116 protein-coding genes and 3 tRNA genes are annotated in these 112,354 nt (G+C 61.3%); 44 read left to right on the top strand and 75 right to left on the bottom strand.

Going from position 1 to position 112,354, the window contains the following annotated elements:
• Positions 1–347 precede the first annotated feature (347 nt).
• Complete coding sequence (locus HKK80_RS09760; RefSeq protein ID WP_411799407.1) at positions 348–2,327, bottom strand: aconitate hydratase; 1,980 nt, start codon at positions 2,325–2,327, stop codon at positions 348–350.
• A gap of 175 nt (positions 2,328–2,502) precedes the next feature.
• Between HKK80_RS09760 and HKK80_RS09755 the strand changes: the two genes are divergently transcribed.
• Entirely contained in the window at positions 2,503–2,973 is a 471-nt protein-coding gene (locus HKK80_RS09755) for a deoxyuridine 5'-triphosphate nucleotidohydrolase (RefSeq protein ID WP_411799406.1), read from the top strand.
• A 1-nt stretch (position 2,974) separates the two neighbouring features.
• Here HKK80_RS09755 and HKK80_RS09750 read toward each other — a convergent pair whose 3' ends face one another.
• The 6 genes from HKK80_RS09750 to HKK80_RS09725 all read right to left on the bottom strand — a co-directional run bounded on the left by HKK80_RS09750 (position 2,975) and on the right by HKK80_RS09725 (position 8,499).
• Positions 2,975–3,142, bottom strand: coding sequence for a hypothetical protein (locus HKK80_RS09750; RefSeq protein WP_411799405.1), 168 nt, complete (start codon positions 3,140–3,142; stop codon positions 2,975–2,977).
• A 163-nt stretch (positions 3,143–3,305) separates the two neighbouring features.
• A complete protein-coding gene (locus tag HKK80_RS09745; RefSeq protein WP_411799404.1) occupies positions 3,306–3,878 on the bottom strand; it encodes a hypothetical protein in 573 nt (190 codons plus the stop codon).
• Positions 3,879–4,046: 168 nt separating this feature from the next.
• Positions 4,047–5,804 (bottom strand): histidine kinase N-terminal 7TM domain-containing protein, encoded by a 1,758-nt coding sequence (locus tag HKK80_RS09740; protein WP_411799403.1) that lies wholly within the window; start codon positions 5,802–5,804, stop codon positions 4,047–4,049.
• A 144-nt stretch (positions 5,805–5,948) separates the two neighbouring features.
• Complete coding sequence (locus HKK80_RS09735) at positions 5,949–6,239, bottom strand: DUF6360 family protein (protein ID WP_411799402.1); 291 nt, start codon at positions 6,237–6,239, stop codon at positions 5,949–5,951.
• A 72-nt stretch (positions 6,240–6,311) separates the two neighbouring features.
• Positions 6,312–8,090, bottom strand: coding sequence for a nitrite/sulfite reductase (locus tag HKK80_RS09730; RefSeq protein ID WP_411799401.1), 1,779 nt, complete (start codon positions 8,088–8,090; stop codon positions 6,312–6,314).
• An 85-nt stretch (positions 8,091–8,175) separates the two neighbouring features.
• Entirely contained in the window at positions 8,176–8,499 is a 324-nt protein-coding gene (locus HKK80_RS09725; protein WP_411799400.1) for a hypothetical protein, read from the bottom strand.
• A 293-nt stretch (positions 8,500–8,792) separates the two neighbouring features.
• On the opposite strand from HKK80_RS09725, the gene HKK80_RS09720 reads away from it, so the two are divergent.
• The 3 genes from HKK80_RS09720 to HKK80_RS09710 all read left to right on the top strand — a co-directional run bounded on the left by HKK80_RS09720 (position 8,793) and on the right by HKK80_RS09710 (position 9,868).
• Positions 8,793–8,960, top strand: a complete 168-nt coding sequence (locus HKK80_RS09720) for a hypothetical protein (protein WP_411799399.1) — start codon at positions 8,793–8,795, stop codon at positions 8,958–8,960.
• A gap of 97 nt (positions 8,961–9,057) precedes the next feature.
• Complete coding sequence (locus HKK80_RS09715) at positions 9,058–9,717, top strand: hypothetical protein (protein WP_411799398.1); 660 nt, start codon at positions 9,058–9,060, stop codon at positions 9,715–9,717.
• A gap of 77 nt (positions 9,718–9,794) precedes the next feature.
• A tRNA-Lys gene (locus HKK80_RS09710) sits at positions 9,795–9,868 on the top strand.
• A 520-nt stretch (positions 9,869–10,388) separates the two neighbouring features.
• Here HKK80_RS09710 and HKK80_RS09705 read toward each other — a convergent pair.
• Both HKK80_RS09705 and HKK80_RS09700 read right to left on the bottom strand, forming a co-directional pair.
• Entirely contained in the window at positions 10,389–11,786 is a 1,398-nt protein-coding gene (locus HKK80_RS09705) for an FAD-dependent oxidoreductase (RefSeq protein ID WP_411799397.1), read from the bottom strand.
• 143 nt (positions 11,787–11,929) lie between these two features.
• On the bottom strand, positions 11,930–13,438 hold the full coding sequence (locus HKK80_RS09700; RefSeq protein ID WP_411799396.1) for a phytoene desaturase family protein: 1,509 nt from the start codon (positions 13,436–13,438) through the stop codon (positions 11,930–11,932).
• 100 nt (positions 13,439–13,538) lie between these two features.
• Here HKK80_RS09700 and HKK80_RS09695 point away from each other — a divergent pair, with 100 nt between their 5' ends.
• The gene (locus HKK80_RS09695) at positions 13,539–14,603 is read left to right on the top strand and encodes a Brp/Blh family beta-carotene 15,15'-dioxygenase (protein ID WP_411799395.1); all 1,065 of its coding nucleotides are present in this window, start codon (positions 13,539–13,541) and stop codon (positions 14,601–14,603) included.
• A gap of 23 nt (positions 14,604–14,626) precedes the next feature.
• Here the strand turns inward: HKK80_RS09695 and HKK80_RS09690 are convergent, their stop codons facing one another.
• Positions 14,627–14,842 (bottom strand): PLDc N-terminal domain-containing protein, encoded by a 216-nt coding sequence (locus HKK80_RS09690; protein ID WP_411799394.1) that lies wholly within the window; start codon positions 14,840–14,842, stop codon positions 14,627–14,629.
• A 396-nt stretch (positions 14,843–15,238) separates the two neighbouring features.
• Between HKK80_RS09690 and HKK80_RS09685 the strand changes: the two genes are divergently transcribed.
• Genes HKK80_RS09685 through HKK80_RS09670 form a run of 4 tightly spaced genes read left to right on the top strand, consistent with a single transcriptional unit; the run spans position 15,239 to position 23,099 of the window.
• The gene (locus HKK80_RS09685; RefSeq protein WP_411799393.1) at positions 15,239–17,314 is read left to right on the top strand and encodes a PrkA family serine protein kinase; all 2,076 of its coding nucleotides are present in this window, start codon (positions 15,239–15,241) and stop codon (positions 17,312–17,314) included.
• A gap of 3 nt (positions 17,315–17,317) precedes the next feature.
• The gene (locus HKK80_RS09680) at positions 17,318–19,729 is read left to right on the top strand and encodes a PrkA family serine protein kinase (protein ID WP_411799392.1); all 2,412 of its coding nucleotides are present in this window, start codon (positions 17,318–17,320) and stop codon (positions 19,727–19,729) included.
• A complete protein-coding gene (locus HKK80_RS09675) occupies positions 19,729–21,057 on the top strand; it encodes a DUF444 family protein (protein ID WP_411799391.1) in 1,329 nt (442 codons plus the stop codon). The genes HKK80_RS09680 and HKK80_RS09675 overlap by 1 nt, the downstream gene beginning before the upstream one ends.
• On the top strand, positions 21,054–23,099 hold the full coding sequence (locus tag HKK80_RS09670; RefSeq protein WP_411799390.1) for a SpoVR family protein: 2,046 nt from the start codon (positions 21,054–21,056) through the stop codon (positions 23,097–23,099). The genes HKK80_RS09675 and HKK80_RS09670 overlap by 4 nt, the downstream gene beginning before the upstream one ends.
• Positions 23,100–23,449: 350 nt before the next feature.
• Here the strand turns inward: HKK80_RS09670 and HKK80_RS09665 are convergent, their stop codons facing one another.
• Together HKK80_RS09665 and HKK80_RS09660 are read right to left on the bottom strand one after the other, a co-directional pair.
• Complete coding sequence (locus HKK80_RS09665; RefSeq protein ID WP_411799389.1) at positions 23,450–24,190, bottom strand: response regulator; 741 nt, start codon at positions 24,188–24,190, stop codon at positions 23,450–23,452.
• Positions 24,191–24,310: 120 nt separating this feature from the next.
• Positions 24,311–24,490, bottom strand: coding sequence for a hypothetical protein (locus tag HKK80_RS09660; RefSeq protein ID WP_411799388.1), 180 nt, complete (start codon positions 24,488–24,490; stop codon positions 24,311–24,313).
• 226 nt (positions 24,491–24,716) lie between these two features.
• Here HKK80_RS09660 and HKK80_RS09655 point away from each other — a divergent pair, with 226 nt between their 5' ends.
• Complete coding sequence (locus HKK80_RS09655) at positions 24,717–25,373, top strand: helix-turn-helix domain-containing protein (protein ID WP_411799387.1); 657 nt, start codon at positions 24,717–24,719, stop codon at positions 25,371–25,373.
• Positions 25,374–25,705: 332 nt separating this feature from the next.
• Positions 25,706–25,969, top strand: coding sequence for a hypothetical protein (locus HKK80_RS09650; RefSeq protein ID WP_411799386.1), 264 nt, complete (start codon positions 25,706–25,708; stop codon positions 25,967–25,969).
• Between the two features lie 10 nt (positions 25,970–25,979).
• Here HKK80_RS09650 and HKK80_RS09645 read toward each other — a convergent pair whose 3' ends face one another.
• Positions 25,980–26,957 (bottom strand): replication factor C small subunit, encoded by a 978-nt coding sequence (locus tag HKK80_RS09645; protein ID WP_411799385.1) that lies wholly within the window; start codon positions 26,955–26,957, stop codon positions 25,980–25,982.
• A gap of 102 nt (positions 26,958–27,059) precedes the next feature.
• On the opposite strand from HKK80_RS09645, the gene samp2 reads away from it, so the two are divergent.
• From samp2 to HKK80_RS09630, 3 genes are all read left to right on the top strand, one after another.
• Entirely contained in the window at positions 27,060–27,260 is a 201-nt protein-coding gene (samp2, locus tag HKK80_RS09640; RefSeq protein ID WP_411799384.1) for a ubiquitin-like small modifier protein SAMP2, read from the top strand.
• Between the two features lie 74 nt (positions 27,261–27,334).
• Complete coding sequence (locus tag HKK80_RS09635) at positions 27,335–27,823, top strand: peroxiredoxin family protein (protein WP_411799383.1); 489 nt, start codon at positions 27,335–27,337, stop codon at positions 27,821–27,823.
• Positions 27,824–28,291: a GNAT family N-acetyltransferase gene (locus HKK80_RS09630; protein WP_411799382.1), complete on the top strand. Its 468-nt coding sequence runs from the start codon at positions 27,824–27,826 to the stop codon at positions 28,289–28,291.
• 7 nt (positions 28,292–28,298) lie between these two features.
• Here HKK80_RS09630 and HKK80_RS09625 read toward each other — a convergent pair whose 3' ends face one another.
• Positions 28,299–29,351 carry a DNA-methyltransferase gene (locus HKK80_RS09625; RefSeq protein ID WP_411799381.1) on the bottom strand — a complete coding sequence of 351 codons (1,053 nt, stop codon included), beginning with the start codon at positions 29,349–29,351 and terminating at the stop codon, positions 28,299–28,301.
• A gap of 147 nt (positions 29,352–29,498) precedes the next feature.
• Between HKK80_RS09625 and HKK80_RS09620 the strand changes: the two genes are divergently transcribed.
• Together HKK80_RS09620 and HKK80_RS09615 are read left to right on the top strand one after the other, a co-directional pair.
• Complete coding sequence (locus HKK80_RS09620; RefSeq protein WP_411799380.1) at positions 29,499–30,269, top strand: 23S rRNA (uridine(2552)-2'-O)-methyltransferase; 771 nt, start codon at positions 29,499–29,501, stop codon at positions 30,267–30,269.
• 111 nt (positions 30,270–30,380) lie between these two features.
• Positions 30,381–30,455, top strand: a tRNA-Glu gene (locus HKK80_RS09615).
• A gap of 174 nt (positions 30,456–30,629) precedes the next feature.
• On the opposite strand, the gene HKK80_RS09610 is transcribed toward HKK80_RS09615, so the two are convergent.
• The gene (locus HKK80_RS09610) at positions 30,630–32,012 is read right to left on the bottom strand and encodes an ATP-binding protein (protein ID WP_411799379.1); all 1,383 of its coding nucleotides are present in this window, start codon (positions 32,010–32,012) and stop codon (positions 30,630–30,632) included.
• A 172-nt stretch (positions 32,013–32,184) separates the two neighbouring features.
• On the opposite strand from HKK80_RS09610, the gene HKK80_RS09605 reads away from it, so the two are divergent.
• From HKK80_RS09605 to HKK80_RS09585, 5 genes are all read left to right on the top strand, one after another.
• A complete protein-coding gene (locus HKK80_RS09605; protein WP_411799378.1) occupies positions 32,185–32,778 on the top strand; it encodes an N-acetyltransferase family protein in 594 nt (197 codons plus the stop codon).
• Positions 32,779–33,044: 266 nt separating this feature from the next.
• On the top strand, positions 33,045–33,239 hold the full coding sequence (locus HKK80_RS09600) for a cold-shock protein (protein WP_120084710.1): 195 nt from the start codon (positions 33,045–33,047) through the stop codon (positions 33,237–33,239).
• A 137-nt stretch (positions 33,240–33,376) separates the two neighbouring features.
• On the top strand, positions 33,377–33,853 hold the full coding sequence (locus HKK80_RS09595) for a DUF5793 family protein (protein ID WP_411799377.1): 477 nt from the start codon (positions 33,377–33,379) through the stop codon (positions 33,851–33,853).
• A 45-nt stretch (positions 33,854–33,898) separates the two neighbouring features.
• On the top strand, positions 33,899–34,534 hold the full coding sequence (locus HKK80_RS09590; protein WP_411799376.1) for a uracil-DNA glycosylase family protein: 636 nt from the start codon (positions 33,899–33,901) through the stop codon (positions 34,532–34,534).
• Positions 34,535–34,955: 421 nt separating this feature from the next.
• Positions 34,956–35,240, top strand: a complete 285-nt coding sequence (locus HKK80_RS09585) for a DNA-directed RNA polymerase subunit L (RefSeq protein WP_411799375.1) — start codon at positions 34,956–34,958, stop codon at positions 35,238–35,240.
• 6 nt (positions 35,241–35,246) lie between these two features.
• Here the strand turns inward: HKK80_RS09585 and hisF are convergent, their stop codons facing one another.
• Both hisF and HKK80_RS09575 read right to left on the bottom strand, forming a co-directional pair.
• Positions 35,247–36,059 carry an imidazole glycerol phosphate synthase subunit HisF gene (gene hisF / locus HKK80_RS09580; protein WP_411799374.1) on the bottom strand — a complete coding sequence of 271 codons (813 nt, stop codon included), beginning with the start codon at positions 36,057–36,059 and terminating at the stop codon, positions 35,247–35,249.
• A 47-nt stretch (positions 36,060–36,106) separates the two neighbouring features.
• The gene (locus tag HKK80_RS09575) at positions 36,107–36,484 is read right to left on the bottom strand and encodes a hypothetical protein (RefSeq protein WP_411799373.1); all 378 of its coding nucleotides are present in this window, start codon (positions 36,482–36,484) and stop codon (positions 36,107–36,109) included.
• A 128-nt stretch (positions 36,485–36,612) separates the two neighbouring features.
• Between HKK80_RS09575 and HKK80_RS09570 the strand changes: the two genes are divergently transcribed.
• A complete protein-coding gene (locus tag HKK80_RS09570) occupies positions 36,613–36,966 on the top strand; it encodes a helix-turn-helix domain-containing protein (RefSeq protein WP_411799372.1) in 354 nt (117 codons plus the stop codon).
• A gap of 53 nt (positions 36,967–37,019) precedes the next feature.
• Here the strand turns inward: HKK80_RS09570 and HKK80_RS09565 are convergent, their stop codons facing one another.
• The gene (locus tag HKK80_RS09565) at positions 37,020–38,012 is read right to left on the bottom strand and encodes a deoxyhypusine synthase (protein WP_411799371.1); all 993 of its coding nucleotides are present in this window, start codon (positions 38,010–38,012) and stop codon (positions 37,020–37,022) included.
• Positions 38,013–38,187: 175 nt separating this feature from the next.
• Here HKK80_RS09565 and HKK80_RS09560 point away from each other — a divergent pair, with 175 nt between their 5' ends.
• Positions 38,188–41,013 carry a TrlF family AAA-like ATPase gene (locus tag HKK80_RS09560; RefSeq protein WP_411799370.1) on the top strand — a complete coding sequence of 942 codons (2,826 nt, stop codon included), beginning with the start codon at positions 38,188–38,190 and terminating at the stop codon, positions 41,011–41,013.
• Between the two features lie 164 nt (positions 41,014–41,177).
• On the opposite strand, the gene HKK80_RS09555 is transcribed toward HKK80_RS09560, so the two are convergent.
• Together HKK80_RS09555 and HKK80_RS09550 are read right to left on the bottom strand one after the other, a co-directional pair.
• Entirely contained in the window at positions 41,178–41,435 is a 258-nt protein-coding gene (locus tag HKK80_RS09555) for a hypothetical protein (RefSeq protein ID WP_411799369.1), read from the bottom strand.
• Between the two features lie 62 nt (positions 41,436–41,497).
• Positions 41,498–41,926, bottom strand: coding sequence for a hypothetical protein (locus HKK80_RS09550; RefSeq protein ID WP_411799368.1), 429 nt, complete (start codon positions 41,924–41,926; stop codon positions 41,498–41,500).
• A 227-nt stretch (positions 41,927–42,153) separates the two neighbouring features.
• On the opposite strand from HKK80_RS09550, the gene HKK80_RS09545 reads away from it, so the two are divergent.
• A complete protein-coding gene (locus HKK80_RS09545) occupies positions 42,154–43,215 on the top strand; it encodes a hypothetical protein (RefSeq protein WP_411799367.1) in 1,062 nt (353 codons plus the stop codon).
• 78 nt (positions 43,216–43,293) lie between these two features.
• Here HKK80_RS09545 and HKK80_RS09540 read toward each other — a convergent pair whose 3' ends face one another.
• Positions 43,294–45,066 (bottom strand): glycoside hydrolase family 13 protein, encoded by a 1,773-nt coding sequence (locus tag HKK80_RS09540; RefSeq protein WP_411799366.1) that lies wholly within the window; start codon positions 45,064–45,066, stop codon positions 43,294–43,296.
• A gap of 95 nt (positions 45,067–45,161) precedes the next feature.
• Between HKK80_RS09540 and HKK80_RS09535 the strand changes: the two genes are divergently transcribed.
• Positions 45,162–45,335 (top strand): hypothetical protein, encoded by a 174-nt coding sequence (locus HKK80_RS09535; protein WP_411799365.1) that lies wholly within the window; start codon positions 45,162–45,164, stop codon positions 45,333–45,335.
• A 12-nt stretch (positions 45,336–45,347) separates the two neighbouring features.
• Here HKK80_RS09535 and HKK80_RS09530 read toward each other — a convergent pair whose 3' ends face one another.
• The 20 genes from HKK80_RS09530 to HKK80_RS09435 all read right to left on the bottom strand — a co-directional run bounded on the left by HKK80_RS09530 (position 45,348) and on the right by HKK80_RS09435 (position 62,086).
• Positions 45,348–46,505, bottom strand: coding sequence for an ABC transporter ATP-binding protein (locus HKK80_RS09530; RefSeq protein ID WP_411799408.1), 1,158 nt, complete (start codon positions 46,503–46,505; stop codon positions 45,348–45,350).
• 326 nt (positions 46,506–46,831) lie between these two features.
• Positions 46,832–48,001 (bottom strand): Fic family protein, encoded by a 1,170-nt coding sequence (locus HKK80_RS09525; protein WP_411799364.1) that lies wholly within the window; start codon positions 47,999–48,001, stop codon positions 46,832–46,834.
• Between the two features lie 126 nt (positions 48,002–48,127).
• Entirely contained in the window at positions 48,128–50,317 is a 2,190-nt protein-coding gene (gene purL, locus HKK80_RS09520) for a phosphoribosylformylglycinamidine synthase subunit PurL (protein ID WP_411799363.1), read from the bottom strand.
• An 80-nt stretch (positions 50,318–50,397) separates the two neighbouring features.
• Positions 50,398–50,643 (bottom strand): DUF3194 domain-containing protein, encoded by a 246-nt coding sequence (locus HKK80_RS09515; protein ID WP_411799362.1) that lies wholly within the window; start codon positions 50,641–50,643, stop codon positions 50,398–50,400.
• Positions 50,644–51,036 carry a prefoldin subunit beta gene (locus HKK80_RS09510; protein ID WP_411799361.1) on the bottom strand — a complete coding sequence of 131 codons (393 nt, stop codon included), beginning with the start codon at positions 51,034–51,036 and terminating at the stop codon, positions 50,644–50,646.
• A gap of 137 nt (positions 51,037–51,173) precedes the next feature.
• Positions 51,174–51,434, bottom strand: a complete 261-nt coding sequence (locus HKK80_RS09505; RefSeq protein ID WP_411799360.1) for a KEOPS complex subunit Pcc1 — start codon at positions 51,432–51,434, stop codon at positions 51,174–51,176.
• Between the two features lie 8 nt (positions 51,435–51,442).
• Positions 51,443–51,577 carry a DNA-directed RNA polymerase subunit P gene (locus tag HKK80_RS09500; protein WP_021040784.1) on the bottom strand — a complete coding sequence of 45 codons (135 nt, stop codon included), beginning with the start codon at positions 51,575–51,577 and terminating at the stop codon, positions 51,443–51,445.
• A 2-nt stretch (positions 51,578–51,579) separates the two neighbouring features.
• Positions 51,580–51,849 carry a 50S ribosomal protein L37ae gene (locus HKK80_RS09495; RefSeq protein ID WP_411799359.1) on the bottom strand — a complete coding sequence of 90 codons (270 nt, stop codon included), beginning with the start codon at positions 51,847–51,849 and terminating at the stop codon, positions 51,580–51,582.
• 69 nt (positions 51,850–51,918) lie between these two features.
• Positions 51,919–52,653 (bottom strand): hypothetical protein, encoded by a 735-nt coding sequence (locus tag HKK80_RS09490; RefSeq protein WP_411799358.1) that lies wholly within the window; start codon positions 52,651–52,653, stop codon positions 51,919–51,921.
• A gap of 24 nt (positions 52,654–52,677) precedes the next feature.
• Positions 52,678–54,252, bottom strand: coding sequence for a cobyric acid synthase (locus tag HKK80_RS09485; protein WP_411799357.1), 1,575 nt, complete (start codon positions 54,250–54,252; stop codon positions 52,678–52,680).
• 1 nt (position 54,253) lies between these two features.
• Positions 54,254–54,946, bottom strand: a complete 693-nt coding sequence (locus HKK80_RS09480; RefSeq protein ID WP_411799356.1) for a cob(I)yrinic acid a,c-diamide adenosyltransferase — start codon at positions 54,944–54,946, stop codon at positions 54,254–54,256.
• Between the two features lie 57 nt (positions 54,947–55,003).
• A complete protein-coding gene (gene cobD, locus HKK80_RS09475) occupies positions 55,004–56,008 on the bottom strand; it encodes a threonine-phosphate decarboxylase CobD (protein ID WP_411799355.1) in 1,005 nt (334 codons plus the stop codon).
• An 86-nt stretch (positions 56,009–56,094) separates the two neighbouring features.
• Positions 56,095–56,793 carry an NTP transferase domain-containing protein gene (locus HKK80_RS09470; protein ID WP_411799354.1) on the bottom strand — a complete coding sequence of 233 codons (699 nt, stop codon included), beginning with the start codon at positions 56,791–56,793 and terminating at the stop codon, positions 56,095–56,097.
• On the bottom strand, positions 56,778–57,554 hold the full coding sequence (cobS, locus tag HKK80_RS09465; protein WP_411799353.1) for an adenosylcobinamide-GDP ribazoletransferase: 777 nt from the start codon (positions 57,552–57,554) through the stop codon (positions 56,778–56,780). The genes HKK80_RS09470 and cobS overlap by 16 nt, the downstream gene beginning before the upstream one ends.
• Positions 57,547–58,467 (bottom strand): adenosylcobinamide-phosphate synthase CbiB, encoded by a 921-nt coding sequence (gene cbiB, locus HKK80_RS09460; protein ID WP_411799352.1) that lies wholly within the window; start codon positions 58,465–58,467, stop codon positions 57,547–57,549. Before cbiB ends, cobS begins: the two co-directional genes overlap by 8 nt.
• Positions 58,467–59,108 carry an HAD family hydrolase gene (locus HKK80_RS09455; RefSeq protein WP_411799351.1) on the bottom strand — a complete coding sequence of 214 codons (642 nt, stop codon included), beginning with the start codon at positions 59,106–59,108 and terminating at the stop codon, positions 58,467–58,469. The genes cbiB and HKK80_RS09455 overlap by 1 nt, the downstream gene beginning before the upstream one ends.
• 76 nt (positions 59,109–59,184) lie before the next feature.
• On the bottom strand, positions 59,185–59,793 hold the full coding sequence (locus HKK80_RS09450; RefSeq protein ID WP_411799350.1) for a translation initiation factor IF-2 subunit beta: 609 nt from the start codon (positions 59,791–59,793) through the stop codon (positions 59,185–59,187).
• Positions 59,794–59,916: 123 nt separating this feature from the next.
• Positions 59,917–60,546: a metal-dependent hydrolase gene (locus HKK80_RS09445; RefSeq protein ID WP_411799349.1), complete on the bottom strand. Its 630-nt coding sequence runs from the start codon at positions 60,544–60,546 to the stop codon at positions 59,917–59,919.
• A 48-nt stretch (positions 60,547–60,594) separates the two neighbouring features.
• Positions 60,595–61,707, bottom strand: coding sequence for an aminomethyltransferase family protein (locus HKK80_RS09440; protein ID WP_411799348.1), 1,113 nt, complete (start codon positions 61,705–61,707; stop codon positions 60,595–60,597).
• Positions 61,708–61,783: 76 nt separating this feature from the next.
• Entirely contained in the window at positions 61,784–62,086 is a 303-nt protein-coding gene (locus HKK80_RS09435; RefSeq protein ID WP_411799347.1) for a DUF6432 family protein, read from the bottom strand.
• 143 nt (positions 62,087–62,229) lie between these two features.
• On the opposite strand from HKK80_RS09435, the gene HKK80_RS09430 reads away from it, so the two are divergent.
• Positions 62,230–63,261, top strand: coding sequence for a hypothetical protein (locus HKK80_RS09430; protein WP_411799346.1), 1,032 nt, complete (start codon positions 62,230–62,232; stop codon positions 63,259–63,261).
• A 150-nt stretch (positions 63,262–63,411) separates the two neighbouring features.
• A complete protein-coding gene (locus HKK80_RS09425) occupies positions 63,412–64,617 on the top strand; it encodes a DUF5305 family protein (protein ID WP_411799345.1) in 1,206 nt (401 codons plus the stop codon).
• A 4-nt stretch (positions 64,618–64,621) separates the two neighbouring features.
• Here the strand turns inward: HKK80_RS09425 and HKK80_RS09420 are convergent, their stop codons facing one another.
• Positions 64,622–65,230: a riboflavin synthase gene (locus tag HKK80_RS09420; RefSeq protein WP_411799344.1), complete on the bottom strand. Its 609-nt coding sequence runs from the start codon at positions 65,228–65,230 to the stop codon at positions 64,622–64,624.
• A gap of 77 nt (positions 65,231–65,307) precedes the next feature.
• Here HKK80_RS09420 and HKK80_RS09415 point away from each other — a divergent pair, with 77 nt between their 5' ends.
• A complete protein-coding gene (locus tag HKK80_RS09415) occupies positions 65,308–65,562 on the top strand; it encodes a hypothetical protein (protein ID WP_411799343.1) in 255 nt (84 codons plus the stop codon).
• A 78-nt stretch (positions 65,563–65,640) separates the two neighbouring features.
• Here HKK80_RS09415 and HKK80_RS09410 read toward each other — a convergent pair whose 3' ends face one another.
• The 4 genes from HKK80_RS09410 to HKK80_RS09395 form a co-directional block, all read right to left on the bottom strand.
• Positions 65,641–66,879: a M24 family metallopeptidase gene (locus HKK80_RS09410; RefSeq protein WP_411799342.1), complete on the bottom strand. Its 1,239-nt coding sequence runs from the start codon at positions 66,877–66,879 to the stop codon at positions 65,641–65,643.
• Positions 66,876–68,744 carry a UvrD-helicase domain-containing protein gene (locus tag HKK80_RS09405; protein ID WP_411799341.1) on the bottom strand — a complete coding sequence of 623 codons (1,869 nt, stop codon included), beginning with the start codon at positions 68,742–68,744 and terminating at the stop codon, positions 66,876–66,878. The genes HKK80_RS09410 and HKK80_RS09405 overlap by 4 nt, the downstream gene beginning before the upstream one ends.
• An 88-nt stretch (positions 68,745–68,832) precedes the next feature.
• On the bottom strand, positions 68,833–69,015 hold the full coding sequence (locus tag HKK80_RS09400; RefSeq protein WP_411799340.1) for an HVO_0416 family zinc finger protein: 183 nt from the start codon (positions 69,013–69,015) through the stop codon (positions 68,833–68,835).
• Between the two features lie 91 nt (positions 69,016–69,106).
• On the bottom strand, positions 69,107–70,624 hold the full coding sequence (locus HKK80_RS09395; protein ID WP_411799339.1) for a carboxypeptidase M32: 1,518 nt from the start codon (positions 70,622–70,624) through the stop codon (positions 69,107–69,109).
• A 79-nt stretch (positions 70,625–70,703) separates the two neighbouring features.
• On the opposite strand from HKK80_RS09395, the gene HKK80_RS09390 reads away from it, so the two are divergent.
• Positions 70,704–71,030, top strand: coding sequence for a hypothetical protein (locus HKK80_RS09390; RefSeq protein WP_142442944.1), 327 nt, complete (start codon positions 70,704–70,706; stop codon positions 71,028–71,030).
• 5 nt (positions 71,031–71,035) lie between these two features.
• Here the strand turns inward: HKK80_RS09390 and HKK80_RS09385 are convergent, their stop codons facing one another.
• The 4 genes from HKK80_RS09385 to HKK80_RS09370 all read right to left on the bottom strand — a co-directional run bounded on the left by HKK80_RS09385 (position 71,036) and on the right by HKK80_RS09370 (position 74,186).
• Positions 71,036–71,416, bottom strand: coding sequence for a hypothetical protein (locus tag HKK80_RS09385; RefSeq protein WP_411799338.1), 381 nt, complete (start codon positions 71,414–71,416; stop codon positions 71,036–71,038).
• A gap of 69 nt (positions 71,417–71,485) precedes the next feature.
• A complete protein-coding gene (locus tag HKK80_RS09380; protein ID WP_411799337.1) occupies positions 71,486–72,595 on the bottom strand; it encodes a M20 family metallopeptidase in 1,110 nt (369 codons plus the stop codon).
• 125 nt (positions 72,596–72,720) lie between these two features.
• The gene (locus HKK80_RS09375) at positions 72,721–73,299 is read right to left on the bottom strand and encodes an archaellin/type IV pilin N-terminal domain-containing protein (RefSeq protein ID WP_411799336.1); all 579 of its coding nucleotides are present in this window, start codon (positions 73,297–73,299) and stop codon (positions 72,721–72,723) included.
• Positions 73,300–73,604: 305 nt separating this feature from the next.
• Complete coding sequence (locus tag HKK80_RS09370; RefSeq protein WP_411799335.1) at positions 73,605–74,186, bottom strand: archaellin/type IV pilin N-terminal domain-containing protein; 582 nt, start codon at positions 74,184–74,186, stop codon at positions 73,605–73,607.
• A 338-nt stretch (positions 74,187–74,524) separates the two neighbouring features.
• On the opposite strand from HKK80_RS09370, the gene HKK80_RS09365 reads away from it, so the two are divergent.
• The 3 genes from HKK80_RS09365 (at position 74,525) to HKK80_RS09355 (ending at position 78,901) form a co-directional block, all read left to right on the top strand.
• Positions 74,525–76,378, top strand: coding sequence for a PINc/VapC family ATPase (locus tag HKK80_RS09365; RefSeq protein ID WP_411799334.1), 1,854 nt, complete (start codon positions 74,525–74,527; stop codon positions 76,376–76,378).
• Between the two features lie 173 nt (positions 76,379–76,551).
• A complete protein-coding gene (gene citZ, locus HKK80_RS09360) occupies positions 76,552–77,688 on the top strand; it encodes a citrate synthase (protein ID WP_411799333.1) in 1,137 nt (378 codons plus the stop codon).
• A gap of 34 nt (positions 77,689–77,722) precedes the next feature.
• Positions 77,723–78,901 (top strand): glycoside hydrolase family 27 protein, encoded by a 1,179-nt coding sequence (locus HKK80_RS09355; RefSeq protein WP_411799332.1) that lies wholly within the window; start codon positions 77,723–77,725, stop codon positions 78,899–78,901.
• 13 nt (positions 78,902–78,914) lie between these two features.
• On the opposite strand, the gene HKK80_RS09350 is transcribed toward HKK80_RS09355, so the two are convergent.
• Entirely contained in the window at positions 78,915–80,948 is a 2,034-nt protein-coding gene (locus HKK80_RS09350; RefSeq protein ID WP_411799331.1) for a glycoside hydrolase family 15 protein, read from the bottom strand.
• A gap of 104 nt (positions 80,949–81,052) precedes the next feature.
• Here HKK80_RS09350 and HKK80_RS09345 point away from each other — a divergent pair, with 104 nt between their 5' ends.
• Positions 81,053–83,326 carry an alpha-amylase family glycosyl hydrolase gene (locus tag HKK80_RS09345; protein ID WP_411799330.1) on the top strand — a complete coding sequence of 758 codons (2,274 nt, stop codon included), beginning with the start codon at positions 81,053–81,055 and terminating at the stop codon, positions 83,324–83,326.
• A gap of 96 nt (positions 83,327–83,422) precedes the next feature.
• Entirely contained in the window at positions 83,423–84,469 is a 1,047-nt protein-coding gene (locus HKK80_RS09340) for a TrmB family transcriptional regulator (protein WP_411799329.1), read from the top strand.
• Positions 84,470–84,479: 10 nt separating this feature from the next.
• Here HKK80_RS09340 and HKK80_RS09335 read toward each other — a convergent pair whose 3' ends face one another.
• The 5 genes from HKK80_RS09335 to proC form a co-directional block, all read right to left on the bottom strand.
• A complete protein-coding gene (locus HKK80_RS09335; protein WP_411799328.1) occupies positions 84,480–84,914 on the bottom strand; it encodes a hypothetical protein in 435 nt (144 codons plus the stop codon).
• Positions 84,911–85,429, bottom strand: a complete 519-nt coding sequence (locus HKK80_RS09330; protein ID WP_411799327.1) for a hypothetical protein — start codon at positions 85,427–85,429, stop codon at positions 84,911–84,913. The genes HKK80_RS09335 and HKK80_RS09330 overlap by 4 nt, the downstream gene beginning before the upstream one ends.
• Before the next feature lie 70 nt (positions 85,430–85,499).
• A complete protein-coding gene (locus tag HKK80_RS09325) occupies positions 85,500–86,873 on the bottom strand; it encodes a glutamate-5-semialdehyde dehydrogenase (RefSeq protein WP_411799326.1) in 1,374 nt (457 codons plus the stop codon).
• A complete protein-coding gene (proB, locus tag HKK80_RS09320) occupies positions 86,866–87,765 on the bottom strand; it encodes a glutamate 5-kinase (protein WP_411799325.1) in 900 nt (299 codons plus the stop codon). The genes HKK80_RS09325 and proB overlap by 8 nt, the downstream gene beginning before the upstream one ends.
• A complete protein-coding gene (gene proC / locus HKK80_RS09315; RefSeq protein WP_411799324.1) occupies positions 87,758–88,528 on the bottom strand; it encodes a pyrroline-5-carboxylate reductase in 771 nt (256 codons plus the stop codon). Before proC ends, proB begins: the two co-directional genes overlap by 8 nt.
• A 443-nt stretch (positions 88,529–88,971) precedes the next feature.
• Here proC and HKK80_RS09310 point away from each other — a divergent pair, with 443 nt between their 5' ends.
• Positions 88,972–89,382, top strand: a complete 411-nt coding sequence (locus HKK80_RS09310; protein ID WP_411799323.1) for a cyclic nucleotide-binding/CBS domain-containing protein — start codon at positions 88,972–88,974, stop codon at positions 89,380–89,382.
• Positions 89,383–89,681: 299 nt separating this feature from the next.
• Here the strand turns inward: HKK80_RS09310 and HKK80_RS09305 are convergent, their stop codons facing one another.
• Positions 89,682–89,855 carry a hypothetical protein gene (locus HKK80_RS09305; RefSeq protein ID WP_411799322.1) on the bottom strand — a complete coding sequence of 58 codons (174 nt, stop codon included), beginning with the start codon at positions 89,853–89,855 and terminating at the stop codon, positions 89,682–89,684.
• Positions 89,856–89,964: 109 nt separating this feature from the next.
• On the opposite strand from HKK80_RS09305, the gene HKK80_RS09300 reads away from it, so the two are divergent.
• A complete protein-coding gene (locus tag HKK80_RS09300) occupies positions 89,965–90,246 on the top strand; it encodes an AbrB/MazE/SpoVT family DNA-binding domain-containing protein (protein ID WP_411799321.1) in 282 nt (93 codons plus the stop codon).
• Complete coding sequence (locus HKK80_RS09295) at positions 90,243–90,680, top strand: type II toxin-antitoxin system VapC family toxin (RefSeq protein ID WP_411799320.1); 438 nt, start codon at positions 90,243–90,245, stop codon at positions 90,678–90,680. Before HKK80_RS09300 ends, HKK80_RS09295 begins: the two co-directional genes overlap by 4 nt.
• A 65-nt stretch (positions 90,681–90,745) precedes the next feature.
• Here the strand turns inward: HKK80_RS09295 and HKK80_RS09290 are convergent, their stop codons facing one another.
• Together HKK80_RS09290 and HKK80_RS09285 are read right to left on the bottom strand one after the other, a co-directional pair.
• On the bottom strand, positions 90,746–91,879 hold the full coding sequence (locus tag HKK80_RS09290; protein ID WP_411799319.1) for a DUF4238 domain-containing protein: 1,134 nt from the start codon (positions 91,877–91,879) through the stop codon (positions 90,746–90,748).
• A gap of 103 nt (positions 91,880–91,982) precedes the next feature.
• Positions 91,983–92,897 carry a serine/threonine-protein kinase RIO2 gene (locus HKK80_RS09285; protein WP_411799318.1) on the bottom strand — a complete coding sequence of 305 codons (915 nt, stop codon included), beginning with the start codon at positions 92,895–92,897 and terminating at the stop codon, positions 91,983–91,985.
• 220 nt (positions 92,898–93,117) lie between these two features.
• Here HKK80_RS09285 and HKK80_RS09280 point away from each other — a divergent pair, with 220 nt between their 5' ends.
• The gene (locus HKK80_RS09280; protein WP_411799317.1) at positions 93,118–93,369 is read left to right on the top strand and encodes a type II toxin-antitoxin system HicB family antitoxin; all 252 of its coding nucleotides are present in this window, start codon (positions 93,118–93,120) and stop codon (positions 93,367–93,369) included.
• A 3-nt stretch (positions 93,370–93,372) separates the two neighbouring features.
• Positions 93,373–93,621: a type II toxin-antitoxin system HicA family toxin gene (locus tag HKK80_RS09275; RefSeq protein ID WP_411799316.1), complete on the top strand. Its 249-nt coding sequence runs from the start codon at positions 93,373–93,375 to the stop codon at positions 93,619–93,621.
• Between the two features lie 66 nt (positions 93,622–93,687).
• On the opposite strand, the gene HKK80_RS09270 is transcribed toward HKK80_RS09275, so the two are convergent.
• The 5 genes from HKK80_RS09270 to HKK80_RS09250 form a co-directional block, all read right to left on the bottom strand.
• Positions 93,688–94,590: a DUF4392 domain-containing protein gene (locus HKK80_RS09270; protein WP_411799315.1), complete on the bottom strand. Its 903-nt coding sequence runs from the start codon at positions 94,588–94,590 to the stop codon at positions 93,688–93,690.
• Positions 94,591–94,662: 72 nt separating this feature from the next.
• Positions 94,663–97,365, bottom strand: coding sequence for a TRAP transporter permease (locus HKK80_RS09265; protein WP_411799314.1), 2,703 nt, complete (start codon positions 97,363–97,365; stop codon positions 94,663–94,665).
• A complete protein-coding gene (locus HKK80_RS09260; RefSeq protein ID WP_411799313.1) occupies positions 97,362–97,883 on the bottom strand; it encodes a DUF1850 domain-containing protein in 522 nt (173 codons plus the stop codon). The genes HKK80_RS09265 and HKK80_RS09260 overlap by 4 nt, the downstream gene beginning before the upstream one ends.
• The gene (locus tag HKK80_RS09255; RefSeq protein WP_411799312.1) at positions 97,852–98,016 is read right to left on the bottom strand and encodes a hypothetical protein; all 165 of its coding nucleotides are present in this window, start codon (positions 98,014–98,016) and stop codon (positions 97,852–97,854) included. The genes HKK80_RS09260 and HKK80_RS09255 overlap by 32 nt, the downstream gene beginning before the upstream one ends.
• 14 nt (positions 98,017–98,030) lie before the next feature.
• Positions 98,031–98,996 (bottom strand): TAXI family TRAP transporter solute-binding subunit, encoded by a 966-nt coding sequence (locus HKK80_RS09250; RefSeq protein ID WP_411799311.1) that lies wholly within the window; start codon positions 98,994–98,996, stop codon positions 98,031–98,033.
• Positions 98,997–99,174: 178 nt separating this feature from the next.
• Here HKK80_RS09250 and HKK80_RS09245 point away from each other — a divergent pair, with 178 nt between their 5' ends.
• Together HKK80_RS09245 and HKK80_RS09240 are read left to right on the top strand one after the other, a co-directional pair.
• Positions 99,175–100,041: a deoxyribonuclease IV gene (locus HKK80_RS09245; RefSeq protein ID WP_411799310.1), complete on the top strand. Its 867-nt coding sequence runs from the start codon at positions 99,175–99,177 to the stop codon at positions 100,039–100,041.
• A gap of 2 nt (positions 100,042–100,043) precedes the next feature.
• Complete coding sequence (locus tag HKK80_RS09240; RefSeq protein ID WP_411799309.1) at positions 100,044–100,859, top strand: class I SAM-dependent methyltransferase; 816 nt, start codon at positions 100,044–100,046, stop codon at positions 100,857–100,859.
• Here HKK80_RS09240 and HKK80_RS09235 read toward each other — a convergent pair whose 3' ends face one another.
• The 5 genes from HKK80_RS09235 to HKK80_RS09215 form a co-directional block, all read right to left on the bottom strand.
• Positions 100,860–101,255 carry a PIN domain-containing protein gene (locus HKK80_RS09235; protein ID WP_411799308.1) on the bottom strand — a complete coding sequence of 132 codons (396 nt, stop codon included), beginning with the start codon at positions 101,253–101,255 and terminating at the stop codon, positions 100,860–100,862.
• Positions 101,252–101,497, bottom strand: coding sequence for a hypothetical protein (locus HKK80_RS09230; protein WP_411799307.1), 246 nt, complete (start codon positions 101,495–101,497; stop codon positions 101,252–101,254). The genes HKK80_RS09235 and HKK80_RS09230 overlap by 4 nt, the downstream gene beginning before the upstream one ends.
• Before the next feature lie 60 nt (positions 101,498–101,557).
• Complete coding sequence (locus tag HKK80_RS09225; RefSeq protein WP_411799306.1) at positions 101,558–101,956, bottom strand: hypothetical protein; 399 nt, start codon at positions 101,954–101,956, stop codon at positions 101,558–101,560.
• Between the two features lie 20 nt (positions 101,957–101,976).
• Complete coding sequence (locus tag HKK80_RS09220) at positions 101,977–102,639, bottom strand: hypothetical protein (RefSeq protein ID WP_411799305.1); 663 nt, start codon at positions 102,637–102,639, stop codon at positions 101,977–101,979.
• A gap of 172 nt (positions 102,640–102,811) precedes the next feature.
• Entirely contained in the window at positions 102,812–103,816 is a 1,005-nt protein-coding gene (locus tag HKK80_RS09215; RefSeq protein WP_411799304.1) for a hypothetical protein, read from the bottom strand.
• A gap of 821 nt (positions 103,817–104,637) precedes the next feature.
• On the opposite strand from HKK80_RS09215, the gene ncsA reads away from it, so the two are divergent.
• Positions 104,638–105,609: a tRNA 2-thiolation protein NcsA gene (ncsA, locus tag HKK80_RS09210; RefSeq protein WP_411799303.1), complete on the top strand. Its 972-nt coding sequence runs from the start codon at positions 104,638–104,640 to the stop codon at positions 105,607–105,609.
• A gap of 70 nt (positions 105,610–105,679) precedes the next feature.
• On the opposite strand, the gene ftsZ is transcribed toward ncsA, so the two are convergent.
• The 3 genes from ftsZ to HKK80_RS09195 form a co-directional block, all read right to left on the bottom strand.
• A complete protein-coding gene (gene ftsZ, locus HKK80_RS09205) occupies positions 105,680–106,861 on the bottom strand; it encodes a cell division protein FtsZ (RefSeq protein WP_411799302.1) in 1,182 nt (393 codons plus the stop codon).
• Positions 106,862–106,863: 2 nt separating this feature from the next.
• Positions 106,864–107,046, bottom strand: a complete 183-nt coding sequence (locus HKK80_RS09200; protein WP_142442972.1) for a ribbon-helix-helix domain-containing protein — start codon at positions 107,044–107,046, stop codon at positions 106,864–106,866.
• Positions 107,047–107,235: 189 nt separating this feature from the next.
• The gene (locus HKK80_RS09195; RefSeq protein WP_411799301.1) at positions 107,236–107,817 is read right to left on the bottom strand and encodes a double zinc ribbon domain-containing protein; all 582 of its coding nucleotides are present in this window, start codon (positions 107,815–107,817) and stop codon (positions 107,236–107,238) included.
• A gap of 112 nt (positions 107,818–107,929) precedes the next feature.
• On the opposite strand from HKK80_RS09195, the gene HKK80_RS09190 reads away from it, so the two are divergent.
• A tRNA-Tyr gene (locus HKK80_RS09190) sits at positions 107,930–108,003 on the top strand.
• A gap of 418 nt (positions 108,004–108,421) precedes the next feature.
• Here the strand turns inward: HKK80_RS09190 and HKK80_RS09185 are convergent.
• The 3 genes from HKK80_RS09185 to HKK80_RS09175 are packed head-to-tail and all read right to left on the bottom strand — an operon-like array spanning position 108,422 to position 110,581.
• Positions 108,422–109,282: a restriction endonuclease gene (locus tag HKK80_RS09185; protein WP_411799300.1), complete on the bottom strand. Its 861-nt coding sequence runs from the start codon at positions 109,280–109,282 to the stop codon at positions 108,422–108,424.
• Positions 109,283–109,334: 52 nt separating this feature from the next.
• Positions 109,335–109,985, bottom strand: coding sequence for a hypothetical protein (locus HKK80_RS09180; protein WP_411799299.1), 651 nt, complete (start codon positions 109,983–109,985; stop codon positions 109,335–109,337).
• Positions 109,982–110,581 (bottom strand): transcriptional regulator, encoded by a 600-nt coding sequence (locus HKK80_RS09175; protein ID WP_411799298.1) that lies wholly within the window; start codon positions 110,579–110,581, stop codon positions 109,982–109,984. Before HKK80_RS09175 ends, HKK80_RS09180 begins: the two co-directional genes overlap by 4 nt.
• A 142-nt stretch (positions 110,582–110,723) precedes the next feature.
• Here HKK80_RS09175 and HKK80_RS09170 point away from each other — a divergent pair, with 142 nt between their 5' ends.
• Positions 110,724–112,328, top strand: coding sequence for a PH domain-containing protein (locus HKK80_RS09170; RefSeq protein WP_411799297.1), 1,605 nt, complete (start codon positions 110,724–110,726; stop codon positions 112,326–112,328).
• Positions 112,329–112,354: the final 26 nt, after the last annotated feature.

Genomic DNA, 112,354 nt, shown 5'->3' with positions numbered 1-112,354 from the left:
TGCTCAATCTCCTTTCGACGTGAGCGCTCCATTACTCCTCTATCAAGCTTAGCTAACAAAACTTTTCGTACTCATTAGATCAAGGGACTACCAGTATGTCGGCGAGGATGATGTAAATAAATTTTCCACCAGCTATCAGATCTGATATCTATGCTGGTGGTCAGCTCATCGGAGAAGCCACACAGAACCACCGAAACCGACATGCCGGCGAGGACAGCAGTCTCCAGACGAAACACTCCCGTTTTGCGTATCCATGGGACAGTAGCACACAGGAATCCGGGCGACACGCCACAGCGACGACTCGGCGTGCTCAGCGTTAATAAAAGTCGAACGGGGGAGCGAACCGCTTAGTCGTCGGCCGGGGTCGGGCCGCTGCCGCTCTCACCGGTCGCCTGGTTTTTCGTCCACGAGAGCTTGCCACCGGCGGCAAGGATCTCACGCTCGCGCTCGGAGGCGTGGAGCTCGGCGGTGAACTCCCAATCGCCGTTGACGCGGCAGGTGAACTCCTCGGAGCCGTCACGGACGCCGCCACCGATGTCGTCGACGACGATGATGTCGTCGCCCTGCTCGATCTTGGCGTAGGTTTCCTCGTCGATCGTCAGCGGGACGATCCCGAAATTAAACAGGTTCGCGCGGTGGATCCGGGCGAAGCTCTCGGCGAACACAGCCTCGATACCGAGATACATCGGACACAGCGCGGCGTGTTCCCGCGAGGAGCCTTGGCCGTAGTTCTCGCCGGCGACGAGGACGCCGCCGTCGGCCTCAAGGGCGCGGTCGGCGAAGGTGTCGTCGATACGGGAGAGGGTGAACTCCGAGAGCTTCTCGATGTTCGACCGGTACATCAGGATGTCCGCCGTCGCGGGGATGATGTGGTCGGTCGTGATGTTGTCGTCCATCTTGAGGATGGTCTCGCCGCCGACCGTCTCATCGAGAGCATCCTTCAGCGGCACGTCGCCGATGTTCGGCCCCTTGATGAGTTCGTCGTCGATCGACTCCTCCGGGCTGATGAGGTCGGCGTCGGAGCCGTCGTAGCTCTCCGGCAGTTCGATCCCCGGCGGTTCGAGGTCGCCGAGTTCGTCGGCAAGGTCGCGCGGATCGATGATCTCGCCTTTGATCGCCGCGGCGGTAGCGACCTCCGGCGAGCAGAGGTAGACGCTGTCGTCTTCGATCCCGGAGCGACCCTCGAAGTTGCGGTTGAAGGTACGCAGCGAGACGGAGTCGGACGCCGGCACGTGGCCGATCCCGATACAGGCACCACAGGTCGCCTCCGAGAAGTTGACGCCAGCAGCCATGAGTTCGGCCGTCCAGCCCTGACGGGCGAGGATCTCCGCGGACTGCTTCGAGGCGGGGGCGACAATCATCTCGGTGTGTTTGGCCACCTCGCGGCCTTTGAGCATCTTCGCGCCCGGCAGGATGTCCTCGTAGCTGCCGTTCGTACAGGAGCCGATCATGACCTGCTCGACGCGCTCGCCTTCAACCTCCCGGACGGGCACGACGTTATCGGGCATGCTCGGTGTGGCGATGAGCGGTTCGAGCTCGCCGAGGTCGATCGTGATCTCGTCGGCGTACTCGGCGTCGGCGTCGGGTTCGAGTTTCTCGAAGTCCTCGGGTCGACCAACGCGTTCGAGGTAGTCCTTCGTCTGCTCGTCGGTCGGGAAGATCGACGACGTGGCACCGAGCTCGGTGCCCATGTTGGTGATCGTCGTCCGCTCGGGCACCGTCAGCGACTCGACGCCGGGGCCGGTGTACTCGAAGACCTTGCCGACGCCACCCTTGACCGAGAGGCGGCGCAGCATCTCAAGGATGACATCCTTCGCGGAAGCCCACCCTTCGAGTTCGCCCTCAAGTCGGACGTTGACGACTTCCGGCATCTCGACGTAGTAGGGGCCGCCGCCCATGGCGACGGCGATGTCGAGGCCGCCCGCGCCGATAGCGAGTTGGCCCAGCCCGCCGGGGGTCGGCGTGTGGCTGTCGGAGCCCAGCAGCGTCTTGCCGGGGGCGGCAAAGTTCTCCTTGTGGACATTGTGGCAGATACCGTTGCCGGGACGGGAGAAATGCGCGCCGAAGGTGCCCGCGGCCGACCGGAGGAAGCGGTGGTCGTCGGTGTTTTTGAAGTCGAACTGGTAGGTCTGGTGGTCGCAGTACTGGGCGGCGAGCTCGGTCTGTACGTCTTCGAGCCCGAGGGCCTCGAACTGCAGCCAGACCATCGTGCCGGTCGTATCCTGCGTGAGGGTCTGGTCGATTTCGATACCGATCTCCTCACCGGGGGTGAGTTCCCCTTCGACGAGGTGATCGTCAAGGATTTTTTCTGTAAGTGTCTGTCCCATAACGTTCGCTCGTCGTGCCTACGCGGACATAAATCCCGCGTATGCTGTGAGAAACCCGATCCGAGCCGGTAGCAGGCTGCTACGGCGGGTTCGACCCACCAAGCCACGGGGCGACACGAGACAGGAGCCCACCGGCTCCGGTACTGTTTTCGGGATCGCCGGCGACCGCTCAGCCATGTTTGAATCCGGCGCGTTCGTCGGCCAGCAGCTAACACCCATCAACGACACACAGATCCAGCCCAACGGCGTCGATCTCACCGCCGCCGCGATCTACGAGCAGACCACGGCGGGCCGGATCAGCCGCGATGGGAAAACGATCGGCGACCGCCGGGAGATCGAGGCCGACGATGGCCTCTTCACCCTCGATCCAGGGGCCTACATCCTCCAGTACGCCGAAACCGTCCGGATTCCGGACAACCATATCGGCTTTATCTACCCGCGGTCGTCGCTGATGCGGAACTCCTGTATGCTACACACAGCAGTTTGGGACGCCGGTTACGAAGGCAAAGGCGAGGGGCTGCTGGAAGTCCACCACGAGATCGAGATCGAGGCCGGGGCTCGCGTCGGCCAACTCGTGTTCGCCGCGGCCGACCACGAGGACACCTACGACGGCGACTATCAGGGCGAACACATCGACACCGAGTAGCCTACCCATCGTTGGGGGACGGAAGCCGCTTCTGAAGCACGTAGACGGCACCGATCGCAAAGACGACACCACCGATCCCACCGACAATAAAACCGGGATCCTCACCCAACAACGCCACCCCGGCGATCACCGAGGCGAAAAAGACGATCCCCGCGACGATGGCGTACACCCGCTCAGTTCAAGCAACACCAGTGCTTTCAGGCCGGCTGCGAGCTGTTGGAGGAGACTCATACGGCGATACTTGATCGAATGCTATTCATTGTTGCTGTCGATCCTATCGGTTCCGCAGCCGGAGACTCGTCGTCGACATCCACAAGGAGCGCGTCGAGCAGTTACTCCTGATCCGCGATATCGATCGCCGTCAGATCGGTGTCGCCGACGGGGATCGCCTTGTCGAGTTCGGGGCCGACCATCGACATCTGGTAGACTGCGTCGGGATCGAACCGTTTGTGCGTGAACTTGAACACCGTATGTTCGAGCGCGCCATCAAGCGTTGGAAGGGTGCGGATGAGTCGGTGGCGGGTGCCGTGGTTGCGATCGAGGAGGTAAACCTCGATGTCGTCAGTCGGCACGAATACATCCTCGGGTTTCAGAACCACCTCGTAGGGGCGATTCGTGTGGCTGAAGACGAGCGTGTCGGCCAGCGCGTCGTTGCCGAACTGGACGATCTCGGGCGCGGCGGCCCAGCCGGGATCGAGCACGCGGTCGATCTCGCGGTAGTCGACGACGTTGCGGATCGTCGTCCGCTCGCGGATCTCTTGGAGATCCGGCACCGACTTGCTCTGGAAGGAGACGACGAGATCCTTGACAAGGCTCCGGAGCGATGCGTCGCTGGCCGCCGACTCTGTGGCCGGCTCGGTGGGCTCGGAGCGGATAACGTTGGGCGAGGTTTCGCGTCGTTCCATCGGTGTGTCGGCGCTGATGCCGTCCTATCTCTCCCTTCGTGGTGAACTCTCAAAACTGTTTCTTACAGTCAACTACGAGGTTGCGGCCGGCGCACACGAACCCACCGCTACGTGGTCGGCTGCACCGACACCTGTTGTGGCTCGTGGTGACCGATCGGGGGCTGTGGGCTACGCTGTGACGAGGTCGACACCGCTGATCTCGAAGCGCGCGCCACCGCCACGTCCGGTCGTGACCTCGATATCCCAGCCGTGGGCTGTGACGATATCCCGGACGATCGAGAGGCCGATCCCGGTGCCGTCGCTGTCGGTCGTATACCCGTGGTCAAATATCTCTTCGCGTTGCTCCGCTGAGATGCCGTCTCCGTCGTCCACGAGATAAAACCCCGTTCGCTCGCCGCTACCATCCGAATCAGCGTCCGCCTCGGCATCGCCGAGCAGGCCAACCTGGATGGTCACCGGTGGCTCGTTGTGATCGCCGGCGTTGCGATAGAGGTTTTCGAAGATCCGCAGCAGCCGATTTCGGTCGGCTGCAACCGTCGTGTCGTCTGGAACCCTCACGTCGAGTTCACAGCCGTCGACGGCGGCGTGTTCCCACGCCTCGCGGGCGACAGCCGCAAGCTCCACCGGCTCGGTGTCCTCAACGGTCTGGCCGGCTCGCGCCAGCATGAGCAGGTCGTCGACCATCTGATCCATCCGGTCGTGGGCCCGCTGGATGTGGGCCAGCGCGGTTTCGGCATCGTCGAGGTCAGCCGCCTCGCCGCTGATGGCGTCGGCGGCCACCTCCGCCCACCCATCGATCGTCGACAGCGGATTCCGGAGGTCGTGGCTCACGACACCCGCGAACTCGTCGAGCCGCTCGTTTTGGCGTTCGAGCGACGCTTTCTGGGCCTCCAGCTGCTGTTTTCGTTCGACCCGATCTGTTACGTCGTCGAAGGTGATCACCCGGCCGATGTCGTCGTCGGAGGGAACCGAGATCGGCGAGACGGTGATCGCATGCCAGCGGTCGCCGTTTCCATCCACCCGGACGGTTTCGCTGCTCGATTCGCCGGCCAGCAGCTCCTCGATCCGCGCTCGTGAGATGACGAACACGTCATCGACCTGGTGGCCGATGAGATCGTCGTCGGTCACGTCCAGCATCGTCGCCGCGGCGTGGTTGACATCGACGATCTCGCCGTCGGGGGTCGCTACCAGCATCCCGCTTTCCATGTTTTCGACGACGACCTCGCGGGCCAGCGGCGAGAGATCGAACAGCCGGTACTCCGAGACGGCGATGGTGAAGATGATCGCCCAGAGCGCGCCACCGACCGGCGTCCAGTCGAGGGTGGTGATATCCAGATTGTACGCGAGGTTTGCCCCCATAACGATCGCGGCCGACAGCAACACGCCTGCCGTCTGTTTTCGGACGAAGAGATTCGACTGGAACTCAAGAAACCGGCTGACGATCCACCACGTCCCGACCGCGACAAGGACGTAGCTGTAGCTCGCATGCAGGATGTACCACACGCCGGGGGTGAACTCCATGACGAACAGCCCATCGTCGGTCGCCGCAACGGTCGCACGGACGAGATCGGGGGCCGTCCACACCACCCCGATGGTCAACACCGGCACAACGAACAGCGGCCACAGTCGTTGTCGCCGAACCCACGCCGTGTGATCCGTGTAGACGGCCGCGAACACAAAGTAGCCGACCGCGCTGAACGCCGGCCCAACAAACCGGAGATTGTGCCACAGCAGCTCGGCGGGTATCGTGGTGGCACTGATCCGTAACAGCTCCGCCAGCGCCCACGCCGCAAGCGCGATCATAGAGACGACCAGACTGATCCGGTACCGCTCGTCGGATAGCTCATCGATAACATACCACGGCAGAAACACACAGACCGCGGCGAGAGCGAACGGGATCAGTACCGGTGTCAGTTCGTATGCCACGGGATTATCAACTCTCGAACAGCCCTAGGTCTTCTTGACCTGCAATAATTATTGCTGCCGCACTGTAGGCCGTCATCGACGGGTACGCGCTCCTCGTCGATGGGGTTCACTCGTTGTCGGTGGCTCACTCCTCGTGGGCGTTGCTTACTCCTCGTCGGCGAGATTGGCTTCGACCTTGTCGGCGTACTTTTCGAGGTCGGCCGCGATTGTCCGGGCCTGCTCAGGTGTCAGTCGAACCCGGTCGGCATGGGCTGGGAGGTGCTCCAGTTCAGCGTTGTCGAGTTCTAGCTCCAGTTTGACGTGATCGGGGTTCTTCCGCGGTGCGGTCACGTTGACGACGGCGTAGGCCGATTCGGTGAACTCGTGGGCCTCGGCTTCCCCCTCAAGCAGGTCGAGGGTGGTGTAGGCGTTGACTGACAGCAGTCGGTCGGACATAGCCCCCGATAGACGAGGCTGACTCTTGAGGCTTTGTTTAGAAAAAGCGCGGTGGGCGATAGCCTGGGCGGCTTAGTCGTCGGCCGGCGTCGCGTCGATGGAGTTACCCTCGCCGTCGGTCGGCGCGGGGGAGGCATCCATGTCGTCGTCTTCGGCGTAGGGGTACCACGTCATCTTCGTGTTGTGCATGTAGGGATCCTCGTAGCTGGTCTCCTCGGGCTCGATGAACGCCTCCAGTTCTTCCTCGTCGTGGCGGGCGATGAACTCACGGAAGGTCTCGCTGCCCTCACGGTTGTCCTCGAAGGTCGCCAGCAGGTTCTCGATCGCACCGGGCACCTCGTCGGCCGGGACGCGCTGGCCGACCCACTGGGCGAACTGTGGGTTCTCGCCGAGGCCACCGCCGAGGCCGATATCGAGGGCTTCGACCGGCTCGCCGTCCTTGCGGGTCTTCATCCCGCGCAGCGAGATGTCGGCGATCTGCGGCTGGGCACAGGAGGCCGTACAGCCCGACAGATGGATGTGGAAGTCCTCGACGCCCTCGGGGAGTTCGACGTTCTCCTTGAGCCACCGCGCGTAGCGCACCTGCCGGTTTTTCGTCTCGACAATCGAGAGCGAACAGAATTCTGTTCCTGTGCAGGCGACCGAGCCACGCATGAACGGATGGGGATCCGGCGAGTAGTCTTCGAGCAGTGGCTCGTCGAGCAGGTCGTCAAGATCGTCTTCCGGAACGTCAGTGATCATCACGTTCTGTCGTTGGCTGATGCGGACTTCGCCGGAGCCGTACTCGTTGGCGAGATCGGCGAGTTCGAGCGTGTCGTCGGCACCCATGCGGCCGACCAAGACGTTGAGCCCGACGTAGTAGTTGCCGTCGCGCTGTTCGTGGACGCCGATCAGGTCGCCGTGTTCCTCGCCGCCGGCGTTGTAGGTGTACTGATCGCGGATGTCCTCGCCGGCCGATTCGAGTTCGAAGTCGACGAAGTCCTCCTGGAGGACGCGGCGGAGCTTGTCGGTGCCCCACTCGTCGACGAGGAACTTGATCCGGGCGTTGTAGCGATCCTCGCGGTCGCCGTGTTCGCGGAACAGCGCGGAGATGCCGCCGGCCACGTCGGCCGCGTTTTCCGGGCGGACGAAGACATCGATATCGCGGGCGAGTCGGGGTTCGTTCCGTGAGAGGCCGCCGCCGACGCGGACGTTGAACCCACGGACTTCCTCGCCGTCGATTTCCTTGGAGGCTGGCTCAAGTGCGAGGTCGTTGATGTCACCCTGTCCCGAACCGTCCGGCGAGCCGGTGACCGACACCTTCCATTTGCGGGGGAGGTTGGCGTGATCCTCGTTGCCTTTGAACGTCTCGTTGAGCTCCTTGATGACGGGCCACGCATCGACGAACTCCGGGGCCTTGCCGGCCATCGGGTTGCCGACGATGTTGCGCCAGGAGTCACCACAGGCCTGCTGGGTTGAGAGGCCGTTGGCCTCGAGCTTTTCGAAGATCTCCGGCACGTCTTCCAGTTTGATCCAGTGGAGTTGGATCGATTGGCGGGTCGTCCAGTCGACGTAGCCGTCGCCGAACTCGGGGTTTGTCTCCGGACCGCGGGCGTACTCGTCGGCGATCTCGGCGACGACCTCGGTCTGGCCGGGTTTGAGCACGCCGTTTGGCGTCCCGATCCGCATCATGAAGTAGCTCTCTTGGCCGTTGCGCTGATGGTATAACCCCCACCATTTGAACCGCTCGAACCAGGCGTCGTGTTCGTCTTCCGGGATCGACTCCCAGCCCTGTTCGGCGAACGCCATGAGATGCTCTCGGATCTCATTGCCGTAGACCTCCGATTTCCAGTTCTCAACGTCGGTTGGCATATGCCCACCCAATAGCTCTACCTGTAAACCGTCCGCCCCCGCGTCAACCATCCCCGGTGGTTGCCTTCTCCGGTGGTTATTGCCGCTACTTGCACTGTCGGTTACCGATCGGCTCCAGCACGGCGTGTTCGCGGTCGTAGTTGCGGTATTCGCCGTTGTGGATGTAGCCGACCGGAAGTTTTCCGGGGACGCCGCTGGCCCCACACTCGATACACTGGCCGTAGGTCGTCACCGCCACATCACGGCCGTCGGCGGAGACCGCGGTGAACCCCTCGGCGATGAAGTCGACAAGCTCACAGGAACAAAACTCGGGGGCATGGAGCCGCCAGAGTTCGCTGACGCTGACGCGTCGCTGGTCGTTGACCGAGAGCCACGCGCCGTCATCGAGGATGCGAAGAGCAACGCTCACACAGCCTGTTGGGTCGCCGGCTACCTGTAGGAGTCGCCCGCTGCAATCGCTGACCGCACCGGTGACACCGTTTCGACACCACAATCTACTGTTGTCGTGTGGTTTTGGAATAAACACGGCGTCCGGTATAGCTGCAACACGATCCGGTATCACCGAGCGCGGGTCAGTGTTACGGGTTCGATGTGGGTTAAGACGGCTGGTGTCTTACGAGGCTATGATGACCGAAACGACGCAAACAGACGATGTATCAGTAGCCTCCCCCCGGCGACATATCGGGGCCACGGAGGGGAGCGATGCAAACTGAGGAAGCCGACCATCTCGCGGAGCTTTCTGACGGAGCCGGCTGTACCGAGATCTGGGAACACCTCTCCGAGCGGCGCGAGGCCGACGAGGCGGCCGCCGAGGACAGTGTCGACGAGGCCACACCCGACTCACGCGACGCCACCGCTCACCAGGACTGACACCCGTGCGGATGGAGCCTCGCTTTTACCTACGGTTTGTCGCGGCGGCTACCACCGTGCGCGGCACTTTTGTTCCGTGCGGCCGTGTGATCGGTAAATGACCACGGAGTACGGTTCAGACCGCGAGACACCGGTCGGCACCCCCGTCGTCCGCGCCGATCCGGAGATCACCGGCGACCGTGCCGAGGAGGCTGTCGATTTCGACCCCGACGATCCCGACAGCGTCGCCGAGGCCGCCGAGGTCGTCCACGACTTTGCGACCGGTGCTGTCGGCGGCAACGACCATGTGCTGATGCTCCGGGGGGCGGCGGCCTGTGCGGCCCTCGTTCGCGGACGCGGCTCCTACAAGGCTGCCGCCGAGGCCGCCGGCGACGGCGTGACCGTCTCGTTTATCCGCAAATGGGCGCGCGTTCACGACCTCCCGCAGTCGATCCGGCGGCACGTCGCCCGCGGGCATATCGCGCCGACAGCCGCCAAGCATATCGCTCGCGTGCCCGCGGAAGATCGGTATCTGTTGGCGTGGGCGAGTCTCGATGCCGAGTTGACGGTGCGGGATATCCGGTCGATCGCCAGCGCGATCAACGATGGGGCCGATACCGAGACCGCGCTCCGCGACCACGACATCACGCCCGGCGAGCTGACGGTGACGCTGCCGACCGAGGAGTATATCGAGCTGCGGCACCGTGCCTCGATGGACAACCGGCCGCCGGGGGATATCGTCGCCGACGCGCTGGCGGCCTACTTTGCCGACGAGTAGCCGAGGGCGTCGGCGTCAACGCTCGCTCCGCACCGATGTAAAAACCCTTATCACCGCCTGCCGGCAAGCAACAGTGAGGGCTGGTAGCTCAGTTAGGGAGAGCGTCTGGCTTTTAACCAGACGGTCGGGGGTTCAACTCCCTCCCAGCCCGTTTTGCTCCGAACACTATCGTGAGGAGCAACGCGGCTGTCGAAGGCGTTGAAGCAGGGAGTGAAGCGAACGCAGTGAGCGAAGCGACCGTGGTTCAACTCCCTCCCAGCCCGTTTTCCTGCGTCGTCGTGAACACCGTGAGCGACGGCTCGAAGCGGCTTGCCGCTTCGGCGACCAACGGGAGCAGTGAAAACGCTACCGAGGGAGTGAACCGTGGAAGTCGCAACCGTGAGCGAAGCGAACGGTTCGTCTTCCGGTGGTTCAACTCCCTCCCAGCCCGTTTTGCTCCGAACACTATCGTGAGGAGCAACGCGGCTGTCGAGGGCGTTGAAGCAGGGAGTGAAGCGAACGCAGTGAGCGGAACGACCGTGGTTCACGCGAACGCAGTGAGCGGAACGACCGTGGTTCACGCGAACGCAGTGAGCGTGAGCTTGTTGGATTCAGTTCCACAGTGTTCAACGCCTTTCCAGCCCGGTTTTCTGCGTCGCCCAGTCGATCGCCGACCACTGGGTTACGGTCGCTTAGTCGTCGGCCGCAGCCGATTCGACGGCGTCGACCGCGATGGTATCATCGTCGGCATCGGCCCGCGGGAAGTGGCCGATCGTCGCCTCCCGGAAGGCGTCCTCGTCGAACTCGTAGTCGCCCTCCAGCGACTCCAGTAGGGTGTGAGTATCCCGCATCGCGTTTTTCAGACAGGTCGACGCACCAGGCGAGGGCGTGATATTGAAGATGATGTCGTCGCCGACGATCTTCGCCTCACCCATATCCAGCGATTTGTTGGCGGTGTCGACGATCTGCGGGCGAATGCCGCCGTAGCCCTTTGCGCGCTCGATGTCCTCAAGCTCGACGCTCGGAACGACCTTCTGGACATGCGGGAGGAACTGCTTGCGGCCGATGACAGGCAGATCGTAGAGCAGATTTTCGAGGACAAAGGGAAAGAGAATCCGGTCGGCCATGATGTTGGCGTAGCTGAGGAACGCCTCGGGTGTGAAGCCGAAGACATCAAAGAAGTCCGGCACCGACGAGAGCCGACCGCGTTCGAGCCCGGGGACGACCTTCGCCGTTGGACCAAACCGGGTGATGGAGTCGTCGTGTACCTCCGCATCACCGTGAACGGCGGCGAAGGGGAGTTTCTTCATCTGAAGCGTGTAGACCTTGCCGTTCAATAGCTGGTCGTCGGCGATGAAGAAGCTCCCCGCGACCGGGAGCAGCGACATATCCTCGCCGTATCCGAGTTCCTTGGCGATCTGGAGGCTATGGGAGCCGGCGGCGACGACCGTCGCGTCGGCGTCGAAACGGCCCGCGTCGGTGGCGATGGTGTGGCCGTCCAGCGTCGGCGTGATGTCGGTAACCTCGGTGTCGGTGTAGATGTCGACGTTGGCTTCCTCGCGGGCCTGCTCGGCGAAGGATTTCGTCGTCTGGCCGTAGTCGACAACGTAGCCGTCAGGCGTCTGGAGGGCGAGCAGATCGGTGTCTGGATCGCGGCCCTCGACGACCTTTGGCTCGATATCGGCGATCTCCTCGCGCTCGATGGGCTGGAGTTTCGGGAACAGCTCGCCGAACCCCTCCTCGTGGTAGCGGGATTCCAGCTTGGGAACCTCCTCGTCGCCGACCGCCAGCACCATCTTGCTGCGTTTCGAGTGCATCTCGCGGTCGGGGTCGTGGTGTTCGAGATAGCCCGCCAGCAGCTCCGCGCCCTCCTTGACCTCCTCGGCTTTTTCCAGCGTGTAGTTGGTCTCGATGTCGCCGAAATGCAGCGTCTGGGAGTTGTTGGTGTGATGGGAGTTGATCGCGCCGAGTTCGGGCTCTTTCTCGATCAGTGCGATTGAGTCGATATCGGTGAACGTCGCGGTCGTGTACAGCAGCGACGCGCCGCTGATGCCGCCGCCAACGATCACGAGGTCGTATTTGCCGGACATGGGTGGATCTACCGCCGCTACGTCGGCTGTCGTGCTCCGCACTGATAACTCATATTTTTTGGAGTCGACTATTCGACAACTGACGAACAATGCATCGACAATCCGACGATCACGGCCAGTTCCCGCCGCCGTGAGTGGGACAATCAGTCAGCCGGTGTCGACTCGGCTGTAAGTGCCGGATGATCCTCCAAGACGGCGGTGGCGGCGTGTTCGCCGCTGAGCAGACACATCGGCATCCCGATCCCCGGTGCGGTGAACCCGCCGGTGTAGTACAGTCCGTCGACGCCGGTTCGGTGGCCCGGTCGGAACGGGCCGGTCTGCCACAGCGTGTGGGCCAAGCCGAGGGCGGTTCCCTGCGGGTCGCCAAACCGGTCGACGTAATCGCTGACGCAGGCGGTCTCCTCGACGACGATCCGATCACGGAGGTCGACGCCCGTGTTGGCGGCCAAGTCGGCAAGGATCTGGTCGCGGAACTGCGCCCGTCGCTCGGGCGTGTCATCTAATCCGGGTGCCAGTGGCACCAAGATGACGACCGCGTGGTGGCCGTCGGGAGCGACCGTCTCGTCGGTCACCGAGGGCACCGAGAGGTAGTACGCCGGCTCGTCGGGCCACCCCGGGTCGTCGAAGATATGTTCGAAGTGAGCGTCCCAGTCGGTCGGCAAGACGAGTGTATGGTGGGCCAGCGGCTCGATGTCGCCCTCGACGCCGAGATACAGCATAAACGCCGATGGGCCGTAGGTTCGGTCGTCCCAGTACCCGGGGTCGTGATCGCGGGCGGCCGGTGGCAACAACTCGCGTTCGGTGTAGGCCGGGTTGGCGTTGCTGACGACGACCTCGCTGTGGTCGGTGCCGCGGTCGGTCACGACGTTGAGGCCATCGCTGGCTGGGGTGATCCCCTCGACAGTCACCCCGGTTTCGATGTCGACACCCTGCTGGCGGGCCAGCGTCGCCAGCGCGTCGACGACGCCGGCGATCCCGCCGTCGGGATAGAACACGTTATAATTGAAATCGACGTGGGCCATGATGCTGTAGATCGCGGGCGTGTTGTGTGGCGCGCCACCGAGGAAGACGAGCGTATACTCCAAAAGCTGTCGGAGCTTTGGATGATCGAAGTATCGGGCGACGTAGTCGTCCATCGTCCCGAACAGCCGAAGCCGGGGAAGCATCGGCAACAACGCCGGATCGAGGTAATCTCGGAGTCGTTCACGACCAGCGTACAACACCCGCTCCATCGCCAACTCGTAGTTGGTCGCGGCGGTATCGAGATACCGATCGAGGGCCGCCCCCGCACCGTCCTCGTAGGACTCGAAGATCTCGTGAATATTCCCGCGGTTCGGCGCAACGTCGACGCTGTCGCCGTCCTTCCAGTGGACGCGATACTGTGGATCGAGTCGTTCGAGCCCGTAGTAGTCGCTCGGCTGCCGGTCGAACTGCCCAAAGAATCGTTCGAAGACATCGGGCATGAGATACCACGACGGCCCGGTGTCGAACCGGAAGCCATCGCGTTCGAGGACGCCAGCGTGCCCGCCGAGGTGGTCGTGTTGCTCGTAGAGTTGCACGTCAGCCCCGGCGTCGGCGAGAAACGTTGCCGCCGCGAGCCCGCCGAACCCGCCACCGACGACGGTCACCTGCTGTGACTGGCTTCTGCCCATATCTGATCGTAGGGCGGCACCCGTATTCGGCCAGCGGGCGTTCCCAGATCGCAGGATTGCGCGACCCGTTTTATATGTGAACAGCCCCCACAATCATGGTATGAGCGCGCTCAGTTCTCGGGCGATGAGCCGGCTGTCTCGCACGTCGGATGCACACCCATCGCTGCTGCTCTCACGGGCCGCGTTGGTGGTGGTCGCCGTCACGTTCGCGGCGCTGGCCGCCGCCGGGATATCGGTACCGATGGACGCCCAGATGGTCATCTATCTCGTGGGGATGATCGCGCTCAACCTCCCCCACGGCGGCTACGAGCACGTCGCCAACCTCCGGCGGCGACGGCCGGACTTTCGGTGGCGGTACGTCGCGGTGTATCTGGCAGCCGTTGGCGGCTTCCTCGGGCTGCTGTTGGTTTCGCCGGTTGCCGGGTTGGGCCTGGCGGTCACCGTCGCCATGGCGAAAGGCGGCCTCGGCGGGGTGAAGGTGCTCGATGCCACCAGCGGCACCGACCACCTACAGACGCGGGCCCAGCGGCTACTGGCGGCTGGCGTCCGCGGCGGCAGCGTCATGCTCGTGCCCATCGTCTTCTGGCCCGAGACGTTCCATTCCTTTAGCGCGCTCATGGTCGGGTTGGTCGAGCCGGGCGGACTCGCGCCGTATGCGGCGTATTTCGACGTGACACGACCGATCATCGCCGCGGGCTTCGGGCTGGCACTGGTCGCTCACATCGGGCTGGGCTATCTGCGGGGCGGCGGTCGCTCGTGGGTTGTCGATGCCGGTGAAACGCTGCTGTTGACGGCGTATTTTGCGGTCGTGCCGGTCGTCGTCGCCGTCGGGCTCTACTTCCCGCTGTGGTACTCCGCCCGGCAGGTCGCCCGCGCACAGACGGTGCGGGAGCCGCCGGTTGGCGACGACCGGTGGGATCTGCTTGGCGGCGACGATCCGACAACGACAGCGATCCGGGCATGGGGACTGCTCGTCGCGGGCGCGCTGGCGACAGTTGCCGTGTTGGCGGCCGTCTACTGGGCCGTGCCAAACCCGTTTGCGAACAGCACCCTGCTGTCCGGCGCGGTAGCGTTCTGGAGCATCTTTATCAGTATTATCGCGCTGCCACACATCGTCGTCGGCTCGCTGTGGGATCGGGAGCGTGGGATCTGGTATGTGCCCTGAGCGGTGACGGCCGCCGCGACCGCTCAGCGTTGATCACGGCCGAGTAGCAGGTATAACACCACCCCAAGCAGCGGGGCAAACAACACCACGAGCGCCCACAGGATCGCCGAGTGACTGCTGTTGTCGGCGGCGTCGCTGTACGTCCAGATGACGAGCGCGATCTGCACCACAAAGGTGAGCAGTGAGAACGCAAAGCCGATGAGCGCCAGTTCGAGTTGCAGCAGTATGGAGGGCAGCATGCCTGTAGATGTCAGGCACAGCGACAAGTGAGTTGTGACCGGACATCTCGGTGAACAGGTGGGAGCCTGTGGTCGAAACGCGCCGATAGGCTGTACTGACGCGACAGTAGCATCACCTGTCACGATCGAGCCATCCAACTCGTGAGGGTTTGTTCATGTGTCATACACCCATGGTATTCAGCAACACGCTTATTGCTGTCAAACACCAGACTGTGTATAGCTTCGAATGCGGGCCGAAACGACGATCTGCGTTGGTCCTCGCCGGGGTGCCGCTGCAAGCGAAGCAGGGCATGTGGTGACAGAAGCTGCTGTCCATCGCACCAACGGGTGGCCGGTGGTGCCGCAGGGTGGTCACCCACACATCGTCCGATCGCCACCGTCTTCGAACCACGCATAATGACAGACAGACACACACTCGACCAGCTCAGCGAAACGTATCAGGCGAGTATCCCCGACGATCTGCGGGAAGCCCGGTCGTTCTCGTGGTATCTCGACACGGTGTACGAAGACCCTCACGTCGCACGGAACGCCCACCAGCGTGTCGCCGATATGTTCGATCACTACGGCACGCAGTACAGCGAGGAAGACGGCCTCGTCGAGTACGCCCTCGCCGCCGAGGATCCGCTGCACGACGGCGAAAACGTCTTTTACGGCCGTGAGATCCACGAGGCGATCCACGAGTTCGTCAACAAGGTGAAATCCGGCGCGCGCGGGCTCGGCCCGGAGAAACGCATCAAGCTCCTGTTGGGGCCGGTTGGGTCGGGGAAATCACACTTCGATTGGCTCACCCGGCGGTACTTCGAGGCCTACACCCGCGAGGACGCCGGCCGGATGTACACCTTCCGGTGGACCGATCTCTGCTCGGTGATCGACGACCAGGATCCGGGCGATGACACCGTCCGCTCGCCGATGAATCAGGATCCACTGGTGTTGCTGCCGAACGAACAGCGGGCGGCGGTTATCGAGGATCTCAACGAGACACTCGACGCGCCGTACACGCTTCGCAACGACCAGCATCTCGACCCTGCCTCGGAGTTTTACATGGACGAGTTGCTGGCCCACTACGACGACGATCTGGAGGCCGTCCTCGACAACCACATCGAGGTGATCCGGCTGGTCGCCAGCGAGAACCGCCGGGAGTGCATCGAGACCTTCGAACCCAAAGACAAGAAAAACCAGGACGAAACCGAGCTCACCGGCGACACCAACTACGCGAAACTGGCCGTCTACGGCGAGTCAGATCCGCGAGCCTTCGATTACGCCGGCGCGTTCTGTAACGCCAACCGCGGGCTGTTCTCCGGTGAGGAGCTCCTCAAACTCCAGCGGGAGTTTCTCTATGATTTCCTGCACGCTTCACAGGAGGGGACAATCAAGCCGAAGAACAACCCCCGGATCGATATCGATCAGGTGATCGTCGGCCGGACGAACATGCCGGAGTACCGCGAAAAGACCGGCGACGAGAAGATGGAGGCGTTCAACGACCGCACCAAGCGGATCGACTACCCCTACGTCTTAGAGTACGACAGCGAGTCGAAGATCTACCGGAAGATGCTGCAGAACGCCGACGTGCCGAACGTCCACGTCGAGCCTCACACCCTGGAGATGGCCGGGCTCTTCGGCGTGCTGACCCGGCTTGAAGAACCGACCGACGAGACGGTCGACCTACTGGAGAAAGCGAAGGTCTACAACGGCGAACTCGAAGACGAGGAGGTCGACCGCCGGAAGCTCAGAGAGGACGCCGAGGAGTCAGCCGACATCGGCGAGGGGATGGAGGGTGTCTCCGCGCGGTTCATCGGCGACGAGATCGCCGAGGCGATCATGGACGCGACCCATCGGGATCGCTCCTACCTCTCGCCGCTGTCCGTCTTCGATCACTTCGAGGCGAATCTTGGCGGCCACGGCTCGATCGCGGCCGACGATCTCGACCGCTACAAGCGGCTGCTCGATACCGTCCGCGAGGAGTACCGCGAACGCGCCATCGAGGATGTGCGCCACGCCCTTGCGTACGATGTCGATGAACTTCGCCGCCAAGGCGAGAAGTACATGGATCACGTCATGGCCTACATCGACGACGCCACTGTCGACGACGAGCTGACCGGCCGGGAAACCGAACCCGACGAGACGTTCCTCCGGGCGGTCGAGGAACAGCTCGATATCCCCTCCGACCGCAAGGACGACTTCCGCCAGGAGGTCTCGAACTGGGTCTCCCGCCGGGCCCGGGAGGGACGGGATTTCGATCCACAGGACAACGACCGCCTGCGCCGCGCACTCGAACGGAAACTGTGGGAAGACAAGAAACACAACATCAATTTCTCCGCGCTCGTGTCGGCGACGGATCTCGACGAGGAGGAACGCGGCGCATGGGTCGACGCGCTCGTCGACCGCGGCTACTCCGAGGATGGGGCCGCCGAGGTCTTGGAGTACGCCGGCGCGGCCGTCGCCCGCTCGGAGATGGAGGATGGAGCTGACTGAGCGATGACAGACACCACAGACGGCGAGACGTTCCGGCGGGCGGCCGATGAGCGACTGCAACAGGCCTACGACTCGCCGATGAGCCTCGACGAGTACGTTGAGCGGGTGCTCACGAACCCGATCGCCGCCGCCTCCGGGCCACGGTATCTGCTTGCTGCAATCGAATCGCAGGGCACCCGCACAGTTGAGGAACGCGGCGAGGAGCTGGATCGCTACCGGTTTTTCGACGACCCGTTCAACGATGGCGAACACGCAGTGTTGGGAAACACCGCCGCGCTGAACGCCTTTGTCGACGACCTCCGGGCGGCCGCTGCGGGCCGCGGCAACGACGAAAAGATCGTCTGGATCGACGGGCCGACGGCGACCGGGAAATCCGAGTTCAAGCGGTGTCTGGTCAACGGGTTGCGGGAGTTCTCGAAGACCGACGCGGGCCGACGCTACACCGTCGAGTGGAACGTGACCGGCACCGCCGGCTCGACGCGCTCGCTGTCGTACGGCAGCGGCGGCGATGCCACCGCGTGGTACCGCAGCCCGGTGCAGGCGAACCCGCTGTCGGTGTTTCCGGCGGACATCCGCGCGGAGATTGCTGAATCGGTGGCCGACGAGACGGCCTACCCCATCGCCGCCGATGTCGATCTCGACCCGTTCAGCCGCGAGGCCTACGAGCATCTGGAGTCGACGTACCGCGAGGAGGGCCGCCGCGACCTCTTTTCGGCGGTGACCGACCGCGACCACCTCCGGGTGACGAGCTACGTTGTCGACATTGGCCAAGGGATCGGTGTGCTCCACGCCGAGGACGACGGCACCCCCAAGGAGCGCCTCGTCGGCTCGTGGATGAGCGGCATGCTGCGCGAACTCGATTCGCGGGGCCGAAAGAACCCACAGGCGTTCAGCTACGACGGCGTGCTCTCGCAGGGTAACGGCGTCGCCACCATCGTCGAGGACGCCAGCCAGCACGCCGACTTGCTGCAGCGACTGCTCAACGTGCCCGACGAGAATCGCGTCAAACTCGACAAGGGGATCGGGATGGATATCGACACCCAGCTGATCGTCGTCTCGAACCCGGATCTCGATGCCGAACTCGACCGCCACGCCGAGAAGGAGGGTGCCGACCCGCTGAAGGCACTGAAACGCCGGTTGACGCGCCACGAGTTCCGGTATCTGACCGACCGCGGGCTCGAAGCCGCCCTCCTTCGCCGTGAGGTCACCGGCCGAACCGGGGTGCCCGGTGCGGGGGGTGGCGAGGAAGCCGTCGAGACGGCCAACGGCGACAGACCGAGCGATCCCCACAGTGCGATCGGTGCCAGCACCGACCACGTTCGGGACGCCGTCCGAACGAGCGTGCGGGACGACGACGGCCGGACACGCCAGCGGGAACTCGCCCCGCATGCGATCGGCGCGGCCGCGCTGTATGCGGTCGTCACTCGGCTGGAAACCGACGATCTGCCCGCCGATATCGACCTGATCGAGAAGGCCCGGCTGTACGAGACGGGCGACCTCCGCCGCGGCGATGAGGTGATCACCGCCGACGAGATATCGTTCGACGGTGACGACGGCCGAACCGGGATTCCCGTCACCTACACGCGGGATGTCGTCGCCGATCTGCTAAGCGAGGACAGCGACCGCAGCCACCCCGAGTTACCCGTCGAGCAGGTCGTGACGCCACACGACGTGCTGGATGCGATGGTCGACCGGCTGGCCGACGCGCCGGTGTTTTCGCGGGCGGAGATCAAGGAGTTCGAGAGCCGCCACACCGCGGTCGCCGAGCGGGTTCGGGAGCAACAGCGGACCGATGTCGTCGACGCGGCACTGGCGGCCGAGACCGTTGGGCCCGAGACCGTCGCGGAGTACGTCGAACACGTCTACGCGTGGGATGCCGACGAGCCCGTCGCCACCGACCGCGGCCAGGAGTCGCCGGACGGACTGGTGATGAAGGTCTTCGAGACCGAAACCCTCGGCCGGTTCGACGAAAGTGACTACCGCGGCACGGAGCCGACCGAACCGGTCGCCGAGTTCCGCCGCGAGCAGGTGATCCGCGCGCTCACCCGGTATGCGTGGCGGAACCGCGGCGACGAGTTCAGCGTCGACGATGTCGAACTCAACGAGATTCCGGAGCTCCAGTCGGTACTGGAGACGAACGATCTCGCGGATCTAAAACGCCGGTTTCCGGAGCTTGATCCGGGTGAGTGGGCCGATCCGCCGGCTGACACCGAGACCGAGCGTGTGAAATCTGAGACGATCGACCGCATGGTCGACCAAGGGTACAGTCGCGCGTCGGCGGAGCTCACCAGCCGCGCCGTGATGCGGGAGGTCCGCGACGAGTGGGAGACGCTGTCGACCGACGGCGGCGAACCACCGGCGGAGCGCGACGGCGGTGGTGGCGACTCGGCCACCCTCGATGGAGGTGATCGCTGATGGGTCTGCCCGAAGACCGCGAACGGTTCCGCGATGTCGGCGAGGCCCGCCGGCAAGACCTCACTGAGTTCATCAGCCATGGCGATCTCGGCGGCTCCGGCCCGGATCAGGTGCGGATCCCGGTCAAGATCGTCGATCTGCCGGCCTTCGAGTACGACCAACGCGAGGTCGGCGGCGTCGGCCAAGGCGAGGACGGCCAGCCACAGCCCGGCCAGCCGGTCGATCCACAACCCGATGACGGCGACGAGGCCGGCGAGCCGGGCGAGGAGGGCGGCGACCACGAGTACTACGAGATGGATCCCGAGGAGTTCGCGAAGGAACTCGACGAGGAACTCGGCTTGGATCTCGAACCGAAGGGGAAACGCGTCGTCGAGGAGGTCGAGGGTGATTTCACCGACACCGCTCGAACCGGGCCGCAGGGGTCACTCGACGTTGATGAGTTCTTCAAACGCGGGCTGAAACGCCATCTCGCGACCGATTTCGACGAGTCGTATGTACGTGAGGGACTGTTCGTCGACGGCGCTGGTGTTGACGCAGTGTTCACCTGGGCTCGGGAGGCGTCAATTCCGGTCTCGCGGGCGTGGATCGCCGACGCCGCCCGCGAGATCGAAGCCGACCGCGGGGAGGCCATCGAGTCGGTCGCCCGCTGGGCTGACTTCGAGACGCTTGAGACCGAGGTCGATCGCGAGCCGACGAGCCAGCGGATTCGCCGCAAAGGGATCGACACCGTTCCCTTCCGCCGGGCCGACGAGCGGTTCCGCCATCCCGAAGTTATCGAACAGCACGAGCGGAACGTCGTCGTCGTCAACATCAGAGATGTCTCGGGGTCGATGCGGGAGACCAAGCGGGAACTCGTCGAGCGCGTGTTCACGCCGATGGACTGGTATCTGACCGGGAAGTACGACGCCGCCGAGTTTCACTACATCGTCCACGACGCCGAGGCCTGGGAGGTCGACCGCGAGGCGTTCTTCGGGATCCAGTCCGGCGGCGGCACCCGCATCTCCAGTGCCTACGGGCGCGTCGAGGAGGTGCTTGAGGAGTATCCCTACAGCGAGTGGAACCGGTACGTGTTTGCCGCCGGCGACTCCGAGAACGCCGGCGCCGACACCCAACAGCACGTGATCCCGCTGATGCGGTCGATCGACGCCAACCTCCACGCCTACGTCGAGACCCAGCCGGGCGGGACGACGAAGAACGCCCGCCATGCCGACGAGGTCGAACGCGCCCTCGGCGATGCCGACAACGTCGCCGTCGCCCGTGTCACCGGGCCCGACGACGTGACCGACGCGATCTACGAGATACTCAGCACGGAGGACACCGACTCATGAGAGACGACAGACTCGAAGCGAAACGCGCGGCCGAACAGCTGGACAAGCCGGCCGCCGAGGCCCGGAATCTCGCCGAACGGCTCGGCCTCGATCCGTACCCGGTTCGGTACTGGGTCGTCGACCACGACGAGATGAACGAACTCATCGCCTACGGCGGGTTTCAGCAGCGCTACCCGCACTGGCGGTGGGGGATGAACTACGAACGCCAGCGGAAGAAGGATCGCCACGGGCTCGGCAAGGCCTTCGAGATCGTCAACAACGACGATCCAAGCCACGCCTTTCTGCAGGAGTCGAACACAATGGCCGACCAGAAGGCCGTCATCACCCACGTCGAGGGCCACGCTGACTTCTTTGCCAACAACAACTGGTTCGGGCTCTACGCCGACCGCGGTGAGGATGGGCCGAACGCGGCCGCACGACTGGCGCGTAACGCCGACCGGCTCGCGGCGATCGGTCGGCGAGCCGATGTCGACCGCGAGGCAGTCGAGCGGTTGATCGACGCGGTTTCAGCCATCGAAGACACGATCGACCAGCACAGCCCGGTCAACGCCGCCCGCGATGGCGACGCGATCGAGCCAACGAGCGACGGCGACGACCCCAGAGAAGAACTGCAGGCAAAGATCGACGAACTCGATCTCTCCGCGGAGGTACAGGATGATGTCTTCGACGAGGAATGGCTCGACGCACAGGACGGCGGTGTCGAACCCGACAAACCACGACCCGACGTGCTCGCCTTCCTCCGGGATCACGGGAAGCGATACGATCCCGAGACGGGGAAGGCCGTCGACCGCGAGCCCTGGGAGACGACCGTTATCGACGCGATCCGCGAGGAGGTCTACTACTTTGCGGGCCAGAAGGTGACGAAGGTGATGAACGAGGGATGGGCAACATATTGGGAATCTATCATGATGGGCGGCGAGGGGTTTGCCGGCCCCGACGAGTTCCTCACCTACGCCGACCACATGGCGCGAGTACTCGGCTCGCCCGGGCTGAACCCCTACAAGCTCGGGTTCGAACTCTGGACACACGTCGAGCTACAGGCCGCCCGGCGGGATGTCGTCGACAAACTGCTCCGCGTCGACGGCATCACCCCCGAGAACTTCCACGCAGAGATCGATATCGACGAGGTCGTCGACACGCTGCAGCCACATCCAGCTATCGAGGGTGCCGGGCCCGCGATGCTCGACGAGCTTGCGGAGCTGGCCGCCGACGGCGACCCCCGGGTCGACGCCGAGATGGTCGACCGGGCGCTCTCCGTCCGCAAGGGCGATACCGACGCCGACGAGGGGCCGGATATCGAGACGTATCCGTGGAAGCTACTCACCGACGAGGGGCTGGCCGAGCGACACTACGTGCTGTCGCGGCCCCAGCACCGCACCGCCCTGCGGAACCTCTCGCGGTCGACGCTGGAGGAGCGAGCGCGCTACATGTTCGATGTCGACCGCTACGCGACCGTTTCCGACGCGCTAAGCGATGTCGACCGCACCGCCGGCTGGAGCCGGATGTACGCGGTGCGGGAGAGTCACAACGACGTGACGTTCCTCGACGAGTTTCTCACCGACGAGTTCGTCCGCGAGCGGAACTACTTCACCTACGAGTACAGTCAGGCCGGCGAGGAGTTCCGCGTCGCCAGCACCGACGCTGACGACGTGAAACGGAAACTGCTGTTGCAGTTCACCAACTTCGGCAAGCCGACGATCGTCGTCCTCGACGGGAACTTCAAGAACCGCGGCGAACTCCTGCTCGGCCACCAGTACAACGGCGTCGCACTCGACGAAGCGCAGGCGAAGGCGACACTGGAACGGGTGTTCGAACTCTGGGGCCGACCGGTGAACCTTGCGACGATTCGGACGGAATACAACGAAAAAGAACTCCGCAACGCCCGTCGCCGCAACAGCGAACCCGAGGGAACGGAGGTCGGCGTCCGACTGCAGTACGACGGCGGCGAGGTGACCGAACACGAACTAGCACCCGAGATCGCAGATCGCATCGCGGCCGACGATGTCGACTACGACACGAAGCCCGACGAGTGGCTGGCGTGACCAGCGAGTATGCAGTCACGCCCTCGATGTTGCGATCGGCGGCACCGCGCCTGAGGCCGGTGAGCAGCCTCCCGAGCCACCCGAATCAGTCCCGACTCGGACAGCGGATTGAGGATCGACTGGAGATCGAGAGAGCTACCGAGTCGATACGGGGTTGGCCTCGGCACTCGAACCCGGACGGTTTACGAGTACCATATTTTGAAAACACTGAAAACTGGTTCCGGTGAGAAGCCCCTCAGTTGACACAAATGCCGGGCTGAATACAAAGATTGTATCTTGAATAGTCCGTCTTGATAGAACGCGATTGTAGAGCTTCAAACAATAAAGCGACTGAAGCTCTATTCAGCCACTCAGTTCTCATATTCTTCAATAATGCACATGTGACCACCATCTTCCAATAGGGACAGCAAGAGAACTTGGTCGAACTGTGTCCCGTCCGTTCGTCGGCCGACAACTCGGCCACGCCATGTCTCTTTTTTTCGAAGCGCTGGGAAAATCTCTTCCTCAAACCGCTGTACCTGCTCGTCTGGATACCATTCCCACCAGTGAGTGCCGGCGAGATCGGCTTTCGAGGTATCGAATACGGAAGCGTAGGCGTCATTCAGTTGTACATACTCTCCATCAGCAGAAACAATCCCGACACCATCAGTGGCCACGTCAATGGCCTGTCGCCACCTCTCGCGCCGTTTGTCACTTTCATACTGCTTGACAGCATTCATAACGCGGTTTGTGAGTAATGTGTACTGGCTGCTTATTCGCTTTTTTTGGAAGTAATCTGTGACTCCTACAGAAATAGCGTCACTGGCCACGGTATCTATCTCTTTGCTGGTAAGAAGAATGAACGGGATTTTGGGATTGTTTTCACGGATTCTTTTTAGAAACTCAATCCCGTTCGTGTTAGGCATGTCGTAATCAGAGATAATACAATCAAGAGGACGATCACGAACCATCGCCAGTCCTTCCTTCGGGCTCGTTGCTGTTTCAACACTGAAACGGTCGTTTTCACGTTCGAGTAACTCGGCAGTCACGTCCAGAAAATTAGAGTCATCGTCAACATGGAGGATGCGGATCTCGTCTGGAGGCCAATTCATTGATCGGATCTTTCATTACTGCGTTCTACAGCGGTTTGAAAATTTGATACTTTGGCTACATTATCTGTGTCAATATACTTCGAAAAGTAATATATGTCTGTAAAAAGTGATAGGCAAATGTTAATTATCCAATTCATAAACGACAACCTCCCAGTTGGTGAGCCCCTCGTCATCATTGTTAGCAACCCAACTCCCCCGGAGATCGACATTGTTTTTTTCGGCTGCAACTAGTAGCTCAGCCAGTGCTGCATTGAATTCGGTTGATGTGGTGATCCTGTCAGTCCAAGGATTATTATTCATACCCGTATCGCCACCTCTGACCGCTGTCTCAACGCAGACCGACTCCCTCTAGATCGGTCTGTGTTACAAATGAATTCTCGCTCAACCGATACATCTCCCATCATGGTAGATAACAGCCCGCTAATGATATAGGAATTTCGAATAGCATGGTACACCATGCTCTTACTCTCATGTAGAGGCAAATGTACAGGTAGGACTTAACTGTGTTGTCTATTTATAGACAAGTATGAGTGTGATTGTTGAACTAGATATTCATTCGGTAGACTTTCAGCTCGGCCAGATTCTGTCTACGGAGGGAGGAGGAAAATTGAGTCTCAAGAGAATGGTTCCCCTCGGCGAGCAGCCAGTGCCATTTTTTTATATCTCTGAGTACGCCAGTGATTCGTTCGAAGCGGATGTTCGTAATCATCCGTCGGTCTCAGAGTTGTACGTGGTCAATACTCACAATGGCGAGACACTATATGGGCTTGATTGGAATATCAAGGATGATACATTTTTTGACACTCTACTCACGCTTGATGGACATATTTTGCGAGCGTCTAGTGAGAAGAATCAATGGATGTTTCAGATCCAGTTTCGAACTCATGAGGCCTTCTCAAGGTTCCAAGAAAGTTGTTTTGAGGGAGACATTCCAATTGACATCAAGCGGATCTATAATCCAACTAAACCCGATGCAGGCCCATGGTACGGACTGACACCGCCGCAACGCAAAACGCTGCAATATGCCGTCGAGAGGGGCTACTATTCGCTTCCACGACAGATCTCTACGCAAGAAATTGCTGATGAGTTTGGGATTTCGGATCAAGCAGTCTCCGAACGACTTAGACGGGCTATCACTACTCTTGTGACGAACACGCTTCTGCTTGCGGCCGACAAAGAGTGATCCATGGGATTACTTGCTGCTTGTCTCCAGACTGAGCTTATATGCAAGATACGCGCGCTGTATTCAGCACGGCCCCTGAGACAGATCACCTACTGAGGGTTTCAACAAAGCGCAAACTTGTATATTTTTCCGGACAGTACCAGTAAATCGGTGGCCTCGGCACTCATAGGGCTCGTCACCGGCGGGAGCCACCCCACCTCGGAGCGGTGTGATCGTCATCGGCCAGTGTCATCCACGCACGACACCGAAAAGACGGTTGCGCCTCGCCTGTCGTCGCAGCGCGTGGCAGTTGGTCACAATATTCATTGCCGGCAAATCCCTACAGTAGTTGCATGCGATCATCAGACAAGAAGGCGAAAACAGCGGCATCAATCGGCGCGTCGATCGGTGCCTCACTCGGCGGGAAGGCCGGCCCGTTCGGTGCCGGTATCGGCGGTGGCCTCGGCGGCGCAACCGGCTACATCGCCGGCGCGCTGACGCCGAGTTGTGGCTGTTGTGGCGGCAAAAAGAAACTCCTCCCCGACGGCGGCCAGCCCGCGGACGACCGCGCCCAGGAGAGCGACGACGGTGTATCAATTCCGGTGACTGAAGCCTGACGTTCCGGGCTCAGTTCTCGTCCAGCGCGAGCGACGCCAGCAGTGCCTCAAGCTGCACCTGCTCGTTGGCGCCCTCCGTAATCCGGTAGTCGGCCTCGCCGATCCGCTCCATCAGCCGAACGGCCGCGCGTTCGTCGAGGTCGAGATCCCACACCGACCGATGCAGTTGGTCGATGATGTCGCCGCCGGCCATCCCGGTGTCCGTCAGCAGGGTATCCAGCGTCGCTCGCGATTTGGCGAAATCGCCGTTGATCGCGTCGGAGACCATCGCCTCGATCTCCTCGGGCCGGGCCGTCGAGGTGATCATGTAGACGGCCTCCTCGTCGACGACCTCGCCTGTCGTCGCCGCCGCTTGCAGGCTGTTGATCGCCCGGCGCATGTCGCCGCCCGCCGCGTAGATCAGGGCCTCGCGGCCGTCGTCGGTAAGTTCGATCTCCTCGGCGGCGGCGATCTCGTCGATCTGGGCGGCGATGGCCTCATCCGACAGCGGCGAAAACCGGAAGACGGCACAGCGCGACTGGATCGGATCGATGATCTTCGAGGAGTAGTTACAGGAGAGAATGAAGCGGGTGTTGTCGGAGAACTGCTCCATCGTGCGGCGGAGTGCTGACTGGGCCGCGTCCGTGAGTGAGTCTGCCTCATCAAGAAAGATGATCCGGTAGTCGTAGCCGCCGAAGGAGGCCCGCGCGAAGTTCTTGATGCGGTCGCGTACCACGTCGATGCCGCGCTGGTCGGAGGCGTTGAGTTCGAGGAAGTTGCCCTGCCAGTCGTCGCCGTAGACCTGCCGGGCGATCGCGGTCGCGGCGGTCGTTTTGCCGATGCCCGCACCGCCGGAAAACAGCAGATGCGGCAGGTCGTGTTGGTCGATGTAGCTCTGGAGGCGTTCGACGATGTCATCCTGGCCCTTGATATCGTCGAGGGTCTGTGGACGGTATTTTTCGATCCAGATCTCCCGACCGGTGGCCCCCGCGGCGTCGGCGTCGCTCATACCTTGGCTGGCGGTCGGGAGGCTGATAAACGCCCCGAGACCGATCGGAACGCTCGGCTGCGGAGCCGACACGCTTTATGTGTCGACGGCTGTAGCCGAGGCATGGACGTGACCGTCGAGGTCGTCAGCGAGGCCACCCACGAGGTGAGCGTCGACGACGCGGCGACCTACGCCGACCTGCTGGCGGAGATCGGCTACAGCCCACAGGCGGTGTCGGTGCTCGTCGATGGCAGTCCAGTACCCGAAGATCAGCCTGTCGAGTGCGATGCGGTGCAGGTGGTTCGCCTGATCAAGGGCGGATAGCTATCCGGCTTGGTAAAGCCGGATCCCCCACCTCGGAACTGAGTATTTTTGTCGGTCGGGTCGCTACGACCGGTATGTACTCGACGCCGACCGATCTCTCTATCGAGCTCCCAAACGGGGGGCCCGGCCCAGATCCGCTCCGGGTCGACCAGGTCGATGCCGACTTTGTCGTCCTCCTGTTTCACCGCGATTTTCACTGTGGCAACTGCCAGACACAGGCCAGCGAGATCGCCGACCGCTACGAGGAGTTCCGCCAGCACGGCGCGATCGTCGTCTCGGTGCTACCAGAATCAAAACAGCGCGCCGCCGAGTGGGCCACCGAGTACGACCTCCCGTTTCCGGTGTTGGCCGATCCCGACAGCACGACCGCCGACCGCTTCGGCCAGCCCGTCCGGTTCGGGGTTCTCGGCAAACTCCACGATCTGATCGGTCGGATGCCGCTTGTGGTGATCATCGACCGCCGCGGCGAGGAACCGCGGCTGGTGTACTCCTACGTCGGCGACGCACCCGGCGATCGCCCGACCGTCGACAGCCTGCTGTTGGAGCTTGAACGGAACGGGTAGATGTCTGCCGAGCTGTCACTCCGCCGTGCGGGCCCCGACGACCGGCTTGCTGTCGTGCGGCTCTTCGACGCCGGGCTGTTGGAAACCGATCCCGATCGCCTGCGTCGACAGCTCGACGCCACGGCCGGGTTCGTGCTGCTGGGCACGATCGACGAACGGCCGGTCGGTGCGATCGCCGTCGATCTCGCGTCGGGCGACAATAGCGAAGAGGTCGACGACAACGAACGGGTCGACGACACCGAACCGGCGCGGATCACCGCTATCGCCGTTCGGCGACGACGACGCGACCGCGGGATCGGCCGACGGCTCATCGATGCGGCGGCCGACCGGGTCGCACCGCGACCGCTAACCGCCGTGTTCGATGAGCGCGTGCGACCGTTCTACCACGCCTGTGGCTTCGAGATCGAGCCCCACGAGGGGCGGCTCCGGGGCTGTCGGGGGCCGACCGCGGCTGGGCCGCCGGATTAGTCGCGGATCAGTCGTCCGTCTCATCGAACGGCGTGTGTGTCACCCGATAGCCGTCATCGGTTGGGTCGACGCGGTCGGCGGCGTACAGCCGGATCGACTGCTCCTGGCTGGTGCGAACTGCCGTGTCGTAGTGGGTGGCCTCGTAGTCAAACGTCTCGCCGGCCGCCCGCTCGTCGGCGACGAACTCCCGGTGGGCGGCCAGTCGGTCGCCGGTCACCCGGCGGGAAAGGGCGGGCACGTCGTCGATCCGTTCCGCGAAGACCGACGCGAAAGCGGGGTCAAGCTCGTAGCCGACGGAGTTGCGCCCGGCGACCGCCGCCGCCAGCCCGGTCGTTCCGGTGCCGAAAAACGGGTCGCAGACGGTGTCGCCGTAGACGCTGAACATGTTGATCAGCCGGTAGGGAAGCCCAAAGGGGAAGGCCCCGGAGCGATCTCTGAGGTCGTCGTTGTCGAGTGATTGGAGCGCGCCGCGAAGATCAGTCCACAGATCGGAAAACCAGCGGTTGCGCTCCTCCCAGAAGTAGGCGGCGTTGTACCGATGGTCGGCGTTCGGTTCGAAGGAGCGGCGGTCGCCCCCGTTGCGGAACGGCAGCACGTACTCGTGTTCGAGTGTGACGTAGGCGTTGGGCGGCACCATCCCGCTGCCCATGAACTTCGCCGCGGCGTTGGTCGGTTTGCGCCAGACGATCTCCGGAAGCGGCTCGAAGCCGAGGTCGGTGAGGGCGTCGATGATCCGGGCGTGGTTCTGGTAGACCTGAAAACTCCCCGCCACCGTTCGGGTCGCGTCGCCGATGTTGATACAGGCGATGCCGCCGTCGACGAGCACGCGGTCGAGTGCCGCCCAGACCGCGTCGAGCACCGCGTGCATACCCTCGAAGGCGGCCTCGCCGTCGCCGCCGTCAAGGTGGTCGCCGATCGCCGGATCGAGATCGGCGAAAAGCTCGTCCCACATCTCGATCATCGGGTACGGCGGGGAGGTAACGACGAGCTCGACACTGTTGTCGTCAAGACCGTCAAGCCCGCGGGCGTCGTCGATGACGACGCGGTGGAGGGTTTCCATGGTTCTACCACCCTCAGGGACAGCGGGGTAATAAATGACAGCCACAAGCTGAGTGCGGCATGTCTTTGGGCGTGGCTGTCGTGACGCAGGTATGGACGCACTCGAATCGGTCACGCCGGCGCGTGACACAGCAGCGGGGTGGCAGCCGTGACACGCAAAGACGAGTACTACAACCGCGCCAAACAGGAGGGCTACCGCACGCGGGCGGCCTACAAGCTCAAACAGCTCGATCGAGAGGCAGACCTCCTGAGCCATGGGGATCGGGTCGTCGACCTCGGCGCGGCCCCCGGTGGCTGGCTCCAGGTCGCCGCCGAGGCGGTCGGCGAAACCGGTACGGTCGTCGGCGTCGACTTCCAGCGAATTCGGGAGCTCGATCACGACAACGTCGAGACGATCAAAGGCGATATGACCGAGGAGCGAACCCAAGATCGGCTCACCGAGGTGATCGGTGAGGACGGCGCGGATCTCGTCATCTCGGATATGGCCCCGAACATGACCGGCGAGTACGATCTCGATCACGCCCGCTCGGTGCATCTCGCCCGACAGGCCTTCGCGGTCGCCGAAGAGATCCTGGCGACCGACGGCGATTTCGTGGCAAAGGTGTTCCAGGGCCAAGATCTTGAGGCGCTCCGCGAGGAGATCGAGGAGGCCTTCCAGTACGTCCGGACGATGAACCCCGAGGCCTCCCGGGATAGCTCCTCGGAGGTGTATCTCGTCGGCAAACATCGCCTGACCGCCCCCGTTGGCGTCGGCGACACCCGCGAGGTCAAGATCGTTGATATCGGCGAGGAAGGCGACGGCGTCGCCGAGATCGAGGGGTTCACCGTCTTCGTCTCGGGAGCGACGACCGGCGAGACGGTCGAGATACGGATCACGGACGTGAAACCGAACTTTGGGTTCGCCGAACGGGTCGACTGATCGGCGGGTGATTGCTGGACTGCGTCGACGACTGTGGGTATGCGAGCGATACACACCCCGGCTGTGATTGATGAGGTTTATGTATGGCCCCGGCGTGACTCGATATGCCGCGCTCGGTTGGTGTAGTCCGGCCAATCATCTTGGCCTTTCGAGCCGAGGACATGGGTTCAAATCCCATACCGAGCATAAAATTTTCCGGCGACGCATCTGCTTGTTAGTTTCAACTGCTCTGTTCCGACGATGTCGCAATACGATCTGTAACATATTCCAACGGTAGCTGGCAGATGTCTCAACGGTCGTCGGGCCACTACCAGCTTCCACGTCAGTCTTCACTGACAACGAGGGTGCCTAGCTCCGAGTTCACTGTTCGGCCGCGTTGCCGATCACGTCCGGAAGGTCGAACAGGCGTACATCCTCACGCGTGTCAGCAGCCTGTTTGAGATCATCAGTGTACCCCGACCGACTGAATACCACGTACAGCGGCTCTCCATCCGCTGGCCCTGCTGACCACCGCACATTCGAGGTTGTTCGTTCGAGATCAGTGAGGACACCTTCGCTCACGGGCTTGGCGGTGAACTTACACTCACTGGCAACAAGCCCCTCGTCGCTTAATCCAAGCACATCTACCTCGTGTTCTTTGAACCACCACTGGCCGACGTCCTGAAACTGCCGGTCAATCAGCCTCGGGAGCGCGCGCTGACAGAGTCGTTCGAACAGCGGACTCACGTAATCAGACAACTCCGGTTCGACGAGTGTCTGATACGCGTCGGCCTCTTGCATCAGAAGTTGATCCTGCTGTCCGTACACAAACCGGAACCAAAACCGGAACAACGGTGCGGCGATCCGATACCGACCTCGTTTCGACGCCGTTGGGGACTCCGTCACCGGGATATGGCGTTCGACGAGTCGGAGCCGCCGAAGTTTCTGTAGATACGTGCTGAGCGATCCGGACTCCACACCGGCCATGCCGGCGATCTCGTTCGGTGTTCGACGGCCGTGGGCGAGCGCGCGGAGAATACTGAAATACGTGTTTGGCTGTCGGAGTTCAGTTCGCAGTAAGAACTCTGGCTCTGAGTACAGTAGCCCACGCTCCGAGAGAATCGATTCCTGTACGTTGGCTTCCAGTGGCTGTTCGGGATCGATGGTCTGGAGATAGTACGGTGTCCCACCGTAGATCGACCACGCGGTAATGGCTGTTTCAGGGTCATACGACGGGAAGAACTGGCGCGCGTCGGCCACGGACAGCGGCTTGAGATCAATTGTCGCCGTGCGGCGACCATACAGTGGGGCACTGCCGGAGAGCACCTTCTCTTCCATGACGCTGATCGAGGAGCCAATGAGGACGACCGTCATTTCGGTGTCCTGTAACGTCAGATCCCAGACGCGCTGGAGGCGGGAGGGAAGTGAGTCATCCTCCTCAATGAGGAAGGGAAACTCGTCAATAACGATAACCGCGTCTTGGTCTCCCAGTGCTTCGAGCAGGGCCTCCCAATCGCGGCGGATGTTTGCGATCGACGGGAACTGTGTGGCGGCCGTCTCTGCAAACTGTTCAAGCTGGTTCTGTGCCGTTGACTCGACAGCCTGGTAGTAGACCGCATCATCTCGGTCGGCGATAGACTGCCGGACGAGTTCGCTTTTCCCAAGACGGCGACGCCCATACAAGACGACAAACTCCGCCCTCTCGGCGTCATAACAGTCCGTAAGTTGGTTGAGTTCGGCTGTGCGATCAACGAAGTTTCCCATACGAACTGACACTCGCTCGTTTGACATAGATATTGCGAAAATAGAAAACACGATTTCAGAAATCGTGTTTTCTGTTACACGGTGACTGATGTGAGTCGACTATCGAGCATTGATTCCCAGCGAATGAGAGCCCGGGCGGCGGCTTAACCCATGGCGTAACAAAGAATGCGCTATGAACGAGCCAGCGACGGCAGGCAACGATGGGTGGGATAGCTCGGCGTGTGCCGGCTCACCGTACTGTCAGCCTCGCTGTCCGCGGTTCGTAGATAAGACGGGGAAGGCGTGGACGCTTCGGCCGGCTGGGGAAACCGACACCGACCGCCTCGTCGAACTGTATGATGCCTTCGGGCCGGCTGACCGGTCGATGGGGATTCCGCCCGCGGTCGATCATCGACGCCGATCGTGGATCGAGACACTGCTTGCAGAGGGGTACAATATCGTCGCCGAGGACAGCGACCGGCTGGGTGGCCACGTCGCCTACACGCCGGCCGAGGCCGACCGGCCCGAGCTGGCGGTGTTCGTCCATCCGGCGCTGCAGGATCGCGGGATCGGCACCGAACTCTGTGCCCAAGCGGCTGCCGCCGCAGTCGAGACCGGGCGGACGGCACTTGAACTCCATGTTGACCAACGCAACCGGGCGGCGGTTGCCGTCTACCGTCGGCTGGGCTTCGAGGTTGTTGACGCCGATCACACCCTGGAGATGGCCTTGGAGTTAGACGAGTCGGTTGCAGCGAACGTCTGTGCGCCACCGGCCGATCGCTCGTAGCCATCACCCGCTGTGTGGCCGTTCGCTCCTGCTGTCTGTGAGTGGTGTCGCTGACCAACACGGTACTGTGTCGACATCGGTGGCCGAGAGGCTGGACACCGCCTGCAGCGTTCCGTGTCGCCAGCGACATGAAGGCGCCCATGAGCACGCCCGCAGCGAGCCTTCGGGGTTACACCCGAGGCGTAGCGCGTCGGGCCGATCGGTCGCTCCGAGCTATCACCTCTCATGGGGGATTTACATAGCTCCGGCTCATTCGTTCGGGTGCAATGGCAAACGGTACGGTTGACTTCTTCAACGACACTGGCGGCTACGGCTTCATTGATACTGACGATGCTGACGACGACGTGTTCTTCCACATGGAAGACGTTGGTGGCCCGGATCTCGAAGAGGGCCAGGACGTCGAGTTTGACATCGAAGAGTCCCCGAAGGGTCCGCGAGCGACGAACCTCGAGCGCCTGTAAGGGAGCCCCCATCGAGCGGTAACGAGCGTCGCGGCATCGACGCGATCCGATTTTCCGGATCTCTCACAGGTATAGCGGTGCGATCGCCGGGAATGGCGTCAGGTTGATACCCCCGGAAACCGAACTATCGGTACCGAATGCGGCGTGAACATTTCGACCTCGACGTGCGAAACCTCGATTGGGTGGACGCTGACGGCGAGCCCGAACAGCCGGTCGCGCGGATCGACTTCTCCGGGCCGGCCGAGGAGCTGATCGACCGATTGACCGGTGTCGATGGGACGGCCCTCGACAGCGAGGCGATCGATGTCGCCTTCCGGCTCCGAGACCCCTTCGACGACGCTGACGAAACCACCGGCGTCGTCGGCGTCACCAACCGACTGACCGGCGAGTTCATCTTCGAGACCAACGAGGACGCCGAGGATGTCTTTGAGTTTATCCATGCGGCCCGGGAGTACGGCAAATCAACGGAGGCGACCGACGACCGCTACCGGATCCGGCTCTCGCTTGCCGACGGGAAGACGATGACCTACGACAAGGGAACCTTCCTCGTCTACGACGACGAGGGCGAGCTCCTGCGGAGTCAGAGTCTGATCCCCTCCGGCGTCGAGCTGTAGGGACAAACCAATAAACAGTTAGCGGGCTCGCCCCTACGATCGGCTGTGCGAAACGTCACCGACCGGACGAGCAATCCGTTTGATCTTGATCCGCCCTGCGAGCAGTTTGTCCCCGGCTACGGCGATGCGAACGCTGATTTTCACGTGATCGGCGACCATCCAGGGAGCCACGGCGGAGTCGACACCGGCGTTCCGTTTACCGAAACGGCACGCTCCGAAGCCCTCCAATCGGTGTTGGAGGCCAGCGGGCTGCTTGCGACGACCGGTGATCGACCGACCGTCAACGCGACGTATCTCTCCTATCTCAATCTCTGTGTCCCCCCGGCCGACCGCGAGCCGACCGACCGCGAGTACACCGAGATGGAGCCGTTCTTCGACGCCGAGCTTCGCGCAATCGCGGCGCACGTACTGTTGCCTGTTGGCGAACGGGCAACCCGCCATGTCTTCGAAACCTGTACCGCCCGCCCGTGGACGCCGGCGACCGAGATGGCCGACCTCCACGCCACAGAGATCCGCGGCAGCGGCTGGCTCGTGGTGCCGATCGCCGACCCCGCCGACTGGGGCCCCGACGACGCCGCGGCGTTGGAGAGCGCACTGGAGCGGCTGCAGGCGACAGACTTCCGCCGGGAGAGCGATCTCGGCCGGTTTATCGCCGGCAGCGATCCCTACTACGTGCGGTAGTCAGCGGACGAACGGTCGTTGTCGGGGCAGCAAATACAATGATCGACGATATATACGGTATTTGGTTTGTTTTCAGATAGAGTTGCGCACCCAACTGGCGAAATTTATCCCGTCAAAAGCTTTTTTGCGCCCATCCGTACAATCATCGTTCGGCGAACTGGCGTTGGCGCGTCAGTGTCGCCGACACGCTGTGGACTAGTGCTCCCACAGTGGCTTGGTCAGTCAGACGGCCCCTCCCGGGCCGTTTTTACCGGGTCGCTGGTGGGGGTGGTATCGATGAACCACCCTGGCAGGGTTGGTATCGACGAACCACGCCGGTGAGGGTGGGTGCCGACAACCCGCAGCCGATCGTCCGCTCGGCGCGAGAGGTGCTCGTTTTCGACAACGAAAGGGTAAAACGGCGACCGCTCAAACGACGCCCATGGAACTGCGTGTTATCGAGAAAACCGACACGGAGCTGCGGATCGAGATCGCCGGCGAGGGCCATACATTCATGAACGTCCTGAAGGGCGAACTCCTTGAGACCGAGGGCGTCGCCGCGGCGACCTACAACATGAACCCCGAACAGTCCGGCGGCCAGACCGAACCCGTGCTGTCGATCACGACCGAGGAGGACCGCGACCCACTGGACGCCTTGGCCGACGGCGCGACCGCGGTTCGGGAGACGACCGACGCGTTCAAAGACGCCTTCGAGGCGGCGGCGTAACAGAAATTACTGCCGGATTGGAAGTCCCTTGTCGGCGAGATACGCCTTTGTATCGGCGATACTGTACTCGTCGAAGTGGAAGATCGACGCCGCCAGCCCGGCGTCCGCGCCGGCCTCAACGAAGACCTCCTCCATATCCTCCGGGCCACCACAGCCAGAGGAGGCGATCACCGGCGTCGAGACGTTGTCACAGACAGCCTTCGTCAGCGGGATATCGTAGCCATCCTTCGTGCCGTCGGCGTCGATGGAGTTGACGAATAGCTCGCCCGCACCGCGCTGTTCGGCCTCTTTCGCCCATGAGATCACATCGCGGCCGGTACCCTCGCGGCCACCTTTGACGGTGCATTCAAACCAGACTTCCTCGCCGTCGACGGTGACGTAGTGCTCGCCCTCGTCGTCGGAGCGGCGGCGGGCGTCGACGGAGATGACGATACACTGGCTGCCGAAGGCCTCCGCGCCCTCGGTGATGAGTTCCGGGCGTTCCAGCGCGCCGGTGTTGATCGAGACCTTATCCGCGCCAGCGCGGAGCGTTTCCTTGATGTCGTCTTTGGTTCGAATGCCGCCGCCGACAGTGAGGGGGATGAAACACTCGTCGGCGACCGCCGAGACCGTTTCGAGCATGGTTTCCCGACCCTCGGCGGAGGCGGTGATATCGAGGAAGACGAACTCGTCGGCCCCGGATTCGTTGTAGGCCTTGGCCATCTCGACGGGGTCGCCGGTGTATTTGAGATCCTCGAAGTTAACCCCGGTGTAGACCGCGGCGTTGCCGTCCTCATCGAGGTCGACATCGATACAGGGAATGATTCGTTTTGTCAGCATCTGATATCTGTCTGTACACAACTCCGGGGTTTCACCGTTTCGACCGGTCAGCGATTCGCCCCATCTGCGCGGAGATCGCGTCCATGGTTGTCACAATACTGTCGGGCGAACCGCTGCCAGTTCGCTTTGAGATACGCCTCGGCGTCAACCCAGTCGTCGATCCCCGTATCGAACTGCTTGATATCGGCACCCAGTTCGCGGTAGTAGCGGTCGATATGGATCCGGCCCGCGTCGTGCGGTGCGGTGTCGACCTTCGCTACTTCGATACGGCGTCCGTCTCGGCGTCGAAAAAAGAGGATCACCGCAAACGATTCGACGGTGTTGAGACTGGGGTCGGCACGAACACCGATACTGAACACGCGTCCCCGAATCTTCGGTATCAGATTGTAGCTGTAGGCGAACTCCGAGTACGACATCGGTTCCACCGATTCCCCACGAACTCTGCGCTGGATGGCTGATAAAGCTCCGCCCGATACCGCGCAGCAGCGGCCAGAGCGATTCACACGAAGGTTTATGCAATTGAGGTTGCAACTCAATAGTACGAGGAACAACAATGGCACAGCGAACCCCCGAGTTCCAACCGAGCGACGAGGAACGGGTCGAGCGTCGATCCACGATGGCCCGCGCGCTCGCACGCGGCGGGATGGAGGGCGCACACGTCATCAGCATCGAAACAGCCCGCGAGGTGTTGACGCCAAAGCGGTTCGAGATCATCGACTATCTCCGCGATGGCGACGCTGTCGACTCGGTCAAATCGCTGGCCGATCGGCTCAACCGCGATCACGGACAGGTGAGCCGCGACCTAGGTGTTCTCGCTGAACACGGGATTATCGAGTACGACACGGCTGGTCGGGCCAAACAGCCGAAACTGGCTGCGGAGCATCTGGTTGTCGAGCCGCTCGTCTGACCCACGCGGCAGAATCGGTTGTCTGAACTGCTACCCAAAATCGCCCGCTCGCGTCAGTCCTCGCGGTTGTGGAACGCCGCGGCCGCCAGCAGCGGGAACACCAGCGTCGCCTCGGCTTCGATCTGGGTGTAGTTGGTCTCCTGTTCTTTGATCTTCCCCCAGGAGACGGCTTCGTCCGGCGGCGCGCCTGACAGCGAGCCGTCGCCCTCCATGCCCGTCGAGATGTAGACCACGTAGTCCGCGCCGCCGCGGAAGAGGTTCGTCATGATCGCGTGGTGTTTCGGGACGCCGTCGCCGACGGCGATCAGGCCGGTCGTATCGGCCAGCAGCCCCTGTTCGATGAGCTTGTCGTAGTCGTCGAGGATCTCGATGCCGATGTCGACATCGTTGGCCTGCCGGTAGTAGTAGAGGAAGTTGCCAACCTCGGCGTCGGTCAGGGCGGGACAGTAGACCGGCACGTCGTGGTCGGCGGCCTGTTTCAACACCGAATCCTCGTCGTCGAGCCGCTCGCCCAGCTCGCGGGCGAACGCGGTCGGCGTGCGCACCTGCTCGTCGGCGAAGAAGTCATCGAAGAAGTCATACAGGTACTGTTCGAGCCAGACGTAGCGATCCGAGGGGACGTAGAGGTTGCCCAGGCGGTTGATCCCCTGTTCGCGGAGTTCCGCCTCGTCGGCCTCCCACTCGCCCATCTTGAACGGGCGGGCACTCTTGATCACGTCCTCGGTCAGCGAGCCGGAGGTCGTGATCAGCACGTCGACGTAGCCCTCGCGGATCAGCGAGGCGACGACCTCCCGCAGCCCCGAGGAGATGATGTTGGAGGTGCAGGTGAGATAGATCGTGGCGTCGTCGTCCTGCATCTTTTTGCTGATCTCGATGCCCTCCGCAAGGTGGGTTGCCTGAAAGCCGGTCGTCGCGTAGCTGTCGAGTAGGTCGTCGAAATCGAACTCGCCGCGGAAATCGTAGCCCCGCACGTCCTCGGTGTCGGGCTCGTTGTCGCTGCCCGGCACGACGTGGTCGTGGGTTTCCTCCGGTGTGTCGTTGCTCATGGAGGAGCGTTGGGCTACGGGGGTTTGAACGAATCGGGTTCGGTCTATAATAACTCAATATAAAAACCGATAAACTTGTGAAATTAAGATGTATGTATATTTTGTGAGTTCTATATCGCCGTATAAATTGTAGACTGACCAGAAGAAATATGTATGCATAAAAAAAGTCTGGCCTATGAGTCTTCGAAGAGGATCTCAATGGGGTAAGTGGGATCTTCATGTACACACGCCACTGTCATTTGAATCTCAATTTGGAATGTCAGAAGCAGAGAGGAAGGAATTCGATCCACTCCCAGAATTAGAGGGTATTGACAAGCCTGAACGGTATGAACCACAACTTTGGACAAAATATGTGAGAAAATTAGAAGAGATAGATAATATTGATTGTATAGGTATAACAGATTATTTCTCAATAGAGGGATATGAGCTGCTTAGAGAACTCAAAGAAGAAGACTATTTAAATAATTTTGATCTAATGCTTCCCAATATTGAGTTTCGTCTCGATACGATTACTGGAGATCATAATAGAATTAATCTTCATGTTATTTTCTCTGATGATATTTCGATTGATCATATCAAGAGAGAATTCCTTCAGAACCTAAAAATAAAAATTGACGAGAAGGATGAATATGCGCTAAGCACGGACTCGCTGAAAAGGTTAGGTCGAAAGGCCAAAGAAATTCATGATGATGAAAATCTTTCGGACTATGTTGCCGGTTGTAAATATGCACGGGTGAAACTTGATGAAATATTAGAAGAACTAAATAATACTAGTGTATTTGATGGTAAGTATTTAATTGTCCTTTCTGGGGCCGAGTGGCATCAGATCAACTGGGATAGTCAAGATGCAGATAAAAAACGTCAGTTGCTCGCTACCAGTCATGGCTTATTTTCCGGAAATCAAAGCGATAGGGAGTGGGCTATCGGAGAAGGCCCCGAATCAAAAGAAGATATCCGTGAGGCATTAGATTCATTAAAACCGGTGTTCCATGCGTCAGATTCGCATGATTTTGATTCACTGTGTGTACCAAATGATGAACGGTACTGCTGGTTAAAAGCAAACCACAGTTTTGAGGGATTGAAACAGGTAGTGTTTGAGCCGATAGAGCGTATGAAGATTGATTCAACTTCACCAAAATCTTTCACTCAAATCCAGACTATTGATTCATTATCTATCAGTGACGGATATGTAAACAATAGTTTATCCGTGGAAGAAAATACAATCCCATTTAATTCTAATCTTGTAACAGTTATTGGGAGTCAAGGATCTGGCAAAACAGCATTACTTGATTTTATTGCAAATTGTTTCCAAACCCGAACAAAAGAGGGGTCAGATGACGATAATTCATTTATAGCTAGAATTGAGAACTCAAATCCATATATCAAAACTGAGCTCGAATTTACAGGCGAAGATATTGAAGGCTTTTCAAAAGAAGTTTTGGAACCTAGAACAGTCGAGGGGCCAAATATTTCATATATTCCGCAGGGTAAAATAGTAGAGTATTGTGAAAAGGGAGGAGAATTACATGATCAAATAATGAAGCTGGTTAAACAATCTGTGGCTGATGATGTTCCAGCTATAATTTCCATATTCAATAAAAAAGAGAGTGAAATAGATTCATTGGCAGATGATATGCGGAGACTAAATGCTGAACTCCATGAAATAAACCCTCCAGAAGTTAGAGAAACTATTCAAAATAAAAAGACAGAGCTCAACGAGAAAAATGTATTACTATCAAATAAACAGACAGAAATCGAGGAATTCAAACAGAAACATGAGAAAGAATTAGAGGAAACTGAAGCCGAAGAACTTCAGGACTCTCTTGATGACCTACAAGAAAGGCTCGAAGATATTGAAGGAGTGGAAGAATACATCAGTAAAGCAAAAGACAAAATAAACTCTATCGAGCAAGTAAATTCACTTATAGAAGAAATAAACTCAAAAAGCGAATTATTTGAATTCGAAATTGATGTTGAAAAAGTACGGTTGGACAATCAAAAAGAAGCTCTTCAGGATCTAAGCGAGAAGGTAAATAACTCTAAACAGGAATTACAAAAAGAGATTGACGAAGTTAGAGAGGATATAGACGAATTGTCTGAAATTGATGAAGAACTCTCGAAATTAAGGGACGATGAAAGAAGAATAAAGACAGAGATTGAACAAATACAGGAGAATATATCGAAAACAGAAGAAGAGTTAGATAAAATAAACGATTTAATTGAAGAAAGAACGGATAGATTTGTTGAATATGTTAAAAATTATATAGAATTGAAATCAGTGTATGAAGATATTGCTGAAGAGTTTGCAAATGGTGAGGGTAATATTCTAAGTGAAGTAGAAATTGAGCCATCAATTGAATTCAGTGCTAACATTGCATCAGATTTTGAAAATATTCTTGACATGAGGTCTATTAATTCTTCAGACATAAGTGAAAAAGTGGATAGCCTAAAACCTATTATTAAAAAAGACAACCCAAATAATGTAGAAGAGCAAATAAGAGAATATATTAATCAAGTAGAAGAACTTAGAGATATAAAACGTTCAAGCAAAGAGCCAATTGAATTTGATGGTTTACTGTATGACGATTATCTCAAACTCACAGAAGAAATTTATTATCAGGGAACACAAATGGATCAACTTTCCCGGGGACAAAAAGGAACAATTCTTCTGAAAATTTATCTTGCAGAGGGTGAGAACCCACTAATTATTGACTCACCCGAGGATAATCTTGATAATCGCTTTGTTTATGATGAACTGATCGACGCGGTCAGAGAAGCTAAAACTAAACGTCAAATATTTGTGGCAACTCATGATGCTAATTTAGTGATAAATACTGATTCAGAACAGGTTATAGTAACAGAATTTGATCAGGGAACGATTAAATACAAAGCTGGAGCTCTTGAAGAAGAAAGAATCCGGTCTGAAGCAAAAGACATACTTGAAGGTGGAGACGAGGCATTTAGGCGTCGTAATGAAAAATATAATTTACTACCTAAATAGCAATCTTTAGACTAATTGAATTTTTTGGATTCACATATTCAATATCGAATTAGCTTTTCATATCAGACTTGATGTGACTCTTCTGGCCGACAGGCTGGTAATCCATCTTCCGCAGAACTTTCACGATCTCGCGGGCAAAAAATCAGCATACGGCATCGGCGACGTTACTCACTCCACGGCGGCATCTGTTCCGTCGTCACCTCTTCAGGATCGAGGCCGATCTCGCGCAGGAACGCGTCTTCGTCCTCGATTTCTTCGCCGCCGCCCTCATGGAGAGTCAAAGCGTCGGCGAGTTCCGCCAACGCTTCTGCCTTAGATTTCCCAGTCGCAGCAACACCGGTTTCAATGTCAATCGCCGTCACGAGATCCTCTTCGTACGAGAATCGAACACCATCCTGCTCGTCACGACGACTCGGAGCCATTCTCACCGCCACATCAGCACGGCTTCGGCTAAATATTTCTCCCTGCGTCAGCCGCAGTGCTGTCACGCTTGGGCAGCATCCCGAGCCCCGTCGTGATCGAACGGGAGACTGATCACGATTTCCTCGTAGGGGAAGATCGGCTGTTTCGCCCGGCCGCTCGTCTCGAAGCAAATCACGCCGAGCCGTTCGAGTTCGGAGAGTTCCTCGTGGACGTTTTTCACGTCGCGGTCGACGAGCCGCGCGGTCTCGCGGATACTCTCTGGGGCGGCGTCGGCAATGGTTTCGAGCAACGCCATCGTTCTCGGATTGAACGTCTCGAACAGGAGGTCGGAACTCTCGAAGGCGAACCTATCGGGGTCGTCAACCCCGTCGCCGCGGCGCAGCCGCTCGATTGACTCGCGGCCGTCGCGGTAGAGGTCGTCGTCGCGCTGTACCGTGACGAGCAGCGTGTCGGCCGTCGTGGTGTCGTCGAAGGCGTCGGATAGTGTCATCGTATCACCTCGGGGGCCTCACGAGTCGAGTACCTTCGACTGTTAGTCTGTACGCCAACAGCGTAAAGTGTTGGTTCTACGACCAACAACCGTCTCACGTTGAGTGGAGCGCGAACCAGTTCAATTCACACTTATCCCCTACAGAGGACTGCTAAAGAAGTCAGTAAATTGAATATGACCTGTCAGAGAACGCTTCTACACTGAAGTAACCTATCGAGTTTGCTTCCATGCTCTTCGATCAACAACCTCTAGAGTCAGTGTGGGTAACGAGAATTGTCGAGCGTGGTCGGAGCGTCACGAATAATCCATTTGTCGCCTCCTTGCTCACGCTCGGATGGATTCCGGTCGTCACGACGGCAACTGTGTTCTTCCTCGGCAGCCCGGGACGACTATTCGTTGTCGCTCAAGCGTTGACAGCGAGTATCGTAGTTTTCGGCCCGTATCAGGCATATCTCTACGACACGTCGGTACTCCCCTCATTCTTCGAGGAGGTCACGGAACTGATCCCGAACGAAAATCATGATCAACTGGCTGAGCTACAAAACCAGTACGAACAGAAGTTCCGCACCGATCACACATGGTTCGTCTTCCTGTGGACGGCAGCCGTCGTTGCTGTGCTCCCTCTCAACGCAGAGTACTTTCTCTCGCAGGGAATCCAGTATCTTGAACCCGCGTACGTCGCATATCTTGTTTTCCTGATCGATTTTGGGCTGCTGTCTGGTCTCGGACTGTACTCTGTCCTCGTAACCACGCGCTGTATCGGTGATGTTGCCGAACTTGGACTTGAGATAGAACCGCTACATCCGGATGGTCTCGGTGGGCTGAGCGTCATTGGTAACTTCGCCGTCTGGACGACGTTCTTGATCTCCAATGGTGCGCTTGCGATCCCGCTGTCACTGGATATGGTGACCACCCGCGCCGGTGGGGCTGTCGTGTATGTCGGTGTCGGGGCGTACGTCCTCCTGATTGCAGTCTCGTTCGTCTACCCGACGGCAAAGATCAATCGGAAAGCACAGGCCCTCCGTGAGGAACATCTTGACGAGTACAGATCGAAGATCCGTCGCCTCGAATCAGAACTCGCTGCTATCGAGACCGAAGACAAAGTTGATCGGAAAGAGATCGGCCTGCGGATGGAGATCGAGCGCGCCCGTAAAGAGTTTCAGAACTACCGGAATGTCCGGCTGTATCCGCTCTCAATCGGCATTTTGACGCGGCTGGCTAGCTCTGTGCTTTTACCGATTGCAATCACAGTGATAGAGTTCTTTGTTTCGTCGGCGTTAGCCGGATGAACAGTACCGACGTGAACGGTTCGGGAAGTTTCGAACGAAAAATGCCTAAGACAACTTCGGCTTGGAGTGCCACCGATCTTATTTTAGCCGGTAGATCCGCGCTTCCCACGGCCGCAGATCGAAGGCTTCGGCGTCAACGTCGGTCGCGCGCTCGTCGGCCCCGTAGTTACACAACAGGAGTTCGGCCTCCATGTCGTGGGGGTTGAAATCGACCTCGTACTCCGGAATCCAGGTGTGGCTTTCGAACTCGGCGAAGTTGAGCGTGACCAGCAGTCGCTCGTCGCCCAGCGTGCGCACGTATGACCAGACCTCCTCGTGGTCGTTGATCAGCACCTCGTAGTCGCCGTAGACCATCACGTCGCTCACGTCGCTGTCCTTCCGGAGCTCCATCAGCTCGCGGTAGTAGTGCCAGATCGAATCCTCGTCGTCGCGGGCGGCCTCGACGTTGATCTCATCGTGGTTCGGGTTGACGCCGATCCACGGCTCGCCGTCGGTGAAGCCGGCGTGCTCGCTGTCGTCCCACTGCATCGGCGTCCGGGCGTTGTCGCGGCTGTTGTGCCGCAGGCCGTGTTTGATGTCGTCGAAGTCCTCGATCTCGCCGCTTTCGAGGGCGTTCCGCACGGGGTTGATCGTCTCCACGTCGCGGAACTCATCCAGCGAATCGAAGGGGTAGTTCGTCATCCCTATTTCCGCGCCCTGGAAGATGTACGGCGTCCCGCGCAGCGTGAAGATCAGCGTCGCCAGCAGTTTCGCGGACTCCTCGCGGTATTCGCCGTCGTTGCCAAAGCGGGAGACCAGCCGCGGCTGGTCGTGATTGCTCAGGTAGATCGAGTTCCACCCATCCTCGGCGAGCCCGTACTGCCAGCGATTAAACGAGTCCCGCAGGTCGTTGAGCGTCCACTCGTTGGTCTCCCAGATCTCGCCGCCGTGATCCAGGAGGACGTGATCGAAGTGGAACAAGGTGGAGAGGGGCCCGTCGCGGCCGACGTAGTCGATGGCGGTCTCCATATCCATCCGGCCCATCATCTCGCCGAGGGCGAACACGTCCCGATCAGCGAGCACGCGGTCGTGCATCGTATCGAGGAATTCCTGCATCCGCGGGCCGTCGAAGGTTTCCCACACCTCGGTGCTATTCAGCGGCGGATCGTGTTTCGTGACCGAATCCGGCTTTGAGAGAAGGTTGATCACGTCCATCCGAAAACCGTCGATGCCCTTGTCGAGCCACCACTCCATCATCTCGAAGATTTCATCCCGTACGTCGGGGTTCTCCCAGTTCAGATCGGGCTGTTTCTCGTCGAACAGATGGAGATACCATTTGCCAACGTCCTCGTCGTAGGCCCACGCCGGCCCGCCGAAGAAGGACTCCCACTCGTTTGGTGGGGCCTCGTCCTCGGGGCCGAGATGGCCGGTGAACCCGCCGACATCAGCGCGGCCGTTTTTCCAGATGTAGTAGTCGTGATAGTCGCTGTCGGGATCGCGGGCGTTGACGAACCACTCGTGTTCGTCGGAGGTATGGTTGACGACGAGATCCATGATGAGCTTGATATCGCGGTCGTGGAGCCCATCGAGGAGTTGCTCCCAGTCCTCCATGGTTCCAAACTCGTCCATGATCGACTGGTAGTCGGCGATGTCGTACCCGTTGTCGGCGTTCGGTGACTCATAGACCGGGTTGAGCCAGATGATGTCGACGCCAAGATCGTCGAGATAGTCGAGTTTCTCGATGATCCCCGGGATATCGCCGATCCCATCGCCGTTTGTATCGTTGAAACTCCGGGGGTAAATCTGATAGATAACCGATTCTTTCCACCACGCTCGGTCGAGAAGCTGTTCGTCCGTCGTCGAGGCTGTCATATCTCACCTTGTTCGTCCGACTGCGTTAATACCTATGCTTCCGGCGACTGTGTCGATGCGTGTGTTTTAGTACGATACCGGCAAACAGTCAGCCAATGACCGCACACGATCACGACGATGAGGCTCCGTTCGACCGACACGAGGAGGGGACAGCCAACCGTGTCACCGCCCCGATGCAGCCGTTTACCCGCCAGCAGGCGACGACCGGCGGGCTGATTCTGCTTGTTGGTCTGCTCGTCGTCTTTGGGCTCCCGGTGATCGCGCTGTGAGCCGGCTGCCGGCTACAGGCTCTCGGTGAACGAACAGAAGTCGCCGTTTTCGGAGACTGAACAGCTCTGCTCGCCGTCGACACCGGGGCGTGGATACCACGCCAGCGGGTGGTCGGCAACGAGATCGACGGTCACGCGCTCGCCGAGTTCGAAATCCTCGACGTGGTTGTGCAGGCAGTGGATCGTATCGCCGTTGTCGAGTTCGACCCGGTAGATGAACGACGGGCCAACATACTGCCGGGAGACGACCTCGCCGTCGGTCTGTTCTTCGTGGGCCCGACCCGCCCGCAGATCGTCAGGCCGCACAAGCACGTCGACGGCGATCCCCTCGTACTCGGCGGCGTAGCCGTCGAGCGTTCGGGCATCGAAGCCACCGATCCCGGTTTTGACGGTGTCGTCGTGGACGTACGCCGTCAGGAAGCTCGCCCGCCCGAGGAAGGAGGCCACAAACCGGGATTTCGGCTGCTCGAAGACGCGTTCGGGCCGCCCAAGCTGTTCGATCTGCCCGTCGTTCATCACGGCGACGCGGTCGGAGATCGAGAGCGCCTCTTCTTGATCGTGGGTGACCGAAACCGCGGTGACGCCGGCTTCCTTGAGGATCGACCGCACCTCCTCGCGCATCTCGACCCGCAGCCGAACGTCGAGATTCGAGAACGGCTCGTCGAGCAGTAGTACCTCGGGTTTGGGCGCCAGCGACCGGGCGAGGGCGACGCGTTGTTTCTGCCCGCCGGAGAGCTGATCGGGTGATTTTTGACCGTGGTCGGGCAGATCCACGAGATCGAGCAGTTCGTCGACGCGAGCGTCGGTGTCGATATCGTCGATATCCTCCAGCCCGAAGGCGATGTTCTCTCGAACCGAGAGATGGGGAAACAGCGCGAAGTTCTGGAAGACGATGCCGACATCGCGCTCCTCGGGATCGGTCGCCTCCGCCGGCGTTGCCACCAGATCGTCGTTGAGCGTGATCTCCCCGGCGGTCGGCGTTTCGAGGCCGGCCAGCAGCCGGAGCGTCGTCGTCTTCCCGCAGCCGGAGGGGCCGAGCAGCGTGAGGAGTTCGCCGCGTTCGACCGACAGCGAGATCTCGTTGACGGCGGTCTCCTTGCTGAACTCCTTGGTCACCCCATCAAGTTCGAGAATCGGGTCGTCGACGGTTGAGGCCGACTCATCCGGCATCGTCGGGTGCTCGGTGTCCTGTGCGACCGCGCCGTGCATGAGTGAGTTGTTTGCCATAGCGATCCGAAATGAAGCAACCCCACAGCCAGCGACGACGGTCGCCGTGGCGGCTTCGTTCTTGCTGTCACACTACTTTAGGATCTCCTAAAAACATGTCGGCTTCCGTCCCACCGGTCACACCAACAGCGTCTTTACCGGCTGTCGCCTCAACTGCGATGAAGCAACGGGGTGTCGACGTAGGATACCGACACCCTCGCGCTTCAACCCGAACACTGCGAGCGACAGCGATGATCACGTTGTGCGCCGCTGGTGTTGTGTCGTGTGCCTCAGTAGGTTTCCGGTGGCTTTTCGAGGATCTCAAAGATCTCCGTCGCACGATACTCTCTGTTTCGTTCGTTTCCTGTTGTTTCTTCCAGGACGCCGTCGGTAACCAACTGTTCGATCGCTCGGTAGGCAGTCGGCCCACTGACGTCAAGTAACTCTTCGACGAGCGAGGCGGTCAGATACGGCTGTTCGAACAGCGCACACGCCAATCTGGCGTCCGCTCTCGCGTAGTCGCCGTACTGCTCTTCGTATCGCTGCTGGAGGTCGCGCAGTTCGGCCGATCGCAACACCGACTCCTCAGCTTGGTGGCGAATGCCGCGAATAAAGAAGGCCACCCATCGCTCCCACTCGCCGCGCTCTCTGACCCCCTGTAGTCGATCAACGTATGTCGATTTGAATCGATTGAAGTACTCGCTCAGATAGAGGGTTGGCGTCTCAAGATAGCCTTGCGTGTACAGCTGCAGCGTGATCAGCAGGCGACCGAGCCGACCGTTGCCGTCGCCGTAAGGATGGATCGTCTCGAACTGATAGTGAACGAGTGCAATATCGATCAGCGGGTGGTACTGTCCATCAGTTCGGATGTACGTGACAAGAGCATCCATCAGCCCATCAACAGCCCCCGGAACCGGTGGGAGAAACTCCCCGAAGTGGTTCGGCTGCGATTTGAACGCGCCGATGGTGTCTGTTTCCCGGCGAGCGTCGGGGACGCCGGACAGTAGCCGTTCGTGAAGCGAATGAAGCAACTCGATAGAGATCTCCGCACCGGTTTCGATCTGGGAAATGCCCCACTCTAATGCGTCCTCGTAGTTGAGCACCTCTTGGAGATCCTTTGTCGTGGCTGCGGTCTCGTTTTCCTCTGAGGCAGCCTGTAGGCCCGTACGGGTTTCGTGGCTGTAGAGCGCGTTATAGTCGATCTCCGCGCCCTCGATCTCAGAGGATTCCATCGCTTCCTTTCGCAGTAGCGATGTGTACAACACGGGAGCGAAGTCGGTCGTCTGAGAGAGGCCGCTTAGTTTTCCCAGCCAGAACGTCGCTTCCGAGAGCGTCGTATAGAAATCCGCATCGAACCCAAGCCCCGATTCGGGTGGGAGGGGATCAGGCTTGAAATACGGCTTCGCGCCGTAAGGAATGTACGTTCCCGGAATAGCAGTCGCTTCGTTCTCCTCGATCATTGATGGTTGTCGGTGGTTTGTCCGCCACTAAATTAAATTTGGGTGGTTGAAATGAAACTACGGTGGCTGGTAGCCGCCATTACTTACATTCGCCGACCACAATAGAACCGACAGCGAGAGAAGCTGTTATTCCAGCGTCTCGGGGATCACGTCTCGTAGCTCAGCGACCGCCTCGGCACCGAGTTCGACCGTTTCGTCGCCGACCGTCAGCGACAATACGCCATTAGCGGTCGCTTCGCCGAGCGATTCAACCGGAGCGACGCCGTCGAACGCTTCGCGCACGCTCTCGGGATCGGTCGTCTCGATGACGACCCGGCCCGGCGTCTCGTCGAACAGCGCGATCGCGTCGTCAACGACCACGTCGGCACCGGCGTCGGCCGTCAGCAACTCCGCCAGCGCGACCGCCAGCCCGCCGTGGCTCACATCGTGGGTCGCCAGCGTCGACTCGGCGCGGGCGACCTCGGCGATCGTGGCGACGAGTTCAGCGGGATTCTCCGGCAGTTCGGGGAACGCGTCGCTGCCACCCGCGGCCGCAAGGTATTCCGAGCCGCCGAGGGCGTCGCCAGCGTCGCCGACGAGCAGTAGTTCACCCTCGCCGCTGAGTGCGGCCGGCGGGGCGTCGTAGCCGGCTTTCGTGCCGACCATCGCCAGCGTCGGCGTCGGCGGGATGGGGCCCGCCTCCGAATCGTTGTACAGCGAGACGTTGCCGCCGACCACCGGCGTCGAGAGATCCGCACACATCTCCGCGAGGCCGTCGACGATCCCTTTGAAGCCGCCGTACACGTCGGGCTTCTCCGGGTTGCCGCCGTTGAGACAGTCGACCGCGGCGAGCGGAACCGCGCCCTTGGCGGCGATGTTGGTCGCGTTTTCGAGGGCGACCGCCCGCGCGCCGCCGTGAGGGTCGGCTGTCGTCCAGTTCGGGTTCGCGCCCGAGGAGATAGCGAGGCCGGTTCCTGCGCCGGTGGCGTCGTCGGCGTCGCCGCTCGTCTCCCGAATCGCCATAATCGCTGCATCGTCGCCGGGTTTCATCGCCGTGCGGACGCCGACCTCGTGGTCGTACTGCCGGTAGACCCACCGTTTCGAGGCGGTGTTGGGGTTTGCGATGACGGCCTCGATTGCCGCGTCGAGATCGGTGTCCGGCAGATCGCGCTCGGCCGGTTCGGACTCGACGGCATCAAGATCGTTCATCGGCGCGCCCTCCGCGAGGAATTCGGGGTCGACGTCGACGACGACCTCGCCGTCGAACGTACAGGTGTAGTTGCCCTCGCTGACCTCGCCGATGACCGAGCAGCCGAGGTCGAACCGCTCGGCGATCGCCGCCACGCGGTCGACATCCTCGGGGGCGACCTCGTAGCACATCCGCTCTTGGGATTCGGCCAGCAGGATTTCGAGGGCGTTCATGTTGGGTTCGCGTTGGTGGACGCGATCCAACTCGATGTCCGCGCCGAAGCCGCCTTTGGCGACGAGTTCGGAGGAGGCTCCGCCGAGGCCGGCCGCCCCGAGATCCCGTGCCGACTGAACGAGGTTCTCGTCGATCAACGTCTCGCTGGCCTCGATAAGCAGTTTTTCGCTGTAGGGGTCGCCGACTTGGACGGCTGGGCGATCCTCGGTTTCGGCGTCCTCGTCGAGATCCTCGCTGGCAAACGACGCGCCGCCGAGGCCGTCGCGGCCGGTCGCGTTGCCGAAAAGAACGAGTTTGTTGCCCGCTTGCTGGGCTTCGGCGGTCACAACGCGTTCCTCGTCAGTGAGGCCGACACAGGCGACGTTGACGAGTGGGTTGCCCTCGTAGTCGGCGTGGAAATCGACGCTGCCGGCGACCGTCGGCACACCGATGGAGTTGCCGTAGTCGCTGATCCCCTCGACGACACCCTCAAAGAGATACTGGGAGTGTTCGCGGTCGAAGGAGCCGAAGTAGAGACTGTCGGCCAGCGCGATCGGATACGCGCCCATCGACAGCGTATCGCGGACGATGCCGCCGACGCCGGTCGCCGCGCCGTCGTAGGGGTCGACGTAGCTCGGGTGGTTGTGGCTCTCGATGCCCAGCGTGATGTAGGTCTCGCTGTACGCGTCGGCGTCGCGCTCGGCCGCGGGCGTGTCGGCGGCCGCGGGTTCGGGAACGGCGATCACGGCGGCGTCGTCGCCGGGGCCGATGACGACCTGCTCGCCCGCGCTGTCGAACGCACCGAGGAGCGGCCGCGAGGAGCGGTAGGCGCAGTGTTCGCTCCAGAGATTTTCGAAGAGGTTCGCCTCGGCGGGCGTGGGCGCACGGCCGAGTTCGGCGGTGATCAACTCGCGGTCGGACTCCGGGAGACTCATTTGGGCTCCCTTTCGAACCGCCGGCTTAATCTCTTTTCATGTCCGCGATACAGCCCGAAAAATGGGACAGCAGTGCCGAGTTACGCGAACAGTTCGTCGACGGCGTCCTCGGCCGCATCGATCGCGTCGTCGGCGACGTCCGCGGGATCCGCCTCGGCGTCGTCGGTCGTGTTCAGGTAGACATCGAGATCCAACACGCCATCCTCGAAGGTGACGGTGATGTCGAGATCCGTGATCGCGGAGTTGGCAAACCGCGAGAGGATCAGCCCCTCTGCGGCCTCGGCGGCCGTGGTGACGACCGTCTCGTCGTCCGGTTCCGTACTCATTTACGCGCCGCCGGCGCCGCCCGGACCGGCCGGGCCGCCCGCGCCACCCGCGCCGCCGAGCATCTGCTGGAGCTCATCCTGCAGGCTCTCGAATTTCTCCTGAACCTTCGTCTCCTGTTTATCGAGCTGTTCGGCGCGAACTTCGAGGCTCTCGACCTTCTCTTCGAGCTCGTCGGACGCCGACGCGTAGTCGGTCTCGATGAGAAGCTCGCCGACCTCGCGGTACATCGTCGCGTCGTCGTCGACCTCTTCAAGAGCGTCGAGTGCGGCTCTGGTCTCGGTCAGTGTGGACTCGGTCTGCTGTTTCTGCTCGGAGACCTCCTGGGCGGTCTCTTGAAGATCCTGCAGCGTTTCGAGTTTGTCCTGTGCTTCCGGCGGTAGGTTACCCTGCATACCCCACTGGATGGTCGCCACATGGAAAAAGCCATGCAATTCCAACGACCGCATGATCGACTGATGGCGTCGGGATTACACCGGATTTGCGCTGTCGACGACAACATGATCCCACGGTGACGTTGGCAGCGAAGGTACTACGCGCGCGTCACCACACCATCGGCGACCGTTTCGGCGGTCGCCACGTAGCGACACCAGCTGTTGATCCCGGCGCGTAGCGCGACCCGGTCGGTCGCGGTGATCTCGACGGTGAGAACAGCCCCGTCGCGGTCGACGGTCACCGCCGAGCGATCCTCGTCGAGTTCGCCGACCTCGACGGCGATGCTCCGTTCGATCCGCTGTGCGGCTGTCGCTGTCGGATACGCGAAGCGCAACTGGGTAGAATGAGGCTGTGACACGACCGCCGTCAGTGGACGTCGACTTCCTTGATGCCGCCGCCGCGTTCCTTCAGCAGGACGCGGTGGCCGCAGTACGGGCAGCGAACGCCGCCGTACTCATCGAGCGTCACATCGCGTTTACAGCGCGAACACTTGTAGCTCATCCTTACTCCTCGTCTTCGGCGAGGGCGGCGCGGATCGAACGGGTTGCCTGCTGGCCGCCGGGGGTCTGGGGTTTGTAGGCACCGCCGGTGAACTTCTCGCCGGTCTCCTCGTTGACCCAGATGCCGGTGCCGACGCGGGTGACATCGTCGCCGTCGACCTCGGCGTCCTGCATTCCTGCTTCGATTTCCTTGACTCGTTTGCGGGAGACACGTCCGTACCGCGCACCGAATCGACCGGCACTGCCGGTGGATCGTGCTTTATCCTCAACCATAGTGCAACATCATCTCTCCAGCGCGGATAAAAAGCTGTTGAGTCACCCCGAGGAGCCGCCCTGCCGCCGCTAGCGACGCGCCGCTGTTTCGAGCCGTTTTCGCTCCGCACGGAGGAACCGCTCCCAGACGCCGAACAGCGCGCTGTTCAGCCCGTAGACCGCGTCGATCTCCCGAACCCACCGATCGTCGGCAAACAGCGCGGCCTGAAACTGCTGTACCTGTGGCGACAGCGACTCGCGGTGGCCGGTGTAGTACGCAAGGCTCTCCCGGCGGGTGCGCTCAACCAACGCCTGGGGAACCACGATCCCGGACTCGCGGGCGACGTGGACGAACCATTCGAGATGCAGGATCGCAGCCGCGAGCACGAACCGCTCGCGGAACCCCGTGAGGTGGGCCGGTGCCGGCCGGCCGTCGACAACGGCGTTGGCTGGCCGACTGAATCGCGGCACCGAGACGGACAGCCCACGACAGTACGGGTCGGCGACCTGTCGCAGTCGGTACTCGCCGTAACGTACCGGCCCCAGCAGGCTCACCTCGTACCACAGCGGCAGCCACTCACAGAACGGCTCGGAGAAGACGGCATCAGCCAGCAGATCGGCCGCAATCGATCGCCGAATCGCGGGCGAAACCGACGCCGGTGGTCGCCCGTCCCGCATCGCTTCGACGCCAGCCTCGTAGTCGACGAAGTCGGCGGTGTCGAACCCTATCGCATCGGCGACACCGTCGACGTATTCCGCACCGATCCGGTACCAGTCGGCGAAGTCGGCGGCGGTGCGAAGCCGGAGCAACGAGAGGACGCTCACACGCTCACTCGGGGCGGCCGTGGCTTAGTGTTGATCGTCGGGTCGCGCAGCGAGAACGTCGAGCGAACAGTGCTCGGCCACCAGCGTGGCAGCCTGTGTGTACGGCGACGCGTCGGGCGTCGCTCCCGTGGGCCGCTCACGGCCGGCCGCATCGAAAACCCGATCCACGAACGCTGTTCTCGCCGTCTCGTTTTCGAACAGGCCGTGGAGGTAACAGCCGAGCACATCGCCGCGGCTGGCTCCGAGCGCGGCCGTTGCCTCGCCGTCGCCCGCGAACGGCGTCTCGACGGGCTCGGCCGCCTCGGTGGAGCCCATATGGATCTCGTAGCCGGCGACCGATCCGCTCGCATCCGCAAGCGGGCCCACCCCGTCGAGGTCAAGCGTTGTATCAACGACGCGTTTGGTCTCGCTGAACGTCGTTGTCACCGGCAGCAGTCCGACACCGTCGAGCGTTGAGCCCTCGCTGTCGACATCAGCCCCCTCGATTTCGGCGTTGTCGATCCGCTCACCGAGGATCTGATAGCCGCCACAGAGGCCGACGATCGGGCCGTCGAAGGCGCGGAGTTCCGCGTCGAAACCGGCGTCTTTGATCGCCAGCAGGTCGTCAACGGTGTTTTTCGTGCCGGGAATCACGACCGCATCGGCGTCGTCGAGCGACGCATCCAGCGGGACGTAGGCGACCCGAACGCCCGGCTCGGTGGCCAGCGGTTCGAGATCCGTAAAATTCGAGACGCGCGGGAGTCGCGGGACGGCGACCGTCGCCGAGTGCTCGGGAGCGACGCCGTCGTCGTCTCCGCGGACGGCGCGCTCGTCGGTCGCCGGCAGATCGACGCTATCCTCGGCCGGCAGCCCCGGATCGTCGTAGGGGATGACACCGAGCACGTCGACGCCGGTTCGCTCCTCGAAGGCCGCGATGCCGGGAGCCAGCAGGTCGGCGTCGCCGCGGAACTTCGTGATGACGACGCCGACGACCTGCTCGCGGAGGTCATCGGGCATCAGCTCCAGCGTGCCAACCAGCGAGGCGAAGACGCCGCCGCGCTCGATATCGCCGACGAGCAGGATATCGGCGTCGGCGAACCGAGCGGTTTCGACGTTGGCGAGATCGCGGTCGTGGAAGTTGATTTCGGCAATCGAGCCCGCACCTTCGGCGACGATCACGTCGTGGGCGGCCGCCAGTCGGTCGTGGGCGTCAACGGCGGCCGCGCGGGCGGTCTCCCAGTGGTCGTCGTAATACTGGCCGGCCGCGTAGTGGCCGACGGCGACGCCGTCGACGACGAGTTGGGACTCGCCCTCACCGCGGGGTTTGAGTAAAACGGGGTTGCAGTCGGTCGTCGGCGAGATGCGGGCGGCCCGTGCTTGGACGTACTGGGAGACACCGATCTCGCCGTAGGCATCGCTGTCGACGCTGGCGGTGTCGTCGCCGGTATCAGCCATCGTTTCGGGTGCGCGCGGCACCGCCCGCGCGTTGTTGCTCATGTTTTGGGCTTTGAATGGCGCGACCGAGACACCGCGGTCGGCCAGCAGGCGACAGAGCCCCGCCGCGACCGTCGATTTGCCGACGTGGGAGGCGGTGCCAGCGACGAGGACGGTGCGGGCCATCTCAGTATTCGGTGCCGGAGCGGGCGCGCTGGCCGGCATCGATCGGATGTTTTCGCTTACTGATTTCGGAGATCAGATCAGCGTGGTCGGTGAGATAGGTCGGTTCGGTGTGGCTCCCCGTCAAAACGAGTTCGAGTCCGTCGGGTTTGGTCTCGATGAGGTCACAGACCGCCTCGGGGGCGACGAGATCGCGGTCGGCGGCATAGAGGATTTCGTCAAGGATCAGCATATGGACGCCGTCGGCGGGGTCACTGTCGAGAGGAAAGGGCGAATCGAGGTCGGCCTCGCCCGCGCCGGCGACGAGATCCCGCGTTCGGTCGAAACCAGCGTTGGCTTCGGATTCGTGATCCTCCTCGCGGCTGCCGTCGGCCATGTTGTGCCAACCGTAGTGGCCCGTATTCTCGTAGGAAAACCCCGGCATCGCCGCGATGGCGTTGTATTCCCCGCGTACGTCGTCGACGCTGTCCGCGCCACCTTTCATGAACTGCAGCATGTGGACGCGGTAGCCGTGGCCCGCTGCGCGAAAGCCCATCCCCATTGCCGCAGTTGTTTTGCCCTTGCCGTCACCCCAGAAGGCCTGTACGAGGCCGAACTCCTCGGGGGCGGCGGGCTCGATCGGGCGGGCCTCAGGGGCGACGCCGCCGCCCGGCGTCTGTCGATGGCGGGGACGATCGTCGTCGGTGTCGGCTGTCATACACCTCTCTTGGACGCCACAGGTATCTGGGTTGCGACCGGAGGCGGTCGAGCCGCCCTACACGTCAAGAGCCGCAAGCAGTCGGTCGTTTTGCTCGGGGCGCTTGACCGCAACACGGATGTGGGAGTCGAGCCCACGGAAGGTCGTCGCATCCCGAACGGTGAGACCGGCCGCCCGGGCGTCCTCGATCAGATCGCCGACCGGCTCCGACGTTTCACAGAGCAGAAACGGGGCCTCGGAGGGGGTGACCCGAAACCGGTCGGCGAGGCGGTCGCGCATGCGCTCCCGCTCGGCGGCGACGCACTCCCGGGTCTCGGCGACAAACTCGGTATCACGCAGGCAGTGGGCCCCGACCGCAGCCGCCGGCGTGCTCAGTGCCCACGTCGGGCGGGCAACGTCAAGTTGTTCCTGACGGGTGCCGGTGGCGACAAGAAAGCCGGCCCGAAGCCCCGGCAAGCCAAAGATCTTCGTCAGCGATCGGGCGACGACAACACCTGGGGTGCCGGCAAGCGACGGCTCGGTGGTGTAGTCGAGAAACGCCTCATCGACCAACAACACCGTGTCGGCGTCCCGGCAGCGGTCGGCGAGTTCCTGGAGCATCGCATGGGCGTAGCTCTCGCCGGTCGGGTTGTTCGGGTTGCAGACGATCACCAGACGGTGGGCGGCCGGATCGATATCGGTGATCTCGTCGTGGGGGACGAACGTCGGCTCCCCGCCCTGGAGGCGAACCTCGCGGGCGTACTCGCTGAAACTCGGGGTCGGGACGGCGACACTGTCACCGCTGTCGATCACAACCGAACAGAGGAGGCGAATACCGGCTAACCCTCCAGCGGTCGGGATGATCTGACCGCCCGTGACGCCGAGATAGTCGGCGGCGGCCGCCCGAAACTCGTAGTAGTCATCCGCCGGATACCGTCCGGCCGCGGAGAGGGCTGCCTCGTAGACGGCAGCGACGCCATCCGGCGTCTGGGGGTTCGTGTTGGCACTAAAATCGACAAGCTCCGGATCGGCTGTCCCACCGTGAGCCACCCGATCGACGGTGTCGATCGCATCTGGATCCACACCCACCGATTGGTCGTGAGTGATATAAACATTATTTTGTTATGTCATACTCTGACTGGACATCAACGAGGTGTTTTTTGTCTCACTCAAAGTTTCGTTTGGGTGTCGCTATCGAGCCACGCCTCGACGACCCGGTAGTCAGCCGGGCGGTTGATGTTCGCGGCGAGCCGTGGGGCCCGCCAGACGGCTGTTCGCTCGGCGTCGTCGCCGACGATATTGAACCCGGTCGGCACGACTGTCTCTCCGTCGTGATCGCGGGTTGGCTCCGCGCTGAGGCCCAGCTCCGCACAGAGCGATGCCGGCACACAGACGGTCAGCGAGTCGTCGCCGGCGGCCGCGACCGCCCGGTCGATATGGCCGGCGGTGAGCAACGGGAGGTCGGCGGCGACGGTTACAGTTGGGCTATCACAGACAGCGAGTGCCTCGGTGAGATCAGCAACATACCCCTCACCCGCCGTCTCGATGAGGTCGACCCCATCGAGATCGGCGAGATGAGCAGCCGTCGCCGGCGTTGCCGGCGAAACTGCCCCCACGATCGTCGTCAGCGAACTCGCCCGCAACGCGGCCACAACCCGGTCGATCATCGGCTCGCCGCCGACCGCGACAAGCGGTTTTTCGGTGTCGCCGACGGCCGGCCGGAGGCGGCTGCCCTCGCCGCCACACATGATCAGCCCGGTCGTCGCCCGCGTCTCGGTCTCGCCTTCGGTCGTCGCTCGCGTGTTGTCCTCAACCATCGCCTGCGTGTCGTCCTCGGCGACCGGGGTGTCGCTCACGTCAGAATCCATACCGACACCCCCACGTGGAGCGCGAGTGCGCGACCGATCTCGTTTGTCGCCCCGAGCAGATCACCGCTCACACCGCCGAGTGTGCGGTGGCCCCACGTCAACACGGTCACCCCAACCGCCGGCCCGGTTGCCACCGCAGCCACGAGGGCGGGCGCCAGCCCGTTCGGGGCAGCGGCGATCGCCGGCAGCGACACCGCGATCGCCGGCGCCAACGACCGGTGGGTGAGCTCGCCGACAAGCTGTGAGCCGAGCCCCTCGTGGGCCGGCCGGCCGTAACAGGCGACCAGTACCATCCCGAGTTTCGCGCCGACCTCAGCGGCGACAACGAGCCGGAGGGCCCGCCACGGCCCGATCCCCGCAAACGAGAGGGCACCGAGGGCAACGACGAACAGCGTGACGGCCAACAGCAGCGTCCCGCCGACGCCGGTGGCTGAATCCTTCAGCACGTCGCGTTTGCGGTCGGCGTCACCGTGAACCGCTAACGTGTCGCCGAGATCCGCCACCCCATCGGCGTGGGTCACCCCGGTTAGCAGATAGAGCCCAACGAGATAGGCAGCGACGAGTGTCGGTGGCTGCACCGGCAGGAAGAACACGCTCCCGGCGAGGCCGCCGACGAGGTAGCCGACCACCGGCAGGCTGTAGGCGCGTCGGCAGAAGGCCACCCAGTCTGCCTCGGTACCGCCGACCGGAATCCGCGTCAGAAAGCCGACTGCGCCGCGGATCGCTCGGCCGGCAGCAAGCAGCGGGTTCGATTCAGACACCGACGATCACCACCGTGGCAAGCGCGGTGAGCCAGCCGGCCCGGCCGACGAGTGTAACCCCGTAGTGGCCCTCGGCGGTCGTTGGCAACGCGGCCACCGAGTTGAGCGTGTAGTGGCCCGGCTTTTCGAGTCGAACACCGAGGGCGGCCGCCAGCGTCGCCATCGGCCAGCCGGCGTTCGGCGAGGCCGGCAGCCGCGCCCAGCGTCGACCTGTCAACACGGGATCGGGCGACAGCGCGGCCGCAGAGATCGCCAGCGCCGTCAGCCGGGCCGGAACCCACATGACGAGGTCGTCGAGTCGGGCAGCCGCCCAGCCGACCGGTTTCGAGCGGTAGCCGACCATCGAATCCATCGTGTTGACAGCCTTGATCCAGGCGGCCGCCGCGGTCGCAGCCGGCAGCGTTACGCCCGGAGACAACCACCAGCCGGCGACGACGCTGGCAACGCCGAAGCCGACCAGCGGCGCAAGGAAGCCATCCGAGAGGTTTTCGGCGACGCTCTCGACGGCCGCGCTCCGAACGTGGGCCGCCGAGAGGTCGGCGGCGTCACGGCCAGCAAGAGCGAGCAATGCTTCGCGTGCGCCCGCGAGGTCAGTGTCTGTTTGCGCAAGGACATCGCCGGCGGTTGTACAAAGTAGCCGGAGGCTGATCGTCGAAAATAGGATCAGGGCGGCGATGACACCACCGGCCAGCGGTGCGATGTCGCCAGCGAGCCACACCGCAAGGGCGACAGCCACGGCCGCGAAAAGCGGGAGACCAACCGCGGCAACGCTGCCGACAAGTCGGGGAGCACGCCACTCGCGGTCGATTGGGCCGACCAGCCGGCCAAAGAGCGCGACCGGATGGAGCCGCGCCGGCGGCTCGCCAGCCAGATGATCGCCGCCGACAGCCGCGAGCACGACGCCGGCAGCCATCAGCGACATAGCTCCCCCTCACTGAATCGCACCGGAAGTTCGGGGAGCGGCGTGTCGGCGATATCGACAAACTCCCCACCGGGGTCGGTGATCCCGCCGTCGGTTTCGGGGGTATCGCCGACGACGACGAGATCACCGCTGTCGACGCCGAGGCGGTCGGCGATCGTTGCGAACGCTCGCGGATCGGGTTTTCGCCAGCCGCAGTCGACGCTGGCAACGATGGCATCGAAGCTGGCGGGATCAAGGGTCGACCGGCGCAGCGTTCGGTCGACCAGCTCCGGAACCGCACAGTTCGACAGCAGGCCGACCGGGCGGCCCTCGCTGGCGGCGGCGACAGCGTCGACCGCGCCGGTGGCGGTCTCGATGGTTGGCTCGAAGGCGTCGATGACGGCTTGACGGGCGGTGGTGTCCGGCACGTCGATCCCGCGGCTGTCGAGCGCGGCAGCGACGTGATCCGGCAACGGAACTTCGGCTCCCGCTTGGGCGTCGATATGGGGTTCGGTGTAGGCGGCCGCCCAGTCGTCGGGGACGCTGACGCCGCGGGCGGTGAGTTCGTCGGCGATGGCCGCCGCTGGTTCGGGAGTGTCGTCGATGGTGACGAGCGTACCGAACAGATCGAAGACAACGGCGGAGGCGGTCACTGTCTGTGGGGTCGCCGTCGGCGGTATGAAAAGCTGCCGACCGTCGCTGGCTCACGCCAGTCAGGGCGTATGGAGATCAGTCCAGTCGGGCGAAGGCGAGCGTCCCGCTGATGTTTTTGATGTAGATGTCGACCTCGTCGCCCTCCTCCGCGCCGGGGACGAAGATCGTGTACTTGCCTTTCTCGGCGACACCGTCGCCCTTGCGGCCGGTACCAGTGATCTTGACGTGGTAGGTTTCGCCCTCCTCGACATCGGGGCGGTCGGTGCGCTGGGAGCTCGACTGTCGTTTGGCAACCGGGCGGAAGGCACCACAGGCCTCACACCGAAGCATCTGGGTGCGGTTTTCGGTGACGAGCTTGGTGTCGGGCAGCCCACACTCCGAGCAGGTGACGTATTCGGCGATGTAGGCGTCGATGGCGGCATCGAAATCGTCGCCGGAGAAGTCGCCGTTGTAGCGGGCGCGGCCGTCCTCGTACTGGCCGGCGGTGCCGAGTTCCTGTTGGATCGCGCTGTGGATGTGTTCCGGCTCGCGGTTGAGCGCGTCGCCGATCGCCGAGAGGTTAGTCAGCCGTGTGAACGCGCCGTCCTTCTGGGCCTCGGCGTCCGGTACGTCAAGCCGTTCGTCGGAGCCCTGAAAATCGGGGAGATCCTCCATCGCCCGGTCGAGCGTCGCCTCGTAGTCCATACGCGTCTCGATGCGTTCGGCGGCTAAATGCATTGTGAGATAGCGATCCACAATGCGCCTGTCCCACGGTGGTCGCTCAGAACGGACGCACCCCGATCGCGCCGCCGTGAATCAACATACCACTCACTCCTCATCGTCCCGCCACAGCCGCAGTGCGACGACACCGAAGCCGGCAACCATCAACAGCAGTCGCTCGCCGGACTGCACCAGATGGAAGATCCGCTCGACGTTTTCGGGTTCCGCACCCCGATTCGGGTCGACACCGGTGTAGTAGTGGGTGGTGGCGGTCGTTCCCTCGACGGTGCCGCCGGGAGAGAGGTCGACAAACGTCTGGAGCAGACCGCGCTGTGTCGAGTACAGCAGATGTCCCGAGAGGTCGTAGAAGCGATCCTGCAATGGCCAGAACAGATTCACACCGTTGACGACGCCGTCATAGAGGCTGTGGGCGAGAACCATCCCGACGAGGCTCACCCACGCCACGCGAACCCCGGTCGCACCCCACCGCCGGCGGAGCGTCGACTCCGAGCGGACGGCAACATCCCACCAGAGCACGATCCCGAGAACCGCCGGCAGGACGAGCGTGTGGAGATACGCCCGGTGGGCCCCGGGCAACCAAAGGCCGAGCAGTGTATCGAGATCCGGCACCGCGGCGACGGCCATGACTGTCAGGATCGCCCGGCGGTCGAAGGCCGCTCCAAGGAGGGCAGTCCCGAGCAGCCCCGCGACCGCGATGTGGACGAGCGTCGATGGCATAGCCGCCGATAGGCAGACAGCGGGGAAGGCGGTTTCGGCGGCCCGAGACTAGTACCGCGGACAGCGAAGCGAAGCCGCACTTCCATCGACGAACGGCAGTTCGATACGGTCGGCGTCGACCACGGTGGGTTCGTCAGCAGCCCCGTCGGCCTCGGCGGCTGCCGATCCCACGGTAAACGGGCCGTCAAGCGCGTCGCTGGCACAGAAGGCCAGCGCGATCGGTTCGCCGATCGAGGGGCTCTCGATCGCCCGCGTCAGCTCCCCGACAGCGTCGCCGTCGACACGGAGGTCGTCGCCGGCCCCACAGGGGGCGTCGAGACGAAGTCCGAGCAGTTGCTTGCTCGGCCGGCCGCGGTTTTCGACCTTTGAGACGACCTCCTGGCCGATAAAGCAGCCCTTCTCGAAGTCGACAGCGTGGCGCGCGCCGACCGTGTTCGGGATCGCACCCTGTAGCTCCGAGGCAAACCGCGGCGTGCCGGCCTCCAGCGTCAGCGTGTTCCAGGTTGCCTCGCCGAACGGCGCGGCGTTGAGCCCATGGTTGAGCAGCGTATCGAAGACCCCGGGCGCGTCGTCGGCCCCACAGATCACCGTGTAGCCGTCCTCGCCGGTCGGGTTGTCGCTGGCGACGACCGTGACGCCGGCGTCGCCCATCGACCCCCGATCGAAGTGGAGTTCGGGTTCGGGCGCGCCGGCGTGGTTGAGCACCGAGGCAACCTTCTCGGTCGCTGAGGGGCCATGAATACCGAAGACGCCGTAGTCAGCCGACACGTCGTCGATGGCGACATCCTGCACGAAGATCTTCTCCGACCAGTCGGCGACCAGTTCTTCAACCTCGGATGGTGGCGTAAACAACAGCAGCTGCTCGTCGGCGTTGTAGATGTAGCAGTCAGTTTCGATCCGGCCCTGTGGGTCGAGGACGAAGGCATAACAGCCCTCACCATCGCTTGCGGGCACGCGGTTGGTGACGATGTTGTCGACGTAGTCGACGCGTTCGGAGCCGGTGACCGCGACGATCCCATACCCCTGTTCGATGACGCCGACACCGTTGCGAACTGCCCGGTGGGCGACTTCGGGTCGGCCGTAGTGAGCGACGAGCTGTCGACCGCCGCGCTCGACGTACGTCGCCCCGAGATCATCGTGGTGGGCTCCCAGCAGTGTCATGGGGAGGCGAAGACGCCGCGGGAGTAAAACAACGGCGGAGAGTCGGTCGGGACGCGACGAACGCGAAACGCGGGGGTCACAAGCCGAACCGATCGCGGATGGCCTCAAACAGCGACGGATCTGACGGCTCGGCGTCGGCTGTCGGATCCGGGACGACCTTGTCGGCCGGCCGGATCCGAACCGTCCCGTTCTCGTCGCTGACGACGATCAATCCATCGGCTTTGAGCTCGGATAACGCCGTCTCGATGCGGTCGATGTCGGCCTCGACGGCGGCCCGGAGTTCAAGCACGGTCATCCCCTCGCCGGCCCGGTCGACAAGCGCGTCGAGAACGTCGACCTCGACGGCCGGCCGATCACGGTAGGCGGGCTTGGCTCCCATCGACATATCCTACCACCGGAATCGGTTTACATCTACCGCCGGGGATCGACACCACCGACCGCGGCCGCTCGAACGCCGACGGCGTCAGACACGCGACGGACAGAGGGAGTAGCTTTTTGTCGAGTAGGTTGATACAGACGGTAATGGGACTCCGGTGTCTACTCGGTCACGATTTCGACGACCCCGAGTTGCGACGGGAACGGGAGGAACAAGGCAACGAAGTCGTCGTCACGGTTCGCGAGGAGAAAACCTGCACTCGCTGTGGGTACACCAAGACCGTCAGTGAGAACAAGGAGGTGACCTCGATCGAACAGCTCGCCGAAACCGCCGACGGCGAGCGCGAGGCGACAACCGGCGGTGACACTGACGCGACAGCCGCCGACACTGACGCGACAGCCGCCGATGACGCCGGCGCGGCGGCCACGACCGGCGAGACGGCATCACCACCACCCGGCGACGAGACAGCCTCGTCGGCGTCACCGCCCACAGCGGCCGATCAGCCGGCCGACGCCACGACCCCTAGTGCCGACGACGACGCGGAGCTACTGGACGACGAGGAGACACCACCGGCGTCGACGGAGCCGACCGCGGCGACTGCGGACGCCGCCGAGGAGCCACCCGCAGCCGACTCCGAGGAGGCGGGAGGGGCCGACGGCAGCGAGCCGCAGGCGGCCGACGACGACGGGATCATTCTCTCGACAGCCGACGACGAAACCGACGAGACAGCCGACGACGAAACCGACGAAACAGCCGAAAGCGAGGGTGAGCCCGGCGGGTGGGAATGGCCCGAACACGAGACGGATCCGGAGACAACAGCCCACGAGTGGCCCGAGCAGTCCGGCGACGACGAGGGGTACGACGCGGAGACACCGCCGGCTGAACAACCCGACGACGTGAACTTCAGCGGCGGCTTTACCCCCGAGGCCACCGCCGACGCGGTCGACGACGACGGGGTCGACGCCCAGACCGACGAGGAGATGATCGAGGAGCCGGCCGACGCGGAGTTGACGAAGGCTGGTGAGGCGACACTGTATGAGCCGACCGTCGACGACATCACCACCGAGTTCTACTGTCCGGAGTGTGGCTTCACCCGCCACGCCGGGGCGTCGTCGATGCGCGCCGGCGACATCTGCCCGGAGTGCCAGCGGGGTTATATCGCCGAACGGGAGCTGTAGCCCACACAGCGCGTGATCGTGACATACACAAGCCTGCGCCCGTAGTTCTGTGTAGCACATACCCGTTATGTTCCACCGCGTTGTGTCCCGCCGACCACCCGCGTCCGCGCGCGCCGAGCGGCGACACCGCATCACACCAGGTGGTCGGTGATGCTCCCGCGGCTCAAACTGCAGGTTGCGACCAACAGCACGGAGTTCACGATCGGGTTTGTCGTCCTCGGAGTGGTCTTGCTGCTTGGATCGGGCTACGTCTTCCTGACACCACCGGTCGAGGAGCCGGCGAGCCAGCCAGCCCCCCAGCCCGACCCACAGCCCGAAACCGAGGAGGTCGAGGCGTTCTTCCTTGAGGTTGAGCTGATCGACAGCGCGGTCGTCGAGACCGGTTCAAGTGAGCTGCGACCGACGATCTCCGGACCAAACCGGCAGGCATACGAGGAAGGTGAGATGCTCACCCGCGAACCGGTGTACTTCTATCGGTACACGCCGGAGCTGACGTTCAATGTGACCGCCACCACGACCAAAAACGTCAGCGTCGAGCTCACAACCCGGCTCAGCCGCGAGGAGGAGGTTGTGACCGACCGCGAGGATGCCGACAGCGAGATAGTGTACACGAACGATCGACTGCTCATGTACCGGCAGGATACAGTCACCGACGGCCGGGTGACAAATCGTCGCACTTTTGATGTGAAAGATGATCTACAAGAGCCAGCAGACGAGGTTGCCAGCGACTTTTCGGAATCAGCAACGAGCTTCAATACCAACCTAAACCTAACCGTCGATTACCGAACAGAACCAATCAACGGGACAGTCTACGACGGGACGCTCAACGTCACTCCGAGATTGAAATACGAGAATATACGATCGAACCCACCAAGAGGCACCTACTGGCTGACCGGCGATCAGCAAGCCAACGTCTCAGAAACCCAAACCCGGCCGATCGAGCCGGCGGGGGCGGCCGATTCGGACGCCGCAGCCCAGCCGGCCGAACCGGACGAACCGACGCGGGGTGAGCCGAATATGGGGCTGGTCGCGCTGCTGGCGATCCTCGGCCTGATCGCTGTTGCCAGCGGCGGCGCGATCGCGGCAAAGGCCCCACAGCTCGACGAGGCAGAGCTCAAAACCGAGATCGCCCACAACCAGTACAGCGAGTGGATCTCCGAGGGCGAGCTGTTGTTAGACTCCGACAACGAGTTTGTCGCCGTCAACTCCATCGAGGATCTGGTCAATGTCGGCATCGACGCCAACAAGCGCGTGATCTACGATCCAGATCTCTCGGTGTATACCGTCTCCGACGACGACGTGACCTACTACTACACCACCGAACCCGCCACTCTCCAGCGGTGGATCCACCTCTGACCGGCTACTGGTAGCCCTCCAACATCCGCTCGACGTATTTGGCGATCACATCAACCTCGACGTGAACCGGATCGCCGACTGACTTTGTCGCCAGCGTCGTGAGCTCGTAAGTTGTCGGGATGATCGCCACATCGAACGCCCCGGCATCGTGGTCGATCTCGGCAACGGTGAGCGAAATCCCATCGAGACAGATCGAGCCCTTGTCGACGATATACTGGCCGTAGTCGTCGGGGAGTGCGAACGTAAACCGCCAGTCGTCGCCGACCTGCTCGATCGCCGCGATCGTCGTGACGGTGTCAACGTGGCCCTGGACGACGTGGCCGTCAAACCGTCCGTCGGCGGCGAGTGCGCGCTCGATGTTGACGGTGTCGCCAACGTCGACCACGCCGAGATACGTTTTTGCGACCGTTTCAGCCGCAAGGAAGACCTCGAACCACTGCTCGTCGTCGACCTCGCCAAACGCCTCGACGGTGAGACAGACGCCGCTGACGCTGATCGATTGGCCGTGGTGAAGCGCGTCGAGTTCCGGGGCACGAATCCGCAGGCGTCGACCGTCGGCGTCGGCGTCGACGGCAACGACCTCGCCGGCGGTTTCGACGATTCCGGTAAACATACCGGAGGAAGACGATCCGGAGGGATAGCGGTTGCGGGCCGGCGCGCTTTTGTCGCTGCCGGCGGTACCGAAAGCGCATGCAACTCGGGCTCATCGATCTGATCGGGCTGGCGACCACACTCGTCTTTGCCATCCCGGTCGCCAACTTCGGCGTGACACAGCTGCTCGCCGGAAAGCCGGTCGTCGGCATCGCGTTGCTCGGTGTTGCGGTTGCGATGGTCGTCCTCCCGCAGTATTTTCTCGACCCGAAGCGGGTTCTCGGTCGGCTCCTTCGGGGACTGCTTCCCGCGCGGCTGCGTGCCCCCTCGAACGATGAGAAGCCACCAAAGTAGGGGTGAGAAGGCACCAACGCAGTAGTCGACGACGCCTCACCTGTTGTCGGTGCCAGCAAAATCGAGGTGCCAACGAGATCAGGGAGTCAACGAGATCGGGGCGTCAACGAGTCGCTCGCCGCCGTCGGCTGTGACCGCAACCAGTGTGCCGAGTCGAATCCGGCCCTGATCGGGGTCAACAACGCTCGTTTCGACGGCGAGAACCGATCCCGCCTGTAGCGCGCCGTCGTCGGTAGGGCTCGGAGCCTCATACGGCGTGAGCCCGACGCCGTGGACAGCGACGCGGCCGCCAGCCTCGCTGGCGTCGGCGACATCGCCGTCCTCCGAGTGCGCGCGCGGCGAGAAGCCGTAGGCCGTCAGCTCCGCGGTTGCTTCGGCGGCGACCGTTCCCACGTTGCCGTCGACCTCGCAGTGGCGGCGGGCGGCGGTCTGGGCAGCCGTGGCGGCGATGAAGGCGCGTCGATCCCAGCCGCCGTCGCTGTCGACGACGACGGTGCGGGTGAGATGGCCGTGGTAGCCGTGTGGCCCCCGCGGAACGAGGTGGATGACGATCCCCTCGTCGGCCGGCAGCGGCTCGGTCGGGGCGGTGTCGACGGCCCGAACGCGAACCGTCTCCGGGGTGACGCCACCGCCGGCGAGGGTCGCGGCGATCTCGCGTTCGAGCTGCCGGGCCGACAGGGGGTCGCCATCGACGCGGACGATCCCGTCGGCGGTCGTGCTCTCAGCGAGGATGTCGCTTGCGTGCGCCATCCCGTGGGCCGCCCCGCGCTGGACAGCCCGGAGACAGTCGCGTTCGGTGTCGGTTTTGCTGGCCCGAGCCACCGTGAGCGCGGCGGTCGATGCGAGCTCGTAGCCAGCGTCTTGGAGCCGAACCGCGGTGTCGTGCGGCAGCTGGCTCGGCACCCGGAGTGTGCCAGCATCCTCAGTGGTTCCACGTCGATCGGCGAGCACCGACACAGCGTGAGTGCCCGGCGGCGTCTGCGGGTCGCGGGTGGCGACCGAGCGAGCGATCTCGGTCGCTGACGCGTCACGGGTATCAGTGAGAAAATCGGCGACAGCGGCGTCGCGGTCGGCTGCCGACACACAGTAGATCGCTTCGAGGTCGCCGGCGTCGGTCGGAACACAAACGACGGCAGCCGCCTGCTGTGGCGCGGCGGTACGCGTCAGGTAGCGGCGATCAGGATCGTTGCCGCGAGCAGCGTGAACGAAGCCCACGGTGGCAGGCTCAGCGAGTGGATCACTGAGGGCGGCAAGTCCGGCTTGCGGCGTCGGCGGGGCTGACCACGCCGCGGGAAAGCCACCACCCGACGGGCTCACGGCTCGGGTTCGGGGGCCGCCGGCTCCGCCGCCTCGACGGCATCAAGCAGCTCCTCGGGTGGCGCGTCCCGAATCTCGTTGTGCAACAGGACGCTGATCGGGACGGTCGGCGCGCCGTCGATCAGATTTTCCAGCAGAACAAGTCGCTCCCGCGCCCGGCTCATGCCGACGTAGAACACCCGCCGTTCGTTGTCAGTCAACAGCGGGACGGGATCGGTGTGTTTGGTGAACTCGTCGTCGTCGACGGTCGTCGGATCGGCCGTCTCCTCGTGGCCGGAGACCGTTGCGGCCATCTGCTCGACGACCTTCTCGGTGAGATCGGTGGCGACAAAGACGTGGTCGGCTTCCCGGCCTTTCGCGGAGTGGATCGTCCCCACGCGGACGGTGTCGGGATCGAGGCCAGCGTAGTCGCCGTTGAAGTAGGCGTCGACGGAGGTGCGCTGGAAGTTTGTCACCTTTCGCAGCATGTCACCGGCCGACGTTGGATCGGGCATAAACGGCGCGAACTCCTCGACATCGTCGGGGTCGAGCGGAACCTCCGCGAGGTCGTCGATCTCGGCGGCCTCCTCCTCTGCTTCGAGGAAGTCGTAGAACTCCTCGCGGTCGTTGGAGCCAAACGTCGACTCCTGGAGCATGTCGGCGAGTCGGCGGCCCTGCAGTAGTGTAAGCTCCTCACCGGCGTCGAAGGCCTCGATGGCGCGAACGTAGTCGGTCAGCCGATCGGTCCAGAGTCGCTGGTCGGTGAGGGCCTTGAACGGGATCCCCTCGTCGACAAACTCCTCGATGAACTGGAACAGCTGGTAGCGTGCGCGGAACAACAGCATCACGCTGCCCTCCTCGGCGTCGACGGTGTAGCGAACGTTGCGAACGAGTTCGAGGATCGAGGCGTTTTCGACGGCCTCGACTGTTCCGCCCTCTTTCCGCGGTTTGAGATCCTTCTCCTGGCGTTTGTCGATGTGGCGGATCTCCTGGTTGACGACGGTGAGGATGTTGGAGGGCAGCCGGTAGGAGTTCGGCAGCACCACATTCTCGTCGTGATCGGCATCAAGCAGGAGATTTGGATCGGCGCCCTGCCAGGCGTAGACGACCTGGTCGTCGTCGCCGGCGATCAACACCTGTTTCATGTGGGGTTTCCACTCCTCGAAGACCGCGTACTGCAGCGTGGTGATATCCTGAAACTCGTCGATAACGAGGTAGTCGACGTTCGGCAGCAGCGACCGCTGTGCAACGCGTTCGAGCATGTCGGCGAAGCCGACCAACCCGTTGTCGCCCTTGTAGTTCCGCCAGGCCCGGATCGCCTCGGGGATATCGATGCGGTCGTCGTCGGCCGTCCACGTCGGCGTGTACTTGTTGCCCTCCTGGGCGTTGGGATCCTCATCCGGCGGGAGGCGAACCTCCTCGACGTTCCACTGGAAGGGCACGTCGTACCAGTCGGCGACATCCCGGCGGGTGCGCTGGAGCCACTGGCTGGTGGCGATGATCTTGTTGCCGATCGTCGTCGATCGGGCGGTGCGGCGGCCGCCGCTTTTGTACTCGTCCTCGTACTCGATGCCGTACTCCTCGCAGAACTCCTCCTTGTCGTCTTCGCCGACAACGTCGCCGCGGGAGAGATCAAGCAACTCGTAGGCCTTGGCGTGCATCGTACAGACGTTGCCTTTGAGCGCGCGTGGCGTCGTGTCGAGTCGCTCGGCGAGGCGTTCGCGGATCTCGGCGGCGGCGGCACGCGTGTAGGAGACGACGAGGATATCGCGTGGATCGGTGTCGTCGTCTTCGAGGATGGTCTCAACGCGGTCAAGGAGGGCGGTCGTTTTCCCGCTGCCGGGGCCGCCAAAGAGGCGCGTGAGTTCGCCGTCCGTGGTGCTCATTGTAGCACCTACATGCGCCCCGGCGTGATAAACGACATGGCTTCGGTCGCCGAGGTCGATCCGAACACAGCCGAAATCGAGAGCCGGATTATCGATCAGGCTGCCAGCCACACACTGAACACGTCATCGCGCTGTCGTCGTGAAGGGCACCGCAGTCTGGACACTGCTTTTTGTTGTACGACTCGTCCCAGCCTGCCGATTCCGTCTCGTGGCCGTTTGTCGAAAGGAACTCGTCGAACAACTCGTCGTCTGAGGACTGTGCTTTTGACATCACGATTCATGGTAACGTGTACCACATATATAGAGCTTGTGGCGTGGGCGACAAACTGGACGATCAGGAAGTCCAAGCCGGCGGAATCGGCTCAGAGATCGTACAGCGCGCTGTATTTGTCGGTCACGTAGTCGGTGAAGGCGTCGGCACGCAGCGGCTCGCCGGTCGCCTGTTCGACCAGGGCGTCGGTCTCGTATCGCCGGCCATGTTGGTGGATGTTCGTCCGCAGCCACTCGCCGAGCGCATCGAAGTCGCCATCGCGGATCCCCGCATCGAGATCGTCGATCTCGCGGTCGGCGGCGGCATACAGTTGGGCGGCCAGCACGCTACCCAGCGAGTACGTCGGGAAGTAGCCAAAGTTACCGTGGCTCCAGTGGATATCCTGGAGACAGCCCAGCGCGTCGGATGGCGGGGTGAGCCCGAGATACTCCTCGTAGAGGCGGTTCCAGCGATCCGGCACGTCGCCGACCGCGAGGTCGCCGCTGATGAGTTCGCGTTCGATTGTGAAGCGGATGATGATATGCAGGTGGTAGGTGAGCTCGTCGGCCTCGACGCGGATCAGATTCTCGTCGTGAACCTGATTGGCGGCTTCGTAGGCATCGCGCGCCGACAGCTCACTCGTCTGTGGGAACACCTCCTGCAGCTTCGGCAACAACAGCTCCCAAAACGCCGCCGATCGGCCGACATGGTTCTCCCAGAGCCGCGATTGAGACTCATGCACAGAGAGATCGCGGTGGCTGCCAAGTGGCGTGCCGAAGGCGTCGTCGGGCAGCCCCAGCGTGTAGTAGGCGTGGCCGAACTCGTGGATCGTCGAGGTGATCGCGCCGAGTGGATCGCTCTCGTCGAACCGGGTGGTGATGCGGGCGTCAAACTGGTTGCCCGAGGTGAACGGATGCGTCGAGGTGTCAAGCCGACCGCGGTCGAAATCGTAGCCGAGCGTCGCTAATACCTCACGGGAGAGCGACTCCTGGCTGTCGGTATCGAAGCTGCCCTCGAAGGCGTCGGTCGCAAGATCGGCATCCGAGGCGCGAATCTCCTCGATCAGCGGCACCAGCGTCTCCCGGAGTTCATCGAGGATGTCAGCGGTTTTCGACAACGACAGGCAGGGTTCGTACTCCGCAAACAGCACCGCATAGGGGTCAGCGTCAGGATCGATATGTTCGGCGTACTGCTGTTTGAGCTCGACCAGCTCTTCGAGATGCGGGGCAAACTCCGCGAAATCGTCGTGTTCGCGGGCGGACTCCCACGCGCCGAGGGCCTCGGTGGTCGCCGTCGAGATCTCCTCGATGAGATCACGCGGGACACGGGCGGCCCGGACGTACTCTCGGCGGACCTCACGGACGACAGCCTGCTGTTCAGGGGTAAGCGATGCGTCGTCAAGCTCCGCAAGATATCTTCCAATGTCGCCGTCGACCAACAGCTCGTGGCTGAGCGACGACAGCGTCGACAGCTGCGTCGAGCGGGCCGGCGTCCCACCCTCGGGCATCATCACCTGTTGATCCCACGAGAGCACTTCAGTCGCACTCTCGACGGCGTTGTATCGCTTGATCTCATCGAGCAGTGCCGTATACGCCGCCGGGGGCTCGGTCTGTGTTGCCTCAGTTGCCATACCTCCTGTTGCGGCTACGGTCGTATCAACGCACTGGCGGTGGAACTTTTTATAACTCTGTACGCGCTACTATTGACGTATGAGTGTTCATATCGAGGGGTTCGACGATTTCGACGACGAAATCCGGGAACTCAAGGAGAATGCTGACGCCCTTGACGGGAACAACGAGATTCCGATGGATCAACTGTTCACGGAGAGCTTCATGGAGTCATACACACCGTTCAGTTCGCTTGCGGCGTTCTTCGAGCATAGCCCATGGACGGTCGAGACGCGAGCGGACTTCAAGTCGATTCCCGAAGACGAGTTCGACCGATACGTGAACGACAACACCGGGTTCAACGACTGGGAAACGATGCTGCAAGCCGCAGGACGCGAATGGGTCAGTCGCCAACTCGGGATCAAATAGCTCGCTTACCCGTCGTCAGGTGATCCCGAAGACTCCTCATCGGATTCATCGGTTGGTGAATCAGATCGCGTGAACTCCGGATCACCGAGGTGAAGATGAAAATCCCCCTCGATCGTAAGTTCGTCCACCGGCCCCTGACTTGAAGATTCCTCCGAACTCACATACTCATAGATTGTAATCAGGCCGGAAGTCAATCCCACGACTGCTGAAATAGCTTGGATAACTAATCTGAAAACATCAGAAACGTCTCCAATTGCAGGCGATTCGACGAGTATTGTGACCTCAACAAAGATCGTGGCCAGAAACAGTCCACCGGCAAGGAAAAAGACAACTGCCGAATACCGAACGGGGACAGAACGAATGGAACCTATCGGCAAACGATCCATTTGTTCACAGCTTCCTGTGGAATGTGATTTAAAATTGGTGACGAAGCAAACGTCCGTGTCGCAGTTCGCTCACTCTGACTGCTCACCGGTAGCAATCCGTCGATACAGCTCATAACACCGCTCAAGTACGTCGATCGAGACGCTCTCGGTCGCAGTATGTGCCTCGCCAGGTTCGGCCGCCCCACAAACAACGCAGTCGGTGTCGGCGTTCGCCAGCCAGCCCGCGTCGGTCGCGTGTGGTTTGACGACCTGTTGAGGCTCGCCCGGCTGGACGGCGTCGGCTGCCGCGAGGACGCGGTTGGCAAACGCCGGATCCTCACAGGCCATCGGCGGGAGATCCTGATCGACCGTCCACTCGACGCCCGCGATCGATTCGGCGGCCGCGAGGTCGGCGCGCTCGCCGGGTACGGTTCGCTCGTCGATCGTCACCGTACACCGGTCGGGAATCACGTTCCACGCCGAGCCACCATCGATCTCGGTAACGGCGATGCTCCCGGAGAGCTCGTTGCCGAGCACCGTCGTTTCGGGGGCGTCGAGTCCGCGGACGACATCGACCGCATCGCAGGCGCGGTAGATCGCGTTGTCCGCGTCGTCGGGGCGGCTGGCGTGGCCCGCGGTGCCGCTGGCGGTGAGCGTACTCCCGCGGCGACCCTTGTGGGCGACCGCGACATCGGTGACACCATCCGCGGAGTAGCCCGTTGAGCCCTCGGTGACGATGGCGGTGTCGGGCGCAAATCCCTCATCGATGGCTGCCTGCGCGCCGATCCCGCCCTGTTCCTCGCCAACAAAGCTCGCAAAGACGAGCTCGGTTGCGGGGTCGGCATCCCGAACGGCGAGCAGTGCGGCCGCCAGCGCGCCTTTCATGTCGGCGGTGCCACGGCCGTAGAGCCGGCCATCGCGGTGGTCGATGTGATAGTTCCCGTCGGCGTCGAGTTGCTCGTCAGCGGGAGGAACAACATCGTGGTGGCCGACGAGCGCGAGCGTGGGCGGTGCTGTCGTCGTTGCCGCCGCTGCCGGCTGGCGACGTGCGATCACGTTGCCGGCGTCGTCACGGCGAACCGTTGCGTCCGTCTCCTCGCGGAGCCATCGGGCGATAAAATCGCCGGCGGCGGTCTCGTCGTCGTGGCTCGGGATCGCAACGAGCGATCGGGTGAGCGAAACGATTGCCTCGCGGCTCATACGGGAAGTGGTGCGGCCGCTGGCAAAGTTCCACTGCCAGCGATGACTCAAGAGATGAGATCAAAATGAAAGCTGAAGATCGGAACCAAGCCGGCTGCCGGTTCCGTCGCAGAAAACCCGGCTAGTTAGAGGATGTAGCTCGCGTCAGTGTCAATATTCCGTGGCGTCTTGAGCTGCTTGTAGGTCTGTCCACCTGCGGGGGATTGCAGGATGAGACTGACCGTCTCGGACTCCTCAAGTGGCTCAATGCCACTTTGGGCGTCGAGATCGATCTCGACGACGAGGATGTCCTCTTGCTCTGTCAGCACTGACGTGCTACCCTCAAGGCTCTGTTGTTGGTAGTGTGTGATGGCACCGTTCTGGTTGTCATTGCCGTTGACAACGGTTGCATTCCCGGTCGGACTGGAGATCGTATACGACGCCTGGCTCACGTTCACCGGATCGGAGCCCGATGCTAGTTGAACCGACGCGTTTAGCGTATCGATCGTGCCCCCCGAGTTGGCATCAATACCGATCACTTCACCGATCTGGACAACATCACTCACTTCAGAGGTTGTCTCTTCGCCCGTTGCCTGTGCTTGTGCCTGCAGGAGGCCGGCGGTGTTGATGAGAACGCCCGCGGCGATCGCGGCGACTAACACCATCGCGATGAACACGATGAGCGTTCCAATCCCCACCTGACCTCGAGAGTCTGTATCGAACATGGGTAGTGTGCGTCTGCCCGGAACGGCTGTGACGCTATCAGAGAAAAGTGAGAGGATAGATATAAACACACTGTCCAAATTATCACAACCAATAATATACGGTATGTGGACAGAATAAAACCGGTTGCGTCAGTCGATTATGGGCAAACATATAAATTATTAATGTATTCTGTTAATGCTATTTTATAATGTATAAATTTCTATAGTTAGTCGGTGCGATGCGGTAGCAGTGGTAAGTGGGGATTGCGAAAAAGAGCTTCAGTGGATCGTCAAAGAAAGGGCTTCAGTGCAAAAACGCGGACGCCTTAGAGGATGTAGGAGCTACTGTCTTCGATATTCCGCGGTGCCTGGAGCTGCTTGTAGGTCTGTCCGCCCGATGGAGCCTGCACGATCAGCGAAACAGTTTCCGATTCCGTCACTGGGTCGATCCCGGTTTGTCCATCGAGGTCGAGCTGTGCAACGATGATGTCCTCCTGGTCTTGGAGCACATTTTCGTCGGATGCAGCAAGCCCTTGCTGGTTGTAGTATGTGAGATCGTCGTTCGCGGTTGAGTTCCCGTTCACGACAGTCGCACTACCGCTCGGGCTCGAAATCGTGTATGAGGTCTTGTTGAGATCGATCGGATCGGAGCCGGATGCAAGGCGCAGTGACGCGTTGAGCTGGCTGATGTTGCCACCGTTGAGCGCGTCCTCACCGATGACCTCGCCGACCTGAATCACGTCGCTGACTTCCGCGGTTGTCTCCTCGCCCGTTGCCTGTGCTTGTGCCTGTAGGAGGCCGGCGGTGTTGATAAGAACGCCCGCGGCGATCGCGGCGACTAACACCATCGCAATGAACACGATGAGCGTTCCAATCCCAACCTGGCCTCTGGATGCTGTATCGAACATGAATGTGTGCGCCTGCCCGGAACGGCGGTGACGCTGCTAGCGAAAAATAAGAGAACAGATATAAACACACTGTCTAAATTATCAAAGCAGATAATCTACGTATGATAACAAAAGTAAAACGCGTTATGTCAGTCGATTTTGTCCAAACATATAAATTATTAATGTATTTTTCTAATGTTGTTTTATAATGTAGAAATTAGAATAGTTTATCGGTGTGAGGGTCGTTAGAACGGCGTAATGCGTGGAGCCAGCGGGGCAGCTCTCGGCGTCGCTCACACGGAAGTTCGCTGCGCATCGCCACGCATCACCCTTATGCATCCGCCCGGAGTAAGGGAGGTATGACTCTAGTGCCGGACACGAGCGCGGTCATCGACGGTCGTGTGTCCGAGCGAATCGACGACAGCGAGGGGTTGACGGTGGTGATCCCGGAGGCCGTGGTCGGCGAACTCGAATCGCAGGCCAACGCGGGCTACGACAGCGGCTGGAGCGGGCTCGAAGAGCTCCAGCGGCTTGCAGAGTTGGCCGACGAGGGAACCATCGACCTCCAGTACGTCGGCCGGCGGGCGAACGCAACCGAACAGGACGCCGCCAGCGAGGGCGAGGTCGACGCGATCATCCGCGATGTCGCCGCCGACAACGACGCCACCCTGCTGTCCAGCGATATTGTGCAATCCGAGGTGGCGAAAGCAAAGGGCCTCGATGTCGAGTACGTTGAACCCCGTGTCGACAGCGACGAAGGGCTGCCGATCGCCGACTTCTTCGACGAGGAGACGATGAGCGTCCACCTCAAAACCGGCACCCAGCCGAAGGCCAAACGCGGCGCGCTCGACGGGATGAGCTACAAACAGATCGACGACACCGTCAGCTCCGAAACGCAGATGGACGAGTGGGCCGACGAGATCGAATCGCTGGCCCGCAGCAGCAACGAGGGATTCATCGAGCTCTCCGAGCCCGGGATGACGATCATCCAATACGCGGATTACCGGATCGCCGTCGCCCGCCCGCCGTTCTCGGACGGCATCGAGATCACGGCCGTCCGGCCGATCGCCAAAACGACGCTGGACGACTACATCTTCGACGACCGCCTCCGAGATCGACTGCTCGAACAGGAGCGCGGCGTGCTTATTTCCGGGTCGCCCGGCGCGGGAAAATCGACGTTCGCCCAGGCGGTCGCGGAGTTCCTCACCGACAACGACTACGCGGTGAAGACGATGGAGAAGCCGCGAGATCTCCAGGTCGGCGACGACATCACCCAGTACACCGCCCTCGGCGGCGATATGGCGACAACCGCGGACTCGCTGCTGCTCGTGCGGCCGGATTACACCATCTACGACGAGGTCAGGAAAACGGAGGATTTCGACGTGTTCGCCGACATGCGGCTCGCGGGCGTCGGCATGGTCGGCGTTGTCCACGCCACCCGCGCGATCGACGCCCTCCAGCGGCTTGTCGGCCGGGTCGAACTTGGCATGATTCCGCAGGTCGTCGACACCGTCGTCTACATCGAGGCCGGCGAAGTGCATACCGTCTACGACGTGACCACGGAAGTCAAGGTGCCCGAAGGGCTGACTGCCGAGGATCTCGCCCGCCCGGTGATCCAGGTGGCTGACTTCGAGACCGGCAAACCTGCCTACGAGATCTACACGTTCAACCGCCAGGTGATCACCGTGCCGCTCGATGACGAGGCGGGCAGCGACACCGGCGTCGACCGCATCGCCAAACAGGAGATCGAACGAGAGATCCGCTCGGTCGCCCGCGGCCATGTCACCGTCGAACTCACCGGCCAGAACAACGCGATCGTCTACGTTGAGGAAAGCGACATCTCCTATGTGATCGGCAAAGGCGGCGGTCGAATCAGCGATATCGAGGATCGACTCGGGATCGACATCGACGTGCGCACCCACGAGGACAACCCCGACGCCGGGGGGGCCGCAACCAACGGTAGCGGTGGTGGCGGCGCGGAGACCAAGCCCGCCGGCGAGGTTGTCCAACCCGAGATCACCGCCCGCCACGTCGTGATCCGGATGGACGGCCACGTCGGCGAGACCGTCGAGGTGCAGGCCGACGGCGAGTATCTCTTCACCGCGACGGTCAGCAGCGGCGGCGACATCCAGATCTCTCGCGGCTCGGCGATCGCCGAGGAGTTAGAGGACGCCATTGACCGGAAACAGCAGATCACGGTTGTGCCGGCGTAGCGGGTGCAGCACAAACAGCTGCGACAACTGCCCGCGTGTCGGCATCGGCAGCGGAGGAACCGCAGTGGGCTGAAATACGTCCAGTTTTTAACGGCTGAACTCGGTAGGGTTACACTCGCGTAACCGGTACGAAAACGATAACGCTTTTTTGAGGCTACTGAGAAATGCGGTACATGTCTACCGAGCTGAAGCGGGGACTCGAAGGCGTGGTCGTCGCCGAATCCGATCTGAGCTATATCGACGGCGACGCGGGGGAGCTTATCTATCGTGGCTACGCCATCGAGGAACTCGCCCGCGAGGCCAGCTACGAGGAGACGCTGTATCTGCTGTGGCACGGCGAACTCCCAACCGATGCGGAACTCACCGAGTTCAGCCAGCAGATGGCTACCGCCCGCGAACTCGACGATGGCCTCCTCGATATCATCCGTGAGCTCGCCGACAGTGGCGAAGAACCGATGGCCGCCCTTCGGACGATCACCTCCGCACTGTCAGCCTACGACCCGGATAGCGACGCCGAGTTCAACGACACCGAAGCCAACAACCGCAAAAGCCGCCGGATCACCGCGAAGATGCCAACGGCGTTAGCGGCCTACAACCGACTCCGCAACGGCAACGAGCCCGTCGCCCCTCGCGAGGAGCTGAGCCACGCCGCCAACTTCCTCTATATGCTCAACGACGAGGAGCCCGACGACGTGCTCGCCGAAACGTTCGATATGGCGCTCGTCCTCCACGCCGACCACGGGCTCAACGCCTCGACGTTCGCCGCGATGGTGACCGCCTCGACGCTGGCTGATCTCCACAGCGCGGTCACCTCAGCGATCGGCACCCTGTCGGGCAGTTTGCACGGCGGTGCCAACGCCGACGTAATGCGCATGCTGCAGGCCATCGACGACGACGAACTCGATCCCGTCGCGTGGGTGAAAGACGCCATCGACCGCGGCGAGCGCATCGCCGGCTTTGGCCACCGCGTGTACAACGTCAAAGACCCGCGCGCGAAGATCCTCGGCGAGGAGAGCGAAGCCCTCGGCGAGGCCGCCGGCGACACCAAATGGTACGAGATGTCGGTCGCCATCGAGGACTACATCAGCGAGGAGAAGGGTCTCGCACCGAACGTCGACTTCTACTCGGCGACGACCTACTACCAGATGGGCATCCCGATCGATCTCTATACGCCCATCTTTGCGATCGCCCGCTCGGGTGGCTGGATCGCCCATGTGCTGGAGCAGTGGGAGGACAACCGCCTGATCCGCCCGCGGGCGAAGTACACCGGCGACACCGACGCGGAGTTCGTGCCGCTGGACGAACGGTAGCGGATACCGCCAGCTCGTTTTTCACGCCGTTGTAATGACTACTCACCACGAGACGACCCGACTGGCGGCAACCCCACCACTGGGCTGGAACTCCTGGAACGCGTTTAGCTGCGAGGTCACCGAGAGCGACATCCGCGCTGCAGCCGACGCCCTCGTTGACACCGGGCTGCGCGAGGCCGGCTACGAGTACATCGTCGTCGACGACTGCTGGATGGCCGCCGAAACCGACAGCGAGGGCCGACTCCAGCCCTCGGCTGAGTTTCCAAATGGGATGGCCGCCCTCGCTGACTACGTCCACGACCGCGGCCTCAAATTCGGCCTCTACACGTCGGCGGGCACCGAGACCTGCCAAGGCTACCCCGCGAGTCTCGGGCGCGAGCAACTACACGCCGAGCAGTTCGCCGAGTGGGGCGTCGACTACCTCAAATACGACAACTGCGGCGACCACCGCGGCCGCGACGCGATCGACCGCTACACCGCGATGGGCGAGGCCCTCGAAAGCGTCGACCGCAAGATCGTCTACAGCATCTGCGAGTGGGGACAGAACCGCCCGTGGGAGTGGGGTCGCAACGTCGGCGGCCACTGCTGGCGGGCGACCGACGATCTCGTCGCCAAATGGCGGGCTGACCCCGACGAGTTCGGGCTCGGAGTCGCCGATGTCCTTGACCGGATGGCTGCCATCGACGCGGCCGCTCACGGCCCGGGCGGCTGGAACGATCCCGATATGCTGCAGATCGGCACCGGCCCCAACTCCGGGCAGTCCGAACACGAACCCGTCGACGTACAGCGACCGCTGACCAAAGCCGAACGCCGCACGCATTTGGCCTTCTGGTGTCTACTGGCCGCGCCGCTGATGATCGGGGCCGATCTCACGTCGCTGTCGACGTTCGACCGCGAGTTGCTGACGAATGAGCGACTGCTCGCAATCGACCAAGACCCGCTCGGGATACAGGGGACGCCGGATCAACGCGGCGACGACGCGGAGGTATGGAGCAAACGACTGGCAGACGGCGGCGCGGCGGTCGCCTTCCACAACCGCGGCGACGCCGGGCGAGAGATTTCGACGCACGTCTCGGCGGTCGACATGGCAGCGGGTGCCGACCGCTATCGCGTGTGTGACTGCTGGACGGGCACCGAGTGGGAGACGGGTGGCTCGCTTGCGATGACGGTCGAACCGCGTGATACCGCTATCGTTCGTGTAACGCCGAAGTAAAAACAACCCTTGCTCAGTCGTCGGCAACAACCTTGTGCGCCGCATACAGCATCCCACGTTCGTCCATCAGCGACACCGTCGCCAGCCGGAGGGCGTGCGGCCAGCCCAGCGGCGTCGCGCTGTCGGGTTCGCCGGTGTCGAAATACTGCTCGGGGAGGTAGCTGGTGTCCTCACAGAGCACGCCGCCGGGTGTCACGAGTTCCAGGAGTTCACGCGCTCGTGAGGCGGCGTCGACCGCGCGGTCATCGTCATTGTCGGCCAGCAGGGCGGCCAGTTGGGCGGCAGCGTTGGCCCCCCAGCCGGTCGACACGGTCCAGATCTTCTCGTGGCCCTGCTCGCCCTGCCGCCAGCCGTCGCCCTCGTAGCGATACAGCCCCGCGATCTCGCTGTCCGCTGGCTCATGCCAGAGGGCTTCGATCATGGTGTGGACGTGGGAGTCGAGTTTGTCCAGCCGGTCGTCGTCGACGGTGGCGACCTGATCGTAGGTCAGATGCGCGCCGATCAGGCCGAGTGTCGCCGAGTCCGCCCGGCGGTCAAGGCCGCCAGCACCGTGTTCCCGAAGCGCGTAGAGCCCGCGATCCGCAAGCCAGAGGTCGTCGATCGCATGATAGACACGGTGGGCCTGTTCGAGTGCGTGGTCGGCCATCGGAAGGTCGGTGGCTGCCAGCGCGCTGTAGGCCTCAAGGAAGGTCGCTGTCGTGTGCGTGAACCGCCCGATCGAATCCTCCCAGGCGTTCTGACAGACCATCGGTCGGCCATCATCAAGCAGGGTTTCATCGAGGCTGTCGACAGCGTCTTCGAGGGTGTCGACGACACGGGATTCAAGATCTGGGTCGTCGATGCCCGACTCGTAGTAGCTCGCAAGGAAGGCGATGACGCTACCGGTCTGGTCGGCCTGGTAGTCGACGCCGTCGCCGGCTTCCAGCCGGGCGTTGGCCCAACCGGGCGCGAGCGCGCCGTTGTGCGGCCAGACGCGGTGGGGCCAGCTGCCATCTGGGCGTTGGGTCTCACAGTAGGCGCGCGCGCTGCGGGCATGCCAGTCGTCCAACCCGAGATCGAGATGCTTGTCGGACTCCAGGACGAACAGCGAGATCTCAGCGTCGTCGCGGAACCAGGTGTAACCGTAGCCACCTGAATGGCGATAGTACGGATCAAAGTCCGGACCAGCCATCCGGAGGCCGGTCGTCCCCGTCAGCAGCGAGAGCACGCGCACGTCGGCCGACACCGACTCATCCAGCGGGAGGTCGTCGGTGTCGTCGAGCGGGGCTGTTTCTGCGGCGGCCGCCTCGAAGGCTGCCCGGTCGGTGTACTCGGTGCGGAACGTTTCCATCTGATCGAGGGCGTCATCGCGGTCGGTCTCCTCCCAGTCGGTCAGCAGCGTGATGAGCGTCGTGCTGCCGTGATCCAGCGGGAGCCAACAGACCAGATCGCCGCTGAGGCGATCCTCGGCGTAGCGGCCGTCGTGTGGCGGGCGCGGGTACTCGGTCGGCTCCTCGGAGATCAGATCATCGAAGGAGGCGGGGATCTGGCCACGAATGCCGGCGAAGCCGGTCGAACTACCGAGGAAATCGTGTTCGGTCTCGTGGTAGACCTCGATCACGTCCTCGTGGTGGAGCTGGCCGAGGCGGCTGTGGCGGCCATCGGGGGCCAGCGAGACGTAGGCGATGATCTCGGCGTGTTCGGCGACCGTCTCGAAGTGGGTCAGGTGGGCGTTGCCGATCGTCAGATCGAGTTCGGTCACCTCGCCGATCGGCGTCTCGTGGACGGTTTCGACGAGGCCAGTATCCTCATAGTAGGTCTGTGTTGAGGTGGCGTCGTCGTCGAACCAGAACTTCTCGTCGCCGAGACTGAGGCCGAATCGGGAGCGTTCCAGCCCGGTCAGCCCTGACAGCGGGTAGCCGAAATCACGGATCACGCCCTCGTCGATGTGTACCAGCCGGCCGTCACCGCCGGAAAACCGCCCAGAGAGCGTCCGCCGCTCGCCGGGAAAGAGCGTGCTGTCACCTGACGACCGCTTGTAGTCGTCAAGTGCGTCACGAAGTTGCATACCTACCTTCAGTAGGTCACCCGTATTAATTCTTGGTGTATTTGTTGTTCACACGTTTTTTGAAACGACAACAATCAAGACGATTCGGCCCCCTGAAACGTCATATGGACGATATCGGGCCACCGCGATTTACCGCCGTCGGCGAGGCCGTCGAGTTGGCCCCTTGGAACCCAGAGCCCGCGGCTGACTACGCGTGGCAACTCGTCGACGCCCCGGCTGAGAGTCGGGTGACCGTCGGCGACGAGCCGGTCATTGCCGTCAGGCCAGATCAGCCTGGCACCTACCGGTTTGAACTCGTCGGGCCGAATGGGTCGCACAGCCAGCGCGTGCTGGCGTTTCCGCACGCCCGCAAGAAGATGGCGTTGACGCTGCCGTTTGCCGAGCTGCCGGTCGAGCCGGCGACGATCGATCGCGTCTCAGTCGTTGGTCCGTTCAACGACCACCGTGTCGGTGCCAACCGACCGCGACGCGCCGACGACCGCTTTCTGCTCGAAGTCGAGTTACCGCCCGGCACCCACCATTACGGCTTCTGTCTCGACGATGATTTCGGCCGACAGATCCACGACTCGGTGACCGTCCCAGGCCCGGGGCGACCACGCTGCGCGCTGTCGACGAACGTCGACGACGAAAACGGCCAGGTCGTCGTCACCGCCGACCCAGCAGCCGCCCCCGACAGCGAGTTGAGCGACGAGGAGTTGGAGGTGCAATTCGTCGTCGACGACCGCGATTCGATCCCGGATACGGCGGTCGAAACCGATGAGCGAACCTGTCGCGTTGCTGCCGACGCCGTCGGCGACCGACTCCGGGTGCATGCGGTCGCGGTTGGTGAGCGTCATTCGGTTGCCGACACCGTCGACGTGCGGCGCGCCGACCCCGGCGAGTTCGAGATTCGATCTCCAACTGAGCCGCCGGCGTGGGCCGAATCGCCGACGGTGTATGAGATCTTCGTGCGATCGTTTGCCGGCGAGACGCCACAGGCAACGTTTTCGGAGATCGAACGCCGGATCGAGTATTTGGAATCGCTCGGCGTCGACATGCTGTGGCTGACGCCGATTCTCGCCAGCCCGACCGACCACGGCTACCACATCACCGACTACTTCAGCACGGCGGCAGATCTGGGCGACCGCGCCGACTTCGAATCACTGGTCGATCGCTGCCACGAGGCCGGGATCCGGGTCGTGTTTGATCTCGTGATCAATCACACCTCCCGCGACCATCCAGCGTTTCAACTCCACTCGGCCGGCGTCGACGCCTACGCCGACCACTACGCCCGGGTGCCGCGGGCCGACGACAGCACCGACATCGCGTGGGCCGGCGACGGGAGCCCCGAGTTTTACTTCAACTGGTCGCGGATCCCCAATCTCAACTATGGCTCGCTGGCGGTTCGGGAGTGGATGCTCGATGTCGTCGACGAGTGGGTCAATCTCGTCGATGGCTTTCGGTGTGATATCGCCTGGGGTGTTCCGCATGGCTTCTGGAAGGAGGTCGCCGAACGCGTTCCCGCCGATTTTCTCATGCTCGATGAGACGATCCCCCACGATCCACAGGCCCACGAAGCCGAGTTTACGATGCATTACGACAGCACCCTCCACGAAACACTGCGGGCGATCGGAAACGAGAAGGAGCCAGCCCGGGCGATCTTTGACGCGCTTGAGACGGTACGCTGGCAGGGATTCCCCGAGTCGTCAGTTCACCTCCGGTATGTCGAAAACCACGACGAAAGCCGGTATCTCGGCGAGTGCGGCGAGCCAGCCCTGCGAGCGGCGGCGGCGGCGACGTTCACCCTTCCGGGCGCGCCACTGATCTACTACGGCCAGGAGCGCGGCATGACCGCCGATCGCGGCCCGATGAAATGGCATGATGGCGACACAGCACTGACCGACTTTCATCGATCGCTGTCACGGCTGCGAGAGGAGTATCCGGTGTTGCACGATGGCCGAGTCGAACCCGTCTCAGTCGGCGTCGTCACCACAACTGATCCGATGACGACAGAGCCACCCCCGGATGCAGACGGCGATACGAGCGGCGACGACGCTGACAGCGACACAGCGAGAGACGACACCGGTGACAGCGATACCACGACAGACAACGCTGATGACAGCGATACCACGACAGCCGACAGCGATAGCGACAACCTACAGATCACCGACGAGCCACAGCACGTCGTCGCCTTCGCCCGCGACAACGGCGACCAGCGGTTGCTCGTCGTCGTCAACTTTGGAGAGATCCCGGCGACGGTGAGCCTGCCGACCGCCGTCGGCGACACCGATCTTCGAACCGGGGAGCCGCTCCGGAAGCGGCATGATCCGCGTGAAAAGAAGGATGGCAACTACGTTGTCGTTGACGACGTTGTCGTCTGTCGGCCGGTCACAACGTGAGCGGCTGTCCGCCGACCGAGCGTGAGCAGCTGCCGGCCGGATTCGGCGACCACACCAGCCACGGACTGTTAAGTAGGAGCCGCCGCCACTACCGGTATGGACGACGCCACCCTCCGGGCGCATCTTCGGCGGTTCGGCTTCTCCGAGAAGGAGGTCGACACCTACCTCACCCTGTTGGCCCACGGCGAGGCAAAGGCGAGTACGATCGCCGATGTCGCCGGCGTCTCCAAACGCTACGTCTACAGCGTCAGCGAGGCCCTCGCGGATCGCGGCTTCGTCGAGGTCAACGATCACGTCGTCCCGACACGCATTCGCGCGCGCCCGCCCGAGACGGTTGTCAACCAGCTTGTCACCGACGCCAAGGCGATCAAACCGGCCCTTGAAGGGCGCTACACGCGCGCCGAGCCGGAAGCCGACCAGTTCGAGGTTGTCAAAAGCCGGGAAACCGTGCTCAAACGGATTCAGGGCCTCATCGCCGACAGCGAGTCGGAGCTCACCCTGTCGATCCCAATCGGGCGGCTCTCGGTCGTCGAAGACGAACTGCAAGCCGCTGTCGATCGGGGTGTCCTGGTGACGCTGTTGATCACCGAAACCGACGAGCCGCCGGCCGACTGTGGCGGGCTGGCGAGTATCACCCGGATCTGGAGCGAGCCGATGCCGGCGATGGTGACCGCAGACGACCGGGTCGGGTTGGTCGCCCCCGCGGAGATGCTGACCTCCACCCACAGCGACACCCAGGCGATCGTCTTCGCACATCCCCAACTCGGGCCCGTGATCGTCGGCTCATTTTTCGGCAACTACTGGCCGGTCGGCACCGAGGTTGCGGTCACCGAACCCACCGGCCTCCCGCTGACCGAGACTAACTTTCGAACAGTTGTCGTCGAGGCAACGCTCCGGTGTCGCACGGAAACGCCGCTGGCCGCCCGGATCGAAGGCCGGTGGACCGAGACAAGTGAGCCGGTCGATATCGAGTGTCAGATCGTCGGCGTGACACAGGGGTTGATCGAGCCGACCAACAGCCAGTTCCCGATCGAAGCGAGTCTGACCGTCGACGCCGACGGCGAGACCTACACAGTCGGCGGCGAGGGCGCGTTTATCGAGGATATCGAAGCCGAGCGCGTGACGCTCAGCGAAGCAGCGTAGTCGACGACCCCTACGGCTCTGTGAGCGTTGGAAGTCGAACTGAAAACAACTCGTCGAGACAGATCCACAGCAGTTTCGGCGGCGTCGTCGCCGCAACGTCGGCTGCCTCGTAGCTCGGCTCGTCATCCTCAGACCGTTCGTACTGAAAATGCGTCGCGCCGAGATCGGGATGATCGTCATCGCGGTGCCAGCCACAGTGAAACCCGGTGTTTTGATCGGTGTAATCGATCCGGAACTCATCGCGCGCAAGCCGCCAGCGAATCTCGATCCGCGGCGACTCAGGGCCGGTGGGTGGCTCGATCCGGGCGGGCGCGACCGAGGCAACAAGATACCGTTGCTGGACTGCGTCGGGCTCGTAGCGCGTTTCCGTGATCTCGGGTTGTCGCCGGAGCACATCCCGGAGCTCGCGGTAGACCGCCGGATTTGGCGATCCCGGCGGTGTCATACCGGCGCGGGCAATGTGTCGTCGGCAAAGCGGTCGTATAGCCGGAGGGTGTCCTCGACGAGCGATCGGCGGTACTGCAGCTGCTCCCACTCGGTCGCAACGCGACGGTATTCGTCGGCTGTCGCCGCATCGGTCGTCTCGCCGATCGCCGCCCGGAGTTCGTTGGGTGTCTCGGTGTCGTACTCATCTTGCCACCGGCGAAGCTGGTCGGTGATCTCGGTCAGGCGGTCGGCCAGCTCGTCGGCGGTGTGGTCGGTATAGAGGCTGTGCATCTCGGCGAGATACTGGCCGACTGGGTCGGGCTGATAGAGTGTTTTCGCGTCACCGTCCACCGTTTCGAGCTTGCCGTCCGCGACCAGTCGGTCGAGATACTTGCGGGCCGTCTCGTGGGCGACCTCGGCTTCGCCCGCGATCCAGTTGGCGGTTCGGGGCTCGCTCAGTGTCGTTGCGACCGACCGGACGCGGTCGGCAGCCGACACCGACTCCGTCCAGCCGGGTCGCTCGGCGTCGCTCATACCAGAACGTTGACCGCCAACTCAGAAATATCTTTGCTGCGTTGGGATTATTTCGACAGTGTATCGCGTTCTACCGCGACAGCTCGCCCGGCACCCACTCGCCGTCGAACTCCTCGTGGGTGAACGGGCGAGGATCGTCGCCGGCGTAGGTCGCCACGAGGTGGCCGTCGCCTTCGAGGTGGTATTTGTAGGTCGTCAACCCCTCCAGCCCGACGGGGCCACGGGCGTGGATCTTGCCCGTCGAGATGCCGACCTCCGCGCCGAGGCCGAACCGGTAGCCGTCAGAAAAGCGAGTCGAGGCGTTGTGGAAGACACTCGCCGAATCGAGGCTCCGCATGAACCGGCCGGCACGGTCGGCGTCCTCGCTGATGATCGACTCGGTGTGTTTGGAGCCGTGCTCGGTGATGTGGTCGAGGGCGGTATCGAGTGAGTCAACGACTTTGACCGCGATAATCAGGTCACCGTACTCGGTTTCCCAGTCGGCCTCGCTGGCTGCGGCGACATCAACGATCTCTCGGGTGCGCTCGTCGCCGCGGATCTCGACACCCTCGGCGGCGTAGCGTTTGGTGATCTGCGGGAGGAACGCCTCAGCGACTGACTCGTGGACGAGCAGGGTTTCGACCGCGTTACAGACCGCGGGATACTGCACCTTGGCGTCGAAGGCAACCTCGGTCGCCATATCGAGGGCGGCCTCGCGGTCGACGAAGATATGGCAGATCCCCTCGGTGTGGCCGAGCACGGGGATCGACGTATTGTCCTGGACGTACTCGACAAAGGAGGAACTCCCGCGTGGCATCAGCAGGTCGATCGATTCGTCCATATCGAGCATGGCGGTCACGTCGGCACGGGCCTCGACAAGTTGGGCCCAGCCATCCGGGATCGCGTCGTGGTTGGCGGTGGCCTCGCGGATGAGCTCAAAGAGGACGCGGTTCGACTCGCTGGCCTCGCTGCCGCCTTTGAGCATCACGCTGTTGCCGGATTTCAGCGCGAGCGCGGCGATCTGGACGAGGGCGTCGGGCCGGGACTCGAAGACCGTGCCGACGACGCCGATGGGGACGGCGAGCTTGTAGAGTTCGAGATCTTTGTCGAGTTCGCGGGCGACGAGGGTCTCGCCGAGGGGGTCGTCCTGGCCGGCGACGCTGCGAACCATCTCGACGATGCTGTCGAGTTTCGCATCCGAGAGCTTGAGGCGGTCGACAAGGGCCTGGCTGTACTCGCCGGCTTCGAGCAGTTCCTCGGCGGCTTCGACATCCTCGGCGTTGGCCGACTGGATGGCTTCGCGGTTGTCATCGATGGCGTCGGCGATGGCGTGCAGTGCGGCCTGTCGGTCGTCGTTGTCGACGTTGGCGAGATCGAGCGCGGCTGCCTCGGCGGCGTCGACTTTCGCGTCGATGGCCTGGTCAGTCGCTCCGGCGGCGTCGCCGGTGGCGTCGGTATCACTCATTGTCGACACCGTTGATCGGGAGAAATATCGTTCCTACGGTTTCGCCGTCGGCAATCTTCGCCAACACGTCGGGCTCGGTCGAGGCCGCGATGATCGCGGGGGTGCCGTGTTCGCTGACGCGGCGCGCGCCCTCGACTTTGGTCTGAATGCCGCCGAAGCCGCCGGTCGAGCTCTCATCGACGATGGTCTGTACCTGGTCGTAATTTGCGCCGACAGCGTCGATCAGCTCGGCGTCGGCGTCGGTTTTTGGGTTGCCGGTGTAGACGCCACCCACGTCGGTCAGCGTCACCAGCAGATCGCCGTCGATGCCGATGGCGACCGACGACGACAGCCGGTCGTTGTCGCCGATCCGCAGCTCTTCGGTGGCGATGGCGTCGTTTTCGTTGACGATGGGGACGACCCCCCACTCAAGGAGGGTTTCAATGGTGTTGCGAACGTTGGTGAACCGATCGGGGTTGTCGAGATCGTGTTGGGTGAGGAGGATCTGGGCGACCTTCGTGTCGTAGCGGGCGAAGCTCTCGCTGTAGGCCGTCATCAGCTGACTTTGGCCGATCGTCGAGAGTGCCTGGGATTCCTCGATGGTGTCGCTTTCGTAGCCGATCCGGCCGATGCCGGCCCCGACAGCCCCCGAAGAGACGAGGACGACCTGCTTGCCGCGGTCGCGCAGATCGGTGATGTCGTCGACGAGCTTGTGGAGCTTCGACAGCGAGAGATTCGACTCGTCGTCGGTCAGCGAGTTGGTGCCGGCCTTGACGACGACGCGGTCGGCGGCAGCGGCCTGCTGGCGGGCGGCGGTCACGGCGTCGGCGTCGAGGGCGGTCACACCGCCGGCGTCGTCGGTGTCGACAGCGGTCGCATCGTCGACATCGCCAGCGTCAGGCGCGTCACTCATCGGTGAACTCGGCGGCCATCTCCCGAGAACGATCCTCGGCGGCGTGGACGGCCGCACCCACGCGTTCCTCGACATCGCTGTCCCACAGCAGTTCCATCCCCTCGATGGTCGTCCCACCCTCCGAGCAGACCGCGTCGATCAGCTCGTCGATCGATTGCTCGGACTGGAGGACGGTTTCGGCCGCACCCTTGAACGTCTGGGCGGCCAGCGTTTCGGCCTGTTCCTCGTCGAGCCCGCTGTCGACGCCGGCGTCGGCCATCGCGCCGATGAGATAGAAGACGAAGGCGGGGCCGCTGCCGTTGAGCGCGGTGGCGATATCCATTGCTGATTCGTCAATCTCGGCGTACTCGCCGACTTCGTCGAGCAGTGCGCGCACCGTGTCGTCGACCGCGCCGGTGACCGCGGCGGCCATGTTCCGGGTTTCGGCGTTGAGATTCGGCATCAGGCGGACGATGTTGGCGTCCGTGAGGTCGTCGAGATAATCGATGGAAACGCCGGCGGCAATCGAAATCAGGGTCTGGTCGTCGTCAAGGTCGAGAGCCGGCAGCAGGTCGCCGACCGAGTCGGGTTTGACCGCCAACACGACGTAGTCGGCCTCGGCAGCGACCGCGAGATCGTCGGTCGTCTCACAGTAGTCGGCAACCGACGCGCGGGCGTCGGGGTCGATGTCGCAGCCGACGAGAGTGTGATCGCCGCTTGCGGCGAGGCCCTGCAGGAGGGCCCCGCCCATGTTGCCGCAGCCAACAACGCTCAGGTGAGTCATGTCCGGGTAAGCGGGCGAGACGGACATAGGCACTTTGATTTCGCCCTCGCGGGCGGCCGCCGACTCGCGTTCGGATACTCGCTGATCGTATCGCGGGCGATCCACCGAACGGCGGTGTCATCCTCGATCCACACCAACGCGGAGCGGTTTCAGCAGCGATAGCGGAGTAATGGCCTGTCTTCGTCTGTACGCTGGCAAGATCGATGGTCGTGATCGGCCCTGGTGACAATGGAACGCAGCGTTCACAGCCACCACCTGGCTGATACTCTGTCGGCCGACACAGTGGCTGCTGGCGGCCGGGGCGATGGCTTGTGACAGTTGCGTGGTGACGAGCGGTGGGCTACCTGTACAGTCAATCGTTATCACCAGATTAGCAAAACATATGTGCCGTAATTTCTTCCCTACACCAATATTTATCAATATAAATCACGCAAACTAGCAGTATGGAAATCGAAGCCGTTCCAGTCGAGCAACTCATGACGACCGATCTTGTAACCGTCACCGCAGATGAGGGGGTCGAGTCGGCCGCTGGCACCATTCTCGAAAAGGAAGCCGGCTCGCTGGTGGCCCTTGACGACGATGGGCAGATAGCCGGGATTCTCACCTGTACTGATCTCGCGGAACTCGTCTCGGATGGGGCCATCCCCGCGGATGCGACCGTCGGCGACTACATGACCGAAGACGTGACGACAACCGACCCGGCGGAGTCGATTCAGGACGCCGCGATAAAGATGCTTACCGGACAGATCCAACATCTGCCCGTTGTCGATAGCGATGACACCGTGGTCGGGATGCTGTCGACGACAGACCTCACCGCTCATCTCACCTACATGGATAGCAGCGGGACGGAGTAGTAGACCGCATACCGGGCCACTCTGTGACCATCGGCGTGAGAGGGAACGACGCCCGGTTGACGATTGTGGCTGTCTGGTCGGTGATCGAGATGACGACCCCTCAGTCGTCGGTGCGGAACGCCAGACGGGCTGGGTCGCGTGGCCGTCAGGGTCGGGCTCGCAGCCGACGGGGGTGTGTTCGCCGCTGTGAGCGAGGCCCGACAGGAGCGCCCCGCCTGTGTTGCCGGGGCCAACACCGCTGCGATGAGTTATCGCTGGGCAAGCGGGCGAGCCGGTCATAGCGACGTTGCGTTTGCTGGCTACTCGCGTTCGAAGATTTCGGTGACAGTGTCGCGGGCGATCCACCGGCACCCGGTGTCGTCCTCGATCCGCACCCAGCTCGGATAGATCTCGGCACCGACATCGTGGTAGTCGCCCGTCTTCGTCTGTACGTCAGCAAGGTCGATGTGTGCGATGGGATCGGCTTCGCTCATCGATGCGGGGGGTCGTCGTCCAGCTACCTGATTGTTGTGGGAGTGTCATCGCGTTGGGGGAGTAGAGTATTACAAAATTTGAAGTAATACTGACGACTAACTAGTACATATGAGCGACGCCGAGGAGGGAACCACCGTTGCCGTCACGAGCAAAGGGCAGGCGACGATCCCGAAAGCCTTCCGCGAGAAGCTTCACATCGAGACGCCGGGTCGCGTCCGGTTCGTCGAGCGCGACGGCGAGGTCATCATCCGGCCGGTCAAACGACCGTCGGAACTCCGTGGCGCGCTGGCCGACGAGGCCGGCGAGACAGCCGCGACCGAGATGCTCCGAGACGAACGACAGCGGGAGAAAGCCGATCTCGACGCCAGACACGGCCTCGACGAGAAATGACGGTCGTCTTCGACGCCGAGCCGCTGGTCGCCTTCGCCTTCGACGAGCCGGGAGCCGAGACAGTCGAGGAGTGGCTCGACCGCGTTTACGATGGCGACCGCGCGGGCTACGTGGCGACGATCACGCTCGCGGAAGTCCGGTATATTGCAGCGCGGAAGGCGTCTCCCGAGCAGGCCGACGCCCACATTCGTCGCCTTCGGGAGGTGGGCCTCACCGAGTACGAGATCGACGACTGCTGGCGGACGGCATCAGAGCTGAAACGCAAGCACGCGCTGGCCGTCGGCGACGCCTACGCCGTCGCTGCCGCGGTCGATCTTGACGGCGACTGCGAGGGAGTGACGCTGTTGGTCGGTGCCGACGACGATTTCGACGCCGTCGAAGATGACAACAAATTTGAACCGAGCATCAAACGCTTTCGAACCGAACCCGCGTGAGCACCGCCCATCGGAAGCAGCGAAATCAGACGAATATTTCCTGTCGTTCGCAATCCACCGATTGGTTAAGCTGGTTCAGTGACCAAATTCTCCATAAACTGAATAGCTGTCACAAGCCCCATATCCGGGAATCCTTCTGATCTGTTCATGATTTCGCTCACGAGTGCCTTCGTTCGGTTCACCTGTGATTGTGGTCGGGGAGCGGTGTACCCAATATCGTAGCGAGTGGTTTCCCCCGGTATATCGGGAGTAATACCCGGAACTTGGTATGGTGGGATCTTATCAATCTCGTATGTTTCCCCCTCAATTTCCTGTTCTTGGGTTATCGAGTCCCGACGACGAACGCTGTCTCTTTCATCAGCAAGCCGGTCGAGATAAGATATGTCGTTCCCACCGTGCATGATGATATTTTCTGCGTTGTGGTACTGAAGTAGATTCAATTCATCGACGACAGATGGTGATTTGATGATCACCTCCCGTTGGCTGTTCGATTTGATGGAATAAATCGCCGGATCATAGAGTAACAGTAGTCGGGTCGGGTCTATCGGGCAAAATATCTGTAGCCCTCGCTCGCTCACGCCGGCGAGTGTTTGTGATCTAAAGCGTGGATTGTCGAAGACAGGCGGAATGTCAGAAGTAACAAATTTGTTATTAGTAAGGTTGCGTAGCATCACTGCTTCGAGGTCTTGGATGGCGAAATGTCCCAAGACACCAAGCATCATATGCTTGAAATGAATACCGAGAACTGACGCTTCGACCAGCGTCTCTATTTTTTCGTCTTCTGAGAGTTCAGTCGTCCACTCAATATATTCGTCATATCGGTCGTTGTTAATATCGTCCCGAACGCCGTCTCGAAGGAGATGGTCACCTGCTTCAATATCTTTCTGAGTGAATAGTGAGCGAGTTCGCTGTGTCATGACAAACGACAAAAGCAACATCAACTCAGAATTGGAGAGTTCGTTCAAGCTATCTCCAGATCGAAGGCTGGCGAGGGGTTCGTGCTGTATCTCTTCTAGCTTGCCTAGAGCCGATTCGATATGCGGCGGTTGTCCGTACAGATAGTCTTTCGAGCAGACGTTGCTAGTATGGGTAGTAGGAAGATCCCTTTTTTCAAGATGGTAGATCCCAATATAATCGTCGGTAGACCAGCCTTGAAGATAGTGCTGGGGGACATAGTGCTGATTCTTCCGTTCCGGCATTATTCACAGACAGCCCTTCCGGCCCAATGACTGTTCGCGTTCTCACAACCTCCCGAACTTCTGTCTGTCGCGCCGTATCGAATTTTGTATCGCGCTCAACAGTTTATGAACTTAGATAGGCCTGCATCCCGTCAAATTCGTCGCGCACAATATCGTCGGCGACAGCGTCCAGATCGACCGATTCCGGGGTTTCTCGGGGATACTTCCGACGGAAGTAGCTGTAGATGTTCTCAAGGTCGCGTTCGAGCAGTTCGCGGGCGTTGTCGTGGTCGGTGTCGACGGCTTGGGGCCAATCGAAGATCGTCACGCCATCGGTGTCGACGAAGACGTTGTACTCGCTCATGTCGGCGTGAACGTAGCCCGCATCGTAGGCGGCGGCCATCTCGTCGATGATCAGCTCCAACACGCCAACGACCTGCGCGGATTCCAGTTCGGCGTGTGAGAGCTCCGCGCCGGTGAGTTTCTCCATGACGATCGCATGGCGGTTCTGGTCGACCGGCCGCGGCACCGACACGTCGGGATACAGCCCTTCGAGCGTCTCAAACTCCCGCTCGGCGGCCTGCCGGGCGGTGTAGAGCCACGAGACGTGATCCCGGTCGGCGGTGTACTCCCGTTCGCGGGCGACCTCCCGGAAGTTCGTATAGCCCTCGCGGTGATATTTCAGGGCCATGGGGCGAAACGACTGTACCTCGTAGACGTCACTTTCCTTGCCGACGCCCAGCGGCGCGCCGACGCCCTCGATGGTATCGCGCTCGGCGAACGTCCGGAGGGCGAGGGCGTCGTACCCCTCGAAGGTGAGCTGGTAGCCCTCGTACTGAATCGTCTTGCGCTCGATCAGCTCGTGGCGCATACAGCGATCGAGCCGGTAGTCGACCTCCTCGGTCGTGAGCTCGGCATACTTCGGGAGCTCCTCGCGTTGCACCCACTCCGAAAAGCGCATCCCCTGCTCGACCCCCGACAGCAGATAGAAGTCCGCGGGTTCAAGCTCCCGAAAGAACCCGGCGATGTTGTCAACCATAGCAAAGCCTCGCCCGCACGGCCTAAAAGCCCGACGAGTCCCGGAATTCGACTGTGATAAATTGTATAGCGCGATATAGAATTCCGATGCCGGCTGCGAGGAAGCACTCAGACGGCCACTGTCGCTCGAACGAAGGTGTCGAACCCATAGAGCGGGCACCCCTGACCCTCGCCGAGACCCCGCACCAACGCTTATACGCGCTGTTTCCCAACAGATGAGTATGAGCACCGGCGTTGAGCCGACGATTACGCTCACGAAAGACGGCGACTGGTGGATCGCCAGAGACACCGAAACCGGCGTCACGAGCCAGGGCGAAACCCGGAAGACAGCCCTCGACAACCTCGACGAGGCCGTCGCGCTCCACAACGGCGAGATCGGCGAGGAGCCGACCGACGAGGAACTCCGCGAGGCCGGGATCGACCCAGAAGACAACGTCACCGGCCAAGAGGAACCGCCGGACGTACTTGAGTAGCGGATGAGCCGAGTATTCTCGGGCTACGAGATCGCCAAAGTACTCGTCAATGCCGGCAACTTCGAGTGGCGTCGCACAGCCGGCGACCACGCCCAGCTCTACGACGAACATCCGACCAACGACGACGACCGCCGACACGCGACCGTCCCGCTGCACGACGAACTACGGCAGGGGACGCTCCGTGATATCGCCGACAGTGCTGGTGCCAACGATTTCGACGCCTTCTGTGACTGGATCGACCGCAACCGCTGATAGCGTCTGCTCCGGGATTTCCGACCGCACTCAACAACCCACGAGTGACACCAGCAGGCCCGTACGTCAGTCGGTGTCGATCTCGGTCGTACAGATATCGCCTAACAGATCGACAACGTCCGCGTGAATAGTGCCGGGAATCCCATCGACTGACGGCGTTGCCTCGCCGGTGACGCCGTCGATACAGCCGGCCTCGACAGCCGCCGCCAGCAGCTCCCGCTCGGTGGGGCCCGTGTGCAGTAGCTCGCGGCCAGCTGTGAGCGACAGCGCGGCGACGACGCCGTAGGCTCCCCAGTTCGAGACGCCGGCAACGACGAGCGCGTCGACCGGCGTCCGGCAGGCGATCGTCTCGCCGTTGTCGATATGCTGCTCGACGGCCGACTGAACCACCCCCATCCCAACCTCGTTGCCGCCGTCGCCGACGCCGACGGTCGGAATCCCTCGCTCACGGGCCGCCGCGAACAGCGGCTCGATGTCGGCGACGCGGGCGGTAATGTCCTCGCCGGCCGCGGTGCGATAGCTGCCGTCGGCGGTCGGGCCGGGTTTCTCGACGGCGACGACGGCTCCGGGCTCGCGGTCGAGCAGCGACCGCGCGGTCTTCGCGGCGGCCGCCGAGTCCGACGGCGCGAGCGAGACGGTCTCCGGCGGCTCGACCCCGAGGGCGTCGGCGACAGCGGTGATCGCCGGTTCGACCCGTGGTTCGGTGACGACGACCGGCTTCGCGCCGAGGTCGGCGAGCGCGCCCGCCAGGGCGACCGTCCCGAGCGGGCCGTCAGTTTCGGGCTCGTTCGACGGCGGAATCGGAAACCCGGTCGTGAGCACGACCGACTCGCCGGCTGCGGCGGCCGCGAAAAGTGGCGTTGCGGCGGCGGCGACCAGTGGCTCGTCGTTGCGGGCGGCGGCGTACAGCGGTTGGACGTTCCGCCCGCCGAGATCGACGGTGAGCTGCCGGTCGATAGCCGCGAACATACCGTCTCTCGGTTGGCGAGCAGCCTAAACGTAGCGGGCGAAGTCGGCGAAAAAGCGGGCTGTCGAGACCGATTAGGAACTCTCGGGGGCGACAGTCGCGCCCGGCTCGCTGCTCCCGGTGTCGCGTTTGCGCCGGTTCTGGATCACGAGCACGGCGAACAGCGCGAGGCCGGCCCCGCGGAGTGCCAGATCCAACAGCAGCGCGTCAGGGGAGAGCGTCACGCCGACCAATCCGAGCAGGTCGAAGACGCTCGCCGAGAGAAGCCCTGGTGCCATCAACAGCAGGGAGCTGAGCGCGAAGGCGGCCCGACTGACCGAATCGACGCGGGTGTAGAGCGTCCCGATGACGGTCGCCCCAAGGGCGATCACCCCGATGAAGACGCCGACGACCGGGATAAGTATCTCCGGGATAGAGTAGGAGAGTTCGGCCAGATCGCTGAAGCCGACGACGCGGTACTGATCGCGGATCGGTAGCTCGGCGGCGTTGGATTTCTCACGCAACAGGACGATCCCCGGCGCGAGGACGAACGCGAAGGGGACGATCGCCTTGTTCAACGACAACGAGAACGCCTTGATGCCCGTCTCGAAGGGATCGGATTTGGCGACCCCGCTGGCGGCGTAGGCGGCCACCGCCACCGGCGGCGTGATGTCGGCGATGACACCGAAATACAGGATGAACAGATGCGCCGCCAACAGCGGAATCCCGAACTCCACGAGCGGGCTCGCCAGCATCGAGATCAGGATGATGTAGGTCACCGTCGTCGGCATCCCCATCCCGAGGATGATGCTGGCGACAGCGGTCACCAACAGCATGACGACGATGGAGCCACCCGACAGCGCGAGCAACAGCGAGGTGAGATTCGGCCCCAGTCCGGAGACGCTGATGACGCCGGGGATGATGCCGGCGGCGGCGACAGCGATGACGACCGGGACGGCGGTGCGGGCACCCTCATCCATCGATTTGACGACGAACACACCGAGGCGAGCGGGCTGGCTGTCGATATCGCGGCCGACCGCCTCGGTCGTCTGCGTGACCTTGGGATTGAGGTCGAGGAACGTCGCATCGAGATTCGGCTGCGAGAGCAGCGTGATCGCGCCGGCAACCATCATATACCAGCCGATCTTCGGGGCAACGACACCGACCGCCTCACCGAGCGGCAGCCCCGCGCCGGCACCGCCGACAAGTCCGGTGACCGGGACGCCCGCAAGGGTGTAACTCGCCACTTCGAGGCCGACGACCGCGGCGAGGACGCCGAGGAGTCGGCCCCGCGTCTCCTCGCTGTACGCCGAGACGACGGCGATCAGCGCGACCAGGGCGACGAGGGTAAACCACGCCGACCGCGACACCGAGAGCCGCTCGATGATAAGGTAGTACAACAGCAGGCCGATCGGAACGAGGTAGAACCACCCGCGTGTGAGATGCTCGCCCATCGAGACGGTCTCCTCTTCGAGCCCGCCGATCCCCTCCTGGACGGCCTTGAGATGCACCATCACCCAGACGCCGAAAAAGAAGACGACCGCCGGAACCGTCGCCAGAAGGATGATCTCACGGAACGGGGTTGCGGTGTACTGCACCATCAGGAAGGCGGCCGCACCCATCACCGGTGGGAGGATCTGCCCGCCGGAGGACGCCGAGGATTCGACCGCACCCGAAAACTCCGGGGAGTAGCCCGACCGCTTCATCAGCGGGATCGTGAACGCGCCGGTCGTCACCGTGTTGGCGATCGATGACCCCGAGATCGTTCCCATAAAGCCGCTGGCGAGGATGCTCGCCTTCGCCGGGCCGCCTTTGCGTTTGCCGGTCGCGGCGTAGGCGAGATCGATGAACCACTGGCCCGCGCCGCTCATTTCGAGGAACGACCCAAAGAGGATGAAGATGTAGATGAAGCTCACCGACACCGTCACCGGAATCCCAAACACGCCGTTTTCGGTGTTGTACCAGAGGTTTTGGATGATGTCGGGCCACGTCAGCTCCGGGATCGCCAGCAGCCCAAGGAAGGGCGTCCCGCTGTTGATGAGGTAGCCCCACCGCGCATACACGATGAAACTCGCCACGATGAGCATCAGCGGGAGGCCGAGCGTCCGGCGCGTGGCTTCGAGCACCAGCAGGATGCCGATCACGCCGAGGGCCATCGCATAGGAGTACTCGCTGACGAACGGCACACCGCCGAGGATCGGATCGAGGAACGTGTAGATCGCCGTCACCGGCCGGCCGGCGTCGATGCCGAACACCCGCATGTTCTGGATCTCGGCAAACTCCGTCAGGAAGTAAAACGCCGACAGCACCGCCCCAAGGATACAGACCAGGTCGAAGACCGTGACCCGCTCCATCTCGGGATCGAGAAACGCCCACCGAACCCCACGCCGCAGTCCCGCCGCCGCCCGCGTCAGCGGGTTGTCCGCGCCGAACTGCCGCCGCAACGCGGGGACGACACGGCCGAGAGTACGGACGACAAACCCGTCGCCGGTACTCGCCGGGAACAGCAGGAACGTGATCGCCAGCGCGAAGGCGACGTGAACCGCGTTGGCCTGCAGCAACTGCAGGGAAATCTCCCAGTCGGCGACCAGCGGCAGCGGCACGGTAAACGTGAAGCTCTTGGCCGCCAGAAACAGCTGAAAGACCGAAAACAGGATGCCGATGGCCGCGACGGCGACGGCGGCGACACCCTGCAGCGACCGCCGGCGTTCGATCTCGTCGATCAGCTCGTCGGCTTCCGCCTGGGAGAGTTGGTCGTCCGGTTCGTCGCCGCCGTCGGCGTTGGGTGCTGTACTCATGGGATGCGGTCGATGGGGGATCGGTGTTCGATATGAATCCGAACGTCGCGGGCGTCGGTCGCGGTGACGAGATCATGTCGGTCGCCGTCGACAATCAAAGTATGGCCGGCGATCCGGCCGGGCGACACCGACAGGCTGTCGAGTTCGGTGATCGGCTCCTCGGGGGCGTAGACGAAGGTTCCGTTGACGGTGGTGACGTTGACGCGGGCGGGCAACCCCCAGCCGTAGGATTCGAACTCCATGCGGGTGTTGACTAACGTTTCGCCGTCGACGCGGTAGCCGTCGTAAACGCGGGTTTTCTCGACGCTGTGGGTGTATTCGAGTGCGACGGTGCTACCGTTGTCGACCGGCTCGGTGAGATACTGCTCGCCGGTCGCGGTGTCCTCGACAACCAAGACGCGCTCGGCCGACAGCGTCCCGACAAGGCCGGCTCCGAGGGCTGTCGCTACGAGAACGAGGAGGAGCCACCGTCGCCCGGCCGCGCCGTCAGCGGACGCGGTCAATCGGTTGTGAGCCACTGATGAACCCGGAGTTGCCTGTCGTTTCGGTTCGAGCATCGAGGCCGTGCGGTGGTCGATCCGCCCCCATCGATGCTCGGTCGATCACGCCGACAGCGACGGACAGCGAACACACCGGTGGCGGCGTCGCCACCACATCACACACAGTCAGGCGTCGAAGTACGCCGCTGCCCCCTCGTGAAGCTCGATGGACATGCCGTCCTGAGCACTGTCGACGGTGATGAAGTCGGTCTTGATCGACAGCTCGCCGAGGTTGTCGAAGATGGCTGCGGTGACTGTCTCGACGGTGTCGGCGTCGACGCCGCTGTGAGTGGCGATCATCGCTTGGACGGCAACGGTTTCCACGTCCTCCTCGACGCCGCTGTAGGTGCCGCCGGGGATGGTGTCGTCGGCGAACCACGAGGCGTCGGATTTGATCGTCTCCCGTGTCTCGCCGTCGATGGGGACGATCTCGATGTCGTTGGTGTTGGCCAGGTCTTCGATCGCGCCGACCGGCCAGCCGCCGACGACGAAGGCGGCGTCGATGTCGCCGTTTGCGAGCTGTTCGGACGCCTGCGAGAAGCCGGCGTTCTGCTCGGAGTAGTCGCTGATCCCGGCGGATTCGAGGATCTGGTTGGCGTTAACTTGCGTCCCCGAGCCGAGGTCGCCGGTGTTGATCGTCGCGCCGCTGAGGTCGTCGATAGTCGAAATATCGCTTTCGGCTAGCGTGACGAGCGTGATCGTCTCCGGATAGAGGGTTGCGACGCCCTGGAGGGATTCGACGGGACTCCCGTCGAAGGCATCGATCCCCTCACCGTTCTTTGCGAAGGAGGCGATGTCGTTTTGAATGAGCGCGAAGTCCGCGGACTCGTCGGCGAGGCTGCCGACGTTTTCGACGCTTGCGCCCGTCGACTGGACGTTCAGCGAGAAGTCCGTGTTGGCCTCGACGATCGTCTTGATCTCGTTGGACAGCGGGAAGTAGGTTCCGCCGGTGCCACCGGCGTGCCAGCTCAGCCGGTTGCCGCTGTCGCTGCTCCCGTCACCACCGCCACCGCCGGCACAGCCGGCGAGAGCCGCGACACTGGTAACGCCCGTTGCTTGGATGAATCGTCGTCGTGTCTGATCCGTTGGCATACATTCACATATATAATCCTCACCATATATAATCACGTATGCTATCTGTCAATGAATCAATCAGTGCACATCGGTCATATCTGGGAGACCACCATCCTGTGTGCAAAACTGTACCCGTGGTACCGCTACGGTCGTCAGCATCGAAGCCGCTTTCAGGAACCTCGTCCAACCGAAAGATATGCACGTCGGTGCCCACGTTTCGATCTCCGGCTCCCGGGTCTCCTCGGATAGCGAGACCCCCGCCTACGACGATGTTCGCAACGCTGTCGACCGCCAGCGCAACTTCGGCGGCAACTGCGGGCAGATCTTTACGACCTCGCCGCAGGTCTGGCAACAGCCCGAAATCAGCGACGACGCAGCCGAAGGGTTCCGCGACCTCACGGCCGAGAAACTCGACGGGCCGTGGGTGATCCACGCCTCGTATCTCGTCAACCTCTGTACGCCGAAAGACGACCTCCGGGAGAAGTCCCGCGAGAGCATGCAGGCCGAACTCGATGCGGCCGACAAACTGGGGGTTCCGTACGTCAACGCCCACCTCGGTGCCCACACCGGCGCGGGCGTCGAGGGCGGCCTTGACAACGCCGCAAGCGTCATCGACGAGCTCGATGTCCCCGACGGCGTCCAGATCCTCATCGAGAGCGACGCCGGCAGCGGCACGAAACTCGGCGGTGAGTTCAACCACCTCGCCGGGATTATCGAGCGCACCGACACCGAGATCGGGATCTGTATCGACACCGCCCACACGCTCGTCGCCGGCAACGACCTCACGACGCCGGAAGCGGTCGACGAAACGATCGAGCGGTTCGACGACGTGGTCGGCCTCGACCACCTCGAATACATCCACCTCAACGACTCGAAACACGACGTGGGCACCCACAAGGACGAACACGCGCTGATCGGCGAGGGCTACATCGGCGAGGACGGCATGCGCGCCATCGTCAACCATCCCGACCTGCGCGAGTTGCCGTTCGCCCTCGAAACGCCGACCGAGGACGGCAAAGGCTTCGCGTGGAACATCGAACGCGTCAAAGAACTCCGTAACTGACGGTGCGCCGGTTTTCAGCCGACTACCTCAGCCGCACGCGCGAGGGGATGTGGGCCGACTCCCGGGACGCCCTTGCGGATCTTGATCTGTCGAACCGCGAACGAATCCTTGATGTCGGCTGTGGCACTGGCGAACTGACGCGCGTCTTGGCGAGCGAGTCCGACGCCGAAGTCGTCGGTGTTGACGCCGACCGCCGGCTGCTCGATGTTGCCAGCGAGTCAGTTCCCTGCGTCGCCGGCGACGCGCTTCGCCTGCCGGTTGCCGACGACAGCGTCGACCTCGTCGTCTGTCAGGCTCTCCTCATCAATCTCCCCGAGCCAGCCGCCGCCCTCCGAGAATTCGCCCGCGTCTCGACCGACTTGGTCGCCGCCATCGAGCCGAACAACGCCGCCGTCAGCGTCGATTCGACCGTCGACAGCGAGGTCAACCTCGAAGCCCGCGTCCGCAAGGCCTACCTCCGCGGTGTCGACACCGATGTCGCCCTCGGCGAGCAGGTCGAATCGCTGTTCGACGAGGTCGGAATCGCCCCGATATCGACCCGGCAGTATGACCACGAGAAACGCACCGAACCGCCATACAGCGATGACGCCCTGCGGAGCGCAAAACGGAAAGCCAGCGGCGAGGGCCTGGCCGACCACGAAACCGAACTCCGCCGCGGCGTCGACAACGGAGAGACGTATGACAGCCTTCGGCGGGCGTGGCGCGAAATGGGCCGAGAAGTTATCGCGCAGATGCAAGACGAGTCCTACGAGCGCGTGGAGACGGTGCCGTTTACCGTGACTGTTGGACAGGTCGATAGCGACGCGAAAATCGAGTAATCAGTATGTTTCGGCTGGAACGCTCAAGGCCTCAAAATCATCGACGTTGTCGGTGAGCACCGCGTCATCAAGTACGGAGGCCATCGCCGCGATGTAGGCATCGTTCGAGCCAACACCCGCATCGCCGCCGACAGTGTCGTCCGCTTCGGCGAGCAGTTCCCCGGCCACGCGGGCGATTTCGTCGTCGACGCTGACACGGGGATACCCCAGCAGTCGATTACGAACCTCCTGTTCGGTCGTCTCGCTTCGCGCCGTGGCAACGCCGTAGTAGGCCTCGGCCACGACCGGCGTCGGCAACCACTGCATTTCGCCGCGTTCGACGAGTTCGACACCTTTCGAGAACGCGTCGTCGTCACCGGCCATCAGATCGAACAGGTACGACGAGTCGATTATCATTCGGATCGCTCGTCCTCAAACGCCTCTCGTGCAGTACTGAACCGATCGCGGTCACCGCTGCGGAGCCGCTGGACGGCCGTTTTTGCTTCTTCGGCCTCGGTTTCGGAGAGCAGCCCAGCGACATCGGAGGGATCCGGCCCGCGTGTCATACGGCGCAACGTCTCCTCCATCGTCTCGTCGGCTCGCTTGTGACCACTGAGCCACTCGTGGTACTCTTCGGAGACACGGATCGTTTTGACCATGTGTATATTTCGATATACGCATCTAAGAGCCTTACGCCGCCAAAAAAAGGGATATCCCCTTCAAGCGGTAACGGTGTCGGTGTCGGGTGAAGAATCAGTCAGCGGCATATCGACGTTGATTTCGTCGTACCAGACGACTGGCCGTTTGGAGCGGCCCTCCTCGACGAGTTCGACGAGCCCGTAGGTTTCGAGTTCGTTGATGTTGTCGAGTATGTCCGGCGGGTTTCGGTCGACAATCCGTGCCAACTCGCGGAGGCTCTCGGGTTCGTGGGTTGTGATCGCTTCAAGCAGCCGGAGGTTGGTGGGCCGGAAGACCCGGCCGAAGGTTTCGAGACTCTCGACAGCAAGCGTCGCATCTGCTGGCTCGATATCCTCGCCGGCGTCGATAGCGGCGAGTCGGTCGTCGAGATCAGCGCGATCCGTCGGTGTATCGACTGTGACGTATAACGTGTTGGTCATGAGTGGGCTATGGATTGTGCTCAGATCACATCTCCGCGCACGCTTGCACCGGTCTGTTCGGTGCGGTAGCGGCTGACGGTGTCGGCGGCCTCGCTTGCGGTATCGGCGTCGACACCCAGCTGTTCGAGCGCGCCCGACAGCGTTGGAAACGGGAGTTCGCCGCCACGAAGCTTGTCGAGGAGGTCGTCGTCCCACTGGCCGTCGACCCACAGACAGACGCCGCGCGGATCGAGAATTTGTTCGTAGGACTCACGGTCGAGTGCGCCGCGCAGCCGCTGGGTAACGTTTTCGTCAAAGCTCGCGTTGCAGACTTCGAGGTGAATCGGTTCGTCGTCACCGAGCAGGTGGGCAGCCAGACACTTCTCGGGGGCGGCGTGGCCGTTGTCGTTGGCGCGGATGTACTCTGGATATTTTTCGGCCCACTCGGCGTCAACGCTCTGGCCGATGCCTTTGACGCCGTGTTGGTCGTAATACTCCTCGGCGGTGTCGCTGTCGCCGCGCAGCAGGATGTCCTTCGTGAGGTAGATGTCGAGACGATCGATCGGATCGAGCCCGAGGGCGACATCACCGTACACCCAGATCTCCCGGACTGGCACCGGCATCGGCTCGTTTTCGACCGTTTCAATGAACTCGACGACGCGGTCGATGGCGGCGTCGCGGTCGAGTGTCGCCTCGCGTGTCATTGCTGACCCTGGGATCGCAGGCCACAAACCGGTTTCGACGCATCAGTAATCGATGGAGCAAGCACTGTGGTATGACGATATAAATGAAGACGATGTTTGATTCGATATTTATAATACTAAAAATTAATTAGAATTATTTGAAATGAAAAATTCTGATTCTGTGTTTTATTGCTTATATACTTGGGTTGTCTACATAATCGGTATACATCTGGAAAGAAGCCCCCCATGTAGAGTCCTCATTGTCTACTTTTCCCCACCATTCAAAAGTTCCATCCGGTTTCATTGTCATATCCGCTTGAAGTTGGGTTCGTTTTGTGGTGGCATCTTCATATTTTGTGAGTTGCGAGTACGATTTGCCGTAGGCATTATCTCCTGGGTATCCGGTTTCTTTCCATCCATTACCTTCGAGATCCCACTGATGGACATCGTATGTTATCCAGTGGGTAGAATATGAGCCGGAGCGGTCAACGACTTCACTGTTTGAGCTGTTTGCTTCCCACTCATAAGTCTGGATGTGCCTAGCACGGTCACTTATTAACTGTTCATTCGTGTCTGCTTGAGCATGGATACCTCCCTCAAAGTTTTGTAGAAGGTCTTCACCAGAGTCTTCAGTTAGAAGTTTTATATTAGAATTTAAATTGCTTTTTGATGAAATACTTGAAGCAGCTTCATTGGATCCAGTATCTTTTGATCCAGAAGCATTACCAGATCGACCCTTGTCGCTACTATTTTTATTTGCGATCGGAACAACTTCAACTGCTAATTGATCTGACTCTGTGTTAGGCGTGATACCGGAACGGATAGAAAATCCGTTTGGATGATTCTTTGCAGTTGCACTACTGCCAGAGACAACGTAGCTTACACGACCTGTTTCGTATTTTTGGACAGAGATCGTATCGATATTTTCGATACCCGAAATAGTAGGATCAATGTGTTCTAAACCGGTCGTATTATTCTCAACTGCTCCTATTTGTGTAGCGGTCACATCCTCAGTAGCGGATTCATCGGGAATACTAATTGTTACTTCCTCTACTACTTCTGGAGTTGGATTTGATTCTGCACTTGTTGTACCTATTCCAACCGAAAACAACCCAGTAGCAGCAATTGTTTGAAGACAGGTTCGACGTTGAACCTTGCTCTCGCTACCTTTTTTTGAGCGATTGTTTTTGTCTACCATATGTTGACTCCAGTGACTGTTTAATTTGCTAACATTAAAGTGTTGTGTTATTAACCATATCATTTTTACAAATAAGTAATAGGTAATCATTAGAACACAGTTTGTTTCAAAATTTTCAACACTGGCCCGCAATCTATATGTGATACAATAATCAAAACAGAACAACATGAACAAAGAACTATTTCGATGGATACTCGCAACAGCACTTCTTGTTGGTCTAAGTGGTGTTATACTAACCATACTGAGCCTTCCGGGATTTATAAACGGGACAGCAATAGCGATTGTAGTCGGCTCGCTGTTGCTATGGTGGGCAACCCATCTCGAAGAATAATAGCTGTTGCAAATAGATGTGCTGTAAACCGTTGAATCGCCACCCAACTGCAGGTCAAACCGATTTCGACGTAGTGTCAACGTCGATTTTTTGGCATAGCAGTTGATTATTCAACCGAGAGACGAGCGTATGTGACAGACCAAAGCTGGCCGTATGACAAGCGGATTGGCAATGTTCGAATAATGATGTGAGATCCGTATCGGTGTAGAAAGCCCTCGACACGCTCGACTCCCGCGGCTCTCACGGCTCCCGTTGGTCACCATTCGAGCGGATCGCGGTCTCCCTACGGTCGACCGCGCGCTCGCTGCGCTCCTCGCTCACTGCGTTCGCTGCGGTGCTTACGTCGCCGGGATTTGTCGAGCAGTCCCGCCCTTTCAGTCCGCCAAGGAGCGGTGATTCACTCCGCAAAACAGCGTGTTTGCTGGCTTATTCGAATCGCCCGGTCACAGGAGCGAAACGGGTATCCCAGCCGGCCGGCAACGCTCCGGTAATGGAGTGCGACAAATGCGACCGTGACGCCGTCATGCAGGCGGCGTACTCCGGCGGCCATCTCTGTGAGACGCATTTCTGCCGGTCGGTCGAGAAACGTGTCCGACGCCGGATTCGAGCGGATACGCTGCTCGATCCCGAGGCGACGCCCGAACACCCGGAAACGTGGGTGATCGGCCTCTCAGGTGGCAAGGACAGCGTCGTCCTCACACACATCTTAGATGAGACCTTTGGGCAGGATCCCCGCATCGAGATGCTGGCGTTGACGATCCACGAGGGGATCGAGGGCTACCGTGACGAGAGCGTCGACGCCTGCGTCGAACTCGCCGACGATCTGGAGATGCGCCACGAACTCGTCAGCTACGAGGAGGAGTTCGGGATCCGCATGGACGATGTCGTCGAGGATGACCCTGAAGACATGGCCCCCTGCGCCTACTGCGGCGTGTTTCGACGTGATCTCTTGGAGGAGTACGCCGACGAGTACGGCGCGGACAAACTGCTGACCGGCCACAACCTCGACGACGAGGCCCAGACCGCGCTGATGAACATCCTGGAGGGCGATGTCAAACAGATCGCCAAACACTTCGATGCGAGCATCGGTGACTTCGAGGAGCGCGCCGAGCAGGACGATTTCGTCCCGCGGGCCAAGCCACTCCGGGATATCCCTGAAAAAGAGGTTGCCCTCTACGCCCAGCTCATGGAGTTGCCCGCCCACATCACCGAGTGTCCCCACGCCAGCGAGGCCTACCGCGGCGAGATCCAGGAGCTGTTGTGGGAGCTGGAGGAAAACCACCCCGGAACGCGGCACTCGATCATGTCGGGCTACGAGGAGCTCGCGGAGCTGGCGGCCGATCGGTATGGTGGCGACGACGAGGAAAACGACGATCTCAGCGAATGCGAGCAGTGTGGCTCGATGACCGGCAGTCGGATCTGCCGGAAATGCCGGCTGTTGGAGTCGATTGCGGCGGTATAAGCAGCAACGCGTGGTCGACCACCTCGTTAGACGTGACGACCAAAGTGTATTGGTGAAAAAACGGTGACAGCTAGCGGATGACGTCGAGACCGTTGTTCTGTTCGACCTCTTGCTTGCCGCCGTCAGACTCCCAGGCCGCGGTGTCAGAGCTGACGTTCGTGCTGGCGTCGAACTCGGCGGGGTCGCCTTCGATGCTGGCGCGTGACTGATCGGCCTGTTTTTGGGTCGTCGAGCCGAGCACCTGCGCGCTCTGGACGCCGGTCATGATCGCCATGACGCGGACTTTGCCCTTGTATTCGTCCTGGATCCGGGCGCCCCAGATCACGTTTGCACTCGCCTCAAGTCGTTCGGTGATGTTGTTGGCGATCCCCTCGGCCTCCTTCAGCGTGAGGTCGGGGCCGCCGGTGATGTGGACGAGCCCGCCGCTCGCTCCGCGGTAGTCCACATCCAACAGTGGGTGGTTCATCGCGTCGCTGACCACCTCTTGGGTCTTGTTTTTGTCCTGGGTTTCGCCGACCAGCATGACGGCGACGCCGCCCTGGTTCATGATCGTCGACATATCCGCGTAGTCGAGATTGATGAGGGACGGCTGGGTGATCGTCTCGGAGATCCCCTTGACCGTCTCGGCGATGATCTGATCCATCACCGAGAACGCCTTGCCGATCGGGAGGTTCGGGACGTAGTCGAGCAGGCGGTTGTTGTCGAGGACGATGATCGAATCAGCGGTGTCGCGGAGCTGTTCGAGCCCTTCCTCGGCTTTGACCGTCCGAGCGCGCTCGACGTTGAACGGCGTCGAGACCATGCCGACGACGATCGCGCCCTGTTCTTTGGCGATATCCGAGATCACTGGGGCCGCACCGGTGCCGGTGCCGCCACCCATGCCGGCGGTCACGAAGACCAGGTCGGCGTCGCCCAGCACTTCCTTGATCGTCCCCTGGGCCATCTCGGTGGCGCGTTCGCCCATCGAGGGGTCGCCACCCGCGCCGAGCCCCTGGGTGAGGGATTTGCCGACGAGGATCTTCGTGTCGGCTTCGATCATCTTCAGATGCTGTTTGTCGGTGTTGATGGCGACGGTTTCCGCGCCGTCGACGCCGATGTTGTACAACCGGTTGACCGTGTTGTTGCCCGCGCCGCCCGCGCCGACGATGACGATCCGTGGATCGCCGAACTCGTCGTCATCGTCGAAGCTGGCGTCCATATCACGGTCTTCTGCTTCCGCGTTGTCGAGGGCGTCTTGGACGATATCCTGCATCGTTACACCTTTGCCCAGCTGCGCTCGCTTTTGTTTCGCCGCGGCTCTGTACTCTCGGTCTCGTTGAGCATCTCTCGGACGGCCGACCGGATCGCCTCACTCCGGTTTGGGAACTGGCCGGTTTCGACCATTTCCTCGACCTCGTCGATCTGCTGCTTTGGAATTCGTAGTGTCACACGCTCCATGGTTACATTCCCCGGTAAGACAGTCGGCGACGCCGACAGCCCTACAGCGTGCCACGGATGGGCATGCTGTAAGACGGTTGTCTTACGCAGTCGTAACACTATACCGAGAGTATATAAATTTACTGGCGGATGTAAGACATTCCGCCTATCGTAGCAGACACGCAGCCGTGAAATCGGGGGAAGTGTCTGTCATCCGTTGTCCAACACGTCGGCCGCCGGGGTGCGACGACCACAGCCGGGACAGAACGCCCAGTCCGAGCGGAGCTCGTCGCCGCAGTCACAGAACAGCCGGCGGGAGACCTTTTCGCCGCAGTTCGGGCAGTACACGTGCTCGCTGTCGACCTCCTCGCCACACTGACCGCAGCTGTGGGCGGCGTCCTCGCCGTCCGCTGGCTCCGGTTGTGGGTCGACCTCGGCGTCAGGCGTCTTACGCTCGACCGTGTGATCGGTGACGGTGGACTCCTCGTCGACCCCCTCAAGCGTGATATTGACCGATACGTCGGTGCCGGAATCGGCCGGATCGCGGCGGGTCGCCAGCGCGGAATCGACGCGTCCGGCGACGAGGCGGTCGATTCGCTCGTCGATGAGGGCGTCGATCGACTCTGTGTCGGACGTGTGCGCGTGTGTGTCCGTCGTTTGCGCGGTTGTCTCACGTTCCGACCCGTCGAGGTACTGGCGGAGAGCCTCCCGCATGACCTCGGATTTCGAGGCGTCGAAGGCCTCTAACCGGCCGACGAGGTCATCGTCGGCGCGGAACGTGATCTTACTCATGTGGAACAGATGTGTTACACAGGGTAATCAATCTTCCCACTCTGTCAGACATCTGTCGTCGGCGCGCTTGGAACAGAACCCTTAATTGTACGACCGGGATACGAAAGAGTGCCCGCCCTTAGCTCAGCCTGGTAGAGCAGTCGACTGTAGATCGACTTGTCCCCCGTTCAATTCGGGGAGGGCGGATTTCCGTTCCAGTCGATTCGGTGCCGAGGTAATCACGGGACAGCGCAGCATCCCTCGTGCAATTACCGCAATCCGCCTGTGAGTTGAACAGGTGACCAGGCTCGGGGTCATACTGTCGTGCCTTCGCGTATAGCCGAAGGTGTCGAGAGAACTTGGTTCTTCGGTGAGCTTGACTCTTCTACTCGGTCGAAGGGCGCGCCACCTCTTTAACGGAATAGAACACTACGCGCGCATCGGGCAATCGAATCCTCTGGCAATACCATTGCTCACCTTTCGGGGAAGCACAGGGATTGCGGAACTTTCCCATATTAGAATATCATATGTCACACTTCCGCAAAGCTACTCCTGCCCCCACGTGCTTCTTCCAGAGACGAGCGGCTATGGAGTGAGTCCTCTGTATGTACAAACTATGTGGGGGTCACACGTCTTCTTTCTCGGTATCCCGACCGAGGGAGTAATTCAGGAACACCAGCCCGAGAATGAGCTGAGTGTTAGGGTCGCTTTTGAGGGTCTTCTCGTGGACTTCATTCCACGCTCGCTCCATCGCGCCGCTTTCGATGAGAGTGGCCATTATCTGTCTGACTGAGAGGTCGGCTTCGACTATGAACTCGGATGATTCCTCAAGATAGTCTGCTATCTGCTCTTGGACGTTGATGTGTTTGAATCCAGAGTACACAATCTCTTCCGCCTCATCTGATAACTCGGTGGTTATTCCCTCACCTCGCGAGAATCCATCTATTTGCTCTTGAGGCGACATACTTCCAATTAAGTCAATCTCGATACTGTAGAAGTCGGTAAATGCCTTCTCAACCTCTCGCGCGCGTGTCTTTGGATATGGTTTTTTAATTGTATCTGTGTTGAAGTAGTCTGAAAGGAATCGTTGAGAGTCAAGACTAAATATCACATCACACAGATTTCTACCGTCAATCGCCTTAACGTTCAGCTCATTAGCTATCTGTTCTGCTTGAGACGTGAATGAACTTGTTGTCACTATGATAACAGCGTCGACATCACTCTCTTGTCGTCTGAGACTATCGTACTGCTGAACATCTCGACTGCTTATTTTATTGCCCTCAGCCCATCTCTTTGCCTGAATAAGCTGTTTCTGCTTGAATGGGGTACTCTGTTTAGCGATAATATCAATACCTCGGTCTCTTGAATCAGGCGTCTCTGTCGTTTTCCAGCCTCGTTCTTCCCATACGTCAGCAATCAAAGATTCAAATTTGCCTCCGTCCATCTGACGAAGCTTAGAAAGAAGTTCGTCACGGCTTAGCTTCATTGAACTACGATGTGCGTGAACCGATAATAATTCTTTGACCCATGCGGATACATTACGCCCCTTCGTCGTTCAGCAATCGCTCAGGATAGAGGTCAGAGATTAGTCCGATAACCTGGTATTCGAGTTGTTCGAGCGGAACCTCAAAATCGTGGTATAGGCCGACATCCTCTTTTCGCCACGCCTTCGTCCAGAAGTACGTCTGTCGTCGGAGTTGTCTCCCCTCGTTGAAGAGCCGGTCGGCCCACTTCTCATACTTCTGCTTCTGGTTCTTGTCGTGGTCGAAGATGACGGTACTTAGATTCCCGATGTGGTAGTAGTGACCGTCTCCCCATCGAGCGAATTTGCCAGTGCTACTCCCTCGGAGGCCGCGCAGGTTTGCGCTCAGACCTTCACCGTCTCGTCCGTATTTGCCTGCCTTTCCAACGTATAGTGGAATAACATTTCCATCCTCCAACCAGTACATCACGTAAATCAGGCCGTCGTAAGTGTCGTCAGAGGTCGACCAATCGTTGATTACCTTCCGTCCTTCTTCTCGAACGAGGGTTTCCATCTGCTCGCTTCGTCTCAGGATTCGTCTGTCGTCCTTCCCGTAGTTCTTGTACTGGACGGTGAGAGTTTCATCTGTCTCGAAGAGTGGGGCGGGACTTCCTGTATCGACGTAGCGGTCAGTCCACTCCTGCCAGATGTCTTCTTTCGTCGTCATACGATTTCCCACGTAATGATGGCTCCCTGCTGATGCACTGGATGACGTAACCCATCGAAGTGAGCCACGTTCCTCGTCTCAACCTCGAAGTCATACCAGTAGTCGACATCAAGAGCAAACTTCTCTGCGACAGCTTCGGGACTCATCCGTTCGTATGACTCGTCTTCGGGCTCGTAGTATAGGCCAAGTAGTCCGCCGTGTTCCTCAAAACCTGCCTCGTAGAGCTTTTGAGCGTCTGTCAGGAGGGTCGATGTCGTTCGTTCGGGGAAGGGACTGAAGACCTTCGCAAAGCTGTTCGGGTCGATATTTCCGTTATCGTAGCGGAATCGAAGGAGCTTCGCCTCGACCGGAATCTCGGTCTCCTCGCTATCGATGAAGAGGTCGACCCGTTGCCCTCCATCGATGTACGGCTCTTCAGTCTTGATAGAGTAGCTGGTGTTTCCTTCGAGAGCATCTCGGAGCATCTCGACTTGTCGCTCCTCCTCGAAGGGGCCGACACCCGCTTGCCATCGGTCGTGTTCCGCCTCTGCGTCTACTGCTGGAACCACCGAAGCGAAATCGTTTGCGAGATTCGTGAGCAAGTCCGACGTATCCATTACTTGCACAGAGGGCGACGGTCGTTAAATTTTCTTACCCCGCGTGGAGACTATATCTATTCCCGATTCAGTTGAAACTACGACAGGGTAGAACAATACTTTTAGTGATTGCCAGAGAAGAGTGTGGTAACTAATAACAGATATGTCGGAAACAAATGAGCAGAGAAGGGCTTCAGAACTCGCACAAGAATTGGAAGAAGATACCAGTCGACTAACCGAATCTTATCAAGGTGATGGTACTACCAATCAGCCAATTATCGAATATCTTGAAGAGAATGAAGATATTAAATATATCCTCACGGCTTCGATAAAACCTATTGCTGTTAATGACAAAGGTTCTGGTGAAACACTACCTAAAGATGGAGAACCCACCTATGTCCTCACAGAGTCCAGAATCTTGGGTATAATGCCCAATGAAGAGGGTGACGAAATATACGAGATACCATTTGGTTCAGTATTAGATGTCGAAAATTATTTTGGGTGGACAAAGTGGAGAATGGAAATTAAAACGAATGATAATAATTACCATCTCTGGATTTCACCATCGGATAATCAGAAAGAGACGGTGAATAACGCAAGAGATTATATTCTCAAAAAGGCTGAGAAAAAAGGGCCAGATTCGAGTAGTGGTACTGATGATATAAATGAGGAGAGAACAAATTTAGATAATAGTCAGGAATCTCAGCAGAGTCCAATTGATACTGATAATATCGACCCAGAATACTCGTTCACGGCAAAAAAGAAGGGGATGAAAATTGAGGAGGACGGCGAAACAGTCCATCTTACTTCTGAAAAAGGTTCAAAGTCGAAGTTTGAATTCACCAATAAGCAATTTATCGCCTCGATACCACAGGAATCAGACGATGAGATATTCGTGGTGGATTATGGCTCTATATATAATGTAGATTTCTCGTCCAGTCTTCGTAAAAATCGAATAGATATTCGCACTGAGGATAGATTATATAAATTCTGGACCAAAGACAGTGTAGATTCAAATGAACTGATGGAATTGATAGCAGAAGGTGCTGGTGCAGAGTCATTCACAGTAAATGACCTATTATTTGAGGACGAGGATATAGAGAAAGAATATAATCTTACTACAAATGGAGTTGACTTGATGAATGCAGAAGAAGGTGAAAATACCCAATTAAGGCCTTCTAATGGGAATGAAGCAAAACTTGTTTTCACTGACAATCGGTTTCTGTCGGTAGTCCCTCAACATCTGGATGATAAGAAATTTTCTATCGATTATGATTCGATAATTGATATAAAATGTGAAACGGGACAAATCACTTTGTACGCTCCACCTGAAACATATCTGTTTTACGTTGGAGACACCATTAGTGAAAAGAAATTAATCCGATTCATATATGATAAAATAAAGGGGAACGGGTTCAATAAGCTCGCTGAAGAAATTAATAACGACGAGAAGATTAAGAAAATAACTACAGCAAAGAAGCACGGAATAGAAATTAGAGGGAATCATACAAAACCGGAAACCTTTGAGGCCAAATTTGTGTTTACCGATAGTAGATTCTTATCCTATATTCCACGTAAAGAGTCAAGTAAACTCTCCATCTTAGACTACGATTCGATAGTTGATTTTGAATCATCCTCTGGAATGACAAAAAATCGTATTGATATACATCGTGGTTCGACGACCTACAAATTTTGGACAACTGACAAGCCATCTCGTATAATCGCTAGTTGTCCAATCTGTCATAACGGCCCAATGGCTGACACGTAGTATTGAGTGAAAGCGGGTGAATCAGG

Origin of the sequence: Halonotius sp. F2-221B (assembly GCF_046719765.1) — an archaeon.
Lineage (GTDB): Archaea > Halobacteriota > Halobacteria > Halobacteriales > Haloferacaceae > Halonotius.
The sequence above is the reverse complement of the archived record's forward strand: the minus strand, read 5'-3'. Positions and strand labels throughout refer to the sequence as shown.

Bases quoted from the DNA above. Each gene is read 5' to 3' on its own strand.
- HKK80_RS09340 (WP_411799329.1), top strand. From the start codon at position 83,423: ATGGACGACGCCACCCTCCGGGCGCATCTTCGGCGGTTCGGCTTCTCC.
- HKK80_RS09355 (WP_411799332.1), top strand. From the start codon at position 77,723: ATGACTACTCACCACGAGACGACCCGACTGGCGGCAACCCCACCACTG.
- hisF (WP_411799374.1), bottom strand. From the start codon at position 36,059: ATGCTGACAAAACGAATCATTCCCTGTATCGATGTCGACCTCGATGAG.
- HKK80_RS09595 (WP_411799377.1), top strand. From the start codon at position 33,377: ATGCGGCGTGAACATTTCGACCTCGACGTGCGAAACCTCGATTGGGTG.
- HKK80_RS09345 (WP_411799330.1), top strand. From the start codon at position 81,053: ATGGACGATATCGGGCCACCGCGATTTACCGCCGTCGGCGAGGCCGTC.
- HKK80_RS09300 (WP_411799321.1), top strand. From the start codon at position 89,965: ATGAGCGACGCCGAGGAGGGAACCACCGTTGCCGTCACGAGCAAAGGG.
- HKK80_RS09375 (WP_411799336.1), bottom strand. From the start codon at position 73,299: ATGTTCGATACAGACTCTCGAGGTCAGGTGGGGATTGGAACGCTCATC.
- HKK80_RS09670 (WP_411799390.1), top strand. From the start codon at position 21,054: ATGAGAGACGACAGACTCGAAGCGAAACGCGCGGCCGAACAGCTGGAC.
- ncsA (WP_411799303.1), top strand. From the start codon at position 104,638: ATGGAGTGCGACAAATGCGACCGTGACGCCGTCATGCAGGCGGCGTAC.
- HKK80_RS09185 (WP_411799300.1), bottom strand. From the start codon at position 109,282: ATGAAGCTAAGCCGTGACGAACTTCTTTCTAAGCTTCGTCAGATGGAC.
- HKK80_RS09250 (WP_411799311.1), bottom strand. From the start codon at position 98,996: ATGCCAACGGATCAGACACGACGACGATTCATCCAAGCAACGGGCGTT.
- samp2 (WP_411799384.1), top strand. From the start codon at position 27,060: ATGGACGTGACCGTCGAGGTCGTCAGCGAGGCCACCCACGAGGTGAGC.
- HKK80_RS09525 (WP_411799364.1), bottom strand. From the start codon at position 48,001: ATGATCGAGGAGAACGAAGCGACTGCTATTCCGGGAACGTACATTCCT.
- HKK80_RS09650 (WP_411799386.1), top strand. From the start codon at position 25,706: ATGCGATCATCAGACAAGAAGGCGAAAACAGCGGCATCAATCGGCGCG.
- HKK80_RS09550 (WP_411799368.1), bottom strand. From the start codon at position 41,926: ATGACACTATCCGACGCCTTCGACGACACCACGACGGCCGACACGCTG.
- HKK80_RS09690 (WP_411799394.1), bottom strand. From the start codon at position 14,842: ATGCTGCCCTCCATACTGCTGCAACTCGAACTGGCGCTCATCGGCTTT.
- HKK80_RS09720 (WP_411799399.1), top strand. From the start codon at position 8,793: ATGCAAACTGAGGAAGCCGACCATCTCGCGGAGCTTTCTGACGGAGCC.
- HKK80_RS09265 (WP_411799314.1), bottom strand. From the start codon at position 97,365: ATGAGTACAGCACCCAACGCCGACGGCGGCGACGAACCGGACGACCAA.
- HKK80_RS09705 (WP_411799397.1), bottom strand. From the start codon at position 11,786: ATGTCCGGCAAATACGACCTCGTGATCGTTGGCGGCGGCATCAGCGGC.
- citZ (WP_411799333.1), top strand. From the start codon at position 76,552: ATGTCTACCGAGCTGAAGCGGGGACTCGAAGGCGTGGTCGTCGCCGAA.
- HKK80_RS09600 (WP_120084710.1), top strand. From the start codon at position 33,045: ATGGCAAACGGTACGGTTGACTTCTTCAACGACACTGGCGGCTACGGC.
- HKK80_RS09745 (WP_411799404.1), bottom strand. From the start codon at position 3,878: ATGGAACGACGCGAAACCTCGCCCAACGTTATCCGCTCCGAGCCCACC.
- HKK80_RS09645 (WP_411799385.1), bottom strand. From the start codon at position 26,957: ATGAGCGACGCCGACGCCGCGGGGGCCACCGGTCGGGAGATCTGGATC.
- HKK80_RS09610 (WP_411799379.1), bottom strand. From the start codon at position 32,012: ATGGGAAACTTCGTTGATCGCACAGCCGAACTCAACCAACTTACGGAC.
- HKK80_RS09430 (WP_411799346.1), top strand. From the start codon at position 62,230: ATGGGACTCCGGTGTCTACTCGGTCACGATTTCGACGACCCCGAGTTG.
- HKK80_RS09530 (WP_411799408.1), bottom strand. From the start codon at position 46,505: ATGCCGGATGAGTCGGCCTCAACCGTCGACGACCCGATTCTCGAACTT.
- HKK80_RS09415 (WP_411799343.1), top strand. From the start codon at position 65,308: ATGCAACTCGGGCTCATCGATCTGATCGGGCTGGCGACCACACTCGTC.
- cbiB (WP_411799352.1), bottom strand. From the start codon at position 58,467: ATGGCTGCCGGCGTCGTGCTCGCGGCTGTCGGCGGCGATCATCTGGCT.
- HKK80_RS09305 (WP_411799322.1), bottom strand. From the start codon at position 89,855: ATGAGCGAAGCCGATCCCATCGCACACATCGACCTTGCTGACGTACAG.
- HKK80_RS09290 (WP_411799319.1), bottom strand. From the start codon at position 91,879: ATGCCGGAACGGAAGAATCAGCACTATGTCCCCCAGCACTATCTTCAA.
- HKK80_RS09605 (WP_411799378.1), top strand. From the start codon at position 32,185: ATGAACGAGCCAGCGACGGCAGGCAACGATGGGTGGGATAGCTCGGCG.
- HKK80_RS09585 (WP_411799375.1), top strand. From the start codon at position 34,956: ATGGAACTGCGTGTTATCGAGAAAACCGACACGGAGCTGCGGATCGAG.
- HKK80_RS09535 (WP_411799365.1), top strand. From the start codon at position 45,162: ATGACCGCACACGATCACGACGATGAGGCTCCGTTCGACCGACACGAG.
- HKK80_RS09295 (WP_411799320.1), top strand. From the start codon at position 90,243: ATGACGGTCGTCTTCGACGCCGAGCCGCTGGTCGCCTTCGCCTTCGAC.
- HKK80_RS09680 (WP_411799392.1), top strand. From the start codon at position 17,318: ATGACAGACACCACAGACGGCGAGACGTTCCGGCGGGCGGCCGATGAG.
- proC (WP_411799324.1), bottom strand. From the start codon at position 88,528: ATGACTCACCTGAGCGTTGTTGGCTGCGGCAACATGGGCGGGGCCCTC.
- HKK80_RS09235 (WP_411799308.1), bottom strand. From the start codon at position 101,255: ATGATAATCGACTCGTCGTACCTGTTCGATCTGATGGCCGGTGACGAC.
- purL (WP_411799363.1), bottom strand. From the start codon at position 50,317: ATGAGTCTCCCGGAGTCCGACCGCGAGTTGATCACCGCCGAACTCGGC.
- HKK80_RS09325 (WP_411799326.1), bottom strand. From the start codon at position 86,873: ATGAGTGATACCGACGCCACCGGCGACGCCGCCGGAGCGACTGACCAG.
- HKK80_RS09760 (WP_411799407.1), bottom strand. From the start codon at position 2,327: ATGGGACAGACACTTACAGAAAAAATCCTTGACGATCACCTCGTCGAA.
- HKK80_RS09180 (WP_411799299.1), bottom strand. From the start codon at position 109,985: ATGACGACGAAAGAAGACATCTGGCAGGAGTGGACTGACCGCTACGTC.
- HKK80_RS09700 (WP_411799396.1), bottom strand. From the start codon at position 13,438: ATGGGCAGAAGCCAGTCACAGCAGGTGACCGTCGTCGGTGGCGGGTTC.
- HKK80_RS09450 (WP_411799350.1), bottom strand. From the start codon at position 59,793: ATGGACTACGAGGCGACGCTCGACCGGGCGATGGAGGATCTCCCCGAT.
- HKK80_RS09365 (WP_411799334.1), top strand. From the start codon at position 74,525: ATGACTCTAGTGCCGGACACGAGCGCGGTCATCGACGGTCGTGTGTCC.
- HKK80_RS09390 (WP_142442944.1), top strand. From the start codon at position 70,704: ATGAGTGTTCATATCGAGGGGTTCGACGATTTCGACGACGAAATCCGG.
- HKK80_RS09660 (WP_411799388.1), bottom strand. From the start codon at position 24,490: ATGAATAATAATCCTTGGACTGACAGGATCACCACATCAACCGAATTC.
- HKK80_RS09175 (WP_411799298.1), bottom strand. From the start codon at position 110,581: ATGGATACGTCGGACTTGCTCACGAATCTCGCAAACGATTTCGCTTCG.
- HKK80_RS09405 (WP_411799341.1), bottom strand. From the start codon at position 68,744: ATGAGCACCACGGACGGCGAACTCACGCGCCTCTTTGGCGGCCCCGGC.
- HKK80_RS09285 (WP_411799318.1), bottom strand. From the start codon at position 92,897: ATGGTTGACAACATCGCCGGGTTCTTTCGGGAGCTTGAACCCGCGGAC.
- HKK80_RS09380 (WP_411799337.1), bottom strand. From the start codon at position 72,595: ATGAGCCGCGAGGCAATCGTTTCGCTCACCCGATCGCTCGTTGCGATC.
- HKK80_RS09370 (WP_411799335.1), bottom strand. From the start codon at position 74,186: ATGTTCGATACAGCATCCAGAGGCCAGGTTGGGATTGGAACGCTCATC.
- HKK80_RS09500 (WP_021040784.1), bottom strand. From the start codon at position 51,577: ATGAGCTACAAGTGTTCGCGCTGTAAACGCGATGTGACGCTCGATGAG.
- HKK80_RS09230 (WP_411799307.1), bottom strand. From the start codon at position 101,497: ATGGTCAAAACGATCCGTGTCTCCGAAGAGTACCACGAGTGGCTCAGT.
- HKK80_RS09445 (WP_411799349.1), bottom strand. From the start codon at position 60,546: ATGCCATCGACGCTCGTCCACATCGCGGTCGCGGGGCTGCTCGGGACT.
- HKK80_RS09685 (WP_411799393.1), top strand. From the start codon at position 15,239: ATGACAGACAGACACACACTCGACCAGCTCAGCGAAACGTATCAGGCG.
- HKK80_RS09755 (WP_411799406.1), top strand. From the start codon at position 2,503: ATGTTTGAATCCGGCGCGTTCGTCGGCCAGCAGCTAACACCCATCAAC.
- HKK80_RS09425 (WP_411799345.1), top strand. From the start codon at position 63,412: ATGCTCCCGCGGCTCAAACTGCAGGTTGCGACCAACAGCACGGAGTTC.
- HKK80_RS09485 (WP_411799357.1), bottom strand. From the start codon at position 54,252: ATGGCCCGCACCGTCCTCGTCGCTGGCACCGCCTCCCACGTCGGCAAA.
- HKK80_RS09280 (WP_411799317.1), top strand. From the start codon at position 93,118: ATGAGCACCGGCGTTGAGCCGACGATTACGCTCACGAAAGACGGCGAC.
- HKK80_RS09695 (WP_411799395.1), top strand. From the start codon at position 13,539: ATGAGCGCGCTCAGTTCTCGGGCGATGAGCCGGCTGTCTCGCACGTCG.
- HKK80_RS09270 (WP_411799315.1), bottom strand. From the start codon at position 94,590: ATGTTCGCGGCTATCGACCGGCAGCTCACCGTCGATCTCGGCGGGCGG.
- HKK80_RS09510 (WP_411799361.1), bottom strand. From the start codon at position 51,036: ATGCAGGGTAACCTACCGCCGGAAGCACAGGACAAACTCGAAACGCTG.
- HKK80_RS09655 (WP_411799387.1), top strand. From the start codon at position 24,717: ATGAGTGTGATTGTTGAACTAGATATTCATTCGGTAGACTTTCAGCTC.
- HKK80_RS09420 (WP_411799344.1), bottom strand. From the start codon at position 65,230: ATGTTTACCGGAATCGTCGAAACCGCCGGCGAGGTCGTTGCCGTCGAC.
- HKK80_RS09215 (WP_411799304.1), bottom strand. From the start codon at position 103,816: ATGGTAGACAAAAACAATCGCTCAAAAAAAGGTAGCGAGAGCAAGGTT.
- HKK80_RS09730 (WP_411799401.1), bottom strand. From the start codon at position 8,090: ATGCCAACCGACGTTGAGAACTGGAAATCGGAGGTCTACGGCAATGAG.
- HKK80_RS09565 (WP_411799371.1), bottom strand. From the start codon at position 38,012: ATGAGCAACGACACACCGGAGGAAACCCACGACCACGTCGTGCCGGGC.
- HKK80_RS09635 (WP_411799383.1), top strand. From the start codon at position 27,335: ATGTACTCGACGCCGACCGATCTCTCTATCGAGCTCCCAAACGGGGGG.
- HKK80_RS09435 (WP_411799347.1), bottom strand. From the start codon at position 62,086: ATGGGAGCCAAGCCCGCCTACCGTGATCGGCCGGCCGTCGAGGTCGAC.
- HKK80_RS09400 (WP_411799340.1), bottom strand. From the start codon at position 69,015: ATGTCAAAAGCACAGTCCTCAGACGACGAGTTGTTCGACGAGTTCCTT.
- HKK80_RS09385 (WP_411799338.1), bottom strand. From the start codon at position 71,416: ATGGATCGTTTGCCGATAGGTTCCATTCGTTCTGTCCCCGTTCGGTAT.
- HKK80_RS09470 (WP_411799354.1), bottom strand. From the start codon at position 56,793: ATGGATTCTGACGTGAGCGACACCCCGGTCGCCGAGGACGACACGCAG.
- HKK80_RS09735 (WP_411799402.1), bottom strand. From the start codon at position 6,239: ATGTCCGACCGACTGCTGTCAGTCAACGCCTACACCACCCTCGACCTG.
- HKK80_RS09335 (WP_411799328.1), bottom strand. From the start codon at position 84,914: ATGACACCGCCGGGATCGCCAAATCCGGCGGTCTACCGCGAGCTCCGG.
- HKK80_RS09225 (WP_411799306.1), bottom strand. From the start codon at position 101,956: ATGACCAACACGTTATACGTCACAGTCGATACACCGACGGATCGCGCT.
- HKK80_RS09275 (WP_411799316.1), top strand. From the start codon at position 93,373: ATGAGCCGAGTATTCTCGGGCTACGAGATCGCCAAAGTACTCGTCAAT.
- HKK80_RS09245 (WP_411799310.1), top strand. From the start codon at position 99,175: ATGCACGTCGGTGCCCACGTTTCGATCTCCGGCTCCCGGGTCTCCTCG.
- HKK80_RS09195 (WP_411799301.1), bottom strand. From the start codon at position 107,817: ATGAGTAAGATCACGTTCCGCGCCGACGATGACCTCGTCGGCCGGTTA.
- HKK80_RS09495 (WP_411799359.1), bottom strand. From the start codon at position 51,849: ATGGTTGAGGATAAAGCACGATCCACCGGCAGTGCCGGTCGATTCGGT.
- HKK80_RS09540 (WP_411799366.1), bottom strand. From the start codon at position 45,066: ATGACAGCCTCGACGACGGACGAACAGCTTCTCGACCGAGCGTGGTGG.
- proB (WP_411799325.1), bottom strand. From the start codon at position 87,765: ATGAGTGACGCGCCTGACGCTGGCGATGTCGACGATGCGACCGCTGTC.
- HKK80_RS09350 (WP_411799331.1), bottom strand. From the start codon at position 80,948: ATGCAACTTCGTGACGCACTTGACGACTACAAGCGGTCGTCAGGTGAC.
- HKK80_RS09515 (WP_411799362.1), bottom strand. From the start codon at position 50,643: ATGAGTACGGAACCGGACGACGAGACGGTCGTCACCACGGCCGCCGAG.
- HKK80_RS09630 (WP_411799382.1), top strand. From the start codon at position 27,824: ATGTCTGCCGAGCTGTCACTCCGCCGTGCGGGCCCCGACGACCGGCTT.
- HKK80_RS09310 (WP_411799323.1), top strand. From the start codon at position 88,972: ATGGAAATCGAAGCCGTTCCAGTCGAGCAACTCATGACGACCGATCTT.
- HKK80_RS09560 (WP_411799370.1), top strand. From the start codon at position 38,188: ATGAGTCTTCGAAGAGGATCTCAATGGGGTAAGTGGGATCTTCATGTA.
- HKK80_RS09715 (WP_411799398.1), top strand. From the start codon at position 9,058: ATGACCACGGAGTACGGTTCAGACCGCGAGACACCGGTCGGCACCCCC.
- HKK80_RS09625 (WP_411799381.1), bottom strand. From the start codon at position 29,351: ATGGAAACCCTCCACCGCGTCGTCATCGACGACGCCCGCGGGCTTGAC.
- HKK80_RS09675 (WP_411799391.1), top strand. From the start codon at position 19,729: ATGGGTCTGCCCGAAGACCGCGAACGGTTCCGCGATGTCGGCGAGGCC.
- ftsZ (WP_411799302.1), bottom strand. From the start codon at position 106,861: ATGCAGGATATCGTCCAAGACGCCCTCGACAACGCGGAAGCAGAAGAC.
- HKK80_RS09555 (WP_411799369.1), bottom strand. From the start codon at position 41,435: ATGGCTCCGAGTCGTCGTGACGAGCAGGATGGTGTTCGATTCTCGTAC.
- HKK80_RS09395 (WP_411799339.1), bottom strand. From the start codon at position 70,624: ATGGCAACTGAGGCAACACAGACCGAGCCCCCGGCGGCGTATACGGCA.
- HKK80_RS09440 (WP_411799348.1), bottom strand. From the start codon at position 61,707: ATGACACTGCTGGGAGCCCACCACGATGATCTCGGGGCGACGTACGTC.
- HKK80_RS09220 (WP_411799305.1), bottom strand. From the start codon at position 102,639: ATGACACGCGAGGCGACACTCGACCGCGACGCCGCCATCGACCGCGTC.
- HKK80_RS09570 (WP_411799372.1), top strand. From the start codon at position 36,613: ATGGCACAGCGAACCCCCGAGTTCCAACCGAGCGACGAGGAACGGGTC.
- HKK80_RS09170 (WP_411799297.1), top strand. From the start codon at position 110,724: ATGTCGGAAACAAATGAGCAGAGAAGGGCTTCAGAACTCGCACAAGAA.
- HKK80_RS09330 (WP_411799327.1), bottom strand. From the start codon at position 85,429: ATGAGCGACGCCGAGCGACCCGGCTGGACGGAGTCGGTGTCGGCTGCC.
- HKK80_RS09665 (WP_411799389.1), bottom strand. From the start codon at position 24,190: ATGAATTGGCCTCCAGACGAGATCCGCATCCTCCATGTTGACGATGAC.
- HKK80_RS09545 (WP_411799367.1), top strand. From the start codon at position 42,154: ATGCTCTTCGATCAACAACCTCTAGAGTCAGTGTGGGTAACGAGAATT.
- HKK80_RS09480 (WP_411799356.1), bottom strand. From the start codon at position 54,946: ATGACAGCCGACACCGACGACGATCGTCCCCGCCATCGACAGACGCCG.
- HKK80_RS09200 (WP_142442972.1), bottom strand. From the start codon at position 107,046: ATGGAGCGTGTGACACTACGAATTCCAAAGCAGCAGATCGACGAGGTC.